Genomic DNA, 114,469 nt, shown 5'->3' on the forward strand with positions numbered 1-114,469 from the left:
GGTTCGAGTCCATTTAGGCCCATAAAAATGTAGTCATACATTTGGGGAAGTACTCAAGTGGCTGAAGAGGCGCCCCTGCTAAGGGTGTAGGTCGGGAAACCGGCGCGAGGGTTCAAATCCCTCCTTCTCCGTTTTTTATTGGTCCGTTGGTCAAGTGGTTAAGACACCGCCCTTTCACGGCGGTAACACGGGTTCGAATCCCGTACGGATCATTTTTGACTTTTGGAGGATTACCCAAGTCCGGCTGAAGGGAACGGTCTTGAAAACCGTCAGGCGGGTAAAACCGTGCAAGGGTTCGAATCCCTTATCCTCCTTAACTGTCTCTTTTGTTGCGAGCAAAAGAACCACAGTCCTTTAATTACTGTAAAGTAATTACTTATCGCGGGATGGAGCAGTCTGGTAGCTCGTCGGGCTCATAACCCGAAGGTCGTAGGTTCAAATCCTGCTCCCGCAATTGCTTTGTTTAACGGCAAAGCAGCAATACAAAGCTTCTGGTTTGGTAGTTCAGTTGGTTAGAATGCCTGCCTGTCACGCAGGAGGTCGCGGGTTCGAGTCCCGTCCAGACCGTTGTTTTTGGCTCGGTAGCTCAGTTGGTAGAGCAATGGATTGAAGCTCCATGTGTCGGCAGTTCGATTCTGTCCCGCGCCATAGGAATGCGGGTGTAGTTTAGTGGTAAAACTACAGCCTTCCAAGCTGTTGTCGCGAGTTCGATTCTCGTCACCCGCTTTGCATTTTTTATTTGGGGCCTATAGCTCAGCTGGTTAGAGCGCACGCCTGATAAGCGTGAGGTCGATGGTTCGAGTCCATTTAGGCCCATTACATTTTTAAACTGGTCCGTTGGTCAAGCGGTTAAGACACCGCCCTTTCACGGCGGTAACACGGGTTCGAATCCCGTACGGATCATGCAAACACTCTTGAGAGTGTTTTTTTATTGCCCAAAAATGATCTTTTTATCATTTTTTCAAGCATGAGCAGTCAAAATTTGTTATAATCAGTCCGTTGCAAGTTCCCGAAAGGATTCGCAGCTGCGAAGATGCCTTGTAACCGAAACATATATTAGGGGGAATACAAAAATGACAGAGAAACACTTATTTACATCAGAGTCCGTTTCAGAAGGACACCCAGACAAAGTAGCCGACCAAATCAGTGATGCCATCTTAGATGCGTTGCTTGCCGAAGATCCAATGGCACGGGTCGCTTGCGAAACGTCAGTTACTACCGGATTGGTTTTAGTCTTTGGAGAAATTTCTACTTCTGCTTATGTAGATATTCAAAAAGTCGTCCGAGAAACCATCAAAGAAATCGGCTATACACGAGCAAAATTCGGCTTTGACGGCGATACGGTTGCTGTTTTGGTAGCGATCGATGAGCAATCACCAGATATCGCTCAAGGCGTTGACGATGCTTTAGAAAGTCGTGGAGAAACGGATAAAGAAGATATCGGTGCCGGCGACCAAGGCTTGATGTTTGGTTTTGCCGTTGATGAAACACCTGAATTGATGCCTTTACCGATCGCGTTGAGCCATCGGCTGGTACGTCGCTTAGCAGAGTTGCGTAAAAACAACGAACTAAGCTACTTGCGTCCAGATGCAAAATCACAAGTAACCGTTGAATATGATGATAACGATCAACCACAAAGAGTGGACACCGTCGTTATTAGTACCCAGCATGATGATGCGGCTGATAATGAAACGATCCACCGTGATGTCATCGAAAAAGTGATCAAAGAAGTGATCCCTGCCGATCTTTTAGACGAGCAGACAAAATATTATATCAATCCTACTGGTCGTTTTGTGATCGGCGGTCCTCAAGGGGATGCCGGTTTGACTGGCAGAAAAATCATCGTTGATACTTATGGCGGCTATGCACGTCATGGCGGCGGTGCGTTTTCTGGAAAAGATGCAACCAAAGTTGACCGTTCAGCCAGCTATGCGGCTCGCTACATTGCCAAAAACATCGTAGCAGCAAAGCTAGCCAAAAAAGTGGAAGTACAATTAGCCTATGCGATCGGTGTGGCACAGCCCGTTTCGATCAGCATCAACACTTTTGGTACAGGAACCGTCAGCAACGAGCGCTTGATCCAAGCGGTACGGGAAAACTTTGATTTGCGACCAGCAGGAATTATTGAAATGTTAGATTTGCGCCGTCCGATTTATCGTCAGACTGCCGCTTACGGACATTTCGGTCGTACAGATATCGATTTGCCATGGGAACGCACCGACAAGGTGTCGGCACTTTTGGCAAGTGTGAAGGATTAAAAGAGGCGACCTCTATTGATGACTATCAATAGAGGTTCTTTTTTTTGGAGTAAAAGGAGGAGTTATATGCGAACCAATGTAAAATTAGTCACCATTGCGGTCTTTGTCGCAACGTTTATGACCGCAATCGAAGGAACGATCATTACGACAGCGATGCCTACCATCGTCAGTTCATTGAAAGGGATCGAGATCATGAACTGGGTCTTCTCGATCTATCTTTTGACCAGTGCGATGTTGACCCCGATCTACGGCAAGTTTGCCGATAATATCGGCCGCAAACCAGTCTTTTTATTTGGGACGTTGCTGTTTATTATCGGGTCGGCGTTTTGTGGGATGGCCAACACGATGTTGACGTTGATCATTGCCAGAGCGTTGCAAGGATTAGGCGCAGGGGCCATGATGCCCGTTGCCCTAACGATCATTGCGGACCTGTATCCCGTTGAAAAGCGGGCGAAAGTCTTAGGGCTCAATAGTACGGCTTGGGGGATCGCCAGTGTCGTTGGTCCCTTAGCCGGTGGCTTGATCGTAGATACGATCGGGTGGCATTGGATCTTTTTTATCAACGTACCCATTGGATTAGGGCTGATTGCCTTGATTTGGTCTTATTTTCATGAAGAAAAAAAGGCCTTTGCTGCAGTCAACATTGATTATGCAGGCAGTCTCTTGTTGATGTTGACGCTAGTAGGGCTCCTGCTAGGCTTCCAGTTGCTGGGAGATTATGGTGTGAGTCTGCCTGTCCTCAGTCTGTTCGTTTTTTCTGTCCTTATGTTCATCGGCTTCGTTCGGGTGGAGAAAAAAGCAGCAGATCCGATTATTGATCTGAAGCTGTTTCACTCAAAATTATTTGTGGTGGTCAATATCGTAGCAGCTTTGGCTAGCGGCTTCTTGATGGGGATCGATGTTTATATCCCAATGTGGATGCAAGGGGTCTTAGGCATGAGTGCGGGGATTGGCGGGCTTGTGTTGGCACCGTTGTCGATTTTATGGATGATTGGCTCCTTCTTAGCCAGCCGTTGGTTGACACAGCACAGTGTCAGCTGGGTCTTGACGGTTAGCTTGTTGATCACGGCTACCGGTGCTTTGTGGCTGTTTTTGACACCGGCACAGACCTCATTCTGGTTGTTCTTGGTCATTTCTTCTATTACTGGCGTCGGGTTAGGGGCAACGATGGTGGTTTGTACGGTTACTGCCCAAACCAGCGTTGGCCCCACACAAGTCGGCGTGGCGACTTCTTTCAATACCCTGTTGCGAACGATCGGGCAAACCATCATGGTAGCGGTCTTCGGTATCGTTTTAAACACCAGTAATAGCGTAGGCTTAGCACAGGCACAAGTCAATGATAGCAGTGTCATGAATCAGCTAGTAGATCCAGCCGCTGCGCGCCAGCTGCCAACCGCATTATTAGGGCAATTACGGGAGATTCTTTATAGCGGTCTACACTGGGTTTTTGGGATCGGTGTTTTACTTATTGTGCTAGCGATTGGTTTGACCCGCACGATTTCGCGAGAATCTGGTACAATATAAAAAAAGGATCGCAGGTGATTGTATGGCTTTTTTACAAGCAAATATCTATTCAAATGTTCTTGAAATGGAGGTAATGATCGATGTGATCTTGCCTCAAAGTACCAAGAAAAAAATCGGCACGCAAAGCCAATCGACGGGCACAGATCTCCCGGTGCTTTATTTATTGCATGGGATGAACGGAAATCATAGTGTCTGGCAGCGACGGACGTCGATCGAGCGGTATGCCGCAGAGTATCAACTAGCGGTCATCATGCCGTCTACTGATCTGGGGTGGTATACCGATACGACCTATGAGATGAAGTATTGGACTTTTATCGCCGAAGAATTACCACAGATTTGCCATGAGCTGTTTCCTCAGCTGACGCAAAAACGAGAAAAAACTTTTGCGGCTGGGCTTTCGATGGGGGGCTATGGGGCAGTAAAACTCGGGCTGAGAAAGCCTGACCAGTTTGCGGCGGTAGCGTCTTTGTCTGGGGCATTAGCGCTGGCTGAAAGCATGGATTCCTTGCTGCAGCTGCGAAGCCAAGCTTATTGGGAAGGAATTTTTGGACCATTAGAGCAATTCAAAGGGTCAGAAAATGATTTGATCCATCTGATTGAGACCATCGATCCAAGCACAGCGCCGCGCTTTTTTATTAGCTGCGGAACCGAGGATCAGCTGTATCCGGCAAGTGAATATGCGGTGGATAAGCTGCAAAAACGCAAACTAGCCGTAACGTTTGAATCGGGAACTGGGGATCATGATTGGAATTTCTGGGATCAATGGATCCAACGAGTCCTGCAATGGCTTTTTAGTGAATAAAAAAACCATCAGTCGATCGACACCTTAACGTGCCGAGGACTGATGGTTTTTTCGTTCGATACAAAATAAGATCGGCGGTTGGTTGCGCTGATTGATAAATTGATAGGAAAGGACATTGAATGCCTCTTGCGGCAGCTGCTGACAAAAGGAGTGTACTTCTTTCAGCTCTGCTTCGCCGCCAGCGTGTCCATAATAGCAGACGAGGATGATTCTACCTTTCGGAGCTAAACGTGTCAGTAAAGCTTCTAAAGCCGTTTTCGTTGTATCAGGCAGCGTGATGATCGCTTTGTCCCCTTTCGGCAAGTAGCCTAAATTGAAAATGGCGGCGTGAACCGGACCACTCACAACATCTGCCAACGTCTCATGGCCTTGATGGATCAGCTGGACTTGCGCCAACAGCTCTTTTTCAGCCAACCGCTTTTTGGTAGCTTGCAGGGCTTGTTCTTGAATATCAAACGCAAACACCTGACCAGTTGGGCCAACTAAGGAAGCCAGTAATTCCGTGTCGAAGCCGTTGCCCATCGTGGCATCAACAGCGGTTTGTCCCGGTTGCAGAACTTCTTTTAAAAGGGTGTGGCTATAGCGCATGGCGGTCGGCAGCATTGACAGGCTCCTTTCGCACGTTGAATTTTCCTTGATAGGAGTTGCGGCGCAGCATTTCTTGATCGATTTCATTCAAGACTTCCCATTTTTTCAAACTCCACATTGGACCTACCAGAGAATCCCATGGTGCATCGCCTGTCAAGCGATGAATGATGATCTCTGGGGGGATCATTTCTAACTGATCGCAGATCAATGACACATAGGTATCGCGCCGCATCAATTGCAAACGTCCTTCATGATAATCCCGCAGCATCCGAGTATTGCGCATCAAATGCAGCAGGTGCAGTTTGATGCCTTGGATATCAGAATCTTGAATGGTGCGGCGGACATTTTCTTGCATCATCTCGATCGTCTCGCCTGGCAGGCCATTGATCAAATGGGTACAGACACGAATATTGTGTTTGCGCAGGCTGGCGACTCCGTCTAAGTAAGTTTGATAATCATGGGCGCGGTTGATGGCATTGCTCGTGGTTTCAAACGTCGTTTGCAGTCCTAATTCGACCCATAAATAAAAGCGTTGATTGAGCTCTGCTAGATAGTCAACGACATCTGCTGGTAAGCAGTCTGGTCGGGTCCCGATGGAGATCCCGACAACACCAGGTAGTGTCAGCACTTGCTCGAAGCGCTCGCGGATCACTGCCACCGGTGCGTGGGTGTTCGTAAAGTTTTGAAAATAGACAATGTATTTGTCCACTTGCGGCCACTTTTTGTGCATCATGGCGATCTCTTTTTCAAACTGCTCTGGCAGTGGGGCTTCAGGAGCTACGATCATATCGCCAGAACCGGACACACTGCAAAATGTACAGCCGCCTTTGGCAACGGTGCCGTCACGATTGGGGCAGTCGAAGCCCGCATCGATGGGGACTTTAAAGATTTTTTCGCCAAATTCTTGCCGCAAAGCAAAGTTCCACGAATGGTATCGTTTGTTTTTATCTTCTGCATAAGGAAATGGATTCATTTTTTTACCTTCTTTTATAATTGTTTACGCGTGAAGCGCCAGACAAAGCGTTTTTGCAAGTAGTACGGATAGGTCAACAGCAGCCAAGACAGGCCAACACAAAAACCGCCTAACACATCACTGGGGAAATGCACACCAACATAAATACGGCTGATGCCGATGCAGCCAATCAAAAGGCCCAGCAAAAGGCGGATGCCCCATTGCCAAAAAGGCTGCTTAAAGAAAACTGGGACCAAGAAGAGTAAGGTTCCATAAAAAATCATACTGCCCGTCGAGTGTCCACTGGGGAAACTGAAACTTGATTCCGTGACTAAGTGTTCAAGAGTTGGGCGCTCCCGTAAAAAGACCAGTTTGATCAATGGATTAAAGAGCCCAGCAATCCCGATGGTACCAATACTGAGCCATATAGCTTCAGCATAATACTTGTTGATCACTAAGACAGCTAAAACAGCGAGAAAGAGCAAGATGATCGTGGTAGGATTCGCAAATTTTGTGACCCATAGAAAAAACGGTGTCCAAAACGGGTAGCCGCTGCGGATGATGCGAGTCAAGGTTTCGTCAAAGGAGACCAACCAAGTAGGGTAAAATTTCACGACATAGCCGAGAAAAACGAACAGCAGTAAAAAGCAACTGCCCGCAAATTGAAAATAAAGTTTTTTATGCATGGATAAGCCTCGTTTCTAGAGAATTTCTGTCAATTATTGTCATTAAGTCAAAGAGACATCTAGAAGGTATTATAGCATTTATCACAAGTCGGAAAAAGCAGGGAACGAGCAGGGGGTTACTCGTCTGAGCAAGCGATACGTTTATCGGGAGCAGGCCAATTGCTTCATTGCAATAAATGTTCGTTTGATTACAAAGAGTTTACAGTTTCTGAAATCGGCTCAAATACCTTTTATAAATTCTTAAGAAATTGTATACTAAACCTACGTTCACTATAAGGAAAAAACGGAGGAATAACGGACATGAACACGAGTCAATCAAGAAAAGTACATCGTCAAGCAGACCAATCGGGCGATAAGTATCGAGTGATCAAAAAAAGTGCAGTTGTTTTAGGAACAACACTGACTGCTTGCTCTGTTGTAGCTCCATTGGTGTCATCGGTTCAAGCAGAAGCCGTAGAGACCTCGATCGCCCAAGTTTCTACTAGCAATTTTGCCGCGCCGAATACTTCCGCGTTTATTGCTGAAATCGCTACGTACGCCCAACCTGTGGCAAACGCCAACGATCTATATGCTTCTGTGATGATCGCGCAAGCCATTTTAGAAAGTGGTTGGGGCCGAAGCAGCTTATCAAAAGCACCGAATTACAATCTTTTCGGAATCAAAGGCAGCTATAACGGTCAAACCGTTTATATGAGTACCTTAGAATATTTGAACAACCAATGGTTGACTATGAATGAACCCTTTAAGCGTTACCCATCTTACACGCAATCATTTGAAGATAACGCACGTACTTTACGCTCAACTTCTTTACAAAGCGGTGTCGCTTATTATTCTGGCGCTTGGAAAAGCAATACGACTTCATATCTTGATGCAACCGCATGGCTAGCAGGCCGTTATGCGACTGCACCAAACTATGCCTCTTCACTGAATGCCGTGATCCAGCAATTTGGGTTGACGAAATATGACACGCCAGCTTCTGGCAATGCCGGTGGTGGCGCCACAGCCAGTGCTTCAACGAGTACGACGACCACGACATCAGCTGTCAGCACGAGCGGTAGTCAAACCTATACAGTCGCTTCGGGGGACTCAGTCTGGTCGATCGCCAACAAACATGGCATCTCCATGGATCAGTTGCGCAGTTTGAACAATATCAAAAACGATTTTGTTTATCCAGGACAAACCTTGAAAGTCAACGGCAGCGCCCAAAGTACTTCGGCAACTTCAACGGTATCGATCGTCAATCGCAATGCTTCAGCAACTACATCAGGCAATACCTACACCGTAGTTTCTGGTGATTCCGTTTGGTCGATCGCCAATAAGCATGGCATTTCGATGGATCAATTTCGCAGTTTGAACAACATCAAAAATGATTTTGTCTATCCAGGGCAAAAAGTTGTCGTTAGCGGTGGTTCGTCTACGAATACCAGCAGTACTACGACCGTCAGCACGGCATCAACGGCTAGCCAAAGCAGTGGCGGCACCTACACGGTGGCAGCTGGCGATTCAGTCTGGTCGATCGCTAACAAGCATGGCATCTCGATGGATCAGTTCCGCAGCTTGAACAATATTAAAAACGACTATGTTTATCCAGGTCAAAAGGTGGTTGTCAGCGGTAGTTCTACCCGTACAAGTACAACGACGAGCACGACCGTCAGCAGCCAAACCAGCAGCAGTGCTGCAGGCAACACCTATACGGTGGCTTCTGGTGATTCAGTCTGGTCAGTTGCCAATAAACACGGGATTTCGATGGACCAAATCCGCAGCTGGAACAACATCAAAAATGATTTTATCTATCCAGGACAAAAGGTGGTCGTCAAGCAAGGCGGCACGGCAGCTACTACCAGCACTTCAGCGACAAATGGTACGTACAAGGTCGCATCGGGGGATTCTGTTTGGGGGATCGCAGATAAGTTCGGCATCACGACGGATCAATTTATCCAATGGAACAATATTCAAAATAACTTTATTTACCCAGGACAAACAGTTAGGGTAAAATAGATTGCTATTCCTAATGATTTTTGTTAGGATAAGTGCAAAGAAACTTTCACGTTTGAGAAGGAATAGTAGAAGTACGGTGGGACTTTTAGAGAGTGCATGGTTGGTGGAAATGCACAGCACACCTTTCGAACTCGTCTTCGAGTGATATCTGACTGAACCTGATTTGGCTAGGCAGATACGGCGATGGCCGTTAAAACATCGAGGTCTGCTTTTTTGAGGAGCAGATAAACTTAGGTGGTACCACGTTGATAACGTCCTATAAAAATCATAGCGATTTTTATAGGACTTTTTTTAAGTTTTGCTGGTTGATTTGACGAGCAAAACACCAATTTTTTTAGGAGGAGTCCATCGTGAATTACAATCACAAAGAAATCGAAAAAAAATGGCAAAAATATTGGGCAAAGAAAAATGAATTCAACACCCATGATGAGCCGGACAAACCAAAATTTTATGCGCTAGATATGTTCCCATATCCATCTGGACAAGGATTACATGTCGGACATCCAGAAGGCTATACAGCTACGGATATCTTGAGTCGCTTCAAACGCAGCCAAGGGTACAATGTACTGCACCCAATGGGCTGGGATGCCTTTGGTCTGCCTGCCGAACAATATGCACTAGACACTGGAAATGATCCAGCGGAATTCACGAAGAAAAATATTGAGACCTTCCGCCGTCAAATCAATGCGCTAGGATTCAGCTATGACTGGAATCGTGAAATCAATACGACAGATCCCGAGTACTACAAGTGGACACAATGGATCTTTACCAAGCTTTATGAAAAAGGGTTAGCTTATGAAGCCGAAGTTCCAGTAAACTGGGTACCAGAGCTTGGGACCGTGATCGCCAATGAAGAAGTCATTGACGGCAAAAGCGAACGGGGCGGCTACGATGTGATCCGCAAACCGATGCGCCAATGGATGCTTAAAATCACGGCGTATGCTGATCGTTTGTTGGACGATCTTGAAGAAGTTGATTGGCCAGAAAGCATCAAAGAAATGCAACGCAATTGGATCGGACGTTCGGTCGGAGCCAACGTTACGTTTAAAGTGGCAGGGATGGAAAAAGACTTTACCGTCTTTACGACTCGCCCAGATACCTTGTTTGGTGCGACCTACGCCGTATTGGCGCCAGAACATGAGCTAGTGGCCCAAATCACTACACCAGAACAAAAAGCAGCCATTGATGCCTATGTAGAAGAAGCGTCGAAAAAATCTGATTTGAACCGAACAGATTTGGCCAAAGAAAAAACTGGTGTCTTCACAGGTGCCTATGCCATCAATCCCGTGAATGGCAAAGAGATCCCGATTTGGATCGCCGATTATGTTTTGGCTTCTTATGGAACAGGTGCGATCATGGCGGTTCCTGCCCATGACGAACGTGACCACGAATTTGCCAAAACATTTGGCTTAGAGATCATTCCTGTATTGGCAGGGGGCAACGTGGAAGAATCTGCCTATACCGAAGATGGACTGCATATCAATTCAGACTTTTTGGATGGGCTAGACAAAGAGACAGCCATCGAAAAAATGGTCGCATGGTTGGAAGAAAACCACGTTGGGAAAAAAGAAGTCAGCTATCGTCTTCGCGATTGGTTGTTCTCTCGCCAACGGTATTGGGGAGAGCCAATCCCAATCATCCATTGGGAAGATGGTACGACTACGACGCTTCCTGAAGATCAGCTGCCGTTGCGTTTGCCAAAAACCGACAATATCAAACCAAGCGGTACTGGTGAATCGCCATTAGCCAATGTCACAGATTGGGTCAATGTCACTGACCCTGAAACCGGGAAAAAAGGACGTCGTGAAACCAATACGATGCCGCAATGGGCTGGAAGCTCATGGTATTTCTTGCGCTTTATCGATCCTCATAATAAGTCTGTTTTGGCAGACTACGACAAATTGAAACGCTGGATGCCAGTCGATATTTATATCGGTGGCGCAGAGCACGCTGTCTTGCACTTGCTTTATGCTCGCTTCTGGCATAAATTCTTGTATGATATCGGTGTCGTGCCAACGAAAGAACCATTTGAAAAATTGTTCAACCAAGGGATGATCCTTGGGGAAAACAATGAAAAAATGTCAAAATCCCGCGGCAACGTCGTCAATCCAGATGATGTCATCAATCAATACGGTGCGGATACTTTGCGTCTATATGAAATGTTTATGGGACCATTGGATGCATCGATCGCTTGGAATGAGAATGGTCTTGAAGGCAGTCGTAAATTCTTGGATCGTGTGTGGCGCTTGATCGTCGATGAAAATGGCAAAATGCGTGACCGCATCACGACATTCAACGATGGCAAATTGTCGAAAGTTTACCATCAAACCGTTAAGAAAGTGACGGAAGATTTTGAGCAGCTGCACTTCAATACGGCGATTTCCCAATTGATGGTCTTTGTCAATGAAGCGTACAAAGCCGATGCCTTGCCTTACGAATATGTCGAAGGATTTGTGCAGCTATTGGCTCCGATCGCACCGCATATCGGGGAAGAGCTATGGTCGATCCTCGGGAATGACCATGGGATCTCTTATGTGCCATGGCCAACCTATGACGAAAGTGCCCTAGTGGAAGACGAGATCGAAGTCGTCTTTCAAGTCAACGGCAAAGTTCGCGCCAAAGCAATGGTGCCAGCGGATGCCGAAAAAGCAGTGCTTGAACAATTGGCACAAGAAAACGAACTTGTCCAAGAACAGCTCCAAGGAAAAACGATCCGTAAAGTGATCGTCGTACCGAACAAATTGGTCAATATCGTTGCAAACTAAACGCTAAAAAATAGCTGCCTAGCAGATCGAGGGTCTGTTAGGCAGCTTTTTGGTGACGACAAAGAAAAAAAGTGTTACTGAGTAGTTCTCAGCAACACTTTTTTGTTATTTTTTGCGAATGATCCCATAGAACAAAGCGGCTGTTGCGACCAATGGAATCAAGATCACTAGTAGAAAGCCGCTTGGATACGTAGCGCGAGTGAAAATTTCTGATGAAGCATCACTTCCGCCAAATAGATGATTGGAAATCATGAACTGAGCCATCATAGCAACGATTGCGACAAAACCAATTGCAGCACCAGTACCGACGAAAATTTTTTTCTTTGCGTTGTTCATTACATTTGCCCCTTTTATAGTCTCTATGTATCATTATACAAAATTTGGATGCGTGTTCAATCTGATTTTGTCAAATAATTGATTCGTAATACACTTGAAATATTTCTGACATATTTAAGCACCAGAAGAGTAAAAATTCCCCTGTAGACCGATCATATTATTCGCTGATCCTCACGGACTCTCGTATAATAAAGTAAGAGAAAAGAAAGAGGGGACTTACATGGAGTATCAATCATTTGAAGGCCAGTCGGCTTTTTTTGAAGATTATGCACGGATTGCCAAACCTGGCTATGAGGAAGAGGCAGTCACTGCCGATGTCTTGGAACAGTTGAATCAACAATTAACAGAAGAAGAGCTGTTTTACCGTTTAGCAGCCGAAGATGCCAAAGAAGGGCAAGTCTTTTTGTTTCCTTTCAGCAAACGAATGTTTACCGAAGACCTTGACGCCGCCATTTCAACAGAATTCCGTTATGATGGCGCACCCTATGTCTATGAGACTTACGAAGACGAACAACCTTAGTCACGCAGAAAAAAAGCTTTCAGATGATCTGTTAAATCATCTGAAAGTTTTTTTGTTGAGGCAACTTGTTGCTATTGGTGTTTGGCTTGCTGCTGCGCTAAGGTCAAGTCACCGATGTAAGGGACTTTTTTTCCAGCGACTTTCAAGTATTGTTCGGCGCCTTTGCCCGCAATAATCACGATATCCTTACTGTCTGCTTCAGCAATCGCTGATTTGACGGCTTGAGCCCGATCCATCTCATGAATGATGGCGACTTCAGGATTGGTGATTGCAGCTGCGATTTCTTTTGCGATCGCAGCTGCTTCTTCAAAATCAGGATCATCGCTGGTCAGGTAGACTTTGTCCGCATATTCTCCTAGCGCTCGTCCCATATCTGCTCGGCGAGATTGGGCTTTGCCGCCAGCACTGCCAGTGACAAAAAGCAGGCGGCCTTCTGGGCGCAATTGGCGGGCAAGTTCACTTAATGATTGGAAGCTAAGGTAATTGTGGGCATAGTCAACGATCATGACTGCACCATTTTCTTTTTCTAAAACGATCATTCGTCCAGGGATGATCACTGTCGGCAGGACTTTCTGAGCGTCCTCACGAGAGGCACCCGCTAAGCAGGCAGCTAAAATCGCAGCTGCAGCGTTCTCATGGTTGAAAGAACCTAAAATCCCCAGTTGATATTCACCAGAGACTTGCAAGACATCAGAAGCAGCTGACAGCGCAAAGCCTTTTAGATCTGTCCCTTCTTGGACGACATAATCGGCGTCTGAACGTCCGTAGGTAATATAAGGAACTTGATGGACTTCACAAGTTTCTCGTAGCAAGTGGTAGTGATCGCTTTGGCGATTTAAAATCATCTGTTTGCTGTTGCGGATCAGTTCCCGTTTGCAGTAAAGGTAATCGTCATAAGTTGGATGTTCCACTGGTCCAATGTGATCAGGCGAAATATTTAAGAACGCGCCAATATCAAAGGTAATACCGGCGACCCGTTTGGTTTTATAGGCTTGGGAAGAAACCTCCATCACAAGATGGGTCATGCCGTTTGCGACAGCCTCGGCCATCATCTTATAAAGATCCAGTGTTTCGGGGGTCGTCAACACTGCTTCATTAAAGGTTTTTCCGTCGACTGAGTTTTCCTCAGATGAAAAGAATGCTACTTTTTGACCCGTCGATTCTGCTAAAATCGCCCGAGCAAAATAGGCGCAGCTGGTTTTGCCTTTTGTTCCAGTGATGCCGATGGTCACCAGCTGTTCTTGAGGATGGCCATAAAACGCTTGAGCGATCACTGCCATCGTTTCTCGAATGTCGGTGACGATGATTCCATAAGTTGCAAAGTTGTCATAGGGCGTTTCGGAAATGTAGCACTGAATCCCTTGGTCAATGGCGGCAGCCAGGTAGCTTTCTTTAAAAGAAGCCCCTTTACAGAAAAAAAGCGTCGCCGCATCGGCTGTTCGCGAGTCGTAGCTTAATGAGGTAAAGGCAAGATCAGTCATTTCTTGCGGCACGGTATAAACCCAATCAGTGGGGGTGATGATTTCTTTCAATAGGTTTTCCTGCAATAAGAGCTTGCGGATCTGTGGCACGGTAATGAGTTCCTTTTGCATCGTTGTTCTCCTTCATTCCTCTAAAGATTTCTCTTATTATAGCATAACTCCTAAAAACCGCCGTTTGGGAGGGAAAAGTTTTCTTTTTTTTCTCCTTATTTTGAAGAAACTTTAAGATGTTGCAAAAATAGATTGCGACCAACCCTTTTTCGAATTAAAATGGAAGGGATATGTTTGTAGAAAGTTGGAGATAATGGCGATGGATAAACACATGCGTTCAGTGTCAAAAGAATTAACTACACAAGAAAAAATGGCTCAAGGATCTGCTTGGATGACGATGGGAAATATCGGCTCACGTTTGCTTGGCGCCATTTACATTTTACCCTGGTATTATTGGATGGGCGCAAATGCGGATAAAGCAAATGCGTTGTTTGGAATGGGCTATAATGTTTACGCCTTATTTTTAATGATCTCCACTGCGGGGATCCCTTCAGCAATTGCCAAACAGATTTCTTTTTACAATTCTCGCCAAGAATACCGCACGAGCCAGAAGCTCTTTTTAAGAGCGTTTCAATTGATGGCAGGTTTTGGCGTGGTGACCGCTGGAATCATGTATTTGGCAGCCCCATGGTTGGCAACGGCTTCAGGCGGAGGCGCAGAATTGATTCCTGCGATGCGCTCATTGAGTATTGCTTTATTGGTTTTTCCTTGTATGAGTGTCATGCGAGGGTATTTCCAAGGAAACCAAGACATGAAACCTTTTGCGATCTCGCAAGTCGTTGAACAAATCGCTCGTGTCTGTTATATGCTTTTAGCGACCTTCATCATTATGCGGGTCATCGAAGGCGAATACACGGCAGCCGTGACGCAATCGACCTTTGCCGCCTTTATCGGTGTCTTAGCCAGCATTTTGGTATTAGGCTATTACTTCCAAAAGCAGCGGGTGCGGATGGATGTTTTAGTCGATATGAGCAAAGAAGAAACGGTGCTGCAAACCAAAGAATTGGTTTTAGCGACCATCAAAGAAGCGATCCCTTTTATTATCGTAGGCTCAGGGATCACGATTTTAAAATTGGTGGATCAGTACACCTTTGTTCGAATGATGAGCAGTTTTACCGAATTTTCAAATGATCAGCTCTTAGAACTAATGGCGATTTTCGGCAGCAACCCTGATAAGCTGACGATGGTGGTTATCGGATTAGCTACTTCCATGGCTTCAACGGGACTGCCTTTGATCAGTGAAGCAGTCGCCAAAAAAGACAAAAAGAACTTAGCCAAATTGATCAGCAACAACTTGCAATTGTATTCCTTTGTAATGTTTCCAGCGACTTTTGGGATGATCGTACTGTCTTATCCTCTATACACCTTGTTTTATCGTCCAGATGCGTTAGGGGCGAGCGTCTTAGTCGCTGCCTGTCTGTCTGGTCTGGTCTTGGGCTTGTTTATGCTTAGTTCGAGTATGCTGCAAGGGATGTACCACAACAAAGAAGCGGTTGTTTTCTTCTTTGTAGGGTTACTGGTGAAAGTGATCTTGCAGTATCCAGCGATTCGTTTGTTCCAAGTCTATGGACCATTGGTTTCTACCACGATTGCCTTAGGGATCGTCTGCTGGTTAAATATTCGCAAAATGATTCGCAAAGGCCATTTCAATGTAAACTTAACGTTGCGACGGACATTATTGATTGGCGCGATGACGATCATTATGGTGATCGCAGCGTTGATCGCTCGCCAACTCTTTGGGCTTGTCTTGAGCTCTGAAAGAAAAGTCCAAGCCTTTATCTTGAGCTTGCTAGTAGCAGGAGTCGGCGGCAGTGTATACATCTACATTGCGCTGAAATTGCGTTTAGCTGAAAAACTACTCGGCTCATCAATGGTACGTTTACGCCAGAAATTACACATCAAATAAAACCAGAAGCAGCCGCTGAGCCTCCTTTGTGAGACCTTGGCGGCTGTTTTATATGAAAGGAAGAAACCGATGCGTTTAGACAAGTTTTTAGCGGATATGGGCTATGGCTCCCGCAAAGAAGTGAAACAGTTGATCAAAAAAGGGCTCGTGACCGTCAATGGACAAGTCATCAAAAGTGACAAAGCACAAGTACAAGAAACACAAGATACCGTTTGTTTTGAGGGGGAACCCATCGCCTATCAAAGCCAGTTTTATTATTTGCTGAATAAACCCGCCGGCGTGATTTCGGCAACCGTCGATTCCTATGAAGAGACGGTCTTAGATTTGTTTTCTGAAGAAGCATTTCGCGAAGATCTGTTTCCAGTAGGACGGTTGGATAAAGACACCGAAGGCTTTTTGCTGATTACGAACGATGGCGGATTGGCGCATCAATTATTGTCGCCTAAAAAGCATGTGGAAAAAGAATATTATGCCCAAGTCGAGGGAATCATGACAGCGGAGGATCAAAAAATCTTTGCCAAAGGCATCAAATTAGACGGCGAGTGGACTTTGCCGGCTGAGTTGCAGATCCTCAACGTCGATGAAGAAGAAATGCGCAGCGAGATCAAACTGATCCTCCATGAAGGCAAGTTTCATCAAGTCAAACGGATGGTCCATGCAGTAGGAAAAGAAGTCGTTTATTTGAAACGGATTCGCATGGGAGGCCTGTCCTTGCCTGATGATTTGGCATTAGGCGAGTATCGGGAATTAACGTCTGAGGAATTGGCGAAGCTGCAAGAGCGAGGATAAGGCGGTTGGCGAGCTAAAGAAATTCTTATAAAAGTTGTTATTTGGCTGCAATATTTGTAAAAAAAGCCCGTTTTATAGGTAATTTACATGAAAATTTGCAACAATAGACTTTAAACTGTTGGAAAAACCCTCTTTTTTTTCATGAATAAGCATGTTAAAGTAGCCAAGCTACTAAAAAAAAGAAGGAGTTGCCTCATTGAAGAAAAAGATTTTTTTATTGCTCGCCCTTACGTTGCCGCTTTTCCAGCCAGCTGTCAGTTATGCTGCTGAAACGAAGAGCACCGAGGAACTGACGGTTTTGACTGCAGAACTTGCAACGTATGAAGAGGAAGTCACCACTAGCCAACAGAAAGTCACAGCGCTGGAAAGTCAATTAGCGGATTATCAGGAAGAATTAAGCCAATTAGCACAAGAAAGCCAGGAAGTTCAAACGCAGATCGCTGCTCTGAATGACCAAAAAGCCCAGCATCAAGAAAGCCAAGCGCCAAGCAGCCCGGTAGTCGACGGACCACAAGCCACGATCCAACAACTACGCAAGTTTAGTGAACAACAAGCGGCTTTACGGGAAGTGAACCAACAATTGGCGGAAAAAGAAGCCCAACAGCAACGAATCACTTCGTACCAAACCTTGACGCAAGCCCAATTAGTACATAGTAAAGAACAACTAGCAACAGCAAAAGAAGAATTGCAGAGCCAACAAGAGCAGCTGCAGCAAACGCAAGCGCAAGTACAAGACTTGCAAGAAAAAGTGGACAAAGAAGCAAAAGCCGCTGAAGAAGCAAAACAAAAAGCCAAAGAAGCAGCAGAGAAAGCAGCAGCCAGTGAATTTTCACTGCCAATCACGGGCGCCGTGTCGATCTCCAGCGGTTTTGGTACTCGAGCTGACCCAACTGGTTTTTCTGGGACGCAGCATGATGGGATCGACTTTACAGGTCAAGCGGGGGAGAAGATCGTCGCCGCTCGTGATGGTCAGGTAGAAGATGCTGGTTATGGTCCAAGCACGGGGAATTACGTGATTTTGGCTCATGATAACGGCTTTTACTCGTATTATTTTCACTTAACAGCTATCAGTGTCTCGAAGGGGGCAACCGTTGCAGTCGGCGAGCAAGTCGGTACGATGGGGACGACTGGAAACTCGACTGGCGTCCATTTGCACTTTGGATTGAGTAAGACGTTGTGGTCAGATTTCGTTGATCCAGCAGCTTACTTACCGCTATAAGCCGAAGCACCGAGTAGAAACATTGAAAAAAACATCTGAAACCAAAAAGCATGACTGACAAGAGGGGTTCCTCAAGTCGTCATGCTTTTTTTGTTTACCACAAGCCCGGTTGAGCGATGATCACTAACTGTTCTTTGGTAAAGGGATGCTCCAGATGCAATTCATAGCCATGCAGCAGCAAACGCGGCGCTGGTTTGTTTTGGTAAAGCGGGTCACCGACGACTGGATGACCGATACTGGCAAGGTGGACGCGAATTTGGTGGGTCCTCCCCGTATCTAACACACAATACACATCGGTCGTCTTTTGTTGGGTGTGGGCGATGGTTACATGGGTGACGGCTGACTGACCGTTGCGGGGGTCAATGATTCGCTTGCGACGATCATGACGGTCACGACCGATTTTTTTGGCGATCGTTTGATCTTGCGTAAGTTTACCCCAAACTGTGGCTTGATAGCGGCGGAAAATCTGTTTGTTTTCCAACATTCGACCCAAGATCGGCAACACCAAAGGATTTTTTGCGAATAAAACGACACCGCTGGTTTCTTTGTCTAGACGATGGACCACATAAGGCTGCTGCTGTTTCGGCGCAAGGTAAGCAGCGGCATCATTCAATAGGGTATCTGCTTCTAATGGCTGATTGGGGTGCGTCTTGACCCCCGCAGGCTTGTTCAGCACCAATAAGTGCTCATCTTCAAAAAGTACGTTGACTTTGTCTGCTTGGCCTAACTGGATCGGCTGATAGCTGTAATCACTGTCTTCAATGATCAAAGTGATTTGATCGCCGCCACGAACTTCTTGATGAAACATCGCGGGCTGCTGATTGACGATTACATTTTTCCGTGTGCGCAGAAAATGGCGCACTTTTCGTGGGACGAGCCACTCCCGTTCCAACAAATCGCGAAGCGGCATGGGCGGGTGATTTTTGGGTAAAGTCATGGTGTATTCCATAAAAACGTCCTTTCTTTGCTGTTCGCTACCGACTATTATAGCATCTTTAAGCTTTTCTTATAAAAAAAACAATAAAAAACAGAGCATTCAATGCTAGAATAATAAAGCATTCTTTTCGAATGAAATTACGTCTAGAGCCGTATAACAAAGAAAGTCATTTATGCTACACTTAACCAAAGGAGCGTGAAGTAATGGATTGGAAACACATCCTTCACAAAATAAAGACCGGTTGGCTGACCTTTTGGCGCTGGTTAAAACCGTATTTGCAGCAATTTCATCAATGGCGCAAGCGGGTTTGGAAAAAATACCACGTAAATAAAATTTTTATTTTACTTAGTTTAGTTGCTATCTTAATCATGAGCGGGTATTTGTTTTATATCGCTAAAAATACGAAAGTCAGTGAATTAGAGTCAGGTCTGAAAGAATCGACGGTGATTTTTGATGCCAATGGCGATGAAGCAGGGCAGTTGTACTCGCAAAAAGGCACGTACGTTTCTCTTGATGCCATTTCCAGTGATGTGGTCAACGCCTTGATCTCAACCGAAGACCGCAACTTCTATAATCACCACGGGTTTGATATCAAGGGGATCGCTCGAGCAGCCCTGCGCATGCTGGTCAACCGCAGTGCCGAAGGCGGTGGGGGAAGTACCATCACCCAGCAGCTTGCCAAAAATGCCTATCTGTCCTTGGATCAAACCTTTAGTCGAAAAGCCAAGGAGCTTTTCTTAGCGATCGAGATCGAGAAGAAATATTCTAAAGATGAGATTTTGGAAATGTATTTGAACAGTTCCTATTTTGGTAACGGGGTTTGGGGCATTCAAGATGCCTCGCTAAAATATTTCGGTGTCAATGCTTCTGAACTAAGCGTGGGAGAAGCTGCGACGTTGGTGGGGATGCTCAAAGGTCCTTCGATCTATAACCCGATCGACAATCTGGAAAACGCCACGAACCGTCGCGATACCGTCTTGAGTTTGATGGTGGATAACGGCAAGTTGGACCAGTCCGTTGCTGACCAAGAATCACAAGTTGCCTTAGCTAATTTACTGTATGATGGATTTGGCAATTCAGAATCTGGCTATAAGTATCCTTATTATTTCGATGCGGTCATCGATGAAGCCGAATCCTATGGGTTGGACGCCGATGATGTCATGAATCGCGGCTACAAGATCTATACAGCACTGGATCAAAACTACCAAGCGCAAATGGAAGCTGCCTATAAAAACGATGCCTTGTTCCCTGAAAATGCCGCTGATGGCACGATGGTGCAATCAGGCTCTGTCGCACTTGATCCGAATACCGGTGGGGTGCAAGCGGTGGTGGGTCGTCGTGGCGAGCACGTCTTTAGAGGCTTTAATTTTGCCACGCAAATGAAACGTTCACCAGGCTCCACGATCAAACCGATCAGCGTCTTCGCCCCTGCCCTAGAAGCTGGGTTTGAACCCGACAGTATCCTGAAAGACGAGCCCCTCGATTTTTATGATGCTCAAAACTTTGATGGGACCTATGCTGGCGAAGCAGTCATGTATCAAGCCCTCGCCCAAAGCCTGAATCTGCCAGCAGTTTGGCTGTTGCATGAGATCGGCTTAGATCGTGGGTACAGCAAAGCACAAGAGTTTGGACTTTCCTTGACCGAATCCGACAAATATTATGGCTTAGCATTAGGTGGTTTGGAAAAAGGGGAATCACCCATGACGATGGCAGCAGCGTATGGCGTTTTCGCAAATGGCGGGTATTACTACAAACCGCATTTGATCACCAAAATCGTTGATTCAACTGGTGCCGTGATCGTTGACAATACGTCTGTGCAAGGCAAACGGGTGATTTCTAAAGAGACCGCTGATAAAATGACGAGCATGATGCTGGGCACCTTTTCTAACGGGACGGGTGTTAGTGCCAGTCCGTACGGCTTTACGATCGCCGGTAAGACGGGTACGACAGAGACCAACTTTGATGCTTCTAAGGTCAATGACCAATGGATCGTCGGCTATACCCCTGATATGGTTCTTTCAACCTGGCTAGGATTTGAACATGTGAGTGAAGATCATTACTTAACGGGAACTAGCGGACAAGTCGTTGGGAAAATATTCAAAGCAGAGGCCGAAAGCTTACTGCCTTATAGTCAAGGCACCCAATTCCAAGTTGCAGACGCTTATTGGACAGGTGGAAAATTGATGGCAGCCGATGAAGTACCAGATCCTGAGAGCAGTACGTCACAAAATGGCAATGATTGGCAGAAAACCATCGATGACTTTGCCGAAAGCGCCAAAGAAGGTATGAAGGAATTCGGCAGCAAGATCAAAGAAGGAACGAAAGAACTGTTTGGCGGCTTGTGGAATTCCATCAGCGGAAATTAAAGGAATTAGGCAACTGCTAGTCTAGAACCTGAGAAGAATGGTATACTAGAAAAAAAGAGGAGGCGTCAAAATGGCAAATATTTATGATACAGCAAACCAATTAGAACGTGAATTACGCGAGTCAGAACAGTTTCAAGATTTGAAAGGTTCTTTCGACCGCTTGAAAGCAAATGAAGAAGCGTATGCGTTATTCAAAGAGTTTCAAGAGTTGCAACAAAGCCTGCAACAAAAAATGATGGCTGGCGAAGAAATGACAGAAGAAGAAGCGCAAAAAGCCCAAGAATTATCGCAAAAAATTCAACAAGACGGCATTGTTTCTGACTTGATGCAAAAAGAGCAAGCCTTCAGCTTAGTAGCCAATGACTTGAACCGCATCATCATGGGTCCTGTAAGAGATCTATACGAAGCGTAATCGCCAACAAACAAAGACCAAAGAAGCAAGTGAATCTTCAGAGCAATCGGCTGCAACTGCAAGAGCCTTTTCCAAAGAAGTTTCAAAATCGCTTCTTTGGTTTTTTTTATGAAAAAGGCGAACAAATTTTCGTATTTTGCTGACGAAATGCCTGAGAAATGTTATGATAGAAGCATTAAGGAGGGAGAAAGAAATGCGATTTTTACATAGTGCAGACCTGCATATCGACCGGTCATTTGAAGGGGTTCATTTGTTATCTGAAAAAGTGAAGACCCAACTCCCTGCCATCAATCAAAAAATCATCCGTAATTTGGTGGATGTTGCCTTAGAAAAAGCGGTCGATTTTGTTTTGCTGGCTGGGGATACATTCCATCAAGCACGGCCGAGTCTAAAAGTGCAGCATGACTTTTTTGCCCAACTGCAACGACTAGGGGAAGCACAGATCCCTGTCTATATGATTTTCGGCAACCATGATTATTATGATCCGCAACGGTATTGGTTTGCTTTTCCAGAAAACGTCATTCTCTTTTCATCAGAAGAAGTTCAAACGGTTCAAGGAACAACGAAAAACGGTGAAACCTATGCAATCAGTGGATTTAGCTACCAACATCCTTGGATTACTGAAAATAAAGTAACAGAATTTCCTGCAAGAGCAGCGGTGGATTACCATATCGGGCTTTACCACGGGGACCAAGCTGGTGAACGGTATGCCCCCTTTTCAATCAGTGAAATGAAGCAAAAAGGCTATGATTATTGGGGCTTGGGGCACATCCATGTACCTAAGACGCTCTCAGAGCAGCCACCGATTCTCTATCCAGGTACACCTCAAGGAAAGACCAAGAAAGAACAGGCGACTGGGGTGATTTTGGCAGACTTAACGCCGCAGGGACCAACGATCGAGCGCTTGGAGATCGCAGAGATCGCTTGGCAAAAGCAAGTGGTCTCCTTAGCGGATGTGACTGCCTCGAATGCCGTATTGCCAGCGATCATCGAGCGCTTAAAAAGTCCTCGTTCGCGCTTGCTGCATCTGGTGTTGACCGATGTGCAGCAGCTGCCGCCAGATTGGTTTCCAGCTGCGGAAAAAAATGAATGGCTGACCTACCTCAATGAACGGTTGGCACAAACAGAGCCGCTGCAAGTGATCTATGCCCTTGAAGTCGAGCAAGCCAATGAAGACAAGATCGCATTGGCGGTATCAGAAGATTATATGCTGCAGTTTTTAGCGATGTATGAGTCGCCAGAGATGTTTGCGGATCGATTGTCGGATCTATTGCAGCATCCACTGATCCAGCGGGGGATCACCCATGAATCATTTCAAGAAGAAGTCTTGCAGCAAGCCAAGCAATTGTTGAAAGACGACTTTCAATGGGAGGAGCAGTCATGAGAATTTTAAAAGCAGAGATTACCGGTTTTGGGAAATACCATGAACAAAGCTTTGCCTTTCATCCGCAAAATCAGCTGCTCTTTGGGCACAACGAGATCGGAAAATCGACGTTGTATCAATTTATTGCCGCCATTTTGTTTGGCTTTTCGAAAAAGACAGCCAAGAAAAAAGACTATACCCCCAAAAACGGTGCTGCTTACGGTGGCAAGTTATGGTTGGCGCTGGAACCCTTCGGCGAAGTGATCGTGGAACGCTATCGGCAAGTGGACCGTGGTCGTGCCAAAGTCCATGTCGCTGGCCAGACGGTCGATGAGCAATGGCTGGCACAACACCTGCAGCCCCTCAATCGAGCATTGTTCTTCGATGTCTTTACTTTTCAGCAAGAGCAATTGACCCAGATCGATAAGCTAGAAGAAAATGAGCTGCACCAAGCGTTGATTTCTCTAGGGATCAGCGGCAGTCAAAAAATGCTGCAGCAAGTGGCGCAATATGAAACCACCAATCAGCAGCAATACAAGCCACGAGGGCAAAAGCTGCCTTTGAACCAAGCGTTAAAACAATTAGAAAAACTGCAAAAAACGATTGCGGAAAAAGAAAGCGAAGAAAGCCGCATCCAACAGCAGTATCAACAGATCGCCCAGCTGCAAGAACAGATCCAAGACTTGCGGCACCAGTATCAAGCATTGAATGACGCTTATCAGGAAAATCAGCAACAGCTGAGTCACTGGGGCCTTTATGAAGAGTGGCAGCAAATGGCACCAGCAGATACGCTAGCCGATCCTCAGCAAGTCCAAGCCATCAAACAGTTTTATCAGCAGTATCAGCAGCTGACGGAAGAAATTCGCAAAAAAGAAGCCGAATTAGATCAGTTGGAGCAAGGAAAAGAATCAGACAAGTATTTCTTTTACCTTGATCACGAGCATCAGATCAATCACTTGCTGCAGCAGCAAGTGACGATGGCGCGTTTGGCAGATCGTGAAGTAGCAGCCAATCAACAAGAAACTGTCGCCATCACAGAGTTGAATCGCTTGATTGAAAAGCGCCAGTGGAGTAGAGAATCGCCGCCGCTAGTAACGGCTTCGATCCATGAACAAACCACACGTTTACTGCAAGAACGTGTGCAGTTAGAAGAGCTCGAAAAGCGCATGAGGCATTTAGAAGAAAAAGCGCAACCTTTGCAAGCCACCGCGGCCCGCTTAGAACAGCAGCATCCTCAATTGATTGGCCGCAAGCCCGTTTCTCGCCCACTATGGCCGCTAGGGATCGTCGGTGGGCTAGTCGCAGTGATCGGTATCTTTTTGCCAAGTCCGTGGCGCTGGCTTGCATTAGGTGCGGGGATCGTAGCGATCATCGGCAGTATTTTGCCGCTGATGAAAGCAGCACCAAACAAGCAGCAAGGCATCAAGCAAGAATGGCAGACGGTCCTCATGCAGCTGGATCTGCTGGGCGAAGAGTTGGCACAGCTGGAAAATGAACAGCAGCAAAAGCAGCAGCAGATCAGCCGTGCCCACCAAGCGTTGACACCCTTTTTTGGTGATTTGCCGGTGGAAAACTGGCAGTCGTATCTATTGGCCTATGATGAAGATGTTGCTAGCTATCAAGCCTACTCGCAGCAGCGCAAGCAAGCCTATCAAGAACGGCAAGCGGTCACGGAAGAATTGGCCCCCTTTGAGGAGCAATTCCGCCCGTATGCGGAGTGGCTGCCGCTGCAAAACAAAACCTTGTTAGAAAAAGCGGCGATGTTGCAGAAGTTTCATGAAGAGATGCAAACGATCAAGCTTTCGCGGTTGCAACAACCTAGCACGTTACTGGCCCAACAATTGACCCGTACCCGCAACGAACGCGACCAGCTGTTTGCCCAAGCCAGTGCGCTCTTGCAGCAGCAAGGGTTAGATCACCCTGCAGAAATCAGCCTCTGGTTGAAGCAATGGGAAGCAGCGCAGCGCACGCAGCAGCGAGCAGAAGAATTGGCGGGGATGTTAACACCGATCTATCCCAAACCAGTCACGCAAGCAGAATTGCTGCAGCAAAAAGACCAGATCAAGCAGCAGCAAACACAGCTTCAGGCACAAATGCAGCAGTTGACGGAGCACAAACAACGCTTGGAATTAGAAGCAGCAGCCAGTCAAAAAAACGGCACCTTGAATCAGCTTTATCAAGAAGAAAGTGAGCTGAAGGCGGTCATTGAAGAACTCGCTGTGGCATGGGGCAGTCGTCAGTTGGCGGCTTCAATTTTGACGGATGTCACGACTGAATTGTCAGAACAGCAATTGCCGCAGCTATTGTCAGCCGCTTCGACTTATTTTGAACAGCTTTCAAACGGACGTTATCAAAAGATTCTTCTGGAAAATGGTCTGTTAGTAGCGGCAAATGCCAGCGAGACCTTTTCGATCATTGACTTGTCCACAGGAACGAAGGATCAGTTGATCATGGCGTTACGTTTCGGTTATCTAGCGCTGCAAAAAAATCATCCGTTGTGCCCGATCATTATTGATGATGGTTGGTTGCATTATGACAGTGTTCGTAAGGAACGCTTCGCAGCACTATTAAAAGAGTTTGGACAAAGTTATCAAGTAATTTGTTTGTCTTCTGACCAAGAAATGGTAAGCTATTATCAGAAGTACCAGCAGCCTATCCAGGATCTGAGTAAAGGAAGTGAAAGATTTGGCTGATCGGCCAAATAAGCCCATGAAAAAAATTCGTGAATTAACTGTTGATGAAACGTTTCAACTTTTCTTACTGATCAAAAATGCCGATGTACGGATCGCGAAAAACGGCAAAAAGTTTATTGCCTTCACGTTTCAGGATACATCTGGCACGATTGATGGAAAGTTTTGGGATGCATCAGATGAAGAAATCGCCCGTTTTGAACCCGGGAAAGTGGTACTACTAGATGGGAAACGAGAAGTTTACCAAGGCAATCCGCAAGTCAAAATCATGCATTTGCGTTTAGCGAAGCCGGAAGAACCCCACGAACCAAGCCAATACATGGAAAAAGCGCCCTTGCGAAAAGAAGAGATGGAAGAAGAAATCAGTCAAACCTTGTTTGAGATCACAAATCCTCACTGGAATCGCATCGTCCGTTTCTTGTTGAACAAGTATAAAAAGGAATTCTTTGATTTTCCAGCTGCGAAGCGCAATCACCATGCCTTCGCCAGTGGATTGGCGTATCATACGACAACTATGCTGCGCTTAGGAAAAGCGATCGTCAAAGAATACCCTGAATTAAATGCGTCACTGCTGTATGCGGGCATTATTTTACATGATTTAGGAAAAGTGATCGAGTTGACAGGTCCCATGACGACAGAATATACCTTAGCGGGGAATCTAGTAGGGCATTTGGTCTTAGTGGATGAAGAAATCACGCAAGCCTGTATTGCGTTGAAATTTGATGACAAACAAGAAGACATCGTTGTTTTGCGGCATATGGTCTTAGCCCACCATGGCTTGTTAGAATATGGGTCACCTGTTCGGCCCCGCATAATGGAAGCGGAGATCCTCCATCAGATCGATAATTTGGATGCTTCCATGCAAATGATGCTGACCTCGATCCGCCTGACAGAACCTGGTCAATACACAGACCGAATTTTTGGCATGGACAATCGGAGTTTTTATGTACCGAAAGAAGTGTAGCAGTGACGTTGCAGCTTGATCGATCAAAGTGAATGATAGAAAGAACAAAAGCCACGCTAGGCTTGCTTAGCGTGGCTTTTTTAGCTGCTGGAAAAGCAGTTGAATCGTAGATAGAAATCTAATCGGCACAAAAAAAGAAGCACCGCTATGACGGCACTTCTTTTTTTGTTTATTCAGCAGAAGAATCTGTAGCACTTTCACTTGTTGCAGTAGAATCATCGGTTGCCTCAGTAGCAGAAGAATCTGCTGCTGAGCTGTCTGTTGCATCCGTTGCAGAAGAGTCAGCAGTTGAATCTTCTGTTTCGGCAGCTGTGATGTAATCAGAAAGCAAGTCTGCTAAGTCAGAGTCTTTCATTTTCACATTGGCTGCTTGCAATTCTTGACCGATCGTTGCTGCCATAAAGGTTGAATCATTCAACAACGTGTTTTGAGCAATTTCAGTCAATTCATCTTTGTATTTATCCATATCGTTGCCTTTGTCTTGGTTTTTAACCATTTTCACGATATAGTATTCCGTCGTATAAGTCGACGTGTTGGTTGCAGAAATCACTTCAGAGATTTCACCATCTTTTAAATCAAAAGCGGCTGTTTTCACTTCGTTTGGCACAGCAGTTGACGTAGAATCGAATTTGATCGTTCCGCCATCTTCTTTTGTTGCTGCATCCGTTGATTTTTCTTTAGCGATTTCGCCAAAGTCAGCATCATCTTTTTTCGCTTCTTCTAAGACATCTTTGGCATCATCTTCACTTGCTACTTTGATGATTTGTGCTTCTACTTCTGGGTGGAAAGAATCCCAAGCAGTTTTCATTTCTTCATCAGTAATATCCATGTTGGCTTTTAAGCCTTCACGTAACGCAAGCTGTTCTTTCAATTCTGCACGGTAAGATTTCACCGTATAACCAGAAGCAGTCAAGGTTGATTCAAAAGAATCACTACCGCCGTATTGTTCAGCCACGTTGTTGAATTGTTCGTCGATCATTTCTTCAGTCACGTCATCGCCGTATTTTTCATTAAAGACTTTTAAGACGATCATTTGACGCAACGCTTGTTGGTTTTCTGAACTTGTTTTTGCTTTATCATAAAAATCTTGAACAGTGATTTTACCGCCCTTCATTGTTGCGATTTCCTCACTTGAGTTTCCACAAGCCGCTAATGCAAAAAGACTCATTGCACTGACTGCTACTAAAAGTAATTTTTTCTTCATTCGTTTAAGCACTCCTAATTCTAAAAAGATTCATAATAATCACTGCACCTACTATACCACTTCTAGAAATGGTTGGGAAGAAAACAGTGGATGTTTCAAACAAAATTCATAAAAACTACAAATTTTCGATTTGTTTGTCATCCTCTGCGCTTTGGGCTTGAATCGTCGTAATGTGTTGATTCAATTGCTCCATTTGGGTCTTGATCCGAGCAAGGCGCGGTTGGGCTTGGAATTTGAAGGCTTCCAAATCTTTCGTGAAAGACTCCGTAACAACAGGGATCGTTTCGTCGATCGTTTTGCGGGTCACCATTACGGCATCTTTTAGCTGTTTGACGCTGTCATTGAATTCTAAGGTCGCTTCTGTCGTGTCATCTAAATAGCGAATCAATTCTTCACGGGTTTCATTGCCGCTTTTCGGTGCAAAAAGCAAACCGCCTAAGCCGCCGGCGATGGACCCGAATAATAGTCCTTTAAGAAAATTGCCGATCATTTAGTCCACCTGCTTTCCAATTTTTTCGGCGATTGCCGCTAGTTCTTCCCCCGTGTAATTGTCTGCGTGATTGCCAAAATGGATCTTGAAATCATCGTCTTTGCTGTAACGAGGAATCAAATGGACATGGGAATGGAAGACCGATTGGTACGCCAATTCTTTATTGTTGTTGATGATATTTAAGCCTTCGATCTCAGGGAATGCTTTTTCGATCGCCCGAGCAATCTTAGGGATGCGGGCAAAAACCGCTGCTGCCAACGTTTCATCGTACTCAAAAATATCCGTCACATGGGTTTTGGGAATCACCAATGTATGACCAGGGGTGACTTGGGAAATATCTAAAAAGGCATAAACTTGCTCATCCTCGTAGACTTTGTAGCTAGGGATCTCACGATTGTTGATTTTACAAAAAATACAATTTTCCATTGTAAAAAACCTCCTTGATCTATTACCTCTACTTTACCATATTTTGCTTTTTTTCGTCTGGTTTCCTCTTTGAAAAAGTCGGAACAAGGCAACTGTTCCTTCAACAAAGGCGCTTTTTTAAAGAAATGCGAAAAGCGAGCGAGAAACGCTTGCATTTAGATTCCAACAACCCTAGACTTAATATCAGAAATCAATTGGAAAGAAGGAACCTATGAAACCGATCATCAAAGAAACCTTACAGAAAAAAACAACGACTTCAGCGAAGCTCCGCTACTTGGCTTATGCCTATAAAGAATGGTTGATTGCGATCACGCTTTTTGTGGTGTTCGCAGGTTCGATCACCTATTCGCTAACGCGCCCAAAAGAAGAAGTAGTCAATGCCGCCATCGTCACTGAAACAGCGATGGACCCTACGGTGCAAAGTGAATTAGAGACAGCCGTTGAGACCTGGGCGATCGACCAAGGGTATCAAAAAGAAGAGTTGAGGATCAGTCTGGTTTCCTATGCTGAACCAGCTGCTGTTCAAGCCTTTACTACCCGCCTTGCCGCCGGTGCGATCCAAATGGTCATTTTTCCAGCGAGTGATGCACAACTGTGGCAAGAACGCTTTGGCAGCCAAGAATTGCCGCAAGAAACCATTACAGTGGGAGAAAACGAATTTATCTTACAAGTCACGAATAAAGAAAAATAAGCAACGGTTTTGCTAGCGGATTGAAAAAAGAGCCTACGTTGACAGAAAGCCGTAATTAGGCGAATCGGAGGAAAAGAATGACTTTACAAGTAACAAATGTGACAGGCGGTTATAACCAGCTGCCAGTCTTAAAAAATATTGATTTTACGATCGGCGATGGTGAGCTCGTTGGTCTGATTGGCTTGAATGGGGCAGGGAAGAGTACGACGATCAAAGAAATCATCGGGTTACTGCAACCTCACAGCGGGACGATCACGATCGATGGCTTGACCTTAAAGGAAACCCCAGAGCAATACCGCAAACAAATCGGGTATATTCCCGAAACCCCATCTTTATATGAAGAATTGACCTTAAGAGAGCACATTGAAGTGACAGCGATGGCCTATGATCTTCCGCAAGAAGAAGCCATGAAGCGAGCGGAGCGTTTATTAAAAACCTTTCGCTTAGAAAACAAACTCGATTGGTTCCCAGCAAACTTCTCAAAAGGAATGAAGCAAAAAGTCATGGTGCTGTGTGCCTTTTTGATTGAGCCAAGCGTCTACATCATTGATGAACCTTTTCTAGGATTAGATCCTTTAGCGATCAATGCGTTATTGGAGCTGATGAATGAGATGAAACAAACAGGGGCATCAATTTTGATGTCCACCCATATTTTAGCAACCGCAGAGAAGTATTGTGACAAATTCATCCTACTGCATAACGGTGAGATCCGCGCACAAGGGACATTGGCGCAGCTAAGAAGCCAATTTCAAGCACCAGAAGCCTCCCTTGATGATCTGTACCTCGCACTGACAAAGGAGAGTCAAGCATGAAGCAGTTTTTCTCGCAACGCTTACAGCGGCATCAAAAACAGATGACACGCTATTTGCGCTATGTCTTCAATGATCATTTTGCTTTGATCAGCACCTTCTTAGTGGGAGGTCTGGGGCTGTATTATTCAGAATTGCTAAAAACATTGCCGCGGCCGTTTCCATTAGGCGGCATCATCGTGGTCGCTGTTTGGCTCTTCGTTTTACCGCTGGGACGCTTAGCGACACTGACGAAACCGGCAGATTTGATTTTTCTGTTAGCCAAAGAAGGGCAAATGAGAAGTTACCTCAGTCAAGCCCTGCGTTATTCCCTCTGGCTGCCCTTTGGGGTCTTATTTTTAGCCGTAGGAGCAACGATGCCTTTAGTCGTGGTCACCGCAAACAGTACATTTGCTTCCTTTCCCTTCTTTTTAGGAATGATGTGGCTGTTAAAACTGGGGGATTTTTCACTGCAGCGGATTCGGTTGTATCAAGAAACACAGCAGCAAGTCAAACAGCAGCGAGGAATCTGGTTCGCCAGTGCGTTAGCTGCCACACTTGCCAGTATTTATGTAGCACCTTGGCTAGGGTTGGTGATCAGCATCCTCCAAGCAATCTGGTTCCTCTTTGGCGTGAAATCTAATCGTCAGCTATTGGATTGGGACTATATGATCCAAGCCGAGCAATCGCGCTTATTACGGATCTATCGATTTATCAACTTGTTTACAGATGTTCCCCAAATCACGACGGAAGCCAAACGACGCAAATACCTCGACTGGTTGCTGGCAAAGATCAAACCAGCCCAAAGCAATACGTATCTTTATCTTTACTTGCGCCGAGTGATTCGTGGTGGGCAATACGGCGGTCTTTATGTCCGGTTATCCTTGATTGGTGGCTTCGTCTTATTCTTTGTCGATGAGCTTTGGATCAGTCTGCTGATCGGCTGCTTGTTTCTTTATCTGATCGGTTTCCAACTGATCCCTTTGATCAATGAATTTCAATACATGGTTTTGACCCATTTGTATCCCGTGCCAGAAAAACAAAAAGCCACAGCAATCAAAAAAATTATCGGGTCACTTTTGCTTGTGACGACTGTTTTTTTCGGCGTGATCTGTTGCTTGCGCTTGCCCGTTGTTTGGCAAGGGGGCATCGCTTTTGTGGGCTTCTTCCTCTTTGCGGGTCTTTTTTTAGGCATCTACTTGCCAGGGCGATTAAAGAAAATGCACGCCTGATCCTCAGGAAACCTCTCTTACAAAAAGCGAACGCATATGCGCTTGACGGCGACCCTTTAGGAAGCTAGAATAAGAGGTACTGCGAAATAAGGAGAGAAGCTAGGATGGATATTCGCTTGGATCAAGATTGGCGTATGCGGCCGATCAAAGGCGACACCGGGAAAGCCTATATCGGGCTCAAGGACAACGACAAAGTCTTTATCAAACGAAATACGACCCCGATGCTTGCGGCACTCTCTAAAGAGGGCATTGCACCCAAACTCGTCTGGACGAAACGGACGGGGAATGGGGATACGCTCTCCGCACAAGAATGGCTGGATGGACGGGTCTTAGATCCCGATGAGATCGGCCAAAGAAATGACGTCATTGATGTGTTGTATCACTTGCATCATTCAAAAACGCTGGCACAGATGCTAAGCAAAATCGGCGGACAAGTCAGATCGCCTGAACAAATGCTGATGGATTATCAAGATCAGCTGCCTTCTGCGGTGGCTCAAAACCGTTTTATTCATTTGGTCACCGAGTATTTAAAAGCCAATATTCCAGCTTTTGACGAGCAAAAAGCCGCGGTCGTCCATGGCGATGTCAATTATCGAAATTGGCTGGTTTGTCAAAACTATTTGTATTTAGTCGATTGGGATTCCGTGATGTTTGCAGATCCAGCAATCGATATCGGGACTATTTTAGGTCACTATGTGCCGCTATCCAGCTGGTCCCATTGGCTGGTGCGCTACGGTATCCATAGCAGCAGCGAAGTGATCGAAAAAATTTATTGGTATGCATTGTTGAGTATGCTGCAAGAGGTCAAAAAATATTATCTGCGGGGCGATTACAAAGCCATGAATGCAGAGATTTTACAATTAAAACGAATTTATAGTGAATGAAGAGAAGATGGAGCGAGGCAATTTGGTTCCATCTTGTTTTTTCGGAAAGGAAGAAACATGAGAGTAAGAAAACGTGCAGGTGCAAAAGAGCTGATTGAAGCTCATCCACAATACGTCGTTGCAGAGCCTACCGAATGGAAAGGGCGTTGGCATGAACGCTTTGGCAATGATCATCCGCTACACATCGAGATCGGCATGGGAAAAGGTCAATTTATTACGGAAATGGCGAAAGCTCATCCCGAAATCAATTATATTGGGGTAGAGATGCAGATCAGTGTCGTTTCGATCGCACTGGATAAAATGATCGAGCAGGAGATCCCAAACTTGCAGCTGCTGCATGTGGATGGTTCGGCTTTGACCAACTATTTTGAAGACAATGAAGTAGACCAGATCTATTTGAATTTTTCTGATCCATGGCCTAAGAAGAAGCATGAGAAGCGCCGTTTGACTTCTAAAGCCTTTTTAGCGGTGGACGAGCAAATTTTACGACCTAATGGCGAAATCCATTTCAAAACGGACAACCAAGGATTGTTTGAGTATTCCTTAGCGAGCTTTTCTCAATATGGCATGATCATCAAACAAGTTTGGTTGGACCTGCATAACAGTACCTTTGAGAACAATATCATGACGGAATATGAAGAAAAATTCTCAAGCCGCGGGCAGCGAATCTATCGGGTGGAAGCCCAATTTGTGGCAAAAGACCCGCAGGAATAAAGAAGAGACGAAAGACGAAGCAAATTTGCTTCGTCTTTTTTTTCTATTCTCAAAAGGCTTGCGTATTTCTTTTTAGGAGGGATAAGTCGTGGATATTCAAGCATTCTCAGATGAGTTGATTCACTATGGCAGACAAGAACGCATGCAGGATCTGGCCATTTTGCCGAGCGGTACACAGATGGAGGTGATTTTCAGTAAAAGCTATCTCAGAAAGACCTATCAAGTACTGACCAACGAAGAAGCCCAGCAGCTGATCACTCGCTTCAAATTTTTAGGAGGAATGGAGGTGGGAGAACGACGCAAAGCTCAGTTAGGAGCAGTCAGTTATCCGTTAGGCGATCAGCTGCAGCGGCTGCGCATCTCCACAGTCGGTGATTACCAAGGGCGTGAAAGTTTCGTGATGCGGTTTCTTTATCCTTTGACTCAGGAGCATCTGCGCTATTTTTTTGCAGAAGACGTCCAGCAGATCCAACAGGCAACCAAACAAAGAGGGCTGTATTTGTTTTCTGGCCCCACTGGCTCAGGGAAATCGACCCTCATGTATCAATTAGCTCGGGCAACCAAGGGGCAAATCATTACCATCGAAGATCCTGTGGAGATCGAGGAGCCGCGCTTTTTACAGCTGCAAACCAATTTGAAGATCGAACAAGACTATGATGAATTGATTCGCTTGTCCTTGCGGCATCGTCCAGACCTGCTTTTGATCGGCGAGATTCGTAACAAAGAAACGGCGCAAGCCGCTGTACGAGCCGCTCTGACAGGTCACCGAGTATTTGCCACGATCCATGCCCGAGGTGTAGCAGAAACCAAGACGCGGCTGCTGGAATTGCTCGGGACAGACGATCGTCTGGCACATGCGCTGCAAGGGATCATTTATCAGCGATTGTTGCCAAATGAAGCGAATGAACCTCATGGATTGCTGGCATATCACTTTTATGAGGGGCAAGTGGAAAAACGGTGGCAACAGGTATTAAAACAAGTGAAAGAAAGTGGGTGGATCAGCGATGAAGTTTATGAAAAAGAAGCCCCAGCTACCACGCCGTGCAACTGAAGCCCTCTTAGTCACCTTCACGGTGTTATTGGAGAGTGGCTTTTCCCTACAAGAAAGCCTCCAAGTGCTGCTGCGCAGCCGCCAGTTTTCTGAACCTGTGATCGAACAGCTAATTGTCCATCTCGCCCAAGGGCAAAGCTTTGCAGCAGCGGTAGCGCCGTTGTCGTTATCGGCTACTGAAAAAAGTCAGCTTCATTTAGCAGAAAATCATGGGGATCTCACGGCGACCTTGCGGCGGATGGTCGACTACCATAAATTGGTCAACAAGCAAAAACAGCTGCTGTACAAAGTAGCTGCTTATCCGCTTTTGTTACTGGTCTTTTTAATAGCTGCGCTTTTTGGGATGCACCGCTTTTTATTGCCCCAATTGCTAGCCTCTGGCATGATCGACGAAGGTCATTGGGGCATTCGCGCCATCACTTGGGCACCAGCAGTACTTATCCTCTTCTTGTTGTTAAGTGTGCTGCTTTTTGTGATCAGCCGCTGGGTGTTTGCCCGCCGCACTGCCTTGCAAAAAGCTGTGTTTTTCAGCCACCTGCCATTGTTCGGAGCATTGTACACGAGTTATCACACGAGTTTTTTCGCATTGGAATGGGGCAAGTTGTTTCAGCAAGGGTTAGATATCCAACAGATCATCGAGTGTATGGAGCACACCAATAAAGCTACCTTGATCCAAGAATTAGCACGAGAACTGCGAGTGACCTTGACACTTGGGGGCGAACTCCCAGAAAAACTTCGTCATTTCTCGTTTCTCACACCCGAATTTTCTTTGATCGTCTTTCAAGGAGAAGTACGAGGAAAGTTAGGAGAAGAGCTTTTTTTATACAGTCAATTATTGATGGAACGCTTGTTTCAACGAATCGAAAAAGCCATTCACTGGGTTCAGCCTCTGATTTTTTTGTTGGTTGCTTTAATGATCGTTGGGATCTATGCCGCTATGTTTTTACCAATCTATGGAAATATCCAAGGAGTGATCGAATGATAGAAAAGAAAGTAGCATCTCCTCGCAAGCAGGGGATTTGGCGTGTCAAAAAAGGCTTTACATTGGTTGAAATGCTAGTCGTTTTATTAGTGATCAGTATTTTGGTTTTGTTGTTTGTCCCAAATCTTGCCAATCAAAGAGGAATCATTGATGAGAAAGGAAATGCGGCGATTGAAAAAGTAGTGGAAACCCAGATCGAACTCTTTCGTCTAAATGAAGATCGGGTGCCTTCGAAAGAAGAATTGATTGCAGAAGGGTATGTATCTGAGGAACAATATGCGATTTATGAGCAGAGAAAGTGAGAACAATGGCACTAGGGGATTTTCTGGGTTTACCTTGGTGGAAAGTCTCTTGGTACTCTTGGTCAGTAGTCTCTTTCTCTTTATCCCCGTCGTGGCTATCGAGTACTATCAACGCTCTGCGGAAGTTTTCGGCTTTTGTGCTCGCTTAGAAAAAGGACTCTATACCTTGCAGCAATCGGCCATCATCGATAACACACAAACCCGAGCAACCTATCAAGCAGAGCCAACACCAACTGTTTCATTTTACGGCGCTGCAACTGAGCCAGTCACCAAGATCGACGTTCCTCCTCAACTAGCGATGCAGGCGTTTCCCGATATTCTTTTTAGTAGTCAATCCGGCAACAACAGCAGTCTGCGAAGGATCATTTTCTATTGGCAGGAGAAAAAGCAAACCATCAGCTATAAGTTTTTATTTGGGAGTGGCCGTTATGAAAAAATCGTTGAATAGTGGGTTCATCTTAGCAGAAAGCCTGATTGGCTTTGGGGTCTTGGCAACTTGTGTGTTACTGTTTTTAGCAATGCAGACCGCTTCACTGACGCAAAGTGCGGCATTGCAAGAAAAAGCCCAAATGCTGCGGGTGCTGTATGAAGAAGTCCAGAACCACTCCTTTGATGCGTCAACCATTACCTACACGACGCAGCGTCAGGCAGTCTATCAAGTTCGCTTTTGGCAAGCAGCGCAGCATCAACAGGCACGCATCCAAAGTTGCGAGCAGCTCTGGGAGATCGTGTATGAAGAGTAAAGGCTTTACTTTGTTGGAGTGTCTGTTGTCTTTATGGGTATTGGCGATCTGCTTATTGCTGATCAGCGGGATCGTTAAGCACCTCGCACCCGTCAATCAGCAGATCATGGCTCGCAAAGATCAAGAATGGCATGTGTTTTTGTTTCAGCTGGAACGGGAATTAAGTACCTGTACCTATCTATCGGTCAGTGAGACCACACTGTATTTGAGAAGCAGTCAAAACAATTCGGTCACCATCGATCGCATCAATCGCGTGCTGCGAAAGCGGGACAACAATGGGTATCAACCACTATTGACAGAAGTAACGGATGTGTCTTTTGAGAAAATTGGCGCAGCGATCCGCTTTACCGTTTCCTTTGAGAATGGAGAGCAGAAAATTGGACAATGGAAAATTCACACACAAGAGGCGGCATAAAGGCGGTATTTTACTCACAGCATTGTTGTTTGTGCAGCTGTTGAGCTTGATGTTATTGCTAGTGTTAGAAAACAGCCGCACAACAGCCCTTTTTTATACAAAAACTATTGAAACCTATGAAGCCCGCATCATGAGCGAACTGTTTCATGCGGAATTCTTGCAAAACGAATTGGCAGATCAAGGGTCACGACTTTATAATGTAGGAAAGTTGACCTATGAACGGCAAGGACAACTCTTACAGATCGAGTGCCATGTCAAAAGCCGCCGCTTTACATTTACCTTTTTGTTACCCGAAGAAGAGCCTGAAATAGACACAGATGACCAAGAAGAATAGTACAGGAAAAGGATGGTTGTTTCGACCATCCTTTTTCATACAGAAATAGAAAAAGAATGTTTACAGCTTCACAAATTATTCTAAACGAAAGCGATTGATTATTTTGGATGAATCGGCTAAAATTAAACAGGTATATATGTTGTTATAGTTTTGAAAAGAGGTGCAAGATGTCCGCAGAAAAAATGGAAACGTCTTTTCATTTGACCGTTGAAGCGATCCAACTGCTTCAAAACGCATTGGAAACGTCTTTTTTTGATGCTTACGTAGAGACGATCGAAAATTTTGTTGATCAATACCAAGTTCGCGTGATCGATGGGGTACCAGATGAAGCAACTGCTGCTCGTTTAGAAACCATCTATCAAGAAATTCGAGCAATGGAACTATCGGCAGAAGAAAAACGCAAGCTTGCGCAGTTGGTTTTGTTGAAAGGCAGCCAAACGGAACGCCTGCAGGCCAATCACCAACTGACACCAGATAGTCTTGGGTTTTTATTCGTCTATTTGATCGAGCAGTTGAGTAGTGCCGACCAACCAGTGAAACTTCTTGATTTATCGGTAGGCATGGGGAATCTCTTATTGACAGTCTTGCTGAATCTGCAATTAGCGAAGCGTCCAGTAGAAGGAACCGGTGTGGATATTGACGAAACCTTGTTGGCGATCGCAGCTGTGACTGGCGAATGGACCAAAGCGCCCTTGCATTTGTTCCATCAAGATGGCTTGCAAGAGCTTTTGATCGAACCGATGGATCTGGCGATCAGCGATCTACCGGTGGGCTATTACCCACAAGATGACAAAGCCCGCAGCTTCATTACGGCGGCTCCAGAAGGGCACAGTTACGCCCATCATTTGTTGATGGAACAAGCGATGAACTATGTCAAAGCTGGCGGTTACGGTTTGTTCTTAGTACCAAGCAACTTCTTGGAAACGGAACAGAGTGAATTTTTGAAAAAATGGCTGAAAGAAAAGGTTTATTTGCAAGGAATGATTCAGCTTCCTGAAGAACTCTTTAAAAATGAACATTCACGTAAAAGTATTTTGCTTTTACAAAACCATGGAGGGACAAGCAAACAAGCAGACGAAGTCTTGCTGGTCAAGCTAGCCTCACTGAAAGAACCAAAGAACATCACAAAACTTTTTGAACAATTTGCGGCTTGGAAAGCAGCAAATCTGTAATATAATTCGGATAAGGAGATCATCATGTCAAAAACAATCGCAATCAATGCTGGAAGTTCAAGTTTAAAATGGCAATTATATCAAATGCCAGAGGAAACAGTTGTCGCTAAAGGAATCGTTGAACGAATCGGTTTGAAAGATTCTATCTTTACCATCAAATATGGGGAAGATCAAAAATTCGAACAAATCATCGACATCAACGATCACGAAGTAGCTGTAAAAATGTTATTGGATCAACTGATCGAATTAAACATTTTAGGTGCCTATGATGAAATCACTGGCGTCGGTCACCGCGTCGTTCACGGCGGAGAAGATTTCCCTGATTCAGTTGTGATCACAGACGAAGTGATGGAACGCATCCAAGCATTGGCTGAATTTGCGCCATTACACAACCCAGCAAACTTGATGGGGATCACTGCTTTCAAAAAAATCTTGCCAGAAATCATCAGTGTCGCTGTTTTTGATACTTCTTTCCATGCAACGATGCCAAAACACAATTACCTATACAGCTTGCCATTAGAGTACTATAACGAATTTAAAGTACGTAAATACGGCTTCCACGGTACAAGCCACCGTTATGTTTCTGAGCGTGCAGCAGAAATGTTAGGTAAACCAATCGAAGAATTAAAAATCATCACTTGCCATCTAGGGAACGGTGCGTCGATCACTGCGGTTGACGGCGGAAAATCAGTAGATACATCAATGGGCTTCACGCCATTAGCTGGTGTAACGATGGGCACACGTTCAGGTGACATCGATCCTGCTGTTTTGCCTTACTTAATGGAAAAATTAGATTTGAATATCGATGAAATGGTGGATGTTTTAAACAAAAAATCTGGTTTATTAGGCTTAACTGGTATTTCCAGCGACATGCGCGATCTAGAAGCAAACTACGACAAAGAAGAAGTCAAAGTTGCTTATGACGTCTTTACTGACCGCATCCGTAAATACATTGGTGGCTATGTAACGACCATGAACGGTGTTGATGCGATCGTCTTTACTGCCGGTATCGGTGAAAATGATGCCCACGTCCGCAGCGAAGTTATCAAAGGCATGACTTGGTTTGGTTGCGAATTAGATGCCGATCAAAATGCAAAACGCGGCGAAGAATTAGTGATCTCAACTGAAGAGTCAAAAGTCAAAGTACTTTTGATCCCAACAGATGAAGAATTAATGATCGCTCGCGATGTGGAACGTTTACGCGGCTAAGCGAAAACATTCTTTAGAAATAGAAGCTGAAACACATGCAAGAGAAATGCTTGCATGTGTTTTTTTTGTAGGAAAGTCCGCAAAATGGGGCTAGAGAGAAAAATTGGTGAAGACCATTTTCTAATTTTTTAAACAGATAATTTAATAATTATACATATGAGAATTGGCTCATACTGCACCTAGGTGGAGGGCTTCTCATTTTGCTTTCATTTGAATTTAAATTTCCCTCCTTTTTTACAAGATATTCTCAGGGAAATACCCTTGTAAAAGTTGCCAAATGGGAATAAACTGGCATTTGTGAATTTTCAGAAAAATTCCGCTATTTTATTTTCATTAATTTTTATAAGGGGCCATTACATATGGAAAAAGAAAAAACATTCTTAGGTCAGCCGCGAGGGCTGTCGACTTTATTCTTCACGGAAATGTGGGAACGATTCAGTTATTATGGTATGCGGGCGATTTTGGTGTACTTCATGTACGATGCAGTTGCCAACGGCGGCTTAGGATTGCCAAAAGGAACGGCTGTGGCGATCATGTCCATTTACGGTTCCTTAGTGTATATGTCAAGTATTGTTGGCGGCTGGATCTCGGACCGTCTGTTAGGATCAAATAAATCCGTCTTTTATGGTGGGATCTTGATCATGTTAGGACACATCGTTTTGGCAACACCTTTAGGGATTCCAGCGTTGTTTGTGTCCATGATGCTGATCGTCATCGGAACCGGACTCTTGAAATCCAACGTGTCGGGTATGGTGGGGCATTTATACAGCAAAGACGATATCCGTCGGGATGCTGGTTTCTCGATTTTCTACATGGGGATCAATATTGGCGGCTTGTTAGCACCGATCATCGTCGGGATCTTAGGACAAGAGGTCAACTACCACTTAGGCTTTTCGATTGCTGCCATCGGGATGTTCATCGGTTTGGTGCAGTATTATGTGCAAGGAAAAACCACGTTGAAAAGTGTAGCGATCGCGCCAACGAATCCCTTATCGGCAGCCGAAAAGAAAACCTTCTTCCGAGCAGTCGTTCTGGTTCTTCTCGCATTGGCAGTGTTGTTTGGCGCAGCAGCTGCAACTGGCCATCTGACGGTGGATTTCTTCATCAACTTTATCAGTGTTCTAGGTATTTTCTTACCGATCTACTACTTTACCAAAATGCTCCGTTCGAAAGATGTCACACCAGATGAAAAGAAAAAAGTGTTGGCCTACATTCCGCTGTTTTTGTCAGCGATCGTCTTTTGGTCATTGGAAGAACAAGGCTCATCGATCTTGGCATTGTTTGCCGCTGACCGTACGCAATCAACGTTATTCGGCATCAATATTCCAGCAAGTTTGTATCAAACCTTAAATCCACTTTTTGTCGTCTTATTGACACCTGTCTTTGTCTGGTTGTGGACCAAACTAGGCTCTCGTCAGCCACGGACAGAAGTGAAGTTTGCCATCGGTTTAGTCTTAGCCGGTTTGTCCTTTCTATTGCTAATGCTGCCAAGCCTCTTGTTTGGAGTAGAAGAACGGGTCAGCCCATTATGGTTGGTATTGAGCTTCTTCATCATGATTGCAGGGGAAATGTGTCTTTCACCGGTGGGCTTGTCGGTGACGACCAAACTAGCGCCGAAAGCCTTCGAAGCACAAACCTTGGCGATTTGGTTGTTAGCAGACGCTTCTTCACAAGCCATCAATGCGCAAATCGCTCGGTTCTACACACCGCAAACAGAAGGGATGTACTATGGCATCGTCGGCGGAGTAGCCGTTGTTGTCGGCATCATCTTGTATTTAGCTAGAAAACCGATCCGCAACTTGATCGGCAACATTCATTGATCAAAAAATAAAAACTTGATTTTCCGCCTATGCATGGATTGAACAACCCATGCATACGGTAGGAAAATCAAGTTTTTTTGTTGCGAATCAATCTCTTAGTCAATCAAGAGGCTCAGGGACTGGCGCGTGATCTGCTGCTGTGCAATGACCAGGGCTTCTTGGAAGTGCTGCTGTAAAAAGTAGCGGTCATGGCTGACCGCCAGCAGGGTCCCTTGATAATCTTGCAGCATTTCTTCAATTTCTTCTCGGGCATAGCTGTCGAGGTGATTGGTTGGTTCATCCAAAATCAGGACGTTGATTTTTTCTAAAAAGAGTTTCAGTAACGCCAAACGAATTTTTTCACCACCAGACAAATCTTTGATTCGTTTGGCCACATCACTTTGATAAAACCCACTTTTGGCCAATTGCCGACGAGCAGCCTCTTCGTTTCCTGTCAACGTCTGTACGTAGGCCAACAAGCGGCTCTCAGGATCGGCAAACTGCAGCTGTTGGGGCAAATAGCCGATTTGTAAGCTGCTGCCGCGCTTGATAGTGCCGCCGCTAGGAAGCTCCTCACCGAGAAGTAATTTGAGTAAGGTTGATTTTCCAGTACCATTGTCGCCGATGATGGCTAGATGCTCCCCACGGTAGATTGCAAAACTGCTGTCTTTGAATAGGAGCTGATCGGCATATTGCTGGTGCAAGTCGCGAACGATGAACACCTCTTTGCCTGATTTTCCGCCATTTGCCAAGCCTTGCAGCCGATTTTTCGGGGGCGCTGGCGGTTTGACCAGTGTAAGTTTCGCTAGGCGGCGTTCCAATTCTTTGGCTTTTTTGAAGAAGGATTCATTGTCTCCTTCATGGCCCCACTGACGAAACCGACGAATCATGACTTTTAGCCGCTGGACTTCTTTTTGCTGCAGTTCGTAATTTTTGGTCAGCTCTGCCAAGCGAGCTTCTTTTAAGACACGAAATCGGCTGTAATTTCCAGGATACTCAACCAAGGCGCCTTCTTCCAGTTCCCAGGTCTTGGTGGTGACTTGATCGAGAAAGTGCCGATCGTGCGAAACGACTAGAACCGCTTTTTTCGTATTCTGTAAATAATTTTCCAACCAGCGAATACTGGAAAGATCCAAGTGATTGGTTGGTTCATCTAGTAACAGCAGGTCAGCATCGGCAACTAACACTTTGGCTAAAGCGACTTTGACCCGTTCACCGCCGCTAAGCTCTGTTAAGCGTGCGTTCTGTCGATGGGGAATTCCTAAGCCTTGTAAGATCGCGGAAATTCGGTCTTCCAATCCATAGCCGCCCAGCTCTTCAAAGCGCTGCTGCAGTTCGCCATAACGGATCAGACACTTCTCTAAATCAGTATCGGGTTCTGCCATCAAGGCTTCGTAATGGCTCATTTGCTGCTTGAGTTCTTGAATGGTAGCAGCAGAATGGAGCAGGTAGTGGGTAACGGTTGCTTCAGAAACGGTCAGCTCTTGCTCGACCGTCCCGATCCTCAAGCCTTTTTGGCGGCTGATAACGCCGCTATCGACGCCTTCACTGCCAGTCAAGATTTGTAAAAAGGTTGATTTGCCCGTTCCGTTGATGCCGACTAGGGCAATTTTTTCCCCAGCTTCGATTTGGCAGGATAACTCCTCAAATAACGGATTCCCGCCGATGGTTTTTTTAATAGCAATTGCTTGTATGATCATGATCTCTCTCCTTGAGACCACTCAAAAAGGCCATGGATATCCATGGCCAGTGTTATTTAAACTCAGATTCTCTTGAGAAAAATACCTTGAGATGGCCATTGATTTTACGTAAATTTCACTGTTTTGGACAGAATCGTCCCGTCAACAGCAACTGTAAAACCAATTGCATGGCTAAATGCGATATGGTATCGTTGGTAATTTTCATTACTTGTTATTTTAGTCATGCGCATCATGGTAGTTTCCCCTCCTTTGTGTCTTTGTCTTTTCAGTGTACCTGAAAGTATCAGAAAGTTCAACCAGTACTGGCGGTGTCTTAGCGTTCCTCGATGCGTAATTCTGTCAGAGAGCTTTCTTTCATCTGTCCGATGACTAATGGAACGGTCTCATGAACCACATCGCTGTATTCTAAGCCGAACCAGCGTTCAGGTGAAATGGTATGGCGTTTGATAAAAAGCTTCGTCTGCATGACTTGCTTCTGCCATTTGCTTAATGCAGTTGCATTCGACAGCTCTTCTTCGATCATCACGAATTGGAAATCGCCCACATTGCGTCCAGGCGTTAAAGAATAGCGTTGCGGCTGTAGCGGCAAGCGACCATCTTTCATTAATTCTTGAATGATTTGGCGAATGTAGAGATTGACTTCTTGCGGCACCCGAAAGCCGAGATAAAGCTTTAGTTTAACGATAAAATCGGTATCTGCCATCGAAACTTCATATTTTTTCGTATAGGGTTCATCGGTGACTTCCACATTGACGAACCAATACACTTTGGCACGCTTTGGCCGTTTGTCTAAAATGGAATAGATGAACTGCTGACCGATCTGATCGTCTTGCAGTTTAGGAACCATGAAGACGACGTTCGTCTGAGATAAGGGCAAAGAATCATCTTCCCGCAACTGTTTCAATTGAGGGATGTAGGTAGAAAGTGCAACTTCTTCGGCAGCATTTTCTTGAATACGATTGCCCCATTCCCAAATCAGCATCACGCCGATGATCACGCTGGCTAATAAGATGGCAACGTAACCGCCATGGAAAAATTTGGTCGCACTGGAGATAAAGAAAATCCCCTCGATCGCTGCAAAAAAGAGCGTGATGAACGGTGCCAAGAAACGGGTCTTCTTGTTTTGATGCAAGTAGAAATACAGCAAAATAGTGGTCATCAACATTGTTACTGTAATGGCCAATCCATAAGCAGCTTCCATCCGAGTAGAGGTCTGGAAGAACAAGACCACGCCAGAACAGGCGATCCACAGCAAGGTGTTCAAGGCAGGAATGTACATTTGCCCGATAGAAGCCCCCGGATAGATGATTTGCATCCGCGGCAATAGTTTCAACTTGATGGCTTCAGAAACCAAGGTAAAGGAGCCAGACAGCAGGGCTTGCGAAGCAATGATGGCAGCGAGGGTGGCAAAGCTGACGCCAAAGACTGTCCACCCTTGCGGCAACGCTTGGAAGAATGGATTCAAGTTTTCGATTTCTTGATAAGTCGGGTTTTGATAGACTTGCAGCAACCACGCCGCTTGACCAAAGTAATTCAGCATCAAGCAGATTTTGATATAGGGCCAGCTGGCATAAATGTTTTTCTTGCCCACGTGACCTAAGTCTGAGTAGAGGGCTTCCGCACCAGTCGTTGCCAAAAAGATATTGCCGAGAATAAAGAGACCGGCACTGTTATCGGGACTAAAGAGCAGATTGATTGCATAACGGGGATCAAGGGCGCGAATCACCGAAAGGTCACCAGCAAAGTTCATCACACCGACGATGCCTAAGAAGGTGAACCAGCCTAGCATGATCGGTCCGAAGGCTTTGCCGACAAACTCAGTCCCAAAACGCTGCAGGGCAAAGAGGACCAATAAGATTGCTAAGGTGATGCCGACGATGATCGATTGATCATTGCCGAAGCGATCAAAAAAGACTGGAATGCCCCGTAATCCTTCGATGGCAGTGGTCACCGTCACGGCTGGCGTCAACACGCCATCTGCTAGCAGGGCTGAGCCCCCGATGATTGCTGGAATAATCAAATAGCGGCTGTTTTTACGAACTAGGGTATAAAGGGAGAAAATCCCGCCTTCTCCATGATTATCCGCGTTTAATGCGATCAAGACGTACTTGATCGTCGTTAACAGCGTTAGCGTCCAAAAGACGAGCGAGACGCTGCCTAAGATAAAATCGGGTGTTAAGGTGCGTAGTCCGCCATTGTCCTCCACCAAGGCTTTCATTACGTAAAGCGGGCTCGTACCGATATCACCGTAGACCACCCCCATGGCGACTAAAAGTCCGCCGGCGGTCACTTTTTTCATTTTACTTGAACTCATTGACTGTTTTCCCTCCATTTTAAACTGCAAAAAGACCTAAGCGGCCCCTTGCCACTTAGGTCTTGCAAGAAACATCTTAAACCAGCGGATTCCCGCTTGCTGTTGATCTAAGATCATGGAACGATCCATGTGCTACTCCCCTAAAGTGCTCTTATTATCTTTGTTTTTACAGCTCCTGTCAATTGATTTGTTAAAAATGGCAATAAACATTTTTCATTTCCTGCTTTTCAGCGTAAGATAACAATAGGTATGGAATAAGGAGGCAGGAAAATGATTGAGATCAAGAATCTGACGAAACAGTATGGACCAAAAAAAGCGTTGTCTGATCTTTCCCTGACGATCCGTCAAGGGGAGATCTTTGGCTTTCTGGGACACAACGGAGCAGGGAAGTCGACCACGATCAAAAGCTTAGTGAGTATTTTGCAACCGACGAGTGGGGAAATCTATTTTGATGGCCAATCCCTCGTGGAACATCGCGAAGCGATAAAAAAACAAATTGCTTATGTGCCGGACACGCCAGATTTGTTTTTACAGCTAACGGCAGGGGAGTATTGGGACTTGATTGCCGCCGCGTATGAGGTGCCAGCAGCGGAAAAGGCCGAGCGTTTGCAAAAATTAGGGCGCTTGTTTGATATGCTGTCTCATGAAGAAGAGACCATCGCCAGCTTTTCCCATGGAATGCGGCAAAAAACGCTGCTGATTGGGGCATTGATCCCCGATCCTGACATTTGGATCTTGGATGAACCGTTACAAGGCTTAGATCCCCAAGCGGCGTATGATTTAAAAGAAATGATGAAACAGCATGCTGCCAAGGGCAAGACCGTGATTTTTTCCACCCACGTCTTAGACACCGCCCAGCAGTTGTGTGATCAATTGGCGATTTTGAAAAAAGGCGAGCTGCTGTACAATGGCTCAGTGGCAGATTTGCTGGCACAGCATCCGTCGCTTTCTTTGGAAACGATCTATCTGCAAATGACTGGGAGAAGTCAAGAAGAAGCGATTCTTGCAGAAGCGGAGGAAGCGTAGATGCGAAAACAACAATTTCTGACTCTGACCTCCGTTAATTTGCGGTATGCCAATCCCCAATTGACAGACAAAGCCCGCAAAAAAGGCAAGGCTGGTTCGACCTTGACCAGTTATTTGTTGTTTCAATATGCGCTTTCTGGGGTAGTGTTTCTGCTAGTCTATGGGTTGACGATGATCACATTGGATTTTAGTCAGATGCCAGGCTTTTTTACCGCTTATGTCGCTTTGTTCGGGATCTTAGGCTTTTCCCAAGGGATTTCGTCTATTTACAATGTCTTTTTCGAGAGTCAAGATCTGCCAGCGTATTTGCCGCTGCCCTTTCGACAGAGTGAAATTTTTCTGGCAAAGATCGTGGTGGTATTTCTCACCGTTGCGCCGTTTATTTTTCCTCTGTTGGTCTTATTTCTCCTGACAGGGATTCGGGCAAATGTCTTTTTCTTGCTGACGATCTTATGGGCGTTCTTGCTGTTCGGCTTGTTTTTAGTCTTGATCTTCAGCATTTGCAGCTTGATCGTCTTCAGCCTGACGCGCACCAAGTTTTTCTTGAAGCATAAAAAATTGGTCACTAGTTTATTGCTAGGCGTGACGATGCTGGTTGTTGTGATCGGGGTCTTAATGATGAATCAGGTGAATACTTATGAGACAGACGTGGTAGATCGGGGAGCGATCAGCTTTTTATTGCCCTTTTATTATGTGATGGTGGCACCGTTTCAAACGACTGGTTTGCTTAGCTTGCTAGGGATCATCGCCACAGCAGGCGTGTTTCTTTTTGCCCTCTATCGATTGATCTTGCCGAAGTTTTATGAGCAAGTGGCAGCCGCGGCGCCCAACCAAGGGAGTGTTCGTCGGAAGCATAAACCCAATCAAGGCTTGGGCCAGCTGTTGTTTAATTACAATTCGCAGTTGATCCGAGATCCGAATTTGATCATGCAAGTCTTTTCTTCTTCGTTGCTGATGCCCATTATTTTCTTAGTGTCCTTTGTGTTTACAGGAGCGATTCAGTTAAGTGAATTGGATGAGCGGTTTATCGGTGTCGTTTTTGTGGCGGGGATCGCCTTGGCAGCATTGATGGTCAACCCGACTTCTTTTATCAGTAATTTGATCTCACTGGATCAGGAGAATTTCTTGTTTGTCCGCTCCTTGCCGCTATCGATGAAGCGCTACTTGCGGGAAAAATTCCGCTTTGGCGTCGTTTTGCAGCTGAGCTTAACGGCAGTCATCGTGCTGGCAGCAGTCCTTCTGTTCAAAATGCCGCTGATTTTGGCTGTCTCTTTTCTAATCGGGGCACTTTGGAGCAGTTTTCTTTTGTGCTTGAAATATTTTGCTCGTGATTATCGGCTGCTGCTTTTGGATTGGACCAACATCAGTCAATTGTTTACGAGAGGGGCGGGGAGTCTTGGGTTAGCCATTGGAACGATCGCAACGCTGTTTCTTTCCATCATTGTTATCATCCTTTACGGCTTTGCTGCGACTTCGGTTGATTTTTGGTTATTGAATGGTCCGGTTTTCTTTGTGATCCTCTTGACCAGCGTCCTTTGGATAGCCCATTATCACCATAGATTTTGGCGTCGTTTTTCCTAAGGGAAGCGACGCTTTGCTTTTTTAATTTAAGGATGGGTAAATTAACTATTTATTCAGAAAATTCAGAAAAACTATTTACAATCAAGCGGAAACATGGTTAGATAGGAGTACCTATTACTTTGCTTTCATTTTTTGCTGTACAAGTTTGGATAACCGACTTGTCAAAGAGCTGTGACCAAAGTCAAAAAGACCAATGAGACCTGAGCGCTCGTTGCCTCTTTTGCTTTTGTCACGGTTTTTTTTGTACAAAAAAACCTGCCAAGCAGCGGCAGGTCGTCTCACTATTAAGCTTTCGTGTGGTCTTTTGCTGGGACTTTGTTTTCTAGGTCTGTCCGTACAACTAACACATCACAGCCGGCATGGCGAATGACATATTCAGAAACGGAACCGATAAAGATTCGTTCCACGGCATTTAAACCAGTGGCACCGATCATAATCAAATCGATGTCGTGATCTTCGGGCAATTGTTTGGCAATGATCGGTTTTGGCGAGCCGTATTCGATCACCGTTTTGACCGCAGTTACTTGATGCTTGCGGGCATAATCCTCATAGTCTTTCAAGGTTTGTTTGGCCATTTCGGTTGCTTGTTCAGCAAGCATGCCGTCAAAAGAAGAAACGGTTTGAAAGGCACGAGTGTCGATCACGTGTGCTAAAACCAATTCAGAATCATTCCGCTGTGCCACGTTCACGGCTTTTTTGAAGGCTAATTCTGACTCGCTAGACCCATCGACGGCTACCATGATTCGTTGATATTGTTGTAACATAAGAAACACTCCCATCTGTTATCTTCTACTTTTATTGTAATGCTTTTTTCTGGAAAAAGAAAACCTAATCTTTCTTTTTTTTCATTTTTTGTGCCAGCAAGATGCTGAAAGATGCGGAAGAGAGCAGCAATAAAGCCAAATAAAACAAGGCAATCAGCTCCTTATCGACAAAGCCCACAACCAATGCCACCACGCCTAAAAGGAAATGAATGAGACTATAGGTTTTTAAGAAGACCTTATTCGCCTCGGTGGTAGGGATCAAAGTGAAAAAAATCGCTTGTTTGGCATAAAGCAAATAACTGGTGCCGAATAATACGAGTGCCACGATCGTAAATAATAGAAGAATCATAAACATACGCCATCCTGTCCTAAGTTGATAAGTTTAGTATAGCGAACCCTAGAAAGAATAGCAAAAGCCACCCTTACTCTGATGTCAGGCAAGGACGTTTCACTGTTGCTATCAGTTAGAAAACGCAAAAAAGCCATCTGTTAAAAACAGATGGCACATTCTAAAAAGAATGGGTAATATCCGTTGATGCCGTTCTTTTTCCCATAGTATTGATCCCGCAAATTCTAGCAGGTGGGTTCCACGGTCTAAGCTTCGAACTACCAAAGGAAAAGGCATGTTACCAGCATTGACACAAGACGGATCCCAAGATATCAATAAAAATGTTCGGTCAACACACAAAAGGGACAACTCGTACATCACAGAATTCCCACCCTTATAGTAGCATAGGAATGACGAAGGTGCAATAAAGTTGTTTGAAAACGATACCAAAAAGTCGCTATTTTTTCTAAGTACCTAGTTTTTTTTCTTTCGCTGCTGCAATTGTTGGTACCGTTGACCTAAGGCTTGCTCATATTTACCAGTGGCTTTTGGTTGGTAATAATGAGTATTTTTCAGCTTATCAGGTAAGTATTGCTGATCGACCCAGGCATCATCAAAATTATGCGGGTATTGATAGCCGACACCCCGATTCAAGCTTTGGGCACCCTTGTAATGACTGTCTCGTAAATGATCCGGGACATCACCAGCTTTACCGCTGCGAATATCTGCGATCGCTGCATCCAATGCCATGTAGGCAGAGTTGGATTTTGGTGACAGACATAGATCGACCACTGTATCGGCTAACGGAATCCGAGCTTCTGGCAAGCCCAAACGTTCAGCAGCTAACACAGCATTGACGGTTCGAGCAGCGGCTGCTGGGTTAGCTAAACCAATGTCTTCATAGCCGATGACCATCAAGCGCCGACAAATGATCGCCAGATCGCCTGCCTCTACTAAACGACCTAAGTAATGCAGCGCACCATCCACATCGCTGCCGCGAATCGATTTTTGAAAAGCAGAGATCACATCATAGTGCGCATCCCCATCTTTATCGTGGGTCAATGCTTTACGCTGGACGCACTCTTCAATGATCGCTAAGGTCAAATGAATAATGCCGTCTGGTCCTTTTGGGGTGGAACGAGCAGCGAGCTCTAAGCCGTTTAGCGCACTTCGTAAATCGCCGTTGGTCGCTCGCGAGAGATGCAAGCGGGCATCATCGGTCAATACGATGGTTTCTGATCCAAGTCCGCGAGTTTCATCTGCTAAGGCTTGATCAATGGCGGTCAAAATATCTTCTTCTTGGAGCGGTTTGACTTCAAAAATCTGTGTCCGACTGCGAATCGCTGGATTGATCGTAATGTAGGGATTTTCCGTCGTGGCACCGATCATAATGATCTTGCCGCTTTCTAAATGGGGCAGTAAAAAGTCTTGTTTTGTCTTGTCTAGTCGATGGACTTCATCAAGCAGTAAAATGACAGTACCGCTCATTTTGGCTTCCTCTGCCACGATCTGCAGGTCTTTTTTTGTATCTGTGGCGGCGTTCAGCATGCGAAACGCATAGCGTGTCGAGCCGGCGATCGCACTGGCAATGCTGGTTTTTCCGGTTCCCGGCGGTCCGTATAGGATCATCGAAGAAAGCATTTTGGCTTCGACCATTCGGCGAATGATTTTCCCCGGGCCAACCAAATGCTGCTGTCCGACGACTTCATCTAAGTTCCGTGGCCGCATTCGATAAGCAAGTGGCTGCTGCATAAAACGATCCTCTCCTTTTCCTGTAAGTATAACATAAGAACGTATATTCTCATAAACAAGCTGATTTGCGTCTTTACAGAAACAAAAGGGCGCTTATTTTCCACTCAGTCAGCAAAAATCAGGTTCGTTGAAAAGAAATCGTTGAGATCGTCGTAACTCTGTAGTCAAAGATAGTAAGTTCGTCGAGAATTGTGTAGAATAAAGAGGGTGATGAGAATGGATGAATTAATGGCACTTTTTGCGACACAGCCGACAACGACCATCGCACGTGCCTTATTAGGAATGTATTTGGAACATGAGACCCCAGAAGGAACAGTAGGTGGGTATATCGTGGATTGTGAAGCGTATCTAGGTCCCGATGATTTGGCGGCTCATAGTGTGGGCATGCGAAACACACCAAGGGTTCGGGCGATGTATCAGGAACCAGGTACGATTTATTTATATACGATGCATACGCATCGAATCGTCAACTTTATTACGCAGCCAAAAGGCATCCCGCAAGGAATCATGATTCGCGGGCTAGAACCGGTGGATGGGATCGCTTTGATGGAGCAACAACGACAAAAAACAGGACCGGATGTAGCCAACGGCCCCGGGAAACTGGTACAGGCACTGCAGATCCCCGCTGAGCTTTATGGAGAATCGATTTTTACAAGCCCACTGCATTTGGTTCCTGAGCGCCGACGTACCCCAAAAGAAATTTTGGCATTGCCTCGGATCGGTATCCCAAATAAAGGGGAATGGACCCAGATGCCGCTTCGTTTTGCGGTGGCTGGCAATCCGTATTTGACAAATATACGAAAAACCGCTGTTCAGCAAGACCATGGATGGTGTTAAGAAAGAAGGAATAGTGATGGCGAAAGAAACGATATTGACTTACTTAGATCAGCGATTAACGAAAAAAATCACCGACTATGATGTGGCGATCGATTGGGATGCCAAAAATCATACGATCGAATTGGTGCTGCGCTTGTTTGCCGAAAATCCTCACCACGTGCAGATCGACGATGCGCAAGGTGTGGCATCAGAAGAAGCGATCATTGAATTTGAAGATGGGATTTTGCTGTATGATCCACAAAAATCAACGTTTGATGAAGAAGATTATTTAGCGACGATCCCTTATGCAGGGAAAAAAGGGATCCAAAAAGCCTTGTTAGACGGATTGGTTGATTACATTCAAGAAATTTTAGAAGAAGGCCAAAGCGATCTGCTTGATTTCTTGAACGATGACAGTGAAGAAGCGATCTTTGAATTGCGATTCAACGAAGAAGAATTTGTGGAGAAAATGACGAACTATCAAGCGGGAGCTGGGGAAACCATGATCCCGTACCCTAGTTACTAAGGAGAACGAACATGAAATGGAATGAAGTAACCGTAGCGACAGCTAGCGAAGCAGTGGAAGCAGTCGCCAATATTTTAATGGAACACGGAGCAAGTGGGGTAGCGATCGAGGACGTTTTAGATATCGAAAATTTTAAAAGCGATGCGTATGGCGAAATTTTGGATAAAGAAACCTATACGACCTTAGAAGAAGGCGCCCAAGTCAGTGCCTATTTCCCAGAGACGATCTTTTTACCAGAAGTGCTGCCGACGATCAAAGCAGCCATCGACCGTCTGCCAGAATATGGTTTGGCGATCGGCAAAAACACCATCACAACGAGCGAGGTCGTGGAAGAAGCATGGGCGACGGCCTGGAAAAAATATTATCATCCAGTCCGTATCTCCCGCTATCTGACGATCGTGCCGAGCTGGGAAAACTATCAACCGCTGCAAGAAGAGGAAAAGATCATCACCCTTGATCCGGGGATGGCTTTTGGAACCGGCACGCATCCTACGACACGCTTGACATTACAAGCTCTAGAAGTCTACTTGCGAGGCGGTGAAACCGTCTTAGATGTCGGGACGGGCTCAGGCGTGTTGAGTATCGCCAGTAAATATTTAGGTGCCAAAGACGTGTTCGCTTATGATCTAGATGAAGTCGCTGTGAGGTCCGCCCAAGAAAATATGGCGATGAACCCTATTGCTCACGATGTGACCGTGCAGGCCAATGATCTCTTGCAAGGAGTGACGGTCCCTGCTGATCTTATCGTTGCCAATATTTTAGCGGACATCATTCTATTGATGATCCCTGATGCGTGGCGTCTATTGAAGCAAGAAGGGACCTTGATCGTTTCTGGGATCATTGAGACGAAAAAACAATTAGTGATCGATGCCATGATCGCACAAGGCTTTGAGATCGATCAATTGTTCAATCAAAAAGACTGGTATGCGATCGCCTTTAAAAAACCAGAGGTAGAGTAAGATGCAGCGATATTTTTTACAGGAGCCTTATGAAGCAAAAGCGGTGTTTGCCGTTTCGGGAGAACCCTTCCACCATATGATCCGAGTGATGCGCATGACTCCCGGGGCAAAAGTCGGTTTAGTGTTTGAGGATCATTTGGCGATCATTGCCAAGATCAAAGAAGCCGATGAAGAAACGGTGTACTTAGAGGAAGTCGCAAAAGAACAGCAGGACAAGGAATTGCCGCTGCAGGTCACGATCGCTAGCGGCTACCCGAAAGGCGACAAGCTGGAATTGATCGTTCAAAAAGGAACGGAGCTGGGGGCGGCAGCCTTTATCGGTTTTCCTGCACAAACTTCGGTCGTGAAATGGGATCAAAAGAAATTACAGAAAAAGCAGCAACGGCTGCAAAAAATCGCCCAAGAAGCGGCGGAGCAATCCCAACGGCAGATCGCACCAGCCATCACGCTGCTGGATAACGCCAAAGCATTTTGGCAAAGCCTCAGTCAGTATGATGCGGTCCTAGTGGCTTATGAAGAATCAGCCAAACAAGGAGAAGCAGCGATGCTGCTGCAAGTGATCACCGCATTGCCTGTTGGCAGCAAAGTTTTAGCGATCTTTGGTCCAGAAGGCGGTCTGACCCCCTCCGAAATCGAAGAAGCCCAGCAAAACAACGCCAAATTATGCGGGTTAGGCCCTCGAATTTTACGAACAGAAACAGCACCGTTTTATTTTTTAAGTGCTGTCAGTGTGCTAACGGAATTAAAGAGGATGTGAGTTGATGAATAAGAACCAAGAAGCAATCAGTGTCCGTTTGTTGACGGCCGATCTGACCGACTGGGTCTTGAAGGATTTTATCAATCAATATAAGACGACCTTAAAGGAAGTCGTCGTTTTGCCTAGTGCCATTCGGCGAGCGAAAATCTTGGCACAAGGCTCTTCCCTACAAATCGGCGCAGTGATCGATTACCCCCTTGCCCAAGGAACACTGGCAAAGGTGGCGTTTGAAATTGGTCGGGCGTTTATGGAAGGCGCCGATTTTTTGGAAGTCTGGCTGCCAGCTTCTTCCTTCATGGAAAATGATCGTGGCTTTGCGGAGCTGACTGAAACGATCCGCTCCTTGACCTTGACAGGAGGAGAGATCCGCTTAGCTGTGCAAACCGAGATCATGAATGAATTGACGAAGATCCAAGTAGCACAACGCTTGAAAGAAGAAGCTTGGCCAAAGATTGTGTTAGGGCAAAAACAACCACTAGCAGAAGCATTGCATGACGTGAGCTTGTTTTCCTTAGATGGCGGCAGTCAACTGTCGATCCAGATCAATCCTGACACAGTCGATGAACAAGCGCTGCAATCACTACAGGCTGCTGGCGCTGAGAAAATCGGGCTCTCGTATCATGTTTTTGAAGAATTGCTTAAGGACCAGCCGTCGCCCGATGTGCTTTGAACAACAGCGATTGAAAAATAGCTGAAAAATTTGTATAATAATACTACTAAATAAGAACTGCAGGTTAGACAGGAGTCCCATGCTTAGAACGTTTGTCCGCAAGGCTTTGGGTGCGTGACGAAACGTTAACAGCGACTTCTGTCTGCCTTTTTGATAGCACAAAAAAGAAAAGCAGGAGGCGGAATGAATGGCAAAAGAAGTTATATTGACCGGGCCCAATGTCATCAAATTGGTCGCTCATTATATGAGTGAAGAGCATGTTGCCTTTGTCCAAAAAGCATTAGATTACGCGACAGAAGCCCATAAAGAACAATTCCGTAAATCCGGCGAGCCTTACATTATTCATCCAATCCAAGTTGCGGGGATCTTGGCAGAATTGCAGATGGATCCTCATACCGTTGCAACTGGTTTTTTGCATGATGTCGTCGAAGATACCGATGTGACGTTAGCCGATCTGAAAGAAGAATTCGGTGCCGATGTAGCGATGCTAGTGGATGGCGTGACCAAGCTGGGTAAGATCAAGTACAAATCTCATGAAGAACAATTAGCAGAAAATCATCGGAAAATGTTGATCGCCATGGCGCAAGATTTACGGGTCATCATGGTCAAACTGGCTGACCGTTTACATAATATGCGTACGTTGAAACATCTGCGGGAAGACAAACAACGCCGCATCGCCCAAGAAACGATGGAAATCTATGCCCCATTGGCTCATCGTTTAGGGATCAGCCGCATCAAATGGGAATTAGAAGATATTTCTTTGCGTTATTTGAATCCACAGCAATATTACCGAATCGTGCATTTGATGCAGACAAAACGAGAAGAACGGGAATCCTACGTTTCTGAAACCGTAGAAGAGATTCGAATCGCCACCGAGGAACTAGATATCTATGCTGAGATCTATGGCCGACCAAAGCATATTTACTCAATCTATCGCAAGATGAAAGACCAAAAGAAACAGTTCAATGAAATCTATGATTTGTTGGCGATCCGAGTGATCGTTGACTCCATCAAAGATTGTTATGCGGTTTTGGGAACGATCCATACAAAATGGAAACCAATGCCTGGGCGGTTCAAGGATTATATCGCGATGCCAAAAGCCAACATGTACCAATCGCTGCATACGACGGTCATTGGTCCCAAAGGCAATCCTGTCGAGATCCAAATTCGGACCCATGAAATGCATGAGATCGCTGAATTTGGGGTTGCTGCGCACTGGGCCTATAAAGAAGGCAAGACCGAAAAAGTCAGAGCCGACAAGATGACCCAACAAGTTGGCTGGTTCCGAGAAATCTTGGAACTACAAGATGAAAGCTATGATGCTTCTGAATTTATGGAAGGTGTCAAAGGCGATATTTTCAGCGACAAAGTCTATGTATTTACGCCAAAAGGTGATGTGACGGAGTTGCCTCAAGGCTCCAGTCCCCTGGATTTTGCCTATAGCATCCATACCGACATCGGTAACAAAACCACCGGCGCCAAGGTCAACGGCAAGATGGTCCAATTGGACTACAAGCTAAAAAATGGGGACATTATCGAGATCTTGACCTCACCAAATTCCTTTGGTCCAAGCCGCGACTGGGTCAAACTAGTGGCTACCAGCAAAGCGAAGAACAAAATCAAACGATTTTTTAAAGCCCAAGATCGTGATGAAAACATCATCAAAGGGCATGAGGCAGTGGTTCGTACCTTACAAGATATGGGCTTTGTGCCAAAAGAATTTTTGACGAAAAGCAAAATGGCGGAAGCTTGCGAACGGTTCAACTACCAAACAGAAGATGATCTATTTGCCTCTGTCGGCTATGGGGAAGTTAGTCCCACAACGTTAGCCAACCGGTTGACCGAAGAAGAACGGCGCGAGAAACAAATCGAGAAGCAAAAGCAGCAAGTCCAAGAGATGATCAATCAACCGACGAAAAAAGAACCAGAAAAAATGAAGGTTCGTCACGAAGGCGGCATTGTCATTGAAGGGGTCGATAACTTGTTGATCCGTATCTCCCGCTGCTGCAATCCCGTCCCTGGAGATTCGATCGTCGGCTACATTACCAAAGGCCGAGGAATCTCGATCCACCGTAGCGATTGTCCCAATGTTCAAAACAAAGACGCCGCGAACCGTTTGATCGATGTTGAGTGGGAAGATGCCACCGACATCAACAAAGAATACGATGCCGATCTTGAGATCTACGGCTATGATCGTTCTGGGTTGCTCAATGATGTCTTACAGACAGTCAACACTGTCACGAAGCGCTTAGTGAGTGTCGAAGCCAAAACCAACAAAGACAAAATGGCAACGATCCGCATCACGGTGGCGATTCAGAATTTGACTCATTTGAAATCGATCGTTGATAAGATCAAGCAGATTCCAGATGTTTACAGCGTCAGACGTACGAAGGGATGAGAAAGAATGCGGGCAGTGATCCAGCGAGTCAGTCAAGCAAGTGTGTCGATTGAGGAGAATATCGTCGGTGCGATCCAACAAGGGTTTATGGTTTTATTGGGGATCACCCATGAGGATACAGGCGACGATGTGGCTTATCTCGTAAGAAAAATCAAAAATCTGCGGGTTTTTGAAGACGAAGAAGGTAAAATGAATCGGTCACTGGAAAGTATAAATGGCGCCGTCTTGAGTATTTCACAGTTCACCCTCTATGGGGAGACCAAGAAAGGCAATCGTCCCAGCTTCATTCAAGCGGCACCGCCAAGTATTGCGATCCCGCTTTACGAAGCTTTTAATGAAGGCTTAAAAGCAGAAGGGATCACTGTTGCTACTGGAAAATTTGGTGCAGATATGCAAGTCGCCTTGGTCAATGATGGCCCGGTGACGATTGTGATCGATACGAAAGAAAAATAAGTGATACAAAACGAAGGATTTTCGGCTCTTTGTCAATAAGGACTGATGAGTTGTGCAAAATCAAATCTGGGTCAGAATGAACCACATTCTGGCTCAGATTTTTTGTTATCTTACATTGATTAATTGATTGATCAAAAAGATTCTAATTCTCATGTTCTCGAATGATTTAAATCCGTAGGATACTCGTTTCATTGTCTTTATGTGGGTATTCTTCGCTTCTATTTTTCCATTGGAATAAGGATAGATCATTGCGTTGGTGATGCCTTCTTCATAGGTCAGAAGGTTTTGAAGCTTTTCCCGAAAGCCGTCATCTAACGTTTCGGGAAGTTCTGCCAATAAGGAGAAAAATAAGTCAGGGTCTTTGTCTCGAAAGGCTTCAACTAATTCATGAAAAAAGCGATACGCCTCCTTTAGGGGCGGAGAAAACTCAAGAAATCGATCAATCATCATTGCTTCAGTAAGAAATGGGTATTTTGGTGCTCGGAAACTTTTCCATGTTTTGTATTCATAATGGTTGATGTTTGCACGATTTTTTAGCAAAAAGCGCCAGTTCTTTTTCAGTTTTTCTGCCTGGCTTTTCTGTCCGGCTTTACGAAGTTCATTCATTTCACGGATACGCAACTCATTGAACGCTTGATTCATGTGTTTGACAATATGAAACCGATCAATCACGACTTTCGCATTTGGCAGAACACGTTTGGTGAGCTGGAAGTAGGCGGCGTTCATGTCTGTCACCAAGAATTCTACTTCTTCTGGATTGGTACAACCTAAGAAATAGCTTGTTAATCGAGGTAATTTACGCGTAGGCAAAACATCTATTAATTTTCCTGTTTCGCCATCTGCACAAATAAAGCTCATTTTATCTTCTATGGAAGCATGCGAACGAAATTCATCAACCATCAATACTCTTGGGAGAATCTTCTTAGATTGCTTTGGTAAATAGCTTTTAAACTCTTTCAATGTACGAATAACGGTGGTCAAAGATACCTGACAGCTTTTCGCAATAAAAGATAAAGATACTTTTTCAGTCAGTAAAGAAGCAATTTTATATCTAACATGATTTGCGATTGAATGTCTGGGTTGGACAAAATAACTTTGAGCAGTCCAATGGGTGCGACAGTTTTTACAGGTATAGCGCTGCTTTTTTAGGCGCATAACCAAAGGCATATGATTGTATTGTTCAAAACGGACAATTGTTTCCTTCTTCCCATTTTTCACTATAATTGCTTTCCCGTTTCCATCTACCACAGTAGAACCACAACTTCTACAAGCACGAGGAGTAGGCGAGAGAACAGCATCGACGACCAACGTCTTTTTCTTCTGAAGGGTCTCGTAAGAGACCTCTGTAATCATCAAATCTTTCTCTATTATTCTCAGCATTTTTTTGATAGAATCATTCATATAGCATATCGTCCTCTCAGTTGTTTATTTTGTGGTGATTTAATCATACTAGAGAACGATATGTTTTTTAATACCTAAAATGAAAATGGGGCTGAAGAATCAATTCTGATTCATCAGTCCCATAAATTATAGAGCCGGATTTTCTCGCTGGGAAAGAGTGAGAGAATTCCTTCGTTTTTTTATACTCTCGAAAGCGCCAAGCATTTTTGATGGAATCCAAGTAAAATTTAAGTTGAAATCGGGAAATCTTACAAAACTGTTAGCAAAAATCCCATTCTTTTATTTGTTATTTAACATCTTTTTCTTGTTCTTTTATAAGGGTTTTTAAATGGAAATATCGTTTGTGCTCGTTTTTTTATATTTAAAATTCGAAAAACGCCCCTTTATTGCGATTGTTCTTGAGGGAGAAGTATGGAATAATTGTTAAAAAATAATGTCACTGGAGGAAAAAACAATGAACTTTTGGCAGCGTGCATTAAAAAGTATCACCAGAAGAAAAGGGAAATCATTTATTTTATTTTTAGTTCTATTTATTCTAGGCAATGTGATCGCTGGTGCTGTAGCAATTCAACAATCCACTGCCAACGTGGAGCGAGAGACGAAACGCAAAATGGGGAACGTAGCTACGGTGGAAATGGATTGGGAAGGTTTTGATAAAGACCATGCGGATGTTTCGGAGGAAGAACGGTCTCAAGAGGATTTTTATCCGAAACCACCAGCGCTGGATGTTTATAAGCAAATCGGTCAGTTAAGCTATGTCAAACAATATGACTATCAAATGATGGGCAGTTTAGAAACGAAAGAACTGAAAGCGTATGTACCAGAAGATGGTTCAATACAGATGGGCGGTCAATATTTCACATTGAAAGGCGGCAATTTGACACAGCCAATAGATATGCAAGAAGGGTTGATTCGTCTCGATGAAGGCGAAGGCCTAACGGAAAAAGATTTAAATGAACTGACGAATGCGGTATTGATCAGTAAAGAAGTTGCTGAACTGAATAACTTAAGCGTTGGTGATCAGTTGGTTTGGGATATCCGGACAGATATCATGATGGGCGGTGGAAGCGAGATCGTGGATGACGAAGAAAACGATGGCACAGAAGAAACTAGTGATGACAGCAACAGTGCCAGCTTTGATTATCCTGTGACGATCGCTGGAATTTTTTCGGTAGTTAAAAAAGATCAGAGCAATCAAAATGATTCATCGGATCAAAGTGGTAGTCAAAACTCCGATACGATATGGCAAGTGATGGATCAAATCAATACGTTTTATGCTAGTAATAATCTAGTCCTCGATTACACTAAGATTCAAGCAGAGAAGGTTTGGGGTGAAACAATCGATGAAGATGCAGATAACTTTTATCAACCGATCTTTGTCCTAAATTCAACGGATGACGTCGAAGCCTTTAAACAAGAAGCTGGTGCGTTATTGCCCCAATACTACCGCGTCGTTGCCAATACGGATCAATACGAGCAGATCGCCGGTGGTTTTACTCGTTTAGGAGTGATCGCAAATTACATCGTGATCATTGCATCGATCGCTACCATCTTTATCATTTCCTTAGTGGTCTTGCTTTTCTTACGAGATCGGAAACAAGAATTAGGCATCTATCTCTCCTTGGGGGAAAGTCGTGGGAAAGTCATTGGTCAGATCGTGATTGAAGTCTTGCTGGTTAGTTTAGCCGCACTGCTATTGTCCTTAGTGACCGGGAACTTATTAGGTGGTGCCGTTTCAAATACCTTGATGCAAAACGATTGGATGAGCAATCAAAATGAGATGGGCGGTGTTTATTATGGCAGTATGATGGCAGCTAATATTGATTACATGGATATCAAAAATGCTTATCAAGTATCCTTCTCAGCCGGCTACATCATCACGTATCTGCTGTTAGGTCTAGGAACTGTCTTACTCTCAGCGATTTTACCGCTATTGTATATTTTACGCTTGAATCCAAAGAAAATCATGATGTAGGAGGAACCAACGATGACTTTATTAGAAACGAAAGCAGTCGATTACTATTACCAAGACGGCGATCAGCGCCGCTATATACTGAAAGAGACCTCTGTTTCTTTTGAAAAAGGGACTTTCTATGCCATCTTAGGACAATCTGGTTCGGGAAAAACGACGTTTTTATCCTTGATCAGTGCGTTGGATAGTCCGAAAAGCGGTCAAGTACTTTATGAAGGCACCGATATCGAAAAAATCGGGCATGAGAATTATCGCCGCGACGACATCAGTATCATTTTCCAAAGCTATAATCTGATTCCCTATTTGAGTGCAGTCGAAAATGTCTTAGTGCCGATGGCGATCACGAAAAATCAGCTGCCAGACAATCAACGAGAAGTGGCGTACAATTTGCTGGATTATATAGGCATCACTAAAGAAAAAGCCGATCGTCTCGTCAATCAATTATCTGGTGGGGAACAACAACGGGTAGCGATCGCCCGGGCGTTAGCCACCAATGTCGATATCATTTTAGCGGACGAACCAACCGGGAATTTGGATGAAGAAATGGAACAAGAAATCATCGATATCTTTAAAGAGCTGGCACACGTCCACAACAAATGTGTGATCGTCGTGACCCACGCCAACGAGATCGCTCAACAAGCGGATGAAGTCTTGTATTTACGTAAAGGTGTGTTGAGCAAACATGAGTGATTTTTTATCAAATTTTAGCCCGGACAACTATGATGGCAAAAAGAAACCCACGCCCGATCGCGAGAAAAAAACCAGCGAACCTGTCGGAGATCAAAACGCAAGTGGCGCGGAGCAAGCGGGCAAACCAGCAGAGCCGACGACGGTTCACCAATCAGAAGAGTCGACCGCTAGTGAGCCACTGAGTCGTTCGGCAGCCCGACAACAAACACAGACGACTGAAGCAAAAGCGGCGAGTTCTTCGACGGAGAAGGTAGCATCAAAGGAACCAGTCAGCCGGTTTGGGAAAGAAGAAACGGAATTTGATCCGACCTACAAAAAGCGTAAGCAGAAAAAAATCTTGCTGATTGCCCTACTGACCGCCTTGGCGGTTGCCGTGATTGGGATCGTCTACTATCAAATGACCCATGTGAAGGTGCCAGATTTCACTGCCCAAGATCTGTCAGAAGCGCGGACGTGGGGCATGGAAGAAGGCGTCGCTATCAAAGTAGAGCAAGAATATGATTTTGACAAAGACGTCAACCAAGTGATCGACCAAAGTGTTGATCCTGACAAAAAGATCAAGAAGGGTGCCACATTGACACTGACGGCGAGTCTCGGGCCTGATCCTGAAGAACGCTTAGAGCTGCCAGATTTTTCAGCGATGCAAGTGACCGAAGCAAAAGAATGGATCGCCAGCAATAAAGCCGAGAACCTCTCTTTGATCGAACAATTTGACGACAACGTAGCAGCAGAAGCCTTTATTAAACAAGAGGCGGCCAACAAAGAGCTTGATTTGGCGGAATACAAACGCAAAGACCGTTTGAGTGTCTATTATTCAAAAGGGAAAGAGGTCTTTGAAAAGAATATTGAAGTACCTGATTTTACGGGCAAAGCCAAGAGTGAAGCTTCTGAATGGGCGAAAAAGAATGACTTGAAATACAAAGAAGAAACCGTCTTTTCTGACAGTGTCGCCCTGGATCTGGTGGTTTCACAAGAACCAGTCAAAGGCAGCAAACTCGCGAAAAAAGATGAATTTGTGGTGAAGGTCTCAAAAGGCCAAGCATTGACCGTTCCAGATTTTTCACAATACACGATCGAAGAAGCCCAAGGACTAGAATCGAAAATCCCGCTGCAAGTCAGCACAGTCTATTCCGATCAAGTGGCGTATGGTAGTTTCTTGAGCCAGTCGGAAGAAGCAGGCAAAGAATACAGCGAAAGCGATACTTTGCCAACCGTCAAAGTCGTCTACTCATTAGGCCGACCATATTTAAAAGACATCCGTTTCCAAGCAACGGAAGGCGACTTGCCAAAACTATTCTTTGATGAATACAAATCAAAAGGCGCCAATGTCTATTATGAAATCTACTATGTCGATTCGGCGGAACCAAAAGGAACCGTTGTTGAAATGAGCCGCTACGGCGAGTTTATTCCCCTAGAAACGTGGATCACCATCGGGATCAGCCGCGGCAATCTGCAAGGCAGTACCCAAACACCGCCGGCAGATGATGGCGGTGACGATGTCGATGAACCGATCAGTACCGCTGGTTCAAACGCTACCGAATAATCCTTACTAAGTGCTTTTTCAAACCGCATCAAAAAAGCAAGCACCCTTCTTTTTGGAAGGGTGCTTTTTACTTACTAATTGTAAAAAAAACACAAGCGAGCCGCTTGAAATCGCTGGGTCGATAAAGTAAACTTGATGGTAACGATAAAAAATGGCTCCGCAGTGCCATCTATAGAAGGGACGAAACAAATGATAAAAAAATTACTCGCGAATGTTGGCAGCTATAAGAAGGACAGCTTGCTGACCCCTGTGTATGTAGCAGGAGAGGTTGCCTTAGATGTCATTATGCCCCTGATCATGGCCATGATGATCGACCAAGGGATCGAAAAAGGAGACGCCGGTGTGATTCTAAGAGATGGCGGCTTGCTTTTTTTATGTTCCTTGATCGCATTACTTTTAGGAACGCTTGGCGGACGAACGGCAGCGATCGCTTCGGCTGGTTTTGCCCGCAACCTGCGGCACAATCTGTTTCGCCGAATCCAAGATTTTTCCTTTTCAAACATTGACCGCTTTTCTTCCTCCAGTTTGATCACCCGCTTGACCACTGACGTGACCAACGTCCAAAATGCTTACCAAATGATTATTCGTATTCTGGTCCGTAGTCCGTTAGTTCTGATTTTTTCACTTGCAATGGTTAGCACCATCAGTCCAGAACTTATGACGATCTATCTGGTTGTTTTACCGATCTTAGCGATTGGCCTGGCTTTAGTTATACGTTTTGCCCACCCGCTGTTTCTAAAAGTATTCCGCATTTATGACCGCCTGAATAATGTGGTGCAAGAAAATTTACAAGGGGTTCGCGTCGTGAAATCGTATGTTCGGGAAGAACAGCAAGAAGAACTGTTTGGCGAAGTGTCCACCGATGTTTATCGGAATTTCACGCTTGCGCAACGAATCGTCTCTTTCAACATGCCATTGATGCAATTTTCTGTCTATACGTGTATGCTGCTCCTGTCATGGTTTGGTGCTCAGCTGATCGTGGAACAAAGCAGCCTGACCACTGGGGAGTTAGTCAGCATGTTCAACTACACGATGCAGATTTTGATGAGCTTGATGATGATGTCGATGGCTTTCGTGCAGATTTTGATTGCACGAACGTCGGCAGAACGGGTCGTAGAAGTATTAGATGAAGAAAGTGACTTGAAAAATCCCGCCGATCCAGTCAAAGAGATCAAAGACGGCTCCATCGTTTTTGAGAATGTCGGCTTTAGTTACGCCAATGACAAAAACAAGCTGGCGCTGACGGATGCAAATCTGCGTATCGAATCCGGGGAAGTCATTGGAGTCATTGGCGGGACCGGGAGCGGAAAATCCACCCTCGTCCAGCTGATCCCGCGCTTATATGATGTGATTGAAGGGCGTGTCATCGTCGGCGGTCATGATGTTCGCGACTATGATTTAGAAGCATTGCGGGACCAAGTAAGTATGGTCTTGCAAAACAATGTCCTTTTCAGCGGCACCATCAACGACAATTTACGTTGGGGCAATGAAGAAGCGTCGGATGAAGAGATCCAGCGCGTGGCAACGATCGCACAAGCCGATCCCTTCATTCAAGAATTTCCTGATAAACATGAAACGCAGATCTCACAAGGAGGAAACAATGTTTCTGGTGGACAAAAACAACGGTTGACGATTGCTCGTGCCTTGTTGAAGAAACCGAAAATCTTGATCCTCGATGATTCTACCAGTGCCGTCGATACCAAAACCGACCGCAGTATTCGTGAAGGCTTGAAACGAGAAATCCCGGGAACGACGACGATCATTATTTCCCAACGGATCAATTCGATCGAAGATGCAGATCGGATCATCGTAATGGATGATGGCAAAATCAACGGCATCGGTACCCATGAAGAATTATTGGCAAACAATGCCATCTATCAAGAAGTGTACCATTCGCAGCAGAAAGGATTTGGTGAAGGTGAAGAATAGACAAGCAGCAAATCCCAAGCGCACATTGAAACGCTTATTGCGGACGATGTTTGGCGACTACAAAGGACAACTTCTATTCGTCGTTGTTATGATCTTATTAAGTGCCTTTGCCAACGTTCGCGGTTCGTTGTTTTTACAAGTCGTGATCGACGATCATATCACACCGCTTTTAGGGCAAGCCAATCCTGATTTTGGCGGTTTGTTTCGGGCGATCGTTCAAATGGCGATCATCTACCTGATTGGGATCTTGGCCGCACTGATCTATAACTTTATGATGGTCAAGATCAGTGAGGGGACGCAGAAAAAAATCCGTGACCAAATGTTTACGCATATGCAGTCTCTACCCATCGGTTACTTTGATGCCCGCTCAGATGGCGACATCATGAGTCACTTTACCAACGATACGGATACGTTGCGCCAAATGATCTCCCAAAGTATTCCAAACTTGATGATGGCGGCGGTAACCTTTTGTTCTGTCTTTATCGCCATGTTCTCCATCAGTGTCCCATTGACTTTGTTCGTGATGCTGTCGATTATTTTGATGCTGAATGTGATCCGCATCATTTCTCGCCGCAGCGGCCGCTTCTTTGGCGCACAGCAACGAGATTTAGGCGCTGTCAACGGGTATATCGAAGAAATGATGCACGGGCAAAAAGTCGTCAAGATCTTCAATCATGAAAAAATCGTCATGGAAGAATTTGATGCCTTAAATGACCAACTACAAGAAAGTGCCACTAAAGCCAATGTCAATGCCAATACCTTGATGCCGATCATGATGAACTTACTGAATGTCCAATATGTCTTGATCGCCATCATTGGGGGCCTGTTTGCCATCAATGGTGTTTCTGGCCTAACGGTCGGGATGATCGCTTCTTTCTTGCAGCTGAGCCGTTCATTAAATGGTCCTATCAGCCAGGTATCACAACAAATCAACTTTGTGATCATGGCGTTAGCTGGTGCCGAGCGGATCTTCCATCTATTAGATGAAACGCCAGAAATCGATCATGGCTACGTCACACTGGTCAATGCCAAATGGTCGCAAGGTCAGCTAGTTGAAACCAAAGAACGAACAGGCACGTGGGCGTGGAAACATCCCCACGAGGATGGAACCATTACTTATACGGAAGTGACGGGAGACGTGCGATTTGAAGATGTTGATTTCGGCTATGTCGACAATCAACTGGTCTTACATGATATCAATCTGTATGCAGAGCCTGGGCAAAAAGTTGCTTTTGTCGGTGCCACAGGTGCTGGTAAGACAACGATCACCAATTTGATCAATCGGTTCTACAACATACAAGACGGGAAGATTCGTTATGATGGCATCAATATTGAAAAAATCCATCTTGAATCCCTGCGCCGCTCCTTAGGGATCGTGTTGCAAGACACCCATTTGTTTACTGGAACGATTCGCGAGAATATTCGCTTCGGAAAACTGGATGCTAGTGATGAAGAAGTGCTGGCAGCTGCGAAATTAGCCAATGCCGACATGTTTATCAACCACTTGCCAGAAAAATACGACACCGTGATCACGGGCGATGGCGAAGGGCTTTCCCAAGGGCAACGTCAGCTGTTGGCAATTGCGCGGGCAGCGATCGCTGATCCGCCAGTGATGATCTTAGACGAAGCCACCTCAAGCATCGATACCCGTACAGAGCGGATCGTCCAATCAGGGATGGACCGTTTGATGTCTGGACGGACCGTGTTTGTGATTGCCCATCGATTGTCTACGATCCAAAACTCCGATGCCATCATGGTGATGGATCATGGCCGTATCATTGAGCGGGGGACTCATGAAACGCTATTGGCGGAAAAAGGCACCTATTATCAGCTCTATACTGGAAAAATCGAATTGGATTGATCCTGCCATGGCTACGGCTTGAAGCTGCAGCGACTGGCGATCTACCTATTTTTCCCTTGTTTGCAACGACCGATTGGCAGTAAGCCAGTCGGTTTTTTTGCGCAGCTCGAAAAAATGATATACTGTCACTGAGACAGCCGCACAACGGCGGCAGCACGTCAGCAGTTGTGCTGCGAAAAATGGATTCCATGAGGTGAAAACATGAAACTAGCATTGGCAAAGATCGTTTTAGATGATGAGTGGTATGAAGTGGTCCAATCGGAAAAAGGGCTAGTTTATTTTGGTCGGCAGCAGGATCATCATGAATTACTCAAGTTCTTTCCATGGGCTGAAATCAGTGATACAGCTGACCTTGATCCAGTAATTGAAGCGCAGCTGCAAGCTTATTTTGCAGGGGAACCAGTGACATTTACTTTTGCGTTTGATTTTGTCGGGACACCATTTCAACAAACCGTTTGGCAAGCACTGACCCAAATTCCTTATGGACAAACCACTACGTATAGTGACTTGGCGCTGCGCATTCAACGACCGACTGCTGTCCGCGCTGTCGCAAATGCAGTGGGGCGTAACCCGATGATGATCGTGGTTCCTTGTCATCGGGTGTTAGGAAAAAACGGGCGCTTGACGGGGTACCGGGGCGGGTTAGCAACCAAACGCCGACTACTGCAACTGGAAGGGATTCCGTTTAAAGAGTAAGGGAAGCAAACTATTTATAGTAAAAAATACTAAAAAGCAATTTCATTTCCTTTTTTCTCTGGTATAATAAAATTGATTCCGGTTACAAGAAGGGGTGGAGGAAATGAACATCGTTGATTTGCAAAATGGTTCTGATATTCGAGGAATTGCGATCGCAACAGAAAAAGAGCAGGTGACACTGACAGAGCAAGCGGTTCGGCAAGTTGCTTCGGGCTTGCGCAACTGGTTGGCAACAAAGGGCAGCGGTCCTTTTCGCGTGGCAGTCGGTCGTGACAGTCGCTTGAGTGGCGAAGCACTGCAAGAAGTGTTGATGGCACAGCTGCAGCAAGAAGGCGTGGCAGTGATCGATTGCGGCTTGGCAACGACACCTGCCATGTTTATGAGTACACAGTTTGCGGATTTCGACTGTGATGCTGGTGTGATGCTGACAGCGAGTCATTTGCCTTATTACTTTAATGGAATAAAAATTTTCAGCCGCCAAGGCGGTGCCGAAAAAACGGATATCCACTATATTTTGACTCACACTACCGTTCATGAGGCAGCGGAAAAAGGAAGCTATCAGCAAAAAGACTTGCTGACGCCTTATGCCCAAGATCTACTGCAAAAAATTCGCCAAGGGATGGGAACCAATGAGGAAAAACCTTTGGCTGGATTAAAGATCATTGTTGATGCAGGCAATGGCGCCGGCGGCTTTTTTGCTGAAAAGGTATTGCTGCCGCTGGGAGCAGATACGAATGGCTCGCAATTTTTAGAACCGGATGGGCATTTTCCCAATCATATCCCGAATCCAGACAATAAAGAGGCAATGGCAAGTATTCGCGAAGCCGTCTTGCGGGAACAAGCTGATTTAGGCATTATTTTCGATACCGATGTCGACCGCTCGGCCGTCGTGACCAAAAGCGGTGAGCCCTTGAACCGCAACAATATGATCGCTGTATTAAGCAAGATCATCTTAGCGGAACACCCTGGCACGCGTATCGTCACCAATTCGCCAACCTCTAATCATTTAAAAACCTTTATCGAAGCACTGGGAGGCCAGCAAGTACGCTATATTTCTGGCTACCGCAATGTGATCAACAAAGCGATCGAATTGAATGAAGCAGGACTGGACACACAGTTAGCCATCGAAACCAGCGGGCATGCCGCGTTTAAAGAAAATTTCTTTTTAGATGACGGGGCGTACGTGATCGCCAAGCTCTTGATGATGCTGCCACAATTGCAACAGCAAGGCACGACACTGGATGAGCTGATCGCGGCGTTGCAACAACCCGACGAGACCCAAGAATTGCGCTTTGCGATCCAACAAGCCGACTATCAAGACTATGGTCGCCAAGTGATCGCGGATTTAGCCGATCATTTGGTTCCAGGCTGGCAGATCGATCCAGAAAATGAGGAAGGCATTCGCATCAACTTGACAGCGCCCTATGGCCAAGGCTGGTTCTTGCTGCGAATGAGCCTGCACGAACCACTGCTGGTGCTGCAGATCGAAAATGATGAAGCGGGTCATCTACCGGCAGTCGTTCAAGCGATCGGTCGCTTCCTATCGCAGTATGAAGCCATCGATCAAAGCAAACTGACACAGTTTTTAGCACAGCAACCAAAAATTTGAAGAAAAGCAGGGAACTAAAATGGTGATCTTGATGCTGCTGATCATGGCAGTGACGTATGGTGTGAATTTTTTCTTGTTTCGTTACTTGAACAAACGACCAAAAATCGATGTCGTTGAACGGTTATCGATGTTATTAGGTGTCAACATGAGTGTGCTTTTTTTCGATGGAATCTTATTGTTTATCGGTAAATTACTGATCGAGACGGTAGAGATCATCGAATAACCCAATAGACATTTTTGCTTTGCCTCGCCACTGGCTTCTACCGTCAGTGGCGAGGTTTTTTAGGGTTTGCTAAAAACGGCGATTAATGTTCGCATTCGTTTTTGATATTTGATAAAGTAAAGAGGAGAAAATTACACAAAGTGAGGGAATTCACGGATATGGCAAAAATAATGGTAGTAGAAGATGAAGCGGTGATTCGCCAACTGATTATCGAAGAACTAGAAAAATGGCAGTTTGAGACCTTTGGCACGACGGATTTCCATCAAGTGTTGACTGACTTTGAAGAACAAGAGCCCCAACTGATTTTACTGGATATCAACTTGCCGGTTTTTGATGGCTACTATTGGTGTCAAAAAATCCGCGAAGCTTCCAAAGTACCAATCATTTTTATTTCTAGCCGCAATACCAATATGGATATGATCATGGCCATGAATATGGGAGCGGACGATTTTGTGACAAAACCTTTTGAGATCGACGTTCTGATTGCAAAAATCAATGCGCTGCTGCGCCGTTCCTACAACTATGTAGAAAGTAGCAGTGAAACATTAGTGTATAACGGTTTGACCCTCAATATCGACAACAGCAGCATGTATATCAATGGCGAAAGCATCGATCTTAGCAAAAACGAATACCGCCTGCTGTATATTTTGATGAAAAATCACGGCAAGATTTTAAGTCGGGAAAAACTCTTGCGGGCCTTATGGGATGACGAGCGATTTGTAGACGACAATACCTTGACGGTCAATATCAATCGTTTGCGACGAAAAATCGAACAAGCGGGGATGAACGGCTACATTGAGACCAAGGTTGGTCAAGGGTATATCGTACCATGACAAAGTGGCGAGTTTTGCGCAGTTTTTTGAAAGATCGTTGGCTGCTGTTTATCGGTTGGCTAGTCTTTTTCGTGTTGACGGTCTTAGTTTTTTGGCTGACTCCTCATTCCCCGATGGATTGGGGCACAGTCGGCTATCTCTTTTTGATGCAAAGTGTCTTGATGGTGTTCTTTTTAGCAGTCAGCTACTTATCTAAGCGGCGTTTTTGGCAAAAAATCACCCCCAAGCCTGGAGACAGCTTGCTGCAAAACTACTTGCAAGGAGCACGCTCGGCGGAAGAAGAACGGATCGAATCCTACATCAATCAGTTGATCCGAGAGCACCAAGAATTGATGCAGCAAGTCGTCAGCAATCAAGAAGAACAAAAGGAATACATCGATTCGTGGGTCCATGAGATCAAAGTCCCTTTAGCTGCATCACGATTGCTTTTGCATTCGATCGAATTTGATATTCCCGATGAAAAATTCATCTTACTAGAAAATGAATTGAACCGCATGAACGAATACGTCGAGCAAGTCTTATACGTCGCCCGCTTAGACAGCTTTTCAAAAGATTATCTGGTCCAAGAAATTTCATTGAAAGCCGTCATCCAGCCAGTTTTACGCAGTCAGGCCAATTATTTTATCCAAAAGAACCTGCACTATGCCGTTGAAGGCGAGGATCAGCAAGTGTTGACCGATGAAAAATGGCTCGGCTTTATCTTTCGACAGCTGGTCAGCAATGCCGTGAAGTACACACCACAAAATGGGAAGCTGACGATTCGGATCGAAAAAGATGCCCAAGGGACCTATCTCCACTTGCAAGATAGTGGGATCGGCATTCCTAAAGAAGACATGCGGCGCATCTTTGATAAAGGCTTTACGGGCGAAAATGGGCGCCAAACGGACACCCACTCGACGGGATTGGGGCTCTTTTTAGCGAAAAGTTTAGCGAAGGAATTAGGCATCGAGCTAACGGCTTCGTCGACAGTTGGAAAAGGAACCACCATGACGCTGTTCTTTCCGTTGTTGAGTTATTATGAGGAAAAACGCTAATCTGCTTTTTTTCGAGTATCTTTTTGTGTTTTTTGACAAAAATCACTTGTCCCTAGAACGTTTTCACTGATACACTAAAGCCTGTGTTTAAAATTGAATGGTAAGGATGAATGAAATGGAGATACTCGTTGCATTAGTACCAATGTTTGCGTGGGGCAGCATTGGTTTAGTAAGTGCCAAACTTGGCGGGGATGCGAACCAGCAAACGCTAGGAATGACGATTGGTGCCTTTTTCTTTTCGCTGGTCGTATTTTTTGTGACGATGCCAGTGATTGATGGAAAGGTGATTTTGATCGGTCTTTTGTCTGGTCTTTTTTGGTCCGTCGGTCAAAACGGTCAATTCCATGGTATGAAATATTTAGGTGTGTCTGTTGGACTGCCGCTTTCAACCGGCATGCAGCTGATTTTAAATACAGTCGCAGGTGCATTGTTTTTTGCAGAATGGACACAGACCCGCGATTATGCACTAGGTGTTAGCGCATTGATCTTGTTGGTGATCGGGGCGTATCTGACCGCTCGTCAAGATGGCGAAAGTCCGGTAGAAGCTGGCAGCAAGATGCTTGATTTTCCTAAAGGATTTCGGGCATTGATCTCATCAACGATCGGTTACGGCGCCTATACGATTTTGATTACTTGGGCAGGATTGGACCCCTTGGCGATCATTTTGCCACAAAGTGTCGGGATGCTGATCGGTGCCAGCCTATTTGCTTTAAGGAAGACGAAGGTCGACCGTTTTGTAGGGAAAAATACTTTGTCAGGGTTGTTATGGGGCATCGGAAATGTCTGCATGCTGATCACGGTTCAGCAAGTCGGACTCGCGGTGGGCTTCTCATTGTCGCAGATGGGGATCATCATTTCAACGCTAGGCGGGATTTTTATTCTCGGCGAAAAGAAAACCAAGAAAGAACTGCGTTATGTGGTGATTGGTTGTCTGCTGGTGATTATCGGTGGTGTTTTGCTGGGGTATATGAAAGCAACATAACTTATATTTTTGAGGAGGAGTTATGGATTTATTTCGAAAAAAAGTCATACAACGGGAAAGTGTGACGAATTTAAAAAAAGAGTTGAAGTTAAAAGATTTGATTATGTTGGGGATCGGCGCCATTATCGGCACAGGTATCTTTGTTGTTACAGGGACTGCTTCTGCTGAGTATGCCGGACCGGCATTGATTCTTTCCTTTGTTGTAGCTGGTATCGTTGTTGTGTTATCAGGGCTTTCTTTTGCGGAATTTGCTTCTCGGATCCCTGTTTTAGGGGGCGCCTATTCGTATCTGTATGTCGTTTTTGGTGAATTTACCGCGTGGCTGGCAGGCTGGTTTTTGATTTGCGAGTTCTTATTGGCCGTTTCTTCGGTGGCATCTGGCTGGTCAGGCTATGTGCAAGGCTTCTTGGCCAGTGCGGATATCCATTTACCAACCGCTTTGACGGGCGGTTATGATCCAAGCAAGGGGACCTACATTGATCTGATTGCTGGTTTAGTCATTATTTTTGTAACCTTATGGGTCAGCCAAGAAGCGAAAAAAGCGTTGCGTTTGAATAATGCCATGGTATGGGTGAAATTCGGCGTGATCCTCTTGTTTATCGTCTTTGGTGCCTTTTTCGTGGAACCAGACAACTGGCAGCCCTTTATGCCCTTTGGTTTTTCAGGCGTCTTTAATGGTGCAGCGTTAGTCTTCTTTGCTTTTCTTGGCTTTGATGCCGTCGCAATGGCGGCGGAAGAAGTTGAAGATGCAAAGAAAAATGTCCCTCGGGGGATCATTGGGTCCATTGCTATCGCAACAGTCCTTTATATCATTGTCACACTGATCATGACGGGAATCGTGCCGTTTGCTGAATTAGGAGTCAATGATCCGGTGGCTTTTGCGATGCGTTATGTCGGTCATGGAGTGGTCGGATCAATCATTTCCGTAGGGGCGATCTTGACCTTATTAACAGTGACGATCGCTATGATGTACTCTTTGGCGCGTCTGTTATATGCCATCAGTAAAGATGGGTTATTGCCAAAAGCCATGCAAGCCATCGATCCTAAGCATAAAACACCAAAGAAAGCGACCTACATCGCTGGTGTTTTTGCTTTCTTCTTTGCGGCAGCTTTCCCGTTGAATATCTTGGCAGAATTGACCAACATTGCGGCATTGTCTTATATGATCTTAATGTCCTTAGGGATCATCAAGCTGCGGAAGATGATGGGGCCACCTGCTAAAGGTGAATTTAAAGTACCCCTGGTACCGTTATTGCCTTTGTTGTCCGTTGCCAGCTGTCTCTTCTTGATGACCCGTCTAAAAACGGCGACCTGGATCGTTTTTGGGATCTCTTTAGTGATCGGAATCGCAATCTATTTTGTATATGGCTATCGTAACAGCGAATTAAATGAGAAAATCGACGAATAAGATAGCGAAAAGACAAAGATCCAGATGTGGTCTTTGTCTTTTTTTGTGTTAACTATAGCAAAGCCTCCCAAAGAAATCTTTTGGGAGGTATGTTCTTTTGTCATTCACATTCCGATGATTGCTTGAGTCGATCATTGAAACAACAGTCTTTTTTATCAAAAGTTCCCTACGATTCTGCTTTTTTTGAAAAAATTTGCAAATGACAGATTCACTAAAGGTTCATCCAGTATGCTTTTGTTAGAGAAAAAAAGAGAGGATGTTGGCAAGTGAATTATATGAAACGAGCATGGCTGAGTGTGACGAGAAAGCGAGGGAAATCTGCGATATTGTTTGCTGTGATTCTGATATTAGGAAATGTGATCGCTGGCGCAATTGCGGTCAATCAATCGACTCAAAATGTCGAAAAGCAGATCAAAAACCAATTAGGCTCACTGGCAACGATTGAGATCGATTATGAAGCGTTGATGGCAAATAGTGATAGCGGCGCAAGAATGGAGGAGATTCAGCCGCTGTCAGAGGAGCTGATCAAGCAGATCGGTGAACGCTCCGAGGTCAAGCAGTACGATTATTTACGAGAAACAGTGATTGCTGTTGAAAACTTCAAACCCTATAGTTTCAGCCCACAAGAGGAAGATGAGAATGTCATGATCGTTGGGGGCATGCCTTCTGCGGTCTATTTAACAGGAACCAATCTCCTACAGCCGTTAGATTTTGAAGAGGATACGGTGAATTTAACGCAAGGTCGCTTCTTTAACGAAGAGGAGCAGCGTACGGGAAAACGTGTCGGTTTGATTTCTGAAGAGCTTGCTCAGGAAAACGGCTTGACCGTGGGAGACACTATGGTCTTAGATGGACAGTTTGTCGATTATTCGTCAGGGATGGACCCTGAGAAGCAAAAAGGCAATGATTACCCAATCGAAATCGTCGGGATCTTTAAAAATACCAGCTTAGAACAAGCGAACGATCAAGGACAAGATGGCATGGTCAGCTCATTTGCATTTGATGATCGGCCCTTCAATCGTATCTATATGCCCAATGATGCTGTGAAAACGATTGTTGAAGAGGAACGTGCGGGCCAACAAGCGGCGTTTCCAGCGACAGATTTCGGTTCTGATGAGGAGTTCTTCACTCCACAATTCATTTTGAATCAACCAGAAGATGCAGAGCAATTCAAACAAGAGGTGACACCGCTCTTGCCAAATGGCTATAAGGTCAATGCCTCTACGGATGAGTACGATCGTGTGGGAACCAGCATGAATCGCTTATCACAAATTTCTTCATATGTCGTAGTGATTGCGGTGATTGCTTCCTTGATTATTATCTCCTTGATCATTGTGTTGTTTACCCGAGATCGGAAATATGAGTTAGGCATCTACCTTTCGTTAGGGGAACGACGGAAATACGTGTTTGCACAAATCGTGCTCGAACTCCTGTTGATTGGTGTCAGTGCAATGCTGATCTCCTTGGTCACAGGGAATATGCTGGGCAAGATGGTTTCTGAATCTTTGTTATCCAGCAGTATGCTAGAGGCAAACCAAGCAGGGATGGAGCAATTCTTTGTGGGCGTTGCGGGCGTACCGAAAATCGATCAAGCAACGATCAACGAAGCGTTTCGCGTTCAATACACCTTGCCTTATATCATTGCCTTTTTAGCGACCGGGATCGTGACGATCTTGCTTTCGGCAGTGGTGCCGCTATTATATATTCTGCGTTTGAATCCGAAAAAAATCATGCTGTAAGGAGCGAAGAACATGGCAATTTTAGAGACCAAAGAGATGACGTATTACTACCAAGATGGTGAGAATCGTCGGAAGATTTTAGATAAAACCAATATCTCCTTTGAAAAAGGTAAATTTTACACGATTTTAGGGAAATCAGGCTCTGGAAAGACCACCTTTCTTTCCTTGATCAGCGCATTGGATCAACCAACCGATGGGGAAGTATTTTTTGAAGGAAAAAATATCAAAACGATCGGCTATGAAGAGTATCGCCGCAACAAGATCAGTTTGATTTTTCAAAGTTACAACTTGATCCCATATTTGACGGCATTAGAAAATGTCCTTGTTTCGATGGCGATCTCAGACAACAAACTCCCCGATCAACACGATCAAATTGCGTATCGCTTGTTGGATTATATCGGAATCACTTCCACGAAAGCTGATCGTTTCGTCAATCAGCTCTCCGGTGGGGAACAACAGCGGATCGCCATCGCTCGTGCCTTAGCGACCAATGTTGATATCATTTTAGCCGATGAGCCGACGGGAAATTTGGATGAAGGCATGGAGCAAGAAATCGTGGATATTTTTAAAGATTTAGCTACTTTACACAACAAGTGCATCATCGTAGTGACGCATTCGACTGAAATTGCCAAGCAGTCGGATCAGACCTTTTATTTGAAAAACGGCGAGTTGACGGCCTATGAGTGATTTTTTATCGAAGTTTGAAGAAGAACCGAAAGAGCCAGACAAGGAATCAGCTACAGCTAAAGCACCTTCTTCCCGTGCTTCCCGCAAAGAAAAAGGTTCAGCTTCTTTAGAAGAGGGGATCGAACACGATCCCTCCTTCAAAAAGAAACGGCGGAAAAAACGACTGCTGGGGCTTGGTGCATTACTCGGACTACTTCTACTCAGCGGCTTTTTATTTTTCCAATTGGCGTACGTCCGACTGGATAACTTTGTGGACAAAGAGATCTCAGAAGTCAGGGAATGGGCGGCGGAACATGATCTTGCGATCGATGTGACGCCTGCCTATGATGAAGCCCCAGCCAATCAAGTGATCGCCCAAGAAGAAGCCGCCAGAAGTCGAGTCAGAAAAAGAAGCACCCTGCATCTAACGGTGAGCCAAGGCCCAGATCCAGAAGAGAAATTGGCATTGCCAGACTTTATGGAAATGACGAGGGACGAGGCAGCAGAGTGGATCGAAAAAAATCAAGCCAGCAATTTGACGATCGTCGATGAATACCACGATGAGATCGAGGAAAAAGCACCGATTCGAGTAGAATTTACCAATAAAGAAGTCTCGCAAGAAAACTATCATCGTCGAGATGTCGGACGAGTCTTTTATTCCAAAGGCGAAGAAACCTTTGAAAAAGATATTGAAGTACCAGACTTTCGTGATAAAACCCGTGCAGAGGTAGAAACATGGGGGAAAGCCCATGAGCTGGAGCTTGAAATCAAAGAACAGGCTTCGGATACTGTGGAAGAAGGCAAAGTCATTGAACAAAGCGTGGCACCAAAAGAAAAAATCGCGAAACGGGATGCGTTTCAAGTAACGATTTCTCTAGGGAAAGGGGTCACCGTACCAGACTTTTCAACGATTTTACCAGATGATGCCCAGGCCGCTGTTGAGGGTGTCACTGTGCGGATGCGGATGCAGTTTACTCAGAGTCTGCCTTACGGACAATTGATCTCGCAAAGTGAGACCGCCGGGACCGTTTTAACCAGCAAAGATGACCAAGGCATTGAAGTCGTCTATTCAGCAGGTCAACCGTATATCAAAGATTACCGTCGAAGCGAGCTCCTTGAAGGGGATCTGCAAAAACTTTTCTTTGATGAATTCCGTTCAAAAGGGGCGAACATCAGCTATCAAGTCCGTTATGTCAATTCAGCAGAACCCTACGGGACAATCGTGGGGATGAGCAAGTTCAATCAGTTTTTACCGTTAGAAGATACGATCACCTTCGATATCAGCTTAGGCAATCAGACAGCCCCAGCGGCTACTGATCCAGAATAGCCGAGCGGATTTATCGATGACCTGCAAAAAGGAGGAAACCCATGCGTCATCAAGAGAATTTTCAAGACCTTAGGAAAAAGCTGTTTGTCTTTTTGTTAAGCGGTATGGTAGCATTGTTGCTACACATGTGGATTCATCAATCCAGCGAACACGTGCGGATCGTTTCAACAGAACGGTTTATTGGAGAACAATTGGAATGATCCTACAGGAATGATTGTGCTTACCGAAAAGTGATTGAAAAAAGAAATGATGAGTGTAAAAGGGGGACTGACCGATGCGGATCTTATTCGTAGAAGATGAGCCATCGATCGCAGAAGCGGTTGCCAGCTTATTGAAAAAACAGCATTATTCCGTTGATTTGGCGTATGATGGCGAGACTGGGTTGGACTACGCAGCAAGTGGGGTGTATGACCTTCTCGTTTTGGATATCATGCTGCCAAAAATCGATGGGATCACATTACTAAAGACGTTACGCAAGCAAAATATTCGCACGCCGATCATTATGTTGACGGCCAAAAGCGAAGTCGATGACAAAGTACTCGGCTTGGATGCAGGGGCAGATGATTACTTGACGAAACCCTTTCAAATGAAAGAGCTGCTGGCACGGATTCGTTCATTAAGTAGAAGAAAAGACTTGGATTATCAAGAAGACCAGTTAGCATTTGGTAACGTGGTCTTGGCGCGTAATGAGCTGCAGTTGGCTACGACGACCAATCAAGTGGTGCTGTCACCCAAAGAAATGAAACTGATGGAGCTATTTTTATCCAGACCTAAAGTGATTTTATCAAAAGAAACCATCATCAATAAGATTTGGGGCTTTGATCCCGATGTGGAAGAAAACCGCGTTGAGATCTATGTGTCGTTGCTGCGGAAAAAACTGACGCTGCTTGAAGCGGATATCGGCATTCGCACGATCCGCAATGCGGGGTATATTTTGCAGAGCAAGGAGCCGCCATGTTAAAAAAATTACGGAATAAAATGCTGTGGTTTAATATGGCGTTGATCTCAATCATTGTCTTAGGTGCCTTTACCTTTATCTATATTTTGAATGCCACCCAAATTGAAAACGAGATCCAATCATTGATTTCGCAAGAAGCCAACACCTTAGCTGCGGTACCATTGGATGAGGAGGAGGCCCGGCAATCACTGACAGACCCAGAGTATCCAATGATATTGACCATCACGAATAGTACCAGTGAGTTCAGAGAGATCGCTCTAGTCGACGTGGATCAAATGGATGTCGTGATTCAAAGTATTGATGAGGGTGTCGATGAGAGTGATCTTTATGAAGCCTTGGTCGATGCCGCAACGAAACAAGAGGAGATTCCCAATGAAGTGAAGGTAAATGACCGAGACTGGCGGTATGCGCTCTTTTTGGTGACTTCCATTAGTCATTATTCGATCAATCATGATTCGACGGGGGAATATTCCACCAGCATCAATAATTACGAGCCATTTCATCAAGTGCTGTTCTTTGATGTCACCGACTACAAAACTAGTCTAAGCAACTTAAGAACCACGCTTTTGCTCATCGGGGTCTTAGCCTTAGTCAGTATTTATATCGCTAGCTTTTATGTCGCCAATCGGACATTGCGACCAGTTGAGCTAGCTTGGCGCAAACAAAAAGAGTTTGTTTCTAACGCTTCCCATGAGTTGAAAACACCACTGGCGATCATTCAAGTCAATGCTGAGGTATTAGCTGGCAGTCCAGAAGAAACCTTGGAAAGCCAAATGAAATGGCTGGAAAACATCCAGTTAGGTTCCGAACGGATGGATGAGCTAGTAAATAGCTTATTGATGCTGACCAAATTCGAAAGTGCCGAGCAAGAAGTCGTGCGTTCGGTGATTGATGCCAGTCAAGTCGTGCAAAGTGTTTATCAAAGCATGGAGGCCATTGCACTGGAAAAAGGGATCCACTATCAGGAACAGATCGCTAAACAGGTGCGCCTTGAAAGCAATGAGCAAGCCTTACGGCAATTGACCATGATTTTGGTAGACAATGCCTTGAAATATACACCTACTGGAGAAACCGTCACAGTGGCACTCGTTGAACGCCAACGAAAAACGGTGCTGCAAGTGTCCAACAGTGGTTGTCCGATCCCAGAAGAAAAAATTCCCTATGTCTTTGATCGCTTCTACCGCGGGGATCCTTCTCGCAACCATCAAGACGGTGGCTATGGGTTAGGTTTAGCCATCGCCAAAGCCATCACAGAAATGCTGCAGGCACAAATCAGTTTGACGGTGGATCAAGACGGCGTCAATCACTTTGAAGTTTCATTTCATTGAGATTGGATCGCTGCTTTCACTTAAATAAAATTTTTCAAAAAAAGAGGACTCCGTGAATGGAAGTCCTCTTTTGATAGGTGAAATTTACTTGTTGCTGGTTAAATCCAATAAGCGGTCTTTCAAGTCTTCTTCTAGATGACCCAATTCCACTTCGGCAGCACGACGCTTTTCTTTTCCTTCTTTTTGGATCCGTAATGTTTCTTGGATCGTTTCCACAAGGTCGTTTTGTGTTTTTTGCAAGGTTTCGATATCGACGATGCCGCGCTCGTTTTCTTTCGCTGTTTCAATAGCAGAAACTTTCAACATTTCTGAGTTTTTCTTCAATAGATCATTGGTGGTCTCAGAAACTTGGCGTTGTGCCGTAACTGCATCTTTTTGACGCAATAAAGTCAAGGCAATGACCACTTGGTTTTTCCATAGTGGGATCGCTGTATTGACAGAAGCTTGGATTTTTTCTGCTAACGCTTGGTTCGTGTTTTGGATCAGGCGAATTTGCGGTGCCTGTTGGATCGTGATTTGACGTGCCAAGCGCAAGTCATGAGTCCGTTTGTCTAAACGATCAAGAAATTGCGTGTAATCGTTGGCGATCTGTACGTCCATTTGATCATTCGTTTCTTCTGCTTTTTTCATGGCTTCAGGAATGATTTTGGTTTGCAATTCTTGCATCTTCAACTCGCCAGCGGCAATGTAGATGTTCAATGCATCAAAGTAATCTTTGTTCTTTTGATACAACTGTTCCAACATCATGTTGTCTTTTAGCAAACCGTCTTTTTCTTTATCCAATTTGACGGCGATCTTGTCGATTTGGGCACCGATTTTTTGGTATTTAGCGGTGATTTCAAAAATGGATTGTTTTACTTTACCAAACATTCGCTTGAATAAGTTGCCTTCCCCTGCACGCAGTTCGTCTGGATTGGCTTCTTGCAAGCGATACATCAACTCCGTTAATGAGTCGCCCACAGGGCCGATATCAGCTGCTTGGACATGGTTCAACATGGATTGGGAAAACTCTCCAAGTTTGGTTTGGGCAGCTGCACCATAGGTGATGACCGCTTGCTGGTCGGTCGCATCGATCTTGCTGGCTAATTCTTGGGCCTGTGCTTGACGCTCTGGCGGTAATTTATCAATCAAACGCGGTGCCGTTTGCTGTTCTTTCAGCTGACTGATTTCCGCTTGTTGAGTGGTGGTCAAAGTGTCGACAGGGGTTGAAAATGGGTTGTTCAATAAATCGTCAAGCGTATCCGTTACGGGTTTTACTTGATTTGGTGTTTCACTCATAATAACTCCTCCTAATAATTGTCTGCTTTCGAAAAAAATCTAGCCTGGGCTAGATTTTTTTTTTAGATTCTTTTCTTGTTGCCAATCAGAATCTATCCCTATTCATTATCTCGTTTTATGCTTTGTTTGGCAATGGATAACTCAACATCCATGTCATCAAGATCGTCTGCTACAAATTGGGAGTAGTCTTTGGCGATCAAGGAAGCCATTTGCTCGATGATTTGGGTGCTTTCCTCGATTTTATCATAGGTCTCACGACTTTTGATCTCATGGCTATTGATTTCAATGAACTTATCGGTCAAATCGACCATGTTGGGCAAGTGGGTATAAAGGAAATGACTTGCCAAAGGCAGTTTGGTCGGTTCTTTCACGAGTTCTTTGAAAAGAGCTTTTGAGGCACGCAAGGCATCGTGACGCAAGTCAATGGCTTTTAACTTGTTATTGCTAGTGATATTTTTTTGGTATTTATCGATTTGGTGTTTCGTCTGATTCATCGTTTCACGGAACAATTTGATCTCACGAGCAGTCATTCCGCTTTTCAAGTAATGGGCTTCTCGTTCTCTCGTTAAAGAAGGCAAAACTTGTGGATCGGCTGCTGGAACTTTACGCCCTCTAATACCGACGTAGACTAAAATCGCACCGACGATTAATAATAGGCTCGCAAATGAATCGCCTACTACGTTAAAAATAATACTGATGAGGACGATCGCACCAACGATCAGCCAGATGTTTTTTTTCATTTTTCCTCCTCCTAAAAATCTCTTGGACAAGTAGATTGGGTTATTCGACATCTTTATTTTAGCATGTTCACTAAAAGAAAAATATCAGACTTGGGGTGGATTTTCCGATTTTTAGTAAATTCATAAGCTTTCTTGCTATTTCTTAAGAAGATATTTTTTCTAAATTATGCTAAAGTGTTTGATAGATAAGACGTATGAGGAAAGTTAGGTGTCGATAGATGTTAGAATTTAAAGATTTTGAAGAAAAAACGATCCAACGGAATGAAATTTTCCATGGCAAGATCATTGATGTGGTCGTTGATGATGTCTCCTTGCCAAATGGCGGGACCAGTAAACGCGAACTAGTCTTTCATCCTGGTGGTGTTGCCGTGATCGCCTTGACAAGTGAGAACAAAATGCTGTTTGTTCGCCAATTCAGAAAACCGTTAGAGCGAGTGATTTTAGAGATACCAGCAGGAAAAATCGATCCAGGAGAAGGCGCTCGTCCAGATTTGACTGGCGCCCGGGAATTAGAAGAAGAGACCGGCTATCGTGCAAAAACGCTGGAGCACGTTTCTTCTATGTACCTTTCACCAGGCTTTGCTAATGAGCTCTTGCACGTCTATTATGCCAAAGAGCTGGAAAAAGTGACAAATCCCTTACCGCAAGACGAAGATGAAGTGCTGGAAGTCTATGAATTGACCTTAGAGCAAGCACAAGCCGCTATCGCTGATGGAACGATCTGTGATGCGAAGACCGTGTTTGCGATCCAATTTTGGGAGTTGCTGGAATTGAAACGGAGGAACGGACTTGCCTAAAGAACCATTGATCACCCGCAGTGAGCTTCGACGCAGACGCGAAGAAGAACAAGCGGCAGCTGAACGCAATCAGCAAATCGTAGAAAAGCAAAGCAAGAAAGAATGGAAACAAAAAGAAAAACAAATTGATAACCACTACCGAAAAGTGCGCAAGAAAAACAAAGAAATCACGAAGACCCGTGCCGGTGAGAACCAAAAATCTCGGGATCTGAACCGTTTTTTAATGAAAGCCATTGTGATCGTCACTTTATTGTTAGTCGTCGTCGGTTTGGCGATCTTTTTGTTGTGATTCTTCTAGTACTAAGAAAAAGCCGCCCCTGCATCTTCTGCAAGTGCGGCTTTTTTGTTATTCGGTCGGCTTTTTCAAAATAGCTAAAAACATGGCAGCTGGCTGATTCATGAACAAATGATCCGCTTCATGAAAAACGGTAAAGGAAGTGGCAGTAAACCCAGTCGTCTCTGCCAGTTGAGTCAATGCGGCAGGGTCAAACCCATTATGAATGAGCGGGTGAGACACGGCGGGATTTTTGAGAAAATCCACTAGATAAAAGGTTCCTCCTGGCTGTAGCAAGGCGTATAGTTTTTCCATCATAGCGGCTGTGTCAGGAATATGCAGCAAGACGAGGGATAGCAGCACCGCGTCTGCTTTTGCTTGTAAGGATTCTTGCAGCAGATCGTGGACAGTTGCAGAAGCATTGGCCAGCTGCAGTTGGTTGATTTTTTTTTCAGAAACCTCGATCATGTTAGGGGCAGTATCCCAGATGGCTAAGTGCTGGACATAAGCTGCTAAGGGCAGACTTACTAGGCCGGTACCGCCGCCGATATCGATCAGAGTTTGGTGCTGGTTGTCTTTAAAATAAGGTTCAAGGGTTTGGGTGACTAATTGTGCTAACGCGATCCGTTCAGGGGTATCGTATTTTGCTGCCATGGCGTTGAAAATTTCAGACATAAGTGCCTCCTTTTATAATGACAAAAAACTGTTCGTTTCGTCAAAACTAGTTTATCATGAAAGGAGAAAAACACGTCAGTAGATACGTGGGAATTTCTGTTGTTTTTCATTTTAAAGGGTGAAAAATAAACGAGAAGCAGGAGGCAAACACATGAAAATTGGTATTATTGGTGCAATGGAGGAAGAAATCAAGGCGTTGCGGGAACAGTTGATTTCACCGCTTTCTTGGGAACGCGGCGGCGCACTATTTATTTCAGGAAGTATCGGCAATCATGAAGTGATCGTCGTTCGTTCAGGTATCGGCAAAGTTCTGGCATCGATCACCACTAGTTTATTGATCCAACAATATGGGGTCAATATGGTGATCAATACTGGATCAGCTGGTGGGATCGGTGCCGGCTTACAAGTAGGGGATTTAGTGATTTCAGATAAAGTGGCCTATTTTGATGTCGATGTGACGGGCTTTGGTTATGAATATGGCCAGCTGCCTGGCGGGATGCCTTTGTATTATGAAGCCAGCCGCTATTTGATCAGTGAGATGACGAAAGCCGCAGAAGCGACTCATCATACCGTGAAAAAGGGACTGATCGTTACCGGTGACAGCTTCATTCATGACCCGCAAAAAGTACAGGAGATTTTAGGCCATTTTCCAGATGCCTTGGCTTGTGAGATGGAAGGCGCCGCGATCGCACAGACCGCGCAGCAATTCAATATTCCTTTCTTGATCGTGCGCGCGATCAGCGATACCGCCGACCACGCAGCAACCGTCTCTTTTGATGAGTTTATCTTAGAAGCTGGCAAGCGTTCCGCTGAAATGGTCTTGGCATTCGTTGAAACATTAAAGTAACTTAAAAAACAGGAGAGCCGATCCGTAAGAGGAGGAAGGAAGCATGAGAGCATTACTATCCATTGATTATACGTTTGATTTTGTTGCAGATGAGGGACGATTGACCACGGGTGCTGCTGGGCAAGCGATTGAAGCTGCCTTAGTGGCTCGGACGCAAGCCTTTATCGAAGCCGGTGAGTATGTCGTTTTTGCCATTGATCGTCATGAGGAAACAGACAACTATCATCCTGAAAACCGCTTGTTCCCACCCCACAATCTTGCGGGCAGTGCGGGGCGACATCTTTACGGCCGTTTAGCCCCGCTTTATGAAAACTATCAGGAAGCGCCAAATGTCTATTGGATCGACAAGCGTCATTACTCCGCCTTTAGCGGTACCGACTTGGACATCCGACTGCGGGAAAGAGGGATTACGGAATTGTACCTGACCGGCGTTTGTACCGACATCTGTGTCTTGCATACAGCAGTGGATGCCTATAATTTAGGCTACCAACTGGTGATCGATGCAGATACTGTTGCCAGCTTTGACGCGGTCGGACATGAATGGGCACTACGCCATTTTGAAAATACCCTGGGCGCGAAAATCATTTCTGCGAAGGAGGAAGCATAAATGGGATGGATGGATCAATTAAAAGCAAATTTCAGTTTCAGTGAACTGACTAGCCTTTATCAAGCGTATCAAAAAGGGGATCTTGATGTGAAGGCGTTGTTGAACAATGACTTCTTACAAAAGTATACGGATTTTCAGAACTTGGATGAGTTTATGGCTAAATTAGGCATCCAGAATGAAAATCAAATCTTCGACCTTCTAAAAGACCGCCCCAATCGACAAAAAGCCGATCAAGTCGTCAATGAGCATTCCCAATTTGATTCTGTGATCAGTATGATGAAAAAAGCTTTACAGAAATAAACAATTGGCGAAGAAAAAGAGCAAGCAGATTTTTCTGCTTGCTCTTTTGTTTACCAGATCTGCACACGATCTTCTGGTGCACGATACATAGGGTCACCAGGTTTGATATCAAAGGTTGTATAGAATTCATCGATATTTTGGACTTGGATATTGGCACGTAGTTTCGCTGGTCCGTGGACATCGATCGATAGTAAGAGCTGTTGGTATTGTTCTTTGGCTTTTGTACGCCAGATCTTCGCCCAATTGGTGAAGAAGTCTGCTAAAGAAACATCGCTTTCTTTTTGCGCTGCTTCTAGCGCACAGCTTAGTCCGCCTGCATCGGCGATGTTTTCAGAAACAGTCAACGTTCCATTTACGGTACCGCCGGCAAAGGGCAGGCCATCAAACTCGTCGATCATCGCTTGAGCTAAGCGTTCAAAGTGTGCCAAATCTTCTTCTGTCCACCAATTGTTTAAATTACCATATTCATCAAATTTTGCCCCGTTGTTGTCAAAGGCGTGGGAGATCTCATGAGCAATGACCGCGCCGATCCCCCCATAATTTGCGCTGGTGGATTGTTCCAAACTATAAAAAGGTGCTTGTAAGATTGCCGCTGGGAAAACGATCACGTTTTTAAATGGGTGATAGTAGGCATTCACGGTAGCGGCGGACATTTCCCATTCCTCGCGATCCACGGGCTGCTGCCATTTTTTGAAGGCATCTTCTCGGAACAAACGATTGAAATGCAGGGCATTTGCCAGCAGACTTTTCTCTTCATCGGTATGCAATTGGTCATAAATGGCAGGAACTTGATCAGGGTACCCGACATGGATGCCTAAACGATTCAATTTGATGATCGCTTTTTGGCGAGTTTCTTCACTTAACCACGTGTTGTTGCGCAAACGATCTTGGTAGACAGCAATCATTGTTTCCACCATGTGTTTGACGTCTTTTTTCGCCGTTTCCCCAAAGTACTTGCGTCCATAATAATCACCGATCACTTGACTAAAATGACCCATCGTTAAGTAATAAGCCGCTTTTTGTTGGGGAGGTGCTTCATCGATCCCTGATAAGTAGCGGCTGTAGGTTCCGCCTAACTGACGCAATTCTTCACTCAGATAGCTAGTATAGCGCAAGCTTTGGTTGACGATCATCCAGCCTTTCAAGAGTTCAAAATGGCTATCAGAAACAATAATGTCAAAGGCTTCAAAGTAAGCGGGTTCCGTTACGATCAGGTCTTCTGGTGTCCCTGGTAAAAGGGCCGTCAAGAGTTGTGTAAAATCGATCTTGCTGGCTTGCTTTGCAAATTCTTCCAAGGAGCGAGGATTGTAATTTTTGCTATAATCCGCACTTTCTTCCGCACTGCGGACGTGAGGGGCGATCAATTTATCAAAAGCGATCGCTTGCTCTACCAACGATTCCGCTTCTGCTTGGTCTTTTCCATAAGCAACTAAAACGTTGACGGCCATCTCAAAGTAGACTTGCAGCATTTCGCTTGCTTGGGGATTTTCTGTGTAATAAGTTTTATCCGGCAAAATAGTAGCAGGCGGATAGACCGACAAAGTATTCATTTGCGCGTTTTTCATGTCTGCATCGACATCTAGTTGGAAAGGCAAGGCAATGCCCTCTAAAACGAAACTAGCCAGTTGCTGATTCAATTCCTCGTAAGAAGGCAACGCTTCGATTTTTGCTAATAGTGCATATGCTTCAGTAGCGCCAGCTGCCTCTCGTTGGGCAAAATCGCTGGCTAAGCGGTAAAAAGCCACAGCATCCTTCATGCGGCCTTTTGGCGTAGCATGGGGATCGTGTGCCATATTTTCAAATTCTGCGATCATTAAGGAATCGATTCCGTCAACGAGATCTTGGAATCCACCCGTAGCGGGTTTATCTGCTGGAATAATAGCGGTCTCCAGCCACTCGCCATTTACATAGTCATAAAAATCATCTTTTAACAAGGTTGTCATGTCTTTCGCTCCTCTCGCTTTCTACTATTATGAAACAAAATCTGTAAGGACGCAAAGAAAAGTTTTCTAGACGAAAAAGGGTTTTGATCCAAGTAGGAGGAGAATCTAAGGTATAATAAGAAAAAAGGCAGGTGAACGAGATGGAACAAGTAGAGTGGAAAGGGATCGCCGAAGAGCGGTTTCGTCCGTATAAGCAGTGGGTCACTCCTTCAGGGTATTTATGCGGCACCTATGCGGCAGCCGTCTTTTTGGCCTACTATCAAGATTACATCGATGAAACGATCATCCCGAAAGCGTTTCGTAGAAAAAAACAGCGGGATCTGACAGTAGTGACGGAAATGCTGCGGGTGCTGATTCAGCCTCATGGGTTGCCGACGATCGCTTGGCAGGTCAGTCATGGATTGACTCGGTTTTTCGATCAATTCCAATTGCCTTACCGCGGACGTGCGACTGTTGTTGGCGGCTGGCATCGAGCGTGCAAACGAATCGATGAAGGCAAACCGGTGATCATCGGTATTTTGAAGCCTTTAGGAAGCACGTATGGCAATCATTGGGTCGTGGCTTACGCCTACGCTGAAACCGCCAGCGGAGAACGCTATTTTAAAGTTCATGACAACTGGGGCAACTACAAAAAAGTGATTCCCGCCAGTTGGGTAAACGGTACCGTCACACTTCCTTGAACGAGACGGTTAAAAAAACAGTCACTTTGTGCTAGAATAGAAGAAAACAACCACATTCATTGGAGGCAATCATGGGCGAAAGTTATAAAGATAGTTCGTTGAAAATTTTTAGTTTAAATGGAAATTTACCATTAGCAGAAAACATTGCGAAAGTTTTCGGTACAGAACTAGGGAAGTCAAAAGTGACACAGTTTAGTGATGGAGAGATTGCCATCAATATCGAAGAAAGTGTGCGGGGCGACCATATTTATATCATTCAATCGACGAATGAACCCGTCAATGATCACTATTTAGAGCTATTGATCATGATCGATGCGATGAAACGGGCTAGTGCGAAGACCATCAATGTCGTTTTGCCTTATTACGCATATGCACGGCAAGACCGAACCGCCAACCCGCATGAGCCGATCACTGCAAAATTGATTGCCAATATGCTGGTGGAAGCAGGGGCTTCTCGAATCTTGACGCTTGATTTGCATGCCGTCCAAGTTCAAGGATTTTTCGACATCCCAGTGGATAATCTCTTTACGATCCCATTGTTTGCCCATTACTATCGCGAACAAAAAATGACCGGTGACGACTATGTCGTAGTTTCACCAAAAAACAGCGGTGTCCAACGGACCCGTAGTTTGGCAGAATACTTAGATACAGCGATCGCGATCGTCGATCAAGATGAAGCCGATGGCGGCTATGTGATCGGTGATGTCGTTGGGAAAAAATGTATTTTGGTTGATGACATTTTAAATACCGGCCATACATTGGCAAAAGCGGCAGACTTGTTGAAGGAAGCTGGTGCCAGCGAAGTGTATGCTTGTGTCTCTCACGCCTTGCTTTCACCGCCTGCTAAAGAAATTTTGGATCAATCAGCGATTGAAAGTATTTGTGTCACCGATTCTTGCTGGACCAGCGAAGAACGCCATCCAGAAAAACTGCACTACATTTCTTGTGCCGAATTGATGGGGGAAGCCGTTCGCCGCATTCACGAAAATACACCAATGAGTCCATTGTTCCGCCTGGAAAGCAAAGAGTATAAATAAAAATATGAAAAGCACCCGCTATCCTTAGGGACAGCGGGTGCTTTTGCATGTAAGGGGAAGTGGATCAGACCCAGCGGATCAGTTCAACTGGTTGCGGTTTAAGACCGTTTCTCGTTTGATCAGCTTATGTGGTACAACCAGCTGTACGCCGTTTGAATCTTCGTGATTCAATTGCGCCATCAGCCGTTCGGTAGCGATTTTTCCTAAGGACAACACGTTGATATCGATACTAGTCAAATACGGATGGGTCAAAGTAGCAAAGATCGAATTGTTGAAACTGATGATGGATAAGTCGTCGGGGACTTTGTAGCCATACATCGTTGCTAATTGAATGATCCGCACAGCGAACAGATCATCGATCACGACGATGGCTGTTGCTTGGGATTCTTTGATCGTTTCTTCAAACGTGACGTAATCTTCCGCTTTTTCAAAGGTCAATGCTGGATAAAAGGGGAGATTTGCCAGCATCATGGCTTTTTGGTAGCCGAAGAAACGCTCGAAATACAGGTTTTCATGGGTCGTATTGGTAGCAAATAATATCTTCGTATGCCCTTGGGCGATCAGATGCTCAGTTGCTTGCTTGCCTAACAACTGGTTGTCATTATCGACAAAAACGATTTTGTCTTCATTGCTGTATGGTTGACCAATCAAGGTAAAAGGGACTTCTTTTTCGACCAGATAGTCGATGATGGGGTCTTTTTCATCGGAATAGACCAAGATAAAGCCATCTACTTGTTTTTGCAGGTGCATCCGTTCCACGTTTTTTAGTAATGTAGCAAAGTCACGGGCGGAGGCAACGGCAACCGTCATTTGATGATGGCGGGCCTCTTCATTGATGGCTTCGATCGTTTCTAAATAAAAGGGGTTTCCTAGTCGTTCTTTCGAATCAAGAGGCGGCAAGATCACGCCAATGGCACTGGATATCTGTTTGCCGAGATTTCGAGCCGCAAGATTGGGGACATAGCCCATTTCTGCCATTACTTTGCGCACTTTCTTCTTGGTATCTTCAGAAATGCTGGGATGATCGTTTACGACACGAGAAACCGTGGATGTAGCGACGCCAGCCTTTTTGGCGACATCTTTGACCGTAATGCTCACTGATTTCCCTCCTTTTTTAGCTTATAGTATCACAAAGTGTCGGCACAAGGGTAGAGCCAATCAAAAGAAAGAAGAAATGCAGACATTTCTTCTTTCAGAAGGCTTGTTTAGTTGATCGCTGTACTGATTTCGTCTTCTAAAACATAATCTTTGCCATACAACTTGATTGGCAATGCCTCACCGCTGATTTTCTTCAATGTCACCGTCGAGTCATTGACGGAAACAAAGAGCAGACGTCTACGATAGTTGATGTGGAAGGCGTAGCGGCTCCAAGTTTTAGGTAAGAATGGCGCAAACCCTAAGTGATCGTGATCAGTTTTCATTTGAGCAAAACCTTGAACGATCGCTAACCAGCTGCCGGTCATAGAAGTGATGTGCAAGCCATCATCGGTATCATTGTTGTAATTGTCCAAATCAAGACGAGCAGTCCGCTCATACATTTCCAACGCTTTTTCTTCCATGCCTAATTCCGCTGCTAAAATCGCATGGATACTTGGAGAAAGGGAAGATTCATGCACTGTCATCGGCTCATAGAAATCAAAGTTCCGTTGTTTTTCTTCTTTGCTGAATTGATCGCCGAAGAAGTAGATACCTTGCAAAACATCGGCTTGTTTGATAAAGCAAGAGCGCAAGATATGATCCCACGACCAATTTTGGTTCAACGGCAAATGTTTTGGATCAAGATCGGAAACGGGCATCAAGTCTTTGTCTAAGAAGGTATCATGCTGGACGAACACACCAAGCTCTTGGTCTTCTGGGAAGTACATATTGTCGATGATGTCTTGCCATTTGGCTTGTTCTTCGTCAGAGATCGTGACAGTCGCTTCGTCTTTGAAGGTTTCATAGCTGGCTAAGGTATAAGCTAAGACCCAAGTAGCCATTTTATTGGTGTACCAGTTGTTATTGATGTTGTTTTCGTATTCGTTTGGTCCTGTAACGCCATGGATCATGTATTTTTGCTGGCGTTTTGAATAGTGGACACGATCTGCCCAGAAACGTGAAATCGCGCTTAACACTTCTAATCCTTCTTTTTTCAGGTAACTTGTATCGCCAGTATAATTCGTATAGTTGTAGATGGCATAAGCGATGGCACCATTTCGGTGGATTTCTTCGAAAGTGATCTCCCACTCATTGTGGCATTCGATCCCAGTGAAGGTCACCATTGGGTAAAGGGCACCTGCTAAGCCTTGTTTTTGCGCATTGATATGGGCTTGCGGCAATTGGTTGTGACGGTATTTCAACAAGTTACGGGTCACTTCTGGTTTTGCTAATGCCAAATACAATGGAACTGCATAGGCTTCGGTATCCCAGTAAGTCGCACCGCCATATTTTTCACCAGTAAAGCCTTTCGGTCCAATGTTCAAGCGCTCGTCTTCGCCATAATAGGTTGAAAACAATTGGAACAGGTTGAAACGAATTCCTTGTTGCGCCGCAGCATCGCCTTCAATGATCACATCGGCTAAATCCCAGCGGGCTTTCCAAGCAGCGACTTGTTCTGCACGCAATGCATCGTAATCTGCTTTGTATAAAGTGCCTAATTCGGTGACTTTTGCTGGATGATCATGAGCGGGAACATCACGACTCGTAACGATCAAGACTTCTTTGATCAATGAGAAGGTGTCACCGGCTGTTCCAGAAAAGGCAAAGGTATCAGCAACGCAAAGCTCGCTTTTCACGGAATCGATCGGTGTTTGGCTATGACGCATAGCAGAAGTGACAGTAAAGCGTTCAATGTCAAAATTATTTTCTACGGTCCGAGTGGTCAAGTAATGGAAGGTTTCGGTTTGACCATGAGCCAATTCTTCCCAGAAACGTTCGTCGTAGTTGCTGTCTTCGTTATGGACATTGTTATCTAGTTTAGAAACGACTTTGATCTCAGCGTCGCCTTCAATGATCTCAGCGTCCATCTTAATGAGGGCAAGTTCACGTTTTACGATGCTCAAGAAGCGTTCAAAAGAGAATTTTACGGTGGCGCCTGCCAAAGTGACAGTAAAGTTGCGGCGTAAAATCCCGGTTTCCATGTCTAGTTCTAAACGGAAATCACTTGGGCTGATTTTTGCTAAGTCGACTAATTGGTCATTGACAAATAGGTCCATTGCAATAAAGTTGACCGCGTTGATCACTTTGCCAAAATAGTCAGGGTAGCCGTTTTTCCACCAGCCGACACGGGTTTTGTCTGGGTACCAGACACCAGCGATATAAGTACCTAAGTGATGATCGCCGCTGTATTGTTCTTCAAAGTTGCCGCGCATTCCCATGTAGCCATTGCCGATACTTGTTAGCGACTCTTGCAGTCGACGATTTTCTTTATCTAAGGTAGATGTCGCGATTTTCCATGGATCGATCTCGAACAATCGTTGGATTTTTTTCATGAAAGTCCCTCCAGAATCTTTTTGATATCTCTATCATAAGAGCAAACGATTGCATCGTCAAGTGAAAGTTGTTGCGTTTAAAGAATTTCCTGTTAGGAAACATCGAGAAAGAGAGATCCAGTTATATAAAGGTGAAAAAGCGAATAGAATCCCTTTTGATATTTCTGGGTTTACAAAATCTTTTTTCTCCGTTAGAATGAAATCATTAAGAAACCGATTGCGTAAATCGATTCAGGGAAGGAAGAAGGAAGATGAAAAAATTATTGAGCTTCGAATTTTGGCAAAAATTCGGAAAAGCGCTAATGGTGGTTGTCGCTGTTATGCCAGCTGCTGGTTTGATGATCAGTATTGGGAAAACGATCCCAATGATCAATGCCGACTGGGCATTTTTGATCACTACAGGAGGCGTCATTGAAAACATTGGTTGGGCAATTATTGGTAACCTGCATTTATTATTTGCATTAGCTATTGGTGGTAGTTGGGCTAAAGAGCGAGCTGGTGGGGCATTTGCTGCTGGGATCGCCTTTATTTTGATCAATCGGATCACTGGTTCGATCTTTGGCGTGACGAGCGCGATGTTAACCGAAGAAGGCGCCTTTACCCATACGTTATTTGGGACGAAGATCATGATCGACGGCTTCTTTACTAGTGTATTAGAAGCACCTGCTTTGAACATGGGTGTCTTTGTTGGGATCATCGCCGGTTTTGTGGGAGCAACAGCTTACAACAAATACTATAATTTCCGCAAATTACCGGATGCGCTTTCCTTCTTTAACGGCAAACGCTTCGTACCTTTCGTAGTGATCGCCCGTTCAGTAGTCGTCGCATTAGTGTTATCGATCGTTTGGCCCTACATTCAGGCAGGCATCAACAACTTCGGTTTATGGATCGCGCAATCACAAGAAAGTGCGCCCGTTTTAGCACCGTTCTTGTTTGGAACCTTGGAGCGGCTGCTCTTACCATTCGGGCTGCATCACATGTTGACGATCCCGATCAATTACACCGAATTAGGTGGAACTTACACGATTCTTTCTGGCGCACAAGCCGGCACCCAAGTCTTTGGACAAGACCCATTATGGCTTGCTTGGGCAACGGATCTAGTGAACATGCGCAATGCTGGCGATACGTCACAATATCAATTTTTATTGGAAAACTTTGTTCCTGCCCGCTTTAAAGTTGGACAAATGATTGGTTCATCTGGGATCTTGATGGGCTTGTCTTATGCCATGTATCGCAATGTCGATGCGGACAAACGGCACAAATATACCTCTATGTATTTATCAGCTGCCATCGCTGTCTTCTTGACAGGGGTAACGGAACCGTTGGAGTTCATGTTTATGTTTGCTGCCGTACCGCTTTACATCGTTTATGCAGTCGTACAAGGGGCTGCGTTTGCGATGGCGGACATCGTCAACTTACGGGTCCACTCTTTTGGGAATATCGAGTTGTTGACCCGTACCCCAATGGCGATCAATGCCGGCTTAGGACAAGATTTGATCAACTTTGTGTTAGTGACCATCGTCTTTGGTGTTGGGATGTATTTCTTGGCCAACTTCTTGATCAAAAAATTCAACTTTGCAACACCAGGTAGAAACGGCAACTACGAAACAGAAGGAGCCAGCGATGCGCCAGCAACAGCTTCGGCGGATGGCAATTTGAACCCAGATTCGCAAGTCGTGAAAATCATTCATTTATTAGGCGGACGTGAAAATATCGCCGACGTTGATGCATGTATGACCCGTTTACGGGTCTCTGTGAAAAATCGAGAAGCGGTCGGCGATGAAAAAGCATGGAAAGCCGCAGGGGCTTTAGGCTTGATCGTAAAAGACAACGGTGTGCAAGCAGTCTATGGACCGAAAGCAGATGTCTTAAAATCAGACATTCAAGATATCTTAGATTCTGGTGTCACGATTCCCGAACCGACGGCTAGTCAAGCACCAGTAGAAACCACTACCCACCAAAGCCAAGGCGTGACAGCTGAACTAGCTGCCGTTGCCACTGGAGAAGTGATGCCGATCACCTCTGTCAAAGACCAAGTGTTTGCGGAAAAAATGATGGGTGACGGTTATGGCGTGCGCCCAGAGCAGACGATAGTTGTCGCACCAATCAGCGGGAAAGTCACCAACATCTTCCCAACGAAACATGCGATTGGCTTGCTTTCTGATGAAGGCATCGAAGTATTGGTTCACATGGGCTTAGATACCGTTGACTTAAACGGTGCCCCCTTTACGGTAGCTGTCACTGAAGGACAACAAGTGGCGGTGGGTGACAAGTTAGCGGAGATGGATCTCGCTGCAGTAAGTGCTGCTGGCAAAGACACCACCATCGTTGTAGTGTTGACCAACAGCGATCAAATCGATTCCTTTGAATTGACCCAAATCGGCAAGCAACAAGCAGCCGCAGTTGTTGGAATCGTAAAACTATAATAAAATGACAAGCGGGTCGACTCTTTTGTTGACCCGCTCTCTTTTATTTTTTAAAGGAATCGTACAAGCAAACCGAGAGAAGGAGCCTTATTCATGAAGGTATTAACATTGAACACCCATAGCTGGTTAGAAGAAAATCAGCTCGAAAAATGCAAGATGATCGCACAAGAGATTGCAACAGGAGACTATGACATCATCGCCTTGCAAGAAGTCAACCAAACGATCGCTGCTCAAACCATCGTTCCTGATGGGCTATATTGCCCCACAGATACGCTGGTGGAAATCAAGGAGGACAATTTTGCTTTACGCCTAGTGGAAGAACTGCAACTGTTAGACTGTGATTACTACTGGTCATGGACCTACAGTCACGTAGGCTATGACATTTACCACGAAGGCAATGCCTTATTGTCCAAACAGCCCATCATTGCCAAAGAATACCTTGCTTCACAAGCCACGGATGTCTGGGATCATACCACACGCAAAAACCTGAGCGGCGTGACTGAAGCCGATGGACAGATCGTACAAGTCGTTAGCTGTCATTTTTCTTGGTGGCAAGACGGTAAATTTGCCTACGAGTGGCAACAGACAGAAGCATTTTTAGCAGAACGGGCAGATACCTTATTGATCCTAGGAGATTTCAACAACGATGCGACCAGTTCTGGTCATCAACTCGTCCTTGACAGCTCCTTACAGCTGCAAGACAGCTTTTTAACGGCTGCCGAAACGATCGGTGAAGCCTCTGTCGTTAAAGCCATTGATGGTTGGCAAGACAATCGAGAAGCATTGCGGATCGATTATGTTTTTGCATCCAATGACCTGCAAGCAACGGAATACGAAGTCGTTTTTGACGGAACGCGTACTCCGATCGTCAGCGATCACTTTGGAATCAAAGTGGTTTTTGCTTCAAAAACAGAGCCAAACTAGCAGAAGCGACAGCAAAAAAGCAGTGCCAATCGGCACTGCTTTTCTTTTTGGGGAAGTTAAATCGCTGATCGAACAAGGAGGAAAAAGAATAAACTCAATAAAAGAATGAATGCTAATGCCCCATAGGTAAAACTCTTTTCGCCCCAGGTTGCGTTTTCCTCCTGACTTGAAAGACTTCTTCTTGTAAAAAAGACGAGTCCTGCGCCGATGACATTCGCTGTCAGCAACTGTTGAAAGAAGATCAGGAATAAATACTGACCCAAAAGGCCTTTTTTACTCATGGAAAACCGTTGAATAAAGTACAGGCAAGCCCCTTGCAGCAAAAGGAGACTACTTAACAAGACCCCTAAAGCGGCTAACGGTTGTGAGCTGAGGTACTGGGCAAAGGTCATCCCATGGTTGAAGGCAGTCAAGGAAAGATAAAGATAGTAAGCACCGGCGATCAAAAGCCAATAACTCAGTAAAATCAATGGAAACGCCCATTTTCGTTTAGTCATGGTTGCCCTCCTGTAAAGTGAATAGTCCGTAGGAACGGATCAAATAATCAATCAAGCAGCTTAGTCCAATCAAAGACTGGCTAGGGATTTTCTTGCGACCGATTTGAAAAAAATCGCAATAATAGGTCAGGTGAAACGTTGAATGGCGAGCAAAATAATTATCTCCTGGTGCACTCAATGTCAAAACGGGAATCTGACGAATCGCAAAAGTCGTCAGATTCTCTTTGACGTTTTCTGTTTCGCCGCTCAGTGAGGCGATGATCACACAATCTTCGGCAGTGATCATCGGCATGACCATATCAAATTCCGTTTTGTTCGGCAATACGATCACTCGTTTTTCCATAGAAAGCATCATTTTGGAAAACTCCTCCAGTGCTTTCTTTTGGGAAAACCCAGTTGGGTAGCAGTAGATAGTTTTGCTGCGGTCAAACAAGCGGTTGAGGGCAGCTAAGTCTACCGTTTTTAAATAGTTGAGGGTGGCGAAAATATCCTCTTGTTGCTTTTCAAAAATCGTTTTTTGTTGCGAAATCGTTGTTGCCTGTTCTTGCTGATGCCGTAGAAAATATTTGAACTCGGAATAGCCAGAAAAACCAAGTTTTTTCGTCAACCGTAAAATAGAAGACTTGGAGACGTGAACCTGCTCGGATAGCTCGACGATCCCCATAGATAGAACGGTGTCGCCGTTGGAAAGAATGTAGTTTAGAATGCCACGATCAAGTTCACTTAACTCTGATTGGTGCTGTTGAATCAAATACTGTAATTTCACAAAAACCCCTCCTTATTGATTAAGTATAGCTGAAAAGCCAGGAGGGGAGGCGAAGAACGCTGGCTAGTGTAATTCTGGCCAAAAGGCTTGATTTGCTTCAATCAATTCATCGAGTAATTCTTTGGCTACACGGGCATTTGGGACCACTTTTGAAAGAATCAGTGCTTGCCATAATTTCTGGTAAGAACCCTCTGTCCAAGCCTCCACGACTAATTTTTCTACGGCGACTTGTTGCTCCATCAATCCTTTTTGGAAGCGAGGGATCTTGCCTTGTGTGATTGGTTCTGCCCCGTTACTGCCGACGATACAAGGTACTTCCACCATTGCCTGCTCATCAAAGTTGACGATCGCTCCTTCGTTAGGCACGATCAACAGCATCCGTTCTTGCGTGTTATAAGCGATCGCTCGTGCAAGGTCAACGATGTAGCTGGCGTGTTCATCCACTTCAAGCGTGGTGTCAGTCGCTGTCTGGTTTTCTACGATGCGTTGGCATTCACCAAAGACGTGTTTTTCGCGGCCAGCCATGACTTCATTTGCCCGTGTAAAAGATGGGTTGGTGTGCGCCACTTCATCTTGAGGGAAAAAGTAATATTTCAAGTAGGTATTTGGCAAAGTGGATGGATCAACTTCGTATACTTCTTTTGCTTTGGCAAAGGTGTGCATCCAGCTGGCATCAGCATGTTGGCTCGCTTCGATTTCTTCTGGCAATGAATAGCCGTATTTTGCCACATGCGCCTGGATCTGCGGCAGCAAATCATTGCCAGCTTTGTCTCGTATATCTGTCCACCAGCCAAAGTGATTCAAGCCATAATAGCGAACCACCAACTCTTTGCGAGAAGCTAAACCGATCGCTTGCGCCATCCGTTCTTCGATTCCCACTGGCATATCACAAATATTAATGATCTTGGCATCAGGGCGCAATTTACGAGTCGCTTCTGCGACAATCGCTGCAGGATTGGAATAATTCAACATCCACGCATCAGGGGAATATTTTTCCATATAATCGACTAACTCCAATACACCGCCGATAGAACGCATCCCATAAGCGATCCCGCCAGGACCACAAGTTTCTTGGCCGACCACACCATATTTCAAAGGGATTTTTTCATCCTTTTCGCGCATCGCATACAAGCCAACTCGGATATGCGCCATCACAAAATCGACATCCTGAAATGCGGTTTCGGGATCAGTGGTTGCTAAAAAGCTGATTTCTGGTGCGCGTTCTTTCAATAAAATCTCGCAAGCTTGTGCAACTTTTTCTTGTCGTTCTTCCAAATTGTCGTAAAACTTGATTTGGCGAATCGGGAAACGATCCAAGTGTTCCAAAAGCATCAAGACGATTCCTGGGGTAAAGGTACTGCCGCCTCCGGCGATCACGATTGAAAATTTTTTCATTTTTGTTTCCTCCTTAGTCTGATACAGCTAATAATTTTTCGAATTGTTCTCTCACTTGTGGCACATCCAGACCAACGATCACTTGGAAGGCGTTGCCGTTGCGAACAACACCATGGGCACCAGCGCCTTTAAAGATGTCATCTGGCAGCACTTGGTCTTGATCTTTGACGGTGATTCTTAGGCGAGTGGCACAATTAGTGACTTTATCAATGTTGTCGCGACCGCCAAACCCTTCTAAGTAGACTGCGGCTTGTTCGGTGTAGCGATTGGCACCAGCAATCACTGGCGTTCCAGTGTTGGCTTGTTTTTCTTTGTAATCTTTTTTGGTGTATAGTTTGACTTCGCTATTGTTTTCTTCCCGTCCTGGTGTGGCTAACTTAAATTTGAGGATCAAGAAGCGGAAAACAAGGAAATAAAGGGCAGTAAAGGCTAACCCGATCACCAGCTGCGTGAAGATCATACTGCGATGATTTTGAAATAGCGGAATCCAGACCTTCGCCAACAGATCGATCAAGCCGCCCCCCATATCTCCAACGACCCCGAAGGCAAACATCGTTGCCGCCATGGTCGCTGCTAAAACAGCGTGCACCGCAAAGAGGGGTGGTGAGATAAAGAGGAAGGTGAATTCCAATGGCTCAGTGATACCAGCTAAAACGGCAGTTAAAGTGGCAGGGATCAAAATCGCTAAGACCTTCTTTTTGTTCTCAGGCTTGGCTGTGAAATAAAAAGCAGCAGCGATCCCTGGTGCAGCAAAGATCTTAGAATTGCCATGTAAAGCAAAGCCCCCTTCAGGGAAAAGCTCTTTCAATGGTCTGGTGGATTGGGCAAATTCTTGTAAATGTGCCATCCAGTATTTGGAGATTCCTTCTTCGACGACAGCGGGACCAAAAACAAAGGGGGTATACACGAAATGATGGAGACCTGTGGGAATCAATATTCGCTCTAAGAAAGTATAGAGCCAGACCCCAAAGACCCCAGCACTTGCTAGAAACCCTTGCATGGACCCAATGCCAGCTTGGACTTTCGGCCAAATCAATGCGATCAAGAAAGCAACTGGCAGCATTAAAAAGAAACCGAGGATCACGACAAAGGAAGAGCCTTGGAAGATTCCGAGAAAATCAGGCAGCTTCGTATCGAAAAACTTGTTGTGAAGATAGACGACGATCGCCGAAATAAAAATTGCTCCGATAATACCAGTATCTAATGTTTTGATGCCAGCGATCATTTTCAAACCACTCTAACCGCCGGGATCAGCTGCAAAGTTGACACCGAAGAAGCTACCAAAGTACTCGATCATGCCAGAAATAAAATAATTACAAGTAATATAGACGACAAAGGCTTCCATTGCCGCTCGCGCATTGGCTTTTTTTGCGAGACCGATCGGTAATCCAATGACAAATAATAATTCCATTTGGTTGAAGACCGTCCACGCTCCGTTTTCAATGATCGTCCAAATGTTGTACCAAGTAGAGCCTTCAGTGGCGATGCTCCCCACAAGCATCGGATTTTTAAAGATAATACACAGCGCGACCATGATCCCTGAAAAGGAAAACAAGAGGACCGGGGTAAACATCGCACCGCCAAACCGCTGAACTTTTTCCATCATAATTTCTTAACATCTCCTTTCAATTTTTACTACAACCTCAGTATAGAAAAGAAAGATAGCGGTTACAATAAAGCGAGGCAGCATAGGAACGTAGAAGCAAACAAAGAGAAAAAGTGGCAACTGCGGGGAAATTTCCCATAAAAAAACAAACCTGCGAAAAACAGGTTTGTTTGCTCCGTACGTGTATTTAAATTTCGACGTTGCCATAACGATTGGCAAGGGCGGTGCGGATCAAGCGCTCTGCCAAATGCTCATTTCTTGCAAGGAGCGGTCCGTGGAAGTAAGAGCCGAACACATTGCGGTAAACCACGCCTTCGGTTTGGTCTTCGCCATTATTTCCTTGTCCTTGGATGACTTTCCCCAATGGTTTTTCCCCTTTACCTAAAAAAGTACGGCCATTATGGTTTTCAAAGCCATAATAGGTCTCATCGAATTCTTCATTGTGGATCACGATGTCACCGATGAATCGGTTGTTTTCTTGGCTTAAGGTGTAATGATCCAAGGCGCCGATCCCATTGATTTTCTCACCGTTGGCACCGATGTAGTAATGACCCAGCAATTGATAGCCGCCGCAGATCGCCAGCATGACGCCATCATTTTCGATATAGCTGGTCAGGGCTTCTTTTTTTGATTGGATATCTTGTGAAACGATCACTTGTTCAAAATCTTGTCCGCCACCGAAGAAGACGAGATCATATTTTTCAGGATCGAAGGGCTCGTGAATGCTGACGACCTCTGCGTTGAAGGTCACGCCTAGTTTTTCGGCCACGTAGCGCAGCATCAAGAGATTGCCGTTGTCGCCATAAGTATTCAAAAGATTTCCATACAAGTGGGCAACATTCAGTTGATACTTAGTCACGACTCATTCCTCCTTTGATATAGCCTTTTTCCGCAAGCTTTTTGCGTAGCTGCAAGACTGCAGTGTAAGTCGCTAAAATATAGACTTTTTCTGTTGGTAAGTCTGCGATTTGCTTGATGACGTCATCAAGTTCAGGGGTTTCAATGATTTTTTCTTCAGGGATCCCCGCAACTTTTAGCCGCAACGCCATATCTTTGTGACGATCACCACCAGCGATCACTTGAGGAATCCCCATATCGGCAAACGCTTCATGGTCGCCATCCCAAATCCAGCTGACGTCGATCCCATCTGCGTAGTTGGCATTCAACAAGCTGACTAGCGAGAAAGGATAGGGCGACAGGCCGATCATATCGATGACTTGGTTCAAACCAACAGGGTTTTTAACTAAGACTAACGTACATTCTTTGTCCCCAATGCGGATCACTTCTTGGCGACCAAAGACTTTTTCGTCATAGGCCAAACCAGATTTGATTTTTGCAGGTGCTACGCCATAATATTCCGCAACCGCAGTTGCCGCCAGCGCATTGTAGACATTGTACATCCCACCAACTTCGATGCGATAGTCGTTGCCATCGATCACAAAGTCAGCAGAGGTGTTGTCCATTGCGGTCATTTCCGTCAGTTTATAATCCAATTCTGGTCGATGGAAGCCGCAATTTGGGCAGTAGTATTTTCCAAGATTGGCATAGGTGATCATTTTATAGTGTAAAATGTGATGACACTCAGGACACAACACGCCATCCGTATTGTAATGGGCCATCTGCTCTTCATCTGGCAAATGATCAAATCCATAGTATTTCCGCGGATTGACAGTTGCTACCGAATTGAACAGTGGCGAATCCCCATTGCAGAGGATCGTAGCTTCTGGTGAGTTTGCGGCACCTTCAACGATCATTTTATAGGTCGTATAGATCTCGCCATAACGGTCCATTTGATCGCGGAAAATATTGGTGAAAACGAATAATTCCGGTTTGATGTACTTCGTTACTTTGCTGAGACTGGCTTCATCGATTTCTAAAACCGCGAATTTTTTGCCTTTTTTAGGGCGTGCCGATAGAAAGGTTGAAACGATCCCTTGGACCATATTGGCGCCGGTGGGGTTCGTCAATACTTCATCAAATTCTTGGCGCAAAATATTGACAGTCAAGGCAGTCGTCAATGTTTTGCCGTTGGTGCCTGTGATCACGACGACTTGGTAATCTTTCGCCAAATGATCTAATATATGTGGATCAACTTTTAATGCTAATTTACCAGGCAGGCTTGAGCCGCCTTTGAAAAAGTTCTTTAATACCCATTGAGAGGTCTTACCGACTGAAACAGCCAGATGACTTCGTATTCCCATAATGTAACCCTCCATTAGAGCGAATGCTTTCATTGTGCAAATTCAATTTATCATACCATATACCAAGAAAAAGGTTAAATTGCTTTTGCGATTCTTTAAATTTCTGCAAAGACCATTCTGATAAATGGCTCTTTTACTTGCGATGATCAAAGGCTTGAAAAGCAAAACAGCAAACCTGGCAGAAGGTTTGCTGCTGCTTTAACCGATAATGATTTTTTCCGTTGGGTACTCGTAGCCTAAGTCACGTGTTTCTTTTGGTACGAATAACATCAAGGTGTACAGCATACCGACACGGCCGATAAACATCAAAAGAGCAATCACGAGTTTGCCGATGGTTGATAAATCGCCCGTGATTCCTAAAGAAAGCCCTGTGGTTCCAAATGCCGAGGAAACTTCAACAATAATGGCGATCAAAGGGATATCCTCGATGGCGGTCAAGAATAAGACACAAAAGAAGCACATGCCCATCGAAAGCATGAAGACCACCACTGATTTGCGGACGTCATCTTGATCGATCCGGCGACCGAAGATATTGATATTGTCCTCACTTTTCAAGAAGGCATAGAGGTACAGCCCAATGATGGCAATGGTCGTCGTCCGAATCCCCCCGCCAACAGAGCTGGGACTACAACCAATAAACATCAGCAAGGAGAAAACGATCAACGTCGTGGTTTGAAAGTTGCCTAAGTCATGGATCTGTAGGCCAGCATTCCGCGTTGTCATGGAATAAAACATGCTGTTCATCCACATACCGCTAAAGCTGTAATCTTTGAACAAATAATCTTTCTCAAGGAAAAAGATCGCTAATGTACCGCCGACAAAGAGGATCACGAAAGCCAAAACAGCAATTTTTGTGAATAAAGAAAAGCGAAACGGCAAGCGGCGGCGTTGTTTTTTCGTTTTAAAAAGGACCCATTCCCGAAAGTCCATGATCACTGGAAATCCGATCCCCCCGATAAAAATCAAAATCATGATACACGTCAGGAAGAAATAATCATGGGAAAACGGCAAGATGGAATTGCCCGTCACATCAAACCCTGAGTTGGTCACAGCAGAGATCGCTTGATAAAACCCATAAAAGATCGCATCTCGCCAATTGTCATAATAGCCGTAAAGATGAAAATAAACAGCGAAGATCGTGCCTGCTACCACCTGACAAAGCAAGATGATTGTAAACGTCGTTCGAATCATCCGAACGATCCCACTAAGCTTTGGCTGATTCATATCCGTCATGATCAACTGGCGCTGCTTTAAACTGATTTTGCGCCGTGAGACGATCGCAAAAAAGGTCGAGATCATCATGATCCCTAAACCGCCGACTTGAAAGAGGACTTCCAATAAGATGACCCCGTGGTCGTTAAACACGTCATTGATCGGAAAAGTAGTCAGCCCAGTGACACTGACCGTGCTGACCGCCATAAAGAACAGATCGATAAACGCGACATGAGAGCCGGGTTCTCGAAAGAAGGGGAGTGAAAAAAGCCCCAAAGAGACCACCGTCATCACGATATAATAAAAAACAATCACTTGGATTGAAGACACGTTCTGGGAAATAAACGTCTTGCTCCTGCGCTGCGTCAAGCGGGCAAAGCGGGTAAAGTTCATTACAAAAAACCCCTCACTAAATAAACTATCCCCAGTATACCAAAGAACCAAGTAGATTTGAAAGAAAGCAGGATAGAATTCATGAGCAGCAGAAATTGTGTAAGGAAAAGCTTTTGGAAAGGGCCGTTGGGTTAGAGGAAACGATCAGGCTGTGGTTCTTGCGGCAGCTTGATTGCTTAAGAAACTTAAAAACTCGAAGCAAATCAGTAAGGATTTCGCGATTTCAGAAGAAAACGCTGGCAATTTATGAGAAGATAAAAGAAGAAAAAGATAGCAGCGACGATCCGCACGGAACAATAGCGAGAAAGCGGACAAAAAAGCGCATCAAATTTTTTGAAAATCGAGACGGAAATGGGGAGTATCATGAAAGACGTAAAAATTATTTTTTTCGATGTTGATGGCATACTGATCGATATGAGCAAAAAGCAAATTTCTGAAAGAATGTTAGCCACATTAAAAGCCTTGAAGAAGCAAGGGATCCTGTTGTGCATTGCGACTGGCAGAAGTCCCATCGCGTTGCCGCAATTTGAAGGCGTGACCTTCGATGCGTTTTTGACCTTTAACGGATCGTATTGTTTTAATCAAGCCGAGGGGATCCACCAAAACCCCATTCCTAAAAAAGATGTTCAGCAAATCATTGAAAATGCCACGGCACTAAAGCGTCCAGTAGCGATCGCTACGAAGGACCGAACGGTTGCCAATGGCAAAGATGATGATTTAGTTGAGTATTTTTCCTTTGCCCACCAAGAAGTGATCGTGGCAGAAGATTTTGATGAGGTGATCCAGCAGCAAGACATTTTCCAAGTGATGCTTGGCTCAGGGAAAAAAGACTACGCCAAAGTGATGGCAAATACCACGGAGGCGAAAATCACCGCCTGGTGGGATCGCGCAGTCGATATTATTCCAGCCAGCAGTGGGAAAGGAAGCGGCATTGCCAAAATGCTGGCTTACTATGGCTTGGATAAATCTGAAGCCATTGCCTTTGGCGATGGCAACAATGACATTGAGATGCTGGAGGCAGTCGGCTGGGGTCTCGCAATGAATAATGCTTCGGATGAGTTAAAAGCAATCGCCGATGAAGTGATCGGTCACGTAGCCGAGGAAGGCATTTATCATTACTGCTTAGAAAACGGGCTGCTGGGTGAAGTCGTGCAGTGATGGGCAATGCTTCAGTTGCTGTTGCCCGTTAAGAACATGCGCAGCCAGGATCGCTACTGCGTGTCTGTTTGATCAAATAAAAAAACTGTTTCCGAAGTGCATTAGAGAAACAGTTTTTTTTATATAGTTGTTTAGCAATGTGTAAGGTTTACAGCGCCTCCACCGCTTCGATCGCCTGATAGACTTTTTCGGGTGTGATCGTAGGATCGATCAAAATAAAGGTTTCTTCTTCTTTGACAGCATAGGTCAGAACCGAGGCGAAGTAATCCCGATCAAGGCGTGTCACGTGGAGATCCTTCAGCTTCATTGGCAAGTGCAAAGCTTCGTAAAATGGCCGTAATTCTTCAATCACATCAAAATCATTGGTATAGGCAAGCTGGACCCAAATGCAGTAGGCGACTTTATTGCCGTGCAAGACACTATGGGTCTCACTCAAATAAGACAAGCCGTCATGCAGCGCATGCGCACCAGACGTGCGGCCAAATTCGACTGCAAAACCACCAACTTCGCCTGCCAAAGCAATGATCGCATCGGTGATACGGGCGAAGGCGGGGGTCAGCTGCCCGACTTCTAGGTCTTTGACGGCTTGGATCGCATCGGCAATCAACAAGTTTTTGATCAAAAGAGCGCTTTGGAAACCTAGCCGTACTAAGGCAGTCTTGTCGTCTTCTGCCATGTTGCGGACGATGGCTTCCATTTCATAATATTTGGCTAACGTATCAGCGATCCCCGCGATAAAGTAATCAACGGGTGTAGCTAGTAAAAAACGGGTGTCGACGATCGTCATGTAGGCACCTTTTTTGGCATAGTCGATTTTACAAATCGTATGATCAGGGTAATAGGCGACGATCACAGGGGTAAAGGGTGCACAGTTAGAAACCAATGTAGGGATCACGATCAATTCTGCGCCAAGGGTTTGGGCGGTGATTTTTGCTGTATCAGCGACTTTGCCGCCGCCGATTGCCACCACGGCATCCGCTTGCTGGATCGCTTCAGCTAAGGCTTGCGCATTTTCATAACTCGATGATCCATCGTAGCGGTAGATCGGGTAGTCAAATGAATGGGGGTAATAGGCTGAAAACACATCGAATGACTGCTCCCCAGTGATCACAGCAACTTCTTGGAACTCACTTAAGTACTCTGGCAAATCAGCTAAGACCCCATCGCCAGTAATATACCGATTAGGACCTGGACGGACTTCATTGGCTAACATCAAACAAACACTCCTTTATAATCGTCAGAATTTTCTAATCAGTGTATCGCGAAAATGCCCTGACTGTCAATTTCCTTTTGGCAAAAGAAACAGAAAACAGCCGATCTGCCTTGAGAGCAAATCGGCTGTTAATGATGAATCGGGAGGCATGCTCCAAAAATGTTAGGCCCAGTTTTGGCGAATAAAGCCAGCTCGTCCTGAGCCTTCGCTATAAGCATTGTAATGGGCTGCATTTTTTTTGTAAAAATCTTGATGGTAGTCTTCTGCAGGATAAAAAGGTTCTGCTGGTTCGATCTTCGTTACGATCGGACGGTCAAAGCGGCCGCTAGCTTGCAACTGCGCCTTTGATTTTTCCGCAACCGCTTTTTGTTCTTCACTATTGTAAAAAATCACTGGACGATAGGAATCACCACGGTCGGCAAACTGACCAAACGCATCCGTGGGGTCTGTCTGCTGCCAATAGATGGCAACCAATTCTTCATAAGAGATGACCTCAGGATCAAAGGTGATCTCAACTGCTTCGGTGTGACCGGTGGTTCCTGTCGTTACTTGTTGGTAGGTTGGGTTAGGCACATGGCCGCCAGTAAAGCCAGAAACCACTTTGAGGATGCCTGGCTGCGAGTCAAAAGGTTTCACCATGCACCAAAAACAACCGCCAGCAAAAATTGCCGTATCTTTCATAGGTATTCCTCCTTTGCTTCTATGGTATGCTTCTAGTAGAGAAAAACAAGAGATATGCTTGTAAGAAGGAAAAAAGCAGAAAATGAGTTCTTTACGAGAAAACAAAATGAGAAAGAGAGGCACAACCAATGTTAGATAAATCAATTCCATATGCAGAAATCTGGATGAAACGAGCGCACAAAAGCACACCGATCCAGCCTGTTCAATCCGATAACTATTCATTACGCAGCTACCAAGTAGGAGACGAAAGGCACTGGGCACGGATTGAAACATCCGTCGGAGAGTTTGACAATGAGGCCGAGGCATTTGCGTATTTTGAAAAGGAATTTATGCCCGAGCAAGCACAGCTAGGCCAACGAATGTTTTTTGCCCTTGATCAATCAGGTACACCGGTCGGTACGGCTACCGCTTGGAAAAAAGCCAAGCAAGACGGCACACCGGTTCCACTAGTCCATTGGGTAGCAGTAATGCCGCAAGCTCAACGTCAAGGAATCGCTCGCGGCTTGGTCACGCAAGTCGTTTCTGTCTTGGAGGCAGCCAACGAGCCGATGTATCTTCATACGCAAACCTGGAGCCATGCAGCAATCACGCTGTATCAGCAGCTCGGATTTGTGATCATTGCAACGGATATCAATGGGAATGAAAATCCAGAATATCCGCTGGCTTGTCAAGTATTGGCAGAAGTTGCTCAAAAAGCCAGAAACGAGTAAGAGATGGCGGCGGCAAAAATCCGTTAATTTTTCGTAAAACTCTTGCGTAAAAGGCGGCAGGTGTCGAATTTAAGTCTGTAAAAATTCTCCTTTTTCAAGTATAATACCAAAGGAGTATGAGGAAGGATGGGCGAGATGGCACAGCTTTTTTTTAAATATGGCGCAATGAATAGTGGGAAAACGATCGAGATACTGAAAGTTGCTCACAACTATGAAGAACAAGACAAACCAGTCGTGATCATGACAAGTGGATTGGACACGAGAAGCGGTGTGGGAAATGTTTCGAGCCGCATCGGCTTAGAACGAGACGCGATCCCGATTTTTGATGAAACGGATCTGTTCCATTTGATCAAAGACCTCGGTTACAAACCTTATTGTATTTTGATCGACGAAGCACAGTTCCTAAAGAAGCATCACGTGCTGGCTTTCACCAAAATCGTGGACGAGCTAGGTATCCCTGTGATGGCCTTTGGTTTGAAAAATGATTTCCGCAATGAATTATTTGAAGGCTCAAAATACTTGCTGCTTTACGCAGATAAAATCGAAGAGATGAAAACCATCTGCTGGTTCTGTCATAAAAAAGCAACCATGAACTTGCACTATATCGACGGAAAACCCGTTTACGAGGGCGACCAAGTACAAATCGGCGGTAACGAAGCGTATTATCCTGTTTGCCGCAAACATTACTTTCACCCGGGAATGAAAAAAGAAGGAGAATAATCAATGTACGATCAGTTACAAGCAATCGAAGACCGTTACGAAGAATTAGGCGAATTACTTAGTGATCCAGCCGTGATCTCTGACACCAAACGCTTCATGCAGCTTTCAAAAGAAGAAGCCAATACACGGGAAACGGTGGAAGTCTACCGTCGTTACAAAGAAGTCGTTGAGGGAATCAAGGATACCGAAGAAATGCTTGGGGAAAACCTTGATGCGGAAATGGCAGAGATGGCCAAAGAAGAACTCTCTGACTTGAAAAAAGAAAAAGATGTTTTAGAAGAACGCATCAAAATCTTGTTATTGCCAAAAGATCCGAATGATGACAAAAACATCATCATGGAGATCCGTGGTGCAGCAGGCGGCGATGAAGCAGCCTTATTTGCTGGCGATCTTTTCAATATGTATCAAAAATATGCGGAAAACCAAGGCTGGAAAGTCGAAGTCATGGATGCCAACGTCACTGGGATCGGCGGCTACAAAGAAGTCATCATGATGATCACTGGCGACAACGTCTTTTCAAAATTGAAATATGAGAGCGGCGCCCACCGAGTGCAGCGGGTACCGTCTACCGAATCACAAGGCCGAATCCATACGTCTACGGCAACGGTCGTGGTTATGCCCGAAGCTGAAGAAGTCGAAATCGATATCGCAGACAAAGATATTCGGACCGATATTTACCATGCCTCTGGTGCTGGTGGTCAGCACGTCAACAAAACAGCTTCTGCTGTTCGTCTGACGCACTTGCCAACAGGGATCGCTGTTGCGATGCAAGATGAGCGTTCACAGCTGAAAAACCGTGAGAAAGCGATGAAAGTCTTGCGGGCACGGGTCTATGACCAAATGCAGCAAGAAGCACAAAGCGAATACGACGCAAACCGTAAATCAGCAGTGGGTACCGGCGATCGTTCTGAACGGATTCGCACCTATAACTTCCCGCAAAACCGCGTAACAGATCACCGTATCGGGTTGACTATTCAAAAATTGGATCAAATTTTAGCTGGAAAACTCGATGAAATTGTTGATGCACTGATCGTTTACGATCAAACATCAAAATTAGATGAGATGCAAAATGGCTAAAACCTATCGAGAAGTCCTTTCACGGGCTTCTTCTTTTTTAGAAACGAAAGGGCTGGACGGGTATGCGATCCAATACCTGTTTTTACAGCGAAAAAACTGGCAGCAACTCGATTGGCTGCTGCAGATGGACCAACCCATCTTAAGGGAAGATGAGGCACAGATCGCAGCAGATCTTGAACAGCTGTTGCAGCATGAACCACCGCAATATTTATTAGGGTATGAAGAATTTTATGGGCATCGCTTAAAAGTGACCCCTGCAACCTTGATCCCGCGTCCAGAAACCGAAGAGCTGGTGGAAAAGTGTTTGGCAAAATTACCAGCAGATCAGCCGCTGCGAGTCGTAGACATCGGCACAGGTACTGGAGCGATCGCCATTGCCTTGAAATTAGCACGTCCCCAGTGGACCGTAAGTGCCGTGGATCTTTCAGCAGAGGCATTAGCCGTTGCTAAAGAAAATGCGGCAACCTTAGACGCAGAGATCCGCTTTTTCCAAGGAGATACCTTAGAACCCGTGGCAGATCAGCAATGGGATCTGATCGTTTCCAACCCGCCGTATATCAGCGCTGAAGAGTGGCCGCTGATGGATATCAGCGTAAGAGAAAAAGAGCCTAAAATGGCGCTTTTTGCACAAGAACAAGGATTGGCGATCTATAAGCAATTGGCACAGCAAGCACCGAATTGTTTGGCGCCTAACGGGCAAATGGCGCTAGAAATCGGCTTTCAGCAAGGATTAGCTGTTCAACAGCTTTTTGCAGCCGCTTTTCCCAACAAAGAAGTCACTGTAGTAAAAGATCTTGCGGGTCAAGACCGGATGGTGTTCGTCAGTCATCCACAAGATGTGGATAAATAAATTTTTTTGCTACAGAAAAATTGCAAAAACCTTATGAAATGAACGACTTCTAAATAAACCGAGTTATAAACAGGGTTATCCACACTTGACAAACGACTTATCCACAAAATGTGGAAAAGAAACGAGAAAATGTTGATAAGTGTGGAAACTTCTCAAAAAAGGATGTGGATAAATTGTGGAAACAAAAATTTTTGATCAAACACAGTTGAACGAAGCAGCAGCTATTTTAGCTGAGGGGGGATTGGTGGCGTTCCCGACGGAAACCGTCTATGGACTAGGGGCTAGCGCGCTTTTGCCCACGGCTGTTGCGCAAGTATATCAAGTCAAAGGGCGACCTAGTGACAACCCTTTGATCGTTCATATTGCCGAGCCAGAGCAGTTGGAACCGTTTGTGGATAACAAGCATCCTTTTGCTGATAAATTGATGGAAACTTTCTGGCCTGGGCCCTTAACCTTGATCTTTTCGATCAAAAAAGACAGTTTACCTAGCATTGTTACTGGCGGCTTATCCACAGCGGCTTTTCGGATGCCAAACAACACCAAGACGTTAGCGTTGATCAAACAAGCCCAACAGCCATTGGTTGGCCCTAGCGCGAATACTTCTGGTAAACCAAGCCCAACATCAGCTGCGCATGTTCAGCATGATCTGGCAGGCAAAATCGCTGGCATCTTGGATGATGGGGTGACGCAGATCGGTGTCGAATCAACGGTCTTAGATTTGAGTGACCCAACGGCGCCGCCGATCATCTTACGTCCTGGTGCGATCTCTAAAGAACAGCTTGAAGCAGTTTTACAAACAAAAGTCCTCGTCGATCAGCACTTAGTAACAGAAAGTGAAGCACCCAAAGCGCCGGGCATGAAATACAAGCACTATGCACCGAATACCAATGTCCTGATGGTCAATGACCAAGATTGGCCGGCAGCCATGGCTTGGGCAAAAGAACAACAGTTTAAGGTAGGGGTTTTAGCTGGACCAACGATCGCCGAGCAAGTCCGCTTTGAAGCTGCAGCCATCTATTTATTTTTTGATGACAGTGTGGAAGCCGCGACAAAAGGGCTGTTTGCTGGTTTACGGGCGTTAGATGAATCGATTGCTGAGTTAGATGTCTTATTTGCACCCACGTTTCCAGAAAGCGGCTTAGGGGCTGCTTATATGAATCGGTTGAAAAAAGCTGCAAATCAAAGTTTCTTTCAAGAAAATTAGCAAAAAACCAGAATTCATTATAGGTAGCTTATGAAGAAATGTGATACAATGCTACCATTAAGGTAAAGGGGTGTTGTAAGCATGGATTATCAAACGTTTGATCCCGAATTGTGGCAAGCGATCGAAAAAGAAACGAATCGTCAACAAAACAATTTGGAATTGATTGCGTCTGAAAATATCGTTTCAGAAGGTGTAATGGCTGCGCAAGGTAGTATTTTGACAAATAAATACGCTGAGGGTTATCCAGGTCGTCGTTACTATGGCGGTTGTGAATTTGTTGATGTGGTAGAAAACTTAGCAATTGAACGGGCGAAAAGTATTTTCGGTGCGGCATATGCCAATGTTCAACCGCATTCTGGTTCTCAAGCCAACACAGCAGCTTATTTAGCGTTGATCGAAACAGGCGATACAGTATTAGGGATGGATCTTTCCGCAGGCGGTCATTTGACTCATGGCTCACCAGTGAATTTCAGCGGCAAGACCTATAATTTTGTTAGTTATGGTGTTGATCCTGCAACAGAAGTCATCGACTACAATGTCGTTCGTATTTTGGCGCGTAAGCATCAACCGAAACTGATCGTTGCTGGTGCCAGTGCTTACTCACGTACGATCGATTTTGCGAAGTTCCGTGAAATCGCTGATGAAGTTGGCGCAAAATTGATGGTGGATATGGCGCATATCGCTGGTTTAGTAGCGGCTGGTCTTCATCCAAACCCAGTTCCTTATGCGGACATCACGACTTCTACGACCCATAAAACATTACGCGGCCCTCGAGGCGGCTTGATTTTAACAAATGATGAAGACTTAGCGAAAAAAATCAATAGTGCCGTTTTCCCTGGTATCCAAGGCGGCCCATTAGAGCACGTGATCGCAGCGAAAGCTGTTGCTTTTAAAGAAGCACAAGATGAGTCGTTCAAAGAGTACTCTGAGCAAGTCATCCGCAATGCACAAGCAATGGCGAAAGTCTTCAACCAAGCACCACAAGCCCGCTTGGTCTCTGGTGCAACAGACAATCACCTATTATTGATCGATGTGCGCGGCTTTGATTTGAACGGCAAAGAAGCAGAAGCTTTGCTGGATCAAGTCAATATCACCGTCAATAAAAACTCGATTCCTTTCGAATCACTAAGTCCTTTCAAAACGAGTGGGATTCGCGTGGGGACACCAGCGATCACTAGTCGTGGCTTTAAAGAAGAAGATTGTGTCGAAGTGGCGAAATTGATCGTCAAAGTTTTAGAAAAACCAAATGATGAAGCCGTTTTGGCAGAAGTCACGGCGCAAGTCAAAGAATTGACGGACAACTATCCACTTTATAAAAATAAATAAAAGGGGACTGTGACAGAAGTTAAGGTCAGACAAGACGTCTCAAGCGTTTTTCCTGCGCTACAGCTCTTTGATCACCGAAAGTGAAAAAGGGGCTAGAATGAACGCAGAGGCGTGTTACATGCCGTCTTGTCTCCTTCCTTCTAACACAATCCTTTTTTTGAGGAAAAGCAGTATTGCCTGTGGCAGATGGTTGTAACAAGAGCCGATTTGCTTTAAAATAAGAGAAAAACCAAAGGAGATTTTTTTAAATGGGTAAATTTCAAGTAATCGATCACCCGCTGATCCAACACAAATTAACAATGATCCGCGACAAGAACTGTGGAACAAAGGTTTTCCGTGAAGTTGTTAATGAAATCGCAATGTTGATGGCGTATGAAGTGTCTCGCGACATGCCGCTTGAAGATCTAGTGATTGAAACACCAATTGAAGAATCAACACAAAAAACACTATCTGGTAAAAAGGTAGCGATCATTCCGATCCTGCGTGCAGGTCTAGGCATGGTTGATGGTATCCTTGAATTGATCCCAGCCGCAAAAGTTGGTCATATCGGGATGTACCGTGATGAAGAAACGCTAGAACCACACGAATACTTCGTAAAATTACCTGAAGACATCGATGAACGTCAATTATTTATCGTTGACCCAATGTTAGCTACGGGCGGTTCAGCGATCATGGCGATCGACGCACTGAAAAAACGCGGCGCTTCAAACATGAAATTCGTCTGCTTAGTTGCTGCACCAGAAGGCGTGAAAGCATTGCAAGATGCCCATCCAGATGTTGACATCTATACTGCAAATCTTGATGAACGCCTAAATGAACACGGCTATATCGTTCCTGGTTTGGGCGATGCCGGTGACCGTCTATTCGGTACAAAATAAATCAATACAAATAAGACAAAGGCAACTGAAGTTTTGCCTCGTCAATGATGCCATGGAAGAAGATCGACAGCCAAAACGGTTCGATCGGTTATCCATGGCTTTTTTTAGCTTTTCATAAAATCAGACAATGAAAAAAGGAGAAAATCAACTGATTTTCTCCTTACATAAACGGGTTATAGTTTGGTTAATTGTTTGTAATTGATGATCAATACACCATTACTTTGCGAAACTAATTTCTGGTTTTCTGGGGTTTCGTTCAGCTCGACCACCGCAGAGTTTTTCAACTGCTTTGTGATGGTACCAGTTTGTTTCTTCCCATGGAACGTGAACATGACAGGAGTAGCGACCTCAAACGTTGAACCTTCTTGTGACGGGACAATTGTTGTTTCGAATTTACCAAATGTTGCCATGTAAAAACCTCCTTGATACTTCTATTATATCACAATTTTCGGAAAATTTCAGTAAGTAGATTTTTTTCAGCAGACCTCTTTACAAAACAACCGTTTTTGCATATAATTTTCTTTGTGCCATACAACGCCAGCTTAGCTCAGTTGGTAGAGCAACGCACTCGTAACGCGTAGGTCACAGGTTCGAATCCTGCAGCTGGCATAAGAAATGAAAAACCATGAATCTTCTTTTAGAGGATTCATGGTTTTTCTTTTGCATGCGATAAGTAATCTCAATTTTTTCTGGTTTACCCGGTAACTGTTTTTATTCGCCCATTAGCATTACATGGCATGTCCTATTTCGCACACGATTTTGATCGAAATCAACAAAATAGATATAGCCTACGGAACCGATCTCTAGCTTGCCGTTACTTAAAATAAAGCTTTCGCTTGCACCGAAAAAACTCGAGCGAATATGTGCATCGCCGTTTAAAATCGTTGCTGGATCTGTTGGGTAGTTTGGATCGTCCAGACTCATCAAAAATTCTAAATGCTTTGGTCCAGGATAACGGTAATCGGTATTTTCTGATAACTCACGAGGAATAATCTTATCGAGAATTCGGTTTAAATCAACTTGAAGAAATTCATCTCCGTTAAAGTCTGTATCATGCATGTATTCTTCAAAGATAACCGAACAGGTCGTATGAGGAGACTGTACGAGACAGATTCCATTTGAAATTCCACTTTTTTCAACCATCGTTTTCACTTCTTCTGTGATGTTGTGGTAAGACACTCGATTCCCGTTAGAAGTTAACGTCAGTTGCTCTTTTAAAAATTTCACAGTGTTAATCCTCCTTTTTATACTTCACCGCTTGTTTGATCATTTCTGTAAGGGTTTGAACTGGATCTTCT

General features: G+C 45.0%; 106 protein-coding genes, 11 tRNA genes, 1 other RNA gene, 1 pseudogene, 1 riboswitch and 1 other annotated feature (2 of these 121 only partly in view). Of the genes and pseudogenes, 84 read left to right on the top strand and 35 right to left on the bottom strand.

Features of this window, described 5'->3' with window-relative positions:
- The 13 genes from IGJ05_RS14845 to IGJ05_RS14905 form a co-directional block, all read left to right on the top strand.
- Positions 1-22: transfer RNA gene (locus IGJ05_RS14845), tRNA-Ile, on the top strand (it extends 52 nt beyond the left edge of the window).
- 21 nt (positions 23-43) lie between these two features.
- Positions 44-131 (top strand) — tRNA-Ser (locus IGJ05_RS14850).
- A 9-nt stretch (positions 132-140) separates the two neighbouring features.
- Positions 141-212: transfer RNA gene (locus IGJ05_RS14855), tRNA-Glu, on the top strand.
- Positions 213-224: 12 nt separating this feature from the next.
- Positions 225-314, top strand: a tRNA-Ser gene (locus IGJ05_RS14860).
- A gap of 66 nt (positions 315-380) precedes the next feature.
- A tRNA-Met gene (locus IGJ05_RS14865) sits at positions 381-454 on the top strand.
- 39 nt (positions 455-493) lie between these two features.
- A tRNA-Asp gene (locus tag IGJ05_RS14870) sits at positions 494-567 on the top strand.
- 8 nt (positions 568-575) lie between these two features.
- Positions 576-648: transfer RNA gene (locus tag IGJ05_RS14875), tRNA-Phe, on the top strand.
- A 7-nt stretch (positions 649-655) separates the two neighbouring features.
- Positions 656-726, top strand: a tRNA-Gly gene (locus IGJ05_RS14880).
- A 16-nt stretch (positions 727-742) separates the two neighbouring features.
- Positions 743-816, top strand: a tRNA-Ile gene (locus IGJ05_RS14885).
- 15 nt (positions 817-831) lie between these two features.
- A tRNA-Glu gene (locus tag IGJ05_RS14890) sits at positions 832-903 on the top strand.
- A gap of 91 nt (positions 904-994) precedes the next feature.
- Positions 995-1,076: riboswitch (SMK box riboswitch) on the top strand.
- Positions 1,074-2,258, top strand: coding sequence for a methionine adenosyltransferase (metK, locus tag IGJ05_RS14895; RefSeq protein WP_115232893.1), 1,185 nt, complete (start codon positions 1,074-1,076; stop codon positions 2,256-2,258). Its footprint overlaps the riboswitch before it by 3 nt.
- A gap of 66 nt (positions 2,259-2,324) precedes the next feature.
- On the top strand, positions 2,325-3,782 hold the full coding sequence (locus IGJ05_RS14900; protein WP_438725330.1) for an MDR family MFS transporter: 1,458 nt from the start codon (positions 2,325-2,327) through the stop codon (positions 3,780-3,782).
- 22 nt (positions 3,783-3,804) lie between these two features.
- Positions 3,805-4,584 (top strand): alpha/beta hydrolase, encoded by a 780-nt coding sequence (locus tag IGJ05_RS14905; RefSeq protein WP_005227672.1) that lies wholly within the window; start codon positions 3,805-3,807, stop codon positions 4,582-4,584.
- 24 nt (positions 4,585-4,608) lie between these two features.
- On the opposite strand, the gene IGJ05_RS14910 is transcribed toward IGJ05_RS14905, so the two are convergent.
- Genes IGJ05_RS14910 through IGJ05_RS14920 form a run of 3 tightly spaced genes read right to left on the bottom strand, consistent with a single transcriptional unit; the run spans position 4,609 to position 6,810 of the window.
- Positions 4,609-5,187 (bottom strand): tRNA (mnm(5)s(2)U34)-methyltransferase, encoded by a 579-nt coding sequence (locus IGJ05_RS14910; RefSeq protein WP_034857576.1) that lies wholly within the window; start codon positions 5,185-5,187, stop codon positions 4,609-4,611.
- Positions 5,162-6,145, bottom strand: a complete 984-nt coding sequence (locus tag IGJ05_RS14915) for a TIGR01212 family radical SAM protein (protein ID WP_081116954.1) — start codon at positions 6,143-6,145, stop codon at positions 5,162-5,164. The genes IGJ05_RS14910 and IGJ05_RS14915 overlap by 26 nt, the downstream gene beginning before the upstream one ends.
- Positions 6,146-6,159: 14 nt before the next feature.
- The gene (locus tag IGJ05_RS14920) at positions 6,160-6,810 is read right to left on the bottom strand and encodes a phosphatase PAP2 family protein (protein ID WP_005227675.1); all 651 of its coding nucleotides are present in this window, start codon (positions 6,808-6,810) and stop codon (positions 6,160-6,162) included.
- A 300-nt stretch (positions 6,811-7,110) separates the two neighbouring features.
- Between IGJ05_RS14920 and IGJ05_RS14925 the strand changes: the two genes are divergently transcribed.
- Both IGJ05_RS14925 and leuS read left to right on the top strand, forming a co-directional pair.
- On the top strand, positions 7,111-8,808 hold the full coding sequence (locus IGJ05_RS14925) for a LysM peptidoglycan-binding domain-containing protein (RefSeq protein ID WP_266166529.1): 1,698 nt from the start codon (positions 7,111-7,113) through the stop codon (positions 8,806-8,808).
- 42 nt (positions 8,809-8,850) lie between these two features.
- Positions 8,851-9,070: a binding site (T-box leader), on the top strand.
- An 88-nt stretch (positions 9,071-9,158) separates the two neighbouring features.
- Positions 9,159-11,573 carry a leucine--tRNA ligase gene (leuS, locus tag IGJ05_RS14930; protein WP_010749009.1) on the top strand — a complete coding sequence of 805 codons (2,415 nt, stop codon included), beginning with the start codon at positions 9,159-9,161 and terminating at the stop codon, positions 11,571-11,573.
- A 105-nt stretch (positions 11,574-11,678) separates the two neighbouring features.
- On the opposite strand, the gene IGJ05_RS14935 is transcribed toward leuS, so the two are convergent.
- The gene (locus IGJ05_RS14935; RefSeq protein WP_266166528.1) at positions 11,679-11,909 is read right to left on the bottom strand and encodes a hypothetical protein; all 231 of its coding nucleotides are present in this window, start codon (positions 11,907-11,909) and stop codon (positions 11,679-11,681) included.
- 220 nt (positions 11,910-12,129) lie between these two features.
- On the opposite strand from IGJ05_RS14935, the gene IGJ05_RS14940 reads away from it, so the two are divergent.
- Positions 12,130-12,429 (top strand): DUF5960 family protein, encoded by a 300-nt coding sequence (locus IGJ05_RS14940; RefSeq protein WP_005227682.1) that lies wholly within the window; start codon positions 12,130-12,132, stop codon positions 12,427-12,429.
- Between the two features lie 71 nt (positions 12,430-12,500).
- Here the strand turns inward: IGJ05_RS14940 and murE are convergent, their stop codons facing one another.
- Positions 12,501-14,021 carry a UDP-N-acetylmuramyl-tripeptide synthetase gene (gene murE / locus IGJ05_RS14945; RefSeq protein WP_081116952.1) on the bottom strand — a complete coding sequence of 507 codons (1,521 nt, stop codon included), beginning with the start codon at positions 14,019-14,021 and terminating at the stop codon, positions 12,501-12,503.
- Positions 14,022-14,220: 199 nt separating this feature from the next.
- On the opposite strand from murE, the gene IGJ05_RS14950 reads away from it, so the two are divergent.
- The 3 genes from IGJ05_RS14950 (at position 14,221) to IGJ05_RS14960 (ending at position 17,875) form a co-directional block, all read left to right on the top strand.
- Positions 14,221-15,867, top strand: coding sequence for a putative polysaccharide biosynthesis protein (locus IGJ05_RS14950; protein WP_015510492.1), 1,647 nt, complete (start codon positions 14,221-14,223; stop codon positions 15,865-15,867).
- A gap of 69 nt (positions 15,868-15,936) precedes the next feature.
- Positions 15,937-16,656, top strand: coding sequence for a pseudouridine synthase (locus tag IGJ05_RS14955; protein ID WP_081116951.1), 720 nt, complete (start codon positions 15,937-15,939; stop codon positions 16,654-16,656).
- Positions 16,657-16,852: 196 nt separating this feature from the next.
- Positions 16,853-17,875: a M23 family metallopeptidase gene (locus IGJ05_RS14960; RefSeq protein ID WP_081116950.1), complete on the top strand. Its 1,023-nt coding sequence runs from the start codon at positions 16,853-16,855 to the stop codon at positions 17,873-17,875.
- Positions 17,876-17,969: 94 nt separating this feature from the next.
- Here the strand turns inward: IGJ05_RS14960 and IGJ05_RS14965 are convergent, their stop codons facing one another.
- Entirely contained in the window at positions 17,970-18,824 is an 855-nt protein-coding gene (locus tag IGJ05_RS14965) for an RluA family pseudouridine synthase (RefSeq protein WP_081116949.1), read from the bottom strand.
- Between the two features lie 191 nt (positions 18,825-19,015).
- On the opposite strand from IGJ05_RS14965, the gene IGJ05_RS14970 reads away from it, so the two are divergent.
- The 5 genes from IGJ05_RS14970 to IGJ05_RS14990 all read left to right on the top strand — a co-directional run bounded on the left by IGJ05_RS14970 (position 19,016) and on the right by IGJ05_RS14990 (position 26,607).
- Positions 19,016-21,178, top strand: a complete 2,163-nt coding sequence (locus tag IGJ05_RS14970) for a PBP1A family penicillin-binding protein (RefSeq protein WP_005227705.1) — start codon at positions 19,016-19,018, stop codon at positions 21,176-21,178.
- A gap of 70 nt (positions 21,179-21,248) precedes the next feature.
- On the top strand, positions 21,249-21,590 hold the full coding sequence (locus tag IGJ05_RS14975) for a YlbF family regulator (RefSeq protein WP_005227708.1): 342 nt from the start codon (positions 21,249-21,251) through the stop codon (positions 21,588-21,590).
- A gap of 193 nt (positions 21,591-21,783) precedes the next feature.
- Positions 21,784-22,974 carry a metallophosphoesterase family protein gene (locus tag IGJ05_RS14980; RefSeq protein WP_010749015.1) on the top strand — a complete coding sequence of 397 codons (1,191 nt, stop codon included), beginning with the start codon at positions 21,784-21,786 and terminating at the stop codon, positions 22,972-22,974.
- Entirely contained in the window at positions 22,971-25,646 is a 2,676-nt protein-coding gene (locus IGJ05_RS14985) for an AAA family ATPase (RefSeq protein ID WP_266166527.1), read from the top strand. Before IGJ05_RS14980 ends, IGJ05_RS14985 begins: the two co-directional genes overlap by 4 nt.
- A 16-nt stretch (positions 25,647-25,662) precedes the next feature.
- Positions 25,663-26,607 carry a 3'-5' exoribonuclease YhaM family protein gene (locus tag IGJ05_RS14990; protein ID WP_026008117.1) on the top strand — a complete coding sequence of 315 codons (945 nt, stop codon included), beginning with the start codon at positions 25,663-25,665 and terminating at the stop codon, positions 26,605-26,607.
- A 169-nt stretch (positions 26,608-26,776) separates the two neighbouring features.
- Here the strand turns inward: IGJ05_RS14990 and IGJ05_RS14995 are convergent, their stop codons facing one another.
- The 3 genes from IGJ05_RS14995 to IGJ05_RS15005 form a co-directional block, all read right to left on the bottom strand.
- The gene (locus tag IGJ05_RS14995) at positions 26,777-27,811 is read right to left on the bottom strand and encodes a peptidylprolyl isomerase (protein ID WP_005227715.1); all 1,035 of its coding nucleotides are present in this window, start codon (positions 27,809-27,811) and stop codon (positions 26,777-26,779) included.
- A gap of 115 nt (positions 27,812-27,926) precedes the next feature.
- The gene (locus IGJ05_RS15000) at positions 27,927-28,301 is read right to left on the bottom strand and encodes a YtxH domain-containing protein (protein ID WP_005227717.1); all 375 of its coding nucleotides are present in this window, start codon (positions 28,299-28,301) and stop codon (positions 27,927-27,929) included.
- Positions 28,302-28,727 (bottom strand): HIT family protein, encoded by a 426-nt coding sequence (locus tag IGJ05_RS15005; RefSeq protein ID WP_005227719.1) that lies wholly within the window; start codon positions 28,725-28,727, stop codon positions 28,302-28,304.
- A gap of 211 nt (positions 28,728-28,938) precedes the next feature.
- Between IGJ05_RS15005 and IGJ05_RS15010 the strand changes: the two genes are divergently transcribed.
- The 15 genes from IGJ05_RS15010 (at position 28,939) to IGJ05_RS15080 (ending at position 41,064) form a co-directional block, all read left to right on the top strand.
- Complete coding sequence (locus IGJ05_RS15010; RefSeq protein ID WP_005227727.1) at positions 28,939-29,418, top strand: hypothetical protein; 480 nt, start codon at positions 28,939-28,941, stop codon at positions 29,416-29,418.
- 77 nt (positions 29,419-29,495) lie between these two features.
- Positions 29,496-30,230, top strand: coding sequence for an ABC transporter ATP-binding protein (locus IGJ05_RS15015; RefSeq protein ID WP_081116947.1), 735 nt, complete (start codon positions 29,496-29,498; stop codon positions 30,228-30,230).
- On the top strand, positions 30,227-31,438 hold the full coding sequence (locus tag IGJ05_RS15020) for an ABC transporter permease (protein WP_266166525.1): 1,212 nt from the start codon (positions 30,227-30,229) through the stop codon (positions 31,436-31,438). Before IGJ05_RS15015 ends, IGJ05_RS15020 begins: the two co-directional genes overlap by 4 nt.
- A 104-nt stretch (positions 31,439-31,542) precedes the next feature.
- Complete coding sequence (locus IGJ05_RS15025; RefSeq protein ID WP_005227730.1) at positions 31,543-32,322, top strand: phosphotransferase family protein; 780 nt, start codon at positions 31,543-31,545, stop codon at positions 32,320-32,322.
- A gap of 57 nt (positions 32,323-32,379) precedes the next feature.
- Positions 32,380-33,036, top strand: a complete 657-nt coding sequence (gene trmB / locus IGJ05_RS15030) for a tRNA (guanosine(46)-N7)-methyltransferase TrmB (protein WP_015510485.1) — start codon at positions 32,380-32,382, stop codon at positions 33,034-33,036.
- A gap of 88 nt (positions 33,037-33,124) precedes the next feature.
- Entirely contained in the window at positions 33,125-34,087 is a 963-nt protein-coding gene (comGA, locus tag IGJ05_RS15035) for a competence type IV pilus ATPase ComGA (protein WP_081116945.1), read from the top strand.
- Complete coding sequence (comGB, locus tag IGJ05_RS15040; protein ID WP_034869028.1) at positions 34,041-35,069, top strand: competence type IV pilus assembly protein ComGB; 1,029 nt, start codon at positions 34,041-34,043, stop codon at positions 35,067-35,069. Before comGA ends, comGB begins: the two co-directional genes overlap by 47 nt.
- On the top strand, positions 35,066-35,371 hold the full coding sequence (gene comGC, locus IGJ05_RS15045) for a competence type IV pilus major pilin ComGC (RefSeq protein WP_081116944.1): 306 nt from the start codon (positions 35,066-35,068) through the stop codon (positions 35,369-35,371). The genes comGB and comGC overlap by 4 nt, the downstream gene beginning before the upstream one ends.
- Positions 35,346-35,819, top strand: coding sequence for a competence type IV pilus minor pilin ComGD (comGD, locus tag IGJ05_RS15050; RefSeq protein WP_266166524.1), 474 nt, complete (start codon positions 35,346-35,348; stop codon positions 35,817-35,819). The genes comGC and comGD overlap by 26 nt, the downstream gene beginning before the upstream one ends.
- Positions 35,800-36,114, top strand: coding sequence for a hypothetical protein (locus IGJ05_RS15055; protein WP_015510481.1), 315 nt, complete (start codon positions 35,800-35,802; stop codon positions 36,112-36,114). Before comGD ends, IGJ05_RS15055 begins: the two co-directional genes overlap by 20 nt.
- A complete protein-coding gene (gene comGF, locus IGJ05_RS15060; protein ID WP_005227741.1) occupies positions 36,104-36,529 on the top strand; it encodes a competence type IV pilus minor pilin ComGF in 426 nt (141 codons plus the stop codon). Before IGJ05_RS15055 ends, comGF begins: the two co-directional genes overlap by 11 nt.
- Positions 36,492-36,863 (top strand): competence type IV pilus minor pilin ComGG, encoded by a 372-nt coding sequence (gene comGG, locus IGJ05_RS15065; protein WP_015510479.1) that lies wholly within the window; start codon positions 36,492-36,494, stop codon positions 36,861-36,863. The genes comGF and comGG overlap by 38 nt, the downstream gene beginning before the upstream one ends.
- A gap of 167 nt (positions 36,864-37,030) precedes the next feature.
- A complete protein-coding gene (locus IGJ05_RS15070; RefSeq protein WP_081116942.1) occupies positions 37,031-38,035 on the top strand; it encodes a class I SAM-dependent methyltransferase in 1,005 nt (334 codons plus the stop codon).
- A gap of 24 nt (positions 38,036-38,059) precedes the next feature.
- Positions 38,060-39,244: an acetate/propionate family kinase gene (locus IGJ05_RS15075; protein ID WP_005233419.1), complete on the top strand. Its 1,185-nt coding sequence runs from the start codon at positions 38,060-38,062 to the stop codon at positions 39,242-39,244.
- Between the two features lie 359 nt (positions 39,245-39,603).
- Positions 39,604-41,064, top strand: coding sequence for a peptide MFS transporter (locus IGJ05_RS15080; RefSeq protein ID WP_005227746.1), 1,461 nt, complete (start codon positions 39,604-39,606; stop codon positions 41,062-41,064).
- 95 nt (positions 41,065-41,159) lie between these two features.
- On the opposite strand, the gene abc-f is transcribed toward IGJ05_RS15080, so the two are convergent.
- The 3 genes from abc-f to IGJ05_RS15095 all read right to left on the bottom strand — a co-directional run bounded on the left by abc-f (position 41,160) and on the right by IGJ05_RS15095 (position 45,057).
- Complete coding sequence (abc-f, locus tag IGJ05_RS15085; protein WP_266166523.1) at positions 41,160-42,743, bottom strand: ribosomal protection-like ABC-F family protein; 1,584 nt, start codon at positions 42,741-42,743, stop codon at positions 41,160-41,162.
- A 104-nt stretch (positions 42,744-42,847) separates the two neighbouring features.
- The gene (locus tag IGJ05_RS15090; RefSeq protein WP_260610744.1) at positions 42,848-42,976 is read right to left on the bottom strand and encodes a hypothetical protein; all 129 of its coding nucleotides are present in this window, start codon (positions 42,974-42,976) and stop codon (positions 42,848-42,850) included.
- Positions 42,977-43,056: 80 nt separating this feature from the next.
- Entirely contained in the window at positions 43,057-45,057 is a 2,001-nt protein-coding gene (locus IGJ05_RS15095; RefSeq protein ID WP_266166522.1) for a KUP/HAK/KT family potassium transporter, read from the bottom strand.
- Between the two features lie 270 nt (positions 45,058-45,327).
- On the opposite strand from IGJ05_RS15095, the gene IGJ05_RS15100 reads away from it, so the two are divergent.
- Both IGJ05_RS15100 and IGJ05_RS15105 read left to right on the top strand, forming a co-directional pair.
- Positions 45,328-46,083 (top strand): ABC transporter ATP-binding protein, encoded by a 756-nt coding sequence (locus IGJ05_RS15100; protein WP_005227750.1) that lies wholly within the window; start codon positions 45,328-45,330, stop codon positions 46,081-46,083.
- A complete protein-coding gene (locus IGJ05_RS15105) occupies positions 46,084-47,664 on the top strand; it encodes an ABC transporter (RefSeq protein ID WP_081116940.1) in 1,581 nt (526 codons plus the stop codon).
- 284 nt (positions 47,665-47,948) lie between these two features.
- Here the strand turns inward: IGJ05_RS15105 and IGJ05_RS15110 are convergent, their stop codons facing one another.
- From IGJ05_RS15110 to IGJ05_RS15125, 4 genes are all read right to left on the bottom strand, one after another.
- Complete coding sequence (locus IGJ05_RS15110; RefSeq protein ID WP_010749033.1) at positions 47,949-48,428, bottom strand: universal stress protein; 480 nt, start codon at positions 48,426-48,428, stop codon at positions 47,949-47,951.
- A gap of 64 nt (positions 48,429-48,492) precedes the next feature.
- Positions 48,493-48,783, bottom strand: a complete 291-nt coding sequence (locus IGJ05_RS15115) for a hypothetical protein (RefSeq protein WP_010749034.1) — start codon at positions 48,781-48,783, stop codon at positions 48,493-48,495.
- A 167-nt stretch (positions 48,784-48,950) separates the two neighbouring features.
- Positions 48,951-49,145, bottom strand: a non-coding RNA gene (gene ssrS, locus IGJ05_RS15120) — 6S RNA.
- 85 nt (positions 49,146-49,230) lie between these two features.
- A complete protein-coding gene (locus tag IGJ05_RS15125) occupies positions 49,231-50,508 on the bottom strand; it encodes a replication-associated recombination protein A (RefSeq protein ID WP_015510472.1) in 1,278 nt (425 codons plus the stop codon).
- A gap of 216 nt (positions 50,509-50,724) precedes the next feature.
- On the opposite strand from IGJ05_RS15125, the gene IGJ05_RS15130 reads away from it, so the two are divergent.
- From IGJ05_RS15130 to dtd, 7 genes are all read left to right on the top strand, one after another.
- The gene (locus IGJ05_RS15130) at positions 50,725-51,345 is read left to right on the top strand and encodes a DNA-3-methyladenine glycosylase (protein WP_010749036.1); all 621 of its coding nucleotides are present in this window, start codon (positions 50,725-50,727) and stop codon (positions 51,343-51,345) included.
- A 16-nt stretch (positions 51,346-51,361) separates the two neighbouring features.
- Positions 51,362-51,850, top strand: a complete 489-nt coding sequence (locus IGJ05_RS15135) for a DUF3013 family protein (protein WP_005227763.1) — start codon at positions 51,362-51,364, stop codon at positions 51,848-51,850.
- Positions 51,851-51,861: 11 nt separating this feature from the next.
- Entirely contained in the window at positions 51,862-52,809 is a 948-nt protein-coding gene (prmA, locus tag IGJ05_RS15140) for a 50S ribosomal protein L11 methyltransferase (protein WP_081116938.1), read from the top strand.
- 1 nt (position 52,810) lies between these two features.
- Entirely contained in the window at positions 52,811-53,566 is a 756-nt protein-coding gene (locus IGJ05_RS15145) for a 16S rRNA (uracil(1498)-N(3))-methyltransferase (protein ID WP_225001323.1), read from the top strand.
- 4 nt (positions 53,567-53,570) lie between these two features.
- Positions 53,571-54,236, top strand: coding sequence for a hypothetical protein (locus IGJ05_RS15150; RefSeq protein WP_005227769.1), 666 nt, complete (start codon positions 53,571-53,573; stop codon positions 54,234-54,236).
- 187 nt (positions 54,237-54,423) lie between these two features.
- Positions 54,424-56,634 carry a RelA/SpoT family protein gene (locus tag IGJ05_RS15155; protein WP_005227770.1) on the top strand — a complete coding sequence of 737 codons (2,211 nt, stop codon included), beginning with the start codon at positions 54,424-54,426 and terminating at the stop codon, positions 56,632-56,634.
- Between the two features lie 6 nt (positions 56,635-56,640).
- Positions 56,641-57,087: a D-aminoacyl-tRNA deacylase gene (gene dtd, locus IGJ05_RS15160; RefSeq protein WP_005227772.1), complete on the top strand. Its 447-nt coding sequence runs from the start codon at positions 56,641-56,643 to the stop codon at positions 57,085-57,087.
- 105 nt (positions 57,088-57,192) lie between these two features.
- Here the strand turns inward: dtd and IGJ05_RS15165 are convergent, their stop codons facing one another.
- Positions 57,193-58,488, bottom strand: coding sequence for an ISL3-like element ISEfa11 family transposase (locus IGJ05_RS15165; RefSeq protein ID WP_225000768.1), 1,296 nt, complete (start codon positions 58,486-58,488; stop codon positions 57,193-57,195).
- Between the two features lie 433 nt (positions 58,489-58,921).
- Here IGJ05_RS15165 and IGJ05_RS15170 point away from each other — a divergent pair, with 433 nt between their 5' ends.
- From IGJ05_RS15170 to IGJ05_RS15255, 18 genes are all read left to right on the top strand, one after another.
- Positions 58,922-60,463: an FtsX-like permease family protein gene (locus IGJ05_RS15170; RefSeq protein WP_123834773.1), complete on the top strand. Its 1,542-nt coding sequence runs from the start codon at positions 58,922-58,924 to the stop codon at positions 60,461-60,463.
- A gap of 12 nt (positions 60,464-60,475) precedes the next feature.
- Positions 60,476-61,150, top strand: a complete 675-nt coding sequence (locus IGJ05_RS15175) for an ABC transporter ATP-binding protein (protein ID WP_005227776.1) — start codon at positions 60,476-60,478, stop codon at positions 61,148-61,150.
- A complete protein-coding gene (locus tag IGJ05_RS15180; protein WP_015510468.1) occupies positions 61,143-62,693 on the top strand; it encodes a PASTA domain-containing protein in 1,551 nt (516 codons plus the stop codon). The genes IGJ05_RS15175 and IGJ05_RS15180 overlap by 8 nt, the downstream gene beginning before the upstream one ends.
- A gap of 189 nt (positions 62,694-62,882) precedes the next feature.
- Positions 62,883-64,622, top strand: coding sequence for an ABC transporter ATP-binding protein (locus IGJ05_RS15185; RefSeq protein ID WP_225001269.1), 1,740 nt, complete (start codon positions 62,883-62,885; stop codon positions 64,620-64,622).
- Positions 64,561-66,483 carry an ABC transporter ATP-binding protein gene (locus IGJ05_RS15190; RefSeq protein ID WP_306569617.1) on the top strand — a complete coding sequence of 641 codons (1,923 nt, stop codon included), beginning with the start codon at positions 64,561-64,563 and terminating at the stop codon, positions 66,481-66,483. Before IGJ05_RS15185 ends, IGJ05_RS15190 begins: the two co-directional genes overlap by 62 nt.
- A gap of 201 nt (positions 66,484-66,684) precedes the next feature.
- Positions 66,685-67,179, top strand: a complete 495-nt coding sequence (locus IGJ05_RS15195; protein ID WP_225001270.1) for a methylated-DNA--[protein]-cysteine S-methyltransferase — start codon at positions 66,685-66,687, stop codon at positions 67,177-67,179.
- 103 nt (positions 67,180-67,282) lie between these two features.
- The gene (locus IGJ05_RS15200) at positions 67,283-68,788 is read left to right on the top strand and encodes a phosphomannomutase/phosphoglucomutase (RefSeq protein ID WP_081116934.1); all 1,506 of its coding nucleotides are present in this window, start codon (positions 67,283-67,285) and stop codon (positions 68,786-68,788) included.
- A 19-nt stretch (positions 68,789-68,807) separates the two neighbouring features.
- Entirely contained in the window at positions 68,808-69,011 is a 204-nt protein-coding gene (locus tag IGJ05_RS15205; RefSeq protein WP_005227790.1) for a hypothetical protein, read from the top strand.
- 158 nt (positions 69,012-69,169) lie between these two features.
- Positions 69,170-69,844, top strand: a complete 675-nt coding sequence (gene sapR, locus IGJ05_RS15210; RefSeq protein ID WP_225001271.1) for a two-component system response regulator SapR — start codon at positions 69,170-69,172, stop codon at positions 69,842-69,844.
- Positions 69,841-70,878 carry a two-component system sensor histidine kinase SapS gene (gene sapS, locus IGJ05_RS15215; protein ID WP_225001272.1) on the top strand — a complete coding sequence of 346 codons (1,038 nt, stop codon included), beginning with the start codon at positions 69,841-69,843 and terminating at the stop codon, positions 70,876-70,878. The genes sapR and sapS overlap by 4 nt, the downstream gene beginning before the upstream one ends.
- 115 nt (positions 70,879-70,993) lie before the next feature.
- Positions 70,994-71,860 (top strand): GRP family sugar transporter, encoded by an 867-nt coding sequence (locus tag IGJ05_RS15220; protein ID WP_015510464.1) that lies wholly within the window; start codon positions 70,994-70,996, stop codon positions 71,858-71,860.
- A gap of 22 nt (positions 71,861-71,882) precedes the next feature.
- Positions 71,883-73,268 (top strand): APC family permease, encoded by a 1,386-nt coding sequence (locus IGJ05_RS15225; protein WP_213354811.1) that lies wholly within the window; start codon positions 71,883-71,885, stop codon positions 73,266-73,268.
- Between the two features lie 275 nt (positions 73,269-73,543).
- Positions 73,544-75,007 (top strand): ABC transporter permease, encoded by a 1,464-nt coding sequence (locus IGJ05_RS15230; RefSeq protein ID WP_225001293.1) that lies wholly within the window; start codon positions 73,544-73,546, stop codon positions 75,005-75,007.
- A gap of 12 nt (positions 75,008-75,019) precedes the next feature.
- On the top strand, positions 75,020-75,694 hold the full coding sequence (locus IGJ05_RS15235) for an ABC transporter ATP-binding protein (RefSeq protein ID WP_225001273.1): 675 nt from the start codon (positions 75,020-75,022) through the stop codon (positions 75,692-75,694).
- Positions 75,687-77,000: a PASTA domain-containing protein gene (locus IGJ05_RS15240; protein ID WP_005227808.1), complete on the top strand. Its 1,314-nt coding sequence runs from the start codon at positions 75,687-75,689 to the stop codon at positions 76,998-77,000. Before IGJ05_RS15235 ends, IGJ05_RS15240 begins: the two co-directional genes overlap by 8 nt.
- Positions 77,001-77,041: 41 nt before the next feature.
- Positions 77,042-77,200: a hypothetical protein gene (locus IGJ05_RS15245; protein ID WP_005233508.1), complete on the top strand. Its 159-nt coding sequence runs from the start codon at positions 77,042-77,044 to the stop codon at positions 77,198-77,200.
- A gap of 74 nt (positions 77,201-77,274) precedes the next feature.
- Entirely contained in the window at positions 77,275-77,961 is a 687-nt protein-coding gene (locus tag IGJ05_RS15250; protein WP_015510460.1) for a response regulator transcription factor, read from the top strand.
- Positions 77,955-79,286, top strand: a complete 1,332-nt coding sequence (locus IGJ05_RS15255) for a sensor histidine kinase (RefSeq protein WP_266166506.1) — start codon at positions 77,955-77,957, stop codon at positions 79,284-79,286. Before IGJ05_RS15250 ends, IGJ05_RS15255 begins: the two co-directional genes overlap by 7 nt.
- 84 nt (positions 79,287-79,370) lie before the next feature.
- Here IGJ05_RS15255 and IGJ05_RS15260 read toward each other — a convergent pair whose 3' ends face one another.
- Positions 79,371-80,564: a toxic anion resistance protein gene (locus IGJ05_RS15260; RefSeq protein WP_005227814.1), complete on the bottom strand. Its 1,194-nt coding sequence runs from the start codon at positions 80,562-80,564 to the stop codon at positions 79,371-79,373.
- A 98-nt stretch (positions 80,565-80,662) separates the two neighbouring features.
- On the bottom strand, positions 80,663-81,304 hold the full coding sequence (locus tag IGJ05_RS15265; RefSeq protein ID WP_266166507.1) for a 5-bromo-4-chloroindolyl phosphate hydrolysis family protein: 642 nt from the start codon (positions 81,302-81,304) through the stop codon (positions 80,663-80,665).
- A gap of 218 nt (positions 81,305-81,522) precedes the next feature.
- Between IGJ05_RS15265 and IGJ05_RS15270 the strand changes: the two genes are divergently transcribed.
- A complete protein-coding gene (locus tag IGJ05_RS15270; protein WP_005227818.1) occupies positions 81,523-82,101 on the top strand; it encodes an NUDIX hydrolase in 579 nt (192 codons plus the stop codon).
- Entirely contained in the window at positions 82,094-82,390 is a 297-nt protein-coding gene (gene macP / locus IGJ05_RS15275; RefSeq protein WP_005227820.1) for a cell wall synthase accessory phosphoprotein MacP, read from the top strand. Before IGJ05_RS15270 ends, macP begins: the two co-directional genes overlap by 8 nt.
- 57 nt (positions 82,391-82,447) lie before the next feature.
- On the opposite strand, the gene IGJ05_RS15280 is transcribed toward macP, so the two are convergent.
- Positions 82,448-83,050 carry a class I SAM-dependent methyltransferase gene (locus IGJ05_RS15280; protein WP_225001276.1) on the bottom strand — a complete coding sequence of 201 codons (603 nt, stop codon included), beginning with the start codon at positions 83,048-83,050 and terminating at the stop codon, positions 82,448-82,450.
- Positions 83,051-83,201: 151 nt separating this feature from the next.
- Between IGJ05_RS15280 and IGJ05_RS15285 the strand changes: the two genes are divergently transcribed.
- Genes IGJ05_RS15285 through IGJ05_RS15295 form a run of 3 tightly spaced genes read left to right on the top strand, consistent with a single transcriptional unit; the run spans position 83,202 to position 84,804 of the window.
- Positions 83,202-83,897, top strand: coding sequence for a 5'-methylthioadenosine/adenosylhomocysteine nucleosidase (locus IGJ05_RS15285; RefSeq protein ID WP_005227823.1), 696 nt, complete (start codon positions 83,202-83,204; stop codon positions 83,895-83,897).
- A 43-nt stretch (positions 83,898-83,940) separates the two neighbouring features.
- Positions 83,941-84,504, top strand: coding sequence for a cysteine hydrolase family protein (locus IGJ05_RS15290; protein WP_074934050.1), 564 nt, complete (start codon positions 83,941-83,943; stop codon positions 84,502-84,504).
- Positions 84,505-84,804: a hypothetical protein gene (locus IGJ05_RS15295; protein ID WP_225001278.1), complete on the top strand. Its 300-nt coding sequence runs from the start codon at positions 84,505-84,507 to the stop codon at positions 84,802-84,804.
- 50 nt (positions 84,805-84,854) lie between these two features.
- Here the strand turns inward: IGJ05_RS15295 and IGJ05_RS15300 are convergent, their stop codons facing one another.
- Complete coding sequence (locus IGJ05_RS15300; RefSeq protein ID WP_225001279.1) at positions 84,855-86,747, bottom strand: M13 family metallopeptidase; 1,893 nt, start codon at positions 86,745-86,747, stop codon at positions 84,855-84,857.
- Between the two features lie 140 nt (positions 86,748-86,887).
- Between IGJ05_RS15300 and IGJ05_RS15305 the strand changes: the two genes are divergently transcribed.
- Positions 86,888-87,427, top strand: coding sequence for a C39 family peptidase (locus IGJ05_RS15305; protein ID WP_005233534.1), 540 nt, complete (start codon positions 86,888-86,890; stop codon positions 87,425-87,427).
- 71 nt (positions 87,428-87,498) lie between these two features.
- Positions 87,499-88,464 (top strand): ribose-phosphate diphosphokinase, encoded by a 966-nt coding sequence (locus IGJ05_RS15310; RefSeq protein ID WP_010749060.1) that lies wholly within the window; start codon positions 87,499-87,501, stop codon positions 88,462-88,464.
- Positions 88,465-88,542: 78 nt separating this feature from the next.
- Here the strand turns inward: IGJ05_RS15310 and IGJ05_RS15315 are convergent, their stop codons facing one another.
- Positions 88,543-89,562 carry a LacI family DNA-binding transcriptional regulator gene (locus IGJ05_RS15315; protein WP_005227844.1) on the bottom strand — a complete coding sequence of 340 codons (1,020 nt, stop codon included), beginning with the start codon at positions 89,560-89,562 and terminating at the stop codon, positions 88,543-88,545.
- Between the two features lie 107 nt (positions 89,563-89,669).
- Positions 89,670-91,934: a glycoside hydrolase family 65 protein gene (locus tag IGJ05_RS15320; RefSeq protein ID WP_438725340.1), complete on the bottom strand. Its 2,265-nt coding sequence runs from the start codon at positions 91,932-91,934 to the stop codon at positions 89,670-89,672.
- 251 nt (positions 91,935-92,185) lie between these two features.
- Here IGJ05_RS15320 and IGJ05_RS15325 point away from each other — a divergent pair, with 251 nt between their 5' ends.
- Positions 92,186-94,360 carry a PTS transporter subunit IIBC gene (locus IGJ05_RS15325; protein ID WP_074536166.1) on the top strand — a complete coding sequence of 725 codons (2,175 nt, stop codon included), beginning with the start codon at positions 92,186-92,188 and terminating at the stop codon, positions 94,358-94,360.
- 93 nt (positions 94,361-94,453) lie between these two features.
- Positions 94,454-95,284, top strand: a complete 831-nt coding sequence (locus IGJ05_RS15330) for an endonuclease/exonuclease/phosphatase family protein (RefSeq protein WP_225001282.1) — start codon at positions 94,454-94,456, stop codon at positions 95,282-95,284.
- A gap of 56 nt (positions 95,285-95,340) precedes the next feature.
- Here the strand turns inward: IGJ05_RS15330 and IGJ05_RS15335 are convergent, their stop codons facing one another.
- From IGJ05_RS15335 to IGJ05_RS15365, 7 genes and pseudogenes are all read right to left on the bottom strand, one after another.
- Positions 95,341-95,781 (bottom strand): hypothetical protein, encoded by a 441-nt coding sequence (locus tag IGJ05_RS15335; protein WP_005227852.1) that lies wholly within the window; start codon positions 95,779-95,781, stop codon positions 95,341-95,343.
- The gene (locus IGJ05_RS15340; protein ID WP_005227853.1) at positions 95,774-96,547 is read right to left on the bottom strand and encodes a MurR/RpiR family transcriptional regulator; all 774 of its coding nucleotides are present in this window, start codon (positions 96,545-96,547) and stop codon (positions 95,774-95,776) included. Before IGJ05_RS15340 ends, IGJ05_RS15335 begins: the two co-directional genes overlap by 8 nt.
- Before the next feature lie 63 nt (positions 96,548-96,610).
- Entirely contained in the window at positions 96,611-97,942 is a 1,332-nt protein-coding gene (locus IGJ05_RS15345; RefSeq protein WP_266166508.1) for a 6-phospho-alpha-glucosidase, read from the bottom strand.
- Positions 97,943-97,955: 13 nt separating this feature from the next.
- Positions 97,956-99,548: pseudogene (locus IGJ05_RS15350) on the bottom strand (alpha-glucoside-specific PTS transporter subunit IIBC).
- 187 nt (positions 99,549-99,735) lie between these two features.
- Positions 99,736-100,407 (bottom strand): type 1 glutamine amidotransferase, encoded by a 672-nt coding sequence (locus IGJ05_RS15355; RefSeq protein WP_005227859.1) that lies wholly within the window; start codon positions 100,405-100,407, stop codon positions 99,736-99,738.
- Positions 100,400-101,749: a Mur ligase family protein gene (locus tag IGJ05_RS15360; RefSeq protein ID WP_005227862.1), complete on the bottom strand. Its 1,350-nt coding sequence runs from the start codon at positions 101,747-101,749 to the stop codon at positions 100,400-100,402. Before IGJ05_RS15360 ends, IGJ05_RS15355 begins: the two co-directional genes overlap by 8 nt.
- Positions 101,750-101,947: 198 nt before the next feature.
- Positions 101,948-103,405: a TrkH family potassium uptake protein gene (locus tag IGJ05_RS15365; RefSeq protein ID WP_225001286.1), complete on the bottom strand. Its 1,458-nt coding sequence runs from the start codon at positions 103,403-103,405 to the stop codon at positions 101,948-101,950.
- Between the two features lie 312 nt (positions 103,406-103,717).
- Between IGJ05_RS15365 and IGJ05_RS15370 the strand changes: the two genes are divergently transcribed.
- Entirely contained in the window at positions 103,718-104,512 is a 795-nt protein-coding gene (locus tag IGJ05_RS15370) for an HAD family hydrolase (protein WP_438725343.1), read from the top strand.
- 148 nt (positions 104,513-104,660) lie between these two features.
- Here IGJ05_RS15370 and IGJ05_RS15375 read toward each other — a convergent pair whose 3' ends face one another.
- Complete coding sequence (locus IGJ05_RS15375; RefSeq protein ID WP_266166509.1) at positions 104,661-105,725, bottom strand: iron-containing alcohol dehydrogenase family protein; 1,065 nt, start codon at positions 105,723-105,725, stop codon at positions 104,661-104,663.
- Positions 105,726-105,887: 162 nt separating this feature from the next.
- A complete protein-coding gene (msrA, locus tag IGJ05_RS15380; protein WP_005227878.1) occupies positions 105,888-106,406 on the bottom strand; it encodes a peptide-methionine (S)-S-oxide reductase MsrA in 519 nt (172 codons plus the stop codon).
- A gap of 128 nt (positions 106,407-106,534) precedes the next feature.
- Here msrA and IGJ05_RS15385 point away from each other — a divergent pair, with 128 nt between their 5' ends.
- From IGJ05_RS15385 to upp, 7 genes are all read left to right on the top strand, one after another.
- Positions 106,535-107,116: a GNAT family N-acetyltransferase gene (locus IGJ05_RS15385; protein WP_266166510.1), complete on the top strand. Its 582-nt coding sequence runs from the start codon at positions 106,535-106,537 to the stop codon at positions 107,114-107,116.
- A 135-nt stretch (positions 107,117-107,251) separates the two neighbouring features.
- Positions 107,252-107,836, top strand: a complete 585-nt coding sequence (locus IGJ05_RS15390) for a thymidine kinase (RefSeq protein WP_005227882.1) — start codon at positions 107,252-107,254, stop codon at positions 107,834-107,836.
- Positions 107,837-107,839: 3 nt separating this feature from the next.
- Entirely contained in the window at positions 107,840-108,913 is a 1,074-nt protein-coding gene (prfA, locus tag IGJ05_RS15395) for a peptide chain release factor 1 (RefSeq protein WP_005227884.1), read from the top strand.
- Complete coding sequence (gene prmC, locus IGJ05_RS15400) at positions 108,906-109,763, top strand: peptide chain release factor N(5)-glutamine methyltransferase (RefSeq protein ID WP_081116876.1); 858 nt, start codon at positions 108,906-108,908, stop codon at positions 109,761-109,763. Before prfA ends, prmC begins: the two co-directional genes overlap by 8 nt.
- Before the next feature lie 175 nt (positions 109,764-109,938).
- Positions 109,939-110,967: an L-threonylcarbamoyladenylate synthase gene (locus tag IGJ05_RS15405; protein WP_005227888.1), complete on the top strand. Its 1,029-nt coding sequence runs from the start codon at positions 109,939-109,941 to the stop codon at positions 110,965-110,967.
- 81 nt (positions 110,968-111,048) lie between these two features.
- Positions 111,049-112,293 (top strand): serine hydroxymethyltransferase, encoded by a 1,245-nt coding sequence (gene glyA / locus IGJ05_RS15410; RefSeq protein WP_005227890.1) that lies wholly within the window; start codon positions 111,049-111,051, stop codon positions 112,291-112,293.
- Between the two features lie 248 nt (positions 112,294-112,541).
- A complete protein-coding gene (upp, locus tag IGJ05_RS15415; protein WP_005227894.1) occupies positions 112,542-113,171 on the top strand; it encodes a uracil phosphoribosyltransferase in 630 nt (209 codons plus the stop codon).
- Between the two features lie 173 nt (positions 113,172-113,344).
- Here the strand turns inward: upp and IGJ05_RS15420 are convergent, their stop codons facing one another.
- Entirely contained in the window at positions 113,345-113,581 is a 237-nt protein-coding gene (locus IGJ05_RS15420; protein ID WP_005227896.1) for a hypothetical protein, read from the bottom strand.
- Between the two features lie 126 nt (positions 113,582-113,707).
- On the opposite strand from IGJ05_RS15420, the gene IGJ05_RS15425 reads away from it, so the two are divergent.
- Positions 113,708-113,780: transfer RNA gene (locus IGJ05_RS15425), tRNA-Thr, on the top strand.
- A 102-nt stretch (positions 113,781-113,882) separates the two neighbouring features.
- Here IGJ05_RS15425 and IGJ05_RS15430 read toward each other — a convergent pair.
- Together IGJ05_RS15430 and IGJ05_RS15435 are read right to left on the bottom strand one after the other, a co-directional pair.
- Complete coding sequence (locus IGJ05_RS15430) at positions 113,883-114,398, bottom strand: YjbQ family protein (protein ID WP_005227898.1); 516 nt, start codon at positions 114,396-114,398, stop codon at positions 113,883-113,885.
- Between the two features lie 4 nt (positions 114,399-114,402).
- A protein-coding gene (locus tag IGJ05_RS15435; protein WP_249850389.1) for a triose-phosphate isomerase crosses the window boundary here: on the bottom strand, positions 114,403-114,469 show its final stretch. The gene runs 626 nt beyond the window's last position; only the last 67 of its 693 coding nucleotides appear in the window; its start codon lies off the right edge, out of view; its stop codon occupies positions 114,403-114,405.

It is taken from the genome of Enterococcus sp. AZ167, assembly GCF_051714025.1.
Taxonomy (GTDB): Bacteria; Bacillota; Bacilli; order Lactobacillales; family Enterococcaceae; genus Enterococcus_D; species Enterococcus_D casseliflavus.

What these genes read in the sequence shown, in the direction of transcription:
- IGJ05_RS15170 (WP_123834773.1), top strand. Translation starts at nt 58,922, where the DNA reads ATGTCACTGGAGGAAAAAACAATGAACTTTTGGCAGCGTGCATTAAAA.
- IGJ05_RS14970 (WP_005227705.1), top strand. Translation starts at nt 19,016, where the DNA reads ATGGATTGGAAACACATCCTTCACAAAATAAAGACCGGTTGGCTGACC.
- IGJ05_RS15290 (WP_074934050.1), top strand. Translation starts at nt 83,941, where the DNA reads ATGAGAGCATTACTATCCATTGATTATACGTTTGATTTTGTTGCAGAT.
- trmB (WP_015510485.1), top strand. Translation starts at nt 32,380, where the DNA reads ATGAGAGTAAGAAAACGTGCAGGTGCAAAAGAGCTGATTGAAGCTCAT.
- IGJ05_RS15285 (WP_005227823.1), top strand. Translation starts at nt 83,202, where the DNA reads ATGAAAATTGGTATTATTGGTGCAATGGAGGAAGAAATCAAGGCGTTG.
- IGJ05_RS15205 (WP_005227790.1), top strand. Translation starts at nt 68,808, where the DNA reads ATGGTGATCTTGATGCTGCTGATCATGGCAGTGACGTATGGTGTGAAT.
- IGJ05_RS14975 (WP_005227708.1), top strand. Translation starts at nt 21,249, where the DNA reads ATGGCAAATATTTATGATACAGCAAACCAATTAGAACGTGAATTACGC.
- IGJ05_RS15250 (WP_015510460.1), top strand. Translation starts at nt 77,275, where the DNA reads ATGCGGATCTTATTCGTAGAAGATGAGCCATCGATCGCAGAAGCGGTT.
- IGJ05_RS14910 (WP_034857576.1), bottom strand. Translation starts at nt 5,187, where the DNA reads ATGCTGCCGACCGCCATGCGCTATAGCCACACCCTTTTAAAAGAAGTT.
- comGC (WP_081116944.1), top strand. Translation starts at nt 35,066, where the DNA reads ATGATAGAAAAGAAAGTAGCATCTCCTCGCAAGCAGGGGATTTGGCGT.
- IGJ05_RS15310 (WP_010749060.1), top strand. Translation starts at nt 87,499, where the DNA reads ATGGGCGAAAGTTATAAAGATAGTTCGTTGAAAATTTTTAGTTTAAAT.
- IGJ05_RS15200 (WP_081116934.1), top strand. Translation starts at nt 67,283, where the DNA reads ATGAACATCGTTGATTTGCAAAATGGTTCTGATATTCGAGGAATTGCG.
- IGJ05_RS15335 (WP_005227852.1), bottom strand. Translation starts at nt 95,781, where the DNA reads ATGACTAAACGAAAATGGGCGTTTCCATTGATTTTACTGAGTTATTGG.
- IGJ05_RS14900 (WP_438725330.1), top strand. Translation starts at nt 2,325, where the DNA reads ATGCGAACCAATGTAAAATTAGTCACCATTGCGGTCTTTGTCGCAACG.
- IGJ05_RS15090 (WP_260610744.1), bottom strand. Translation starts at nt 42,976, where the DNA reads ATGATGCGCATGACTAAAATAACAAGTAATGAAAATTACCAACGATAC.
- IGJ05_RS15080 (WP_005227746.1), top strand. Translation starts at nt 39,604, where the DNA reads ATGGAAAAAGAAAAAACATTCTTAGGTCAGCCGCGAGGGCTGTCGACT.
- IGJ05_RS15145 (WP_225001323.1), top strand. Translation starts at nt 52,811, where the DNA reads ATGCAGCGATATTTTTTACAGGAGCCTTATGAAGCAAAAGCGGTGTTT.
- glyA (WP_005227890.1), top strand. Translation starts at nt 111,049, where the DNA reads ATGGATTATCAAACGTTTGATCCCGAATTGTGGCAAGCGATCGAAAAA.
- msrA (WP_005227878.1), bottom strand. Translation starts at nt 106,406, where the DNA reads ATGAAAGATACGGCAATTTTTGCTGGCGGTTGTTTTTGGTGCATGGTG.
- IGJ05_RS15055 (WP_015510481.1), top strand. Translation starts at nt 35,800, where the DNA reads ATGAAAAAATCGTTGAATAGTGGGTTCATCTTAGCAGAAAGCCTGATT.
- IGJ05_RS15000 (WP_005227717.1), bottom strand. Translation starts at nt 28,301, where the DNA reads ATGATCGGCAATTTTCTTAAAGGACTATTATTCGGGTCCATCGCCGGC.
- comGB (WP_034869028.1), top strand. Translation starts at nt 34,041, where the DNA reads ATGAAGTTTATGAAAAAGAAGCCCCAGCTACCACGCCGTGCAACTGAA.
- comGF (WP_005227741.1), top strand. Translation starts at nt 36,104, where the DNA reads ATGAAGAGTAAAGGCTTTACTTTGTTGGAGTGTCTGTTGTCTTTATGG.
- IGJ05_RS15125 (WP_015510472.1), bottom strand. Translation starts at nt 50,508, where the DNA reads ATGCAGCAGCCACTTGCTTATCGAATGCGGCCACGGAACTTAGATGAA.
- IGJ05_RS15345 (WP_266166508.1), bottom strand. Translation starts at nt 97,942, where the DNA reads ATGAAAAAATTTTCAATCGTGATCGCCGGAGGCGGCAGTACCTTTACC.
- IGJ05_RS15180 (WP_015510468.1), top strand. Translation starts at nt 61,143, where the DNA reads ATGAGTGATTTTTTATCAAATTTTAGCCCGGACAACTATGATGGCAAA.
- IGJ05_RS14980 (WP_010749015.1), top strand. Translation starts at nt 21,784, where the DNA reads ATGCGATTTTTACATAGTGCAGACCTGCATATCGACCGGTCATTTGAA.
- IGJ05_RS14995 (WP_005227715.1), bottom strand. Translation starts at nt 27,811, where the DNA reads ATGAAGAAAAAATTACTTTTAGTAGCAGTCAGTGCAATGAGTCTTTTT.
- IGJ05_RS15330 (WP_225001282.1), top strand. Translation starts at nt 94,454, where the DNA reads ATGAAGGTATTAACATTGAACACCCATAGCTGGTTAGAAGAAAATCAG.
- IGJ05_RS15225 (WP_213354811.1), top strand. Translation starts at nt 71,883, where the DNA reads ATGGATTTATTTCGAAAAAAAGTCATACAACGGGAAAGTGTGACGAAT.
- prmC (WP_081116876.1), top strand. Translation starts at nt 108,906, where the DNA reads ATGGCTAAAACCTATCGAGAAGTCCTTTCACGGGCTTCTTCTTTTTTA.
- IGJ05_RS14950 (WP_015510492.1), top strand. Translation starts at nt 14,221, where the DNA reads ATGGATAAACACATGCGTTCAGTGTCAAAAGAATTAACTACACAAGAA.
- IGJ05_RS15105 (WP_081116940.1), top strand. Translation starts at nt 46,084, where the DNA reads ATGCGAAAACAACAATTTCTGACTCTGACCTCCGTTAATTTGCGGTAT.
- IGJ05_RS15370 (WP_438725343.1), top strand. Translation starts at nt 103,718, where the DNA reads ATGAAAGACGTAAAAATTATTTTTTTCGATGTTGATGGCATACTGATC.
- upp (WP_005227894.1), top strand. Translation starts at nt 112,542, where the DNA reads ATGGGTAAATTTCAAGTAATCGATCACCCGCTGATCCAACACAAATTA.
- IGJ05_RS14905 (WP_005227672.1), top strand. Translation starts at nt 3,805, where the DNA reads ATGGCTTTTTTACAAGCAAATATCTATTCAAATGTTCTTGAAATGGAG.
- IGJ05_RS15265 (WP_266166507.1), bottom strand. Translation starts at nt 81,304, where the DNA reads ATGAAAAAAAACATCTGGCTGATCGTTGGTGCGATCGTCCTCATCAGT.
- IGJ05_RS14915 (WP_081116954.1), bottom strand. Translation starts at nt 6,145, where the DNA reads ATGAATCCATTTCCTTATGCAGAAGATAAAAACAAACGATACCATTCG.
- IGJ05_RS15010 (WP_005227727.1), top strand. Translation starts at nt 28,939, where the DNA reads ATGAAACCGATCATCAAAGAAACCTTACAGAAAAAAACAACGACTTCA.
- IGJ05_RS14985 (WP_266166527.1), top strand. Translation starts at nt 22,971, where the DNA reads ATGAGAATTTTAAAAGCAGAGATTACCGGTTTTGGGAAATACCATGAA.
- IGJ05_RS15025 (WP_005227730.1), top strand. Translation starts at nt 31,543, where the DNA reads ATGGATATTCGCTTGGATCAAGATTGGCGTATGCGGCCGATCAAAGGC.
- IGJ05_RS15280 (WP_225001276.1), bottom strand. Translation starts at nt 83,050, where the DNA reads ATGTCTGAAATTTTCAACGCCATGGCAGCAAAATACGATACCCCTGAA.
- IGJ05_RS15260 (WP_005227814.1), bottom strand. Translation starts at nt 80,564, where the DNA reads ATGAGTGAAACACCAAATCAAGTAAAACCCGTAACGGATACGCTTGAC.
- IGJ05_RS15165 (WP_225000768.1), bottom strand. Translation starts at nt 58,488, where the DNA reads ATGAATGATTCTATCAAAAAAATGCTGAGAATAATAGAGAAAGATTTG.
- IGJ05_RS15190 (WP_306569617.1), top strand. Translation starts at nt 64,561, where the DNA reads ATGCCATCTATCAAGAAGTGTACCATTCGCAGCAGAAAGGATTTGGTG.
- abc-f (WP_266166523.1), bottom strand. Translation starts at nt 42,743, where the DNA reads ATGATCATACAAGCAATTGCTATTAAAAAAACCATCGGCGGGAATCCG.
- IGJ05_RS15150 (WP_005227769.1), top strand. Translation starts at nt 53,571, where the DNA reads ATGAATAAGAACCAAGAAGCAATCAGTGTCCGTTTGTTGACGGCCGAT.
- IGJ05_RS15325 (WP_074536166.1), top strand. Translation starts at nt 92,186, where the DNA reads ATGAAAAAATTATTGAGCTTCGAATTTTGGCAAAAATTCGGAAAAGCG.
- IGJ05_RS15360 (WP_005227862.1), bottom strand. Translation starts at nt 101,749, where the DNA reads ATGGGAATACGAAGTCATCTGGCTGTTTCAGTCGGTAAGACCTCTCAA.
- IGJ05_RS15095 (WP_266166522.1), bottom strand. Translation starts at nt 45,057, where the DNA reads ATGAGTTCAAGTAAAATGAAAAAAGTGACCGCCGGCGGACTTTTAGTC.
- IGJ05_RS14990 (WP_026008117.1), top strand. Translation starts at nt 25,663, where the DNA reads ATGAAAAAAATTCGTGAATTAACTGTTGATGAAACGTTTCAACTTTTC.
- prfA (WP_005227884.1), top strand. Translation starts at nt 107,840, where the DNA reads ATGTACGATCAGTTACAAGCAATCGAAGACCGTTACGAAGAATTAGGC.
- IGJ05_RS15110 (WP_010749033.1), bottom strand. Translation starts at nt 48,428, where the DNA reads ATGTTACAACAATATCAACGAATCATGGTAGCCGTCGATGGGTCTAGC.
- IGJ05_RS15235 (WP_225001273.1), top strand. Translation starts at nt 75,020, where the DNA reads ATGGCAATTTTAGAGACCAAAGAGATGACGTATTACTACCAAGATGGT.
- IGJ05_RS15075 (WP_005233419.1), top strand. Translation starts at nt 38,060, where the DNA reads ATGTCAAAAACAATCGCAATCAATGCTGGAAGTTCAAGTTTAAAATGG.
- IGJ05_RS15220 (WP_015510464.1), top strand. Translation starts at nt 70,994, where the DNA reads ATGGAGATACTCGTTGCATTAGTACCAATGTTTGCGTGGGGCAGCATT.
- IGJ05_RS15005 (WP_005227719.1), bottom strand. Translation starts at nt 28,727, where the DNA reads ATGGAAAATTGTATTTTTTGTAAAATCAACAATCGTGAGATCCCTAGC.
- dtd (WP_005227772.1), top strand. Translation starts at nt 56,641, where the DNA reads ATGCGGGCAGTGATCCAGCGAGTCAGTCAAGCAAGTGTGTCGATTGAG.
- sapS (WP_225001272.1), top strand. Translation starts at nt 69,841, where the DNA reads ATGACAAAGTGGCGAGTTTTGCGCAGTTTTTTGAAAGATCGTTGGCTG.
- comGD (WP_266166524.1), top strand. Translation starts at nt 35,346, where the DNA reads ATGCGATTTATGAGCAGAGAAAGTGAGAACAATGGCACTAGGGGATTT.
- IGJ05_RS15230 (WP_225001293.1), top strand. Translation starts at nt 73,544, where the DNA reads ATGAAACGAGCATGGCTGAGTGTGACGAGAAAGCGAGGGAAATCTGCG.
- IGJ05_RS15115 (WP_010749034.1), bottom strand. Translation starts at nt 48,783, where the DNA reads ATGTTTATGATTCTTCTATTATTTACGATCGTGGCACTCGTATTATTC.
- IGJ05_RS14955 (WP_081116951.1), top strand. Translation starts at nt 15,937, where the DNA reads ATGCGTTTAGACAAGTTTTTAGCGGATATGGGCTATGGCTCCCGCAAA.
- IGJ05_RS14920 (WP_005227675.1), bottom strand. Translation starts at nt 6,810, where the DNA reads ATGCATAAAAAACTTTATTTTCAATTTGCGGGCAGTTGCTTTTTACTG.
- IGJ05_RS14965 (WP_081116949.1), bottom strand. Translation starts at nt 18,824, where the DNA reads ATGGAATACACCATGACTTTACCCAAAAATCACCCGCCCATGCCGCTT.
- prmA (WP_081116938.1), top strand. Translation starts at nt 51,862, where the DNA reads ATGAAATGGAATGAAGTAACCGTAGCGACAGCTAGCGAAGCAGTGGAA.
- IGJ05_RS14940 (WP_005227682.1), top strand. Translation starts at nt 12,130, where the DNA reads ATGGAGTATCAATCATTTGAAGGCCAGTCGGCTTTTTTTGAAGATTAT.
- IGJ05_RS15195 (WP_225001270.1), top strand. Translation starts at nt 66,685, where the DNA reads ATGAAACTAGCATTGGCAAAGATCGTTTTAGATGATGAGTGGTATGAA.
- IGJ05_RS15240 (WP_005227808.1), top strand. Translation starts at nt 75,687, where the DNA reads ATGAGTGATTTTTTATCGAAGTTTGAAGAAGAACCGAAAGAGCCAGAC.
- sapR (WP_225001271.1), top strand. Translation starts at nt 69,170, where the DNA reads ATGGCAAAAATAATGGTAGTAGAAGATGAAGCGGTGATTCGCCAACTG.
- IGJ05_RS15375 (WP_266166509.1), bottom strand. Translation starts at nt 105,725, where the DNA reads ATGTTAGCCAATGAAGTCCGTCCAGGTCCTAATCGGTATATTACTGGC.
- IGJ05_RS15320 (WP_438725340.1), bottom strand. Translation starts at nt 91,934, where the DNA reads ATGAAAAAAATCCAACGATTGTTCGAGATCGATCCATGGAAAATCGCG.
- IGJ05_RS15155 (WP_005227770.1), top strand. Translation starts at nt 54,424, where the DNA reads ATGGCAAAAGAAGTTATATTGACCGGGCCCAATGTCATCAAATTGGTC.
- IGJ05_RS15185 (WP_225001269.1), top strand. Translation starts at nt 62,883, where the DNA reads ATGATAAAAAAATTACTCGCGAATGTTGGCAGCTATAAGAAGGACAGC.
- IGJ05_RS15385 (WP_266166510.1), top strand. Translation starts at nt 106,535, where the DNA reads ATGTTAGATAAATCAATTCCATATGCAGAAATCTGGATGAAACGAGCG.
- IGJ05_RS14935 (WP_266166528.1), bottom strand. Translation starts at nt 11,909, where the DNA reads ATGAACAACGCAAAGAAAAAAATTTTCGTCGGTACTGGTGCTGCAATT.
- IGJ05_RS15130 (WP_010749036.1), top strand. Translation starts at nt 50,725, where the DNA reads ATGGATGAATTAATGGCACTTTTTGCGACACAGCCGACAACGACCATC.
- IGJ05_RS15305 (WP_005233534.1), top strand. Translation starts at nt 86,888, where the DNA reads ATGGAACAAGTAGAGTGGAAAGGGATCGCCGAAGAGCGGTTTCGTCCG.
- IGJ05_RS15020 (WP_266166525.1), top strand. Translation starts at nt 30,227, where the DNA reads ATGAAGCAGTTTTTCTCGCAACGCTTACAGCGGCATCAAAAACAGATG.
- IGJ05_RS15255 (WP_266166506.1), top strand. Translation starts at nt 77,955, where the DNA reads ATGTTAAAAAAATTACGGAATAAAATGCTGTGGTTTAATATGGCGTTG.
- IGJ05_RS15300 (WP_225001279.1), bottom strand. Translation starts at nt 86,747, where the DNA reads ATGACAACCTTGTTAAAAGATGATTTTTATGACTATGTAAATGGCGAG.
- metK (WP_115232893.1), top strand. Translation starts at nt 1,074, where the DNA reads ATGACAGAGAAACACTTATTTACATCAGAGTCCGTTTCAGAAGGACAC.
- IGJ05_RS15100 (WP_005227750.1), top strand. Translation starts at nt 45,328, where the DNA reads ATGATTGAGATCAAGAATCTGACGAAACAGTATGGACCAAAAAAAGCG.
- IGJ05_RS15420 (WP_005227896.1), bottom strand. Translation starts at nt 113,581, where the DNA reads ATGGCAACATTTGGTAAATTCGAAACAACAATTGTCCCGTCACAAGAA.
- IGJ05_RS15295 (WP_225001278.1), top strand. Translation starts at nt 84,505, where the DNA reads ATGGGATGGATGGATCAATTAAAAGCAAATTTCAGTTTCAGTGAACTG.
- IGJ05_RS15015 (WP_081116947.1), top strand. Translation starts at nt 29,496, where the DNA reads ATGACTTTACAAGTAACAAATGTGACAGGCGGTTATAACCAGCTGCCA.
- IGJ05_RS15135 (WP_005227763.1), top strand. Translation starts at nt 51,362, where the DNA reads ATGGCGAAAGAAACGATATTGACTTACTTAGATCAGCGATTAACGAAA.
- IGJ05_RS15390 (WP_005227882.1), top strand. Translation starts at nt 107,252, where the DNA reads ATGGCACAGCTTTTTTTTAAATATGGCGCAATGAATAGTGGGAAAACG.
- IGJ05_RS15270 (WP_005227818.1), top strand. Translation starts at nt 81,523, where the DNA reads ATGTTAGAATTTAAAGATTTTGAAGAAAAAACGATCCAACGGAATGAA.
- IGJ05_RS14925 (WP_266166529.1), top strand. Translation starts at nt 7,111, where the DNA reads ATGAACACGAGTCAATCAAGAAAAGTACATCGTCAAGCAGACCAATCG.
- murE (WP_081116952.1), bottom strand. Translation starts at nt 14,021, where the DNA reads ATGCAAAAGGAACTCATTACCGTGCCACAGATCCGCAAGCTCTTATTG.
- IGJ05_RS15175 (WP_005227776.1), top strand. Translation starts at nt 60,476, where the DNA reads ATGACTTTATTAGAAACGAAAGCAGTCGATTACTATTACCAAGACGGC.
- IGJ05_RS15245 (WP_005233508.1), top strand. Translation starts at nt 77,042, where the DNA reads ATGCGTCATCAAGAGAATTTTCAAGACCTTAGGAAAAAGCTGTTTGTC.
- IGJ05_RS15070 (WP_081116942.1), top strand. Translation starts at nt 37,031, where the DNA reads ATGTCCGCAGAAAAAATGGAAACGTCTTTTCATTTGACCGTTGAAGCG.